Origin of the sequence: Luteibacter sp. 3190, assembly GCF_031456385.1 — a bacterium.
In the GTDB taxonomy this organism is placed as follows: Bacteria; Pseudomonadota; Gammaproteobacteria; order Xanthomonadales; family Rhodanobacteraceae; genus Luteibacter.
Genome location: NZ_JAVDUO010000001.1, coordinates 1,080,604 through 1,195,946, shown reverse-complemented (window position 1 = coordinate 1,195,946; position 115,343 = coordinate 1,080,604). Strand labels below are relative to the sequence as shown.

General features: G+C 64.9%; 98 protein-coding genes and 1 tRNA gene (2 of these 99 only partly in view). 48 read left to right on the top strand and 51 right to left on the bottom strand.

Going from position 1 to position 115,343, the window contains the following annotated elements:
- A protein-coding gene (locus J2X58_RS05425) for an epoxide hydrolase (protein ID WP_310046860.1) crosses the window boundary here: on the top strand, positions 1 to 593 show its end. The gene continues 733 nt to the left of window position 1, outside the view; only the last 593 of its 1,326 coding nucleotides appear in the window; the start codon falls outside the window, past its left edge; the stop codon is at positions 591 to 593.
- Between the two features lie 32 nt (positions 594 to 625).
- Here J2X58_RS05425 and J2X58_RS05420 read toward each other — a convergent pair whose 3' ends face one another.
- From J2X58_RS05420 to J2X58_RS05405, 4 genes are all read right to left on the bottom strand, one after another.
- Positions 626 to 1,192, bottom strand: coding sequence for a DUF924 family protein (locus J2X58_RS05420; RefSeq protein ID WP_310046858.1), 567 nt, complete (start codon positions 1,190 to 1,192; stop codon positions 626 to 628).
- A gap of 282 nt (positions 1,193 to 1,474) precedes the next feature.
- Complete coding sequence (locus J2X58_RS05415) at positions 1,475 to 1,645, bottom strand: hypothetical protein (RefSeq protein WP_310046857.1); 171 nt, start codon at positions 1,643 to 1,645, stop codon at positions 1,475 to 1,477.
- A gap of 138 nt (positions 1,646 to 1,783) precedes the next feature.
- A complete protein-coding gene (locus J2X58_RS05410; protein ID WP_310046855.1) occupies positions 1,784 to 2,104 on the bottom strand; it encodes a hypothetical protein in 321 nt (106 codons plus the stop codon).
- Positions 2,101 to 2,805, bottom strand: coding sequence for an MOSC domain-containing protein (locus tag J2X58_RS05405; RefSeq protein ID WP_310046854.1), 705 nt, complete (start codon positions 2,803 to 2,805; stop codon positions 2,101 to 2,103). Before J2X58_RS05405 ends, J2X58_RS05410 begins: the two co-directional genes overlap by 4 nt.
- Before the next feature lie 256 nt (positions 2,806 to 3,061).
- Between J2X58_RS05405 and J2X58_RS05400 the strand changes: the two genes are divergently transcribed.
- Positions 3,062 to 4,774 carry a M1 family metallopeptidase gene (locus tag J2X58_RS05400; protein ID WP_310046853.1) on the top strand — a complete coding sequence of 571 codons (1,713 nt, stop codon included), beginning with the start codon at positions 3,062 to 3,064 and terminating at the stop codon, positions 4,772 to 4,774.
- A gap of 110 nt (positions 4,775 to 4,884) precedes the next feature.
- On the opposite strand, the gene J2X58_RS05395 is transcribed toward J2X58_RS05400, so the two are convergent.
- The 6 genes from J2X58_RS05395 to J2X58_RS05370 form a co-directional block, all read right to left on the bottom strand.
- Positions 4,885 to 6,003, bottom strand: a complete 1,119-nt coding sequence (locus J2X58_RS05395; RefSeq protein WP_310046852.1) for an NAD(P)/FAD-dependent oxidoreductase — start codon at positions 6,001 to 6,003, stop codon at positions 4,885 to 4,887.
- 126 nt (positions 6,004 to 6,129) lie between these two features.
- Entirely contained in the window at positions 6,130 to 6,792 is a 663-nt protein-coding gene (locus tag J2X58_RS05390) for a TetR/AcrR family transcriptional regulator (RefSeq protein ID WP_310046850.1), read from the bottom strand.
- Positions 6,793 to 6,842: 50 nt separating this feature from the next.
- Positions 6,843 to 7,679 (bottom strand): SDR family NAD(P)-dependent oxidoreductase, encoded by an 837-nt coding sequence (locus J2X58_RS05385; protein ID WP_310046848.1) that lies wholly within the window; start codon positions 7,677 to 7,679, stop codon positions 6,843 to 6,845.
- A gap of 186 nt (positions 7,680 to 7,865) precedes the next feature.
- Positions 7,866 to 8,333, bottom strand: a complete 468-nt coding sequence (locus J2X58_RS05380) for a hypothetical protein (protein ID WP_310046846.1) — start codon at positions 8,331 to 8,333, stop codon at positions 7,866 to 7,868.
- A 132-nt stretch (positions 8,334 to 8,465) separates the two neighbouring features.
- Complete coding sequence (locus J2X58_RS05375; protein WP_310046844.1) at positions 8,466 to 8,945, bottom strand: hypothetical protein; 480 nt, start codon at positions 8,943 to 8,945, stop codon at positions 8,466 to 8,468.
- A complete protein-coding gene (locus J2X58_RS05370; RefSeq protein WP_310046843.1) occupies positions 8,945 to 9,283 on the bottom strand; it encodes a DUF6152 family protein in 339 nt (112 codons plus the stop codon). Before J2X58_RS05370 ends, J2X58_RS05375 begins: the two co-directional genes overlap by 1 nt.
- 156 nt (positions 9,284 to 9,439) lie before the next feature.
- Between J2X58_RS05370 and J2X58_RS05365 the strand changes: the two genes are divergently transcribed.
- The gene (locus J2X58_RS05365) at positions 9,440 to 11,899 is read left to right on the top strand and encodes a TonB-dependent receptor (protein ID WP_310046842.1); all 2,460 of its coding nucleotides are present in this window, start codon (positions 9,440 to 9,442) and stop codon (positions 11,897 to 11,899) included.
- Between the two features lie 95 nt (positions 11,900 to 11,994).
- Positions 11,995 to 12,684 carry an aspartate/glutamate racemase family protein gene (locus J2X58_RS05360; protein ID WP_310046841.1) on the top strand — a complete coding sequence of 230 codons (690 nt, stop codon included), beginning with the start codon at positions 11,995 to 11,997 and terminating at the stop codon, positions 12,682 to 12,684.
- Between the two features lie 26 nt (positions 12,685 to 12,710).
- On the opposite strand, the gene J2X58_RS05355 is transcribed toward J2X58_RS05360, so the two are convergent.
- Entirely contained in the window at positions 12,711 to 13,280 is a 570-nt protein-coding gene (locus J2X58_RS05355) for a TetR/AcrR family transcriptional regulator (RefSeq protein ID WP_254779067.1), read from the bottom strand.
- Positions 13,281 to 13,468: 188 nt separating this feature from the next.
- Between J2X58_RS05355 and J2X58_RS05350 the strand changes: the two genes are divergently transcribed.
- On the top strand, positions 13,469 to 13,786 hold the full coding sequence (locus tag J2X58_RS05350; RefSeq protein ID WP_310046840.1) for an EthD family reductase: 318 nt from the start codon (positions 13,469 to 13,471) through the stop codon (positions 13,784 to 13,786).
- Between the two features lie 40 nt (positions 13,787 to 13,826).
- Here J2X58_RS05350 and J2X58_RS05345 read toward each other — a convergent pair whose 3' ends face one another.
- From J2X58_RS05345 to J2X58_RS05325, 5 genes are all read right to left on the bottom strand, one after another.
- Entirely contained in the window at positions 13,827 to 15,053 is a 1,227-nt protein-coding gene (locus J2X58_RS05345; protein WP_310046838.1) for a PQQ-dependent sugar dehydrogenase, read from the bottom strand.
- Positions 15,054 to 15,111: 58 nt separating this feature from the next.
- Positions 15,112 to 16,674 carry a peptidoglycan-binding domain-containing protein gene (locus tag J2X58_RS05340; RefSeq protein WP_310046836.1) on the bottom strand — a complete coding sequence of 521 codons (1,563 nt, stop codon included), beginning with the start codon at positions 16,672 to 16,674 and terminating at the stop codon, positions 15,112 to 15,114.
- A 25-nt stretch (positions 16,675 to 16,699) separates the two neighbouring features.
- On the bottom strand, positions 16,700 to 17,143 hold the full coding sequence (locus J2X58_RS05335; RefSeq protein WP_310046835.1) for a lysozyme inhibitor LprI family protein: 444 nt from the start codon (positions 17,141 to 17,143) through the stop codon (positions 16,700 to 16,702).
- 103 nt (positions 17,144 to 17,246) lie between these two features.
- Positions 17,247 to 19,259, bottom strand: coding sequence for an oligopeptide transporter, OPT family (locus tag J2X58_RS05330; protein WP_310046834.1), 2,013 nt, complete (start codon positions 19,257 to 19,259; stop codon positions 17,247 to 17,249).
- Between the two features lie 145 nt (positions 19,260 to 19,404).
- A complete protein-coding gene (locus tag J2X58_RS05325; protein ID WP_310046833.1) occupies positions 19,405 to 20,307 on the bottom strand; it encodes a LysR substrate-binding domain-containing protein in 903 nt (300 codons plus the stop codon).
- 108 nt (positions 20,308 to 20,415) lie between these two features.
- Here J2X58_RS05325 and J2X58_RS05320 point away from each other — a divergent pair, with 108 nt between their 5' ends.
- Entirely contained in the window at positions 20,416 to 21,480 is a 1,065-nt protein-coding gene (locus J2X58_RS05320; RefSeq protein ID WP_310046832.1) for an aldo/keto reductase, read from the top strand.
- Positions 21,481 to 21,577: 97 nt separating this feature from the next.
- Positions 21,578 to 22,102, top strand: a complete 525-nt coding sequence (locus J2X58_RS05315; RefSeq protein ID WP_310046831.1) for an anthrone oxygenase family protein — start codon at positions 21,578 to 21,580, stop codon at positions 22,100 to 22,102.
- On the opposite strand, the gene J2X58_RS05310 is transcribed toward J2X58_RS05315, so the two are convergent.
- Positions 22,071 to 23,021, bottom strand: a complete 951-nt coding sequence (locus J2X58_RS05310) for an MBL fold metallo-hydrolase (protein WP_310046829.1) — start codon at positions 23,019 to 23,021, stop codon at positions 22,071 to 22,073. The two genes, J2X58_RS05315 and J2X58_RS05310, sit on opposite strands and share 32 nt — an antisense overlap.
- A 187-nt stretch (positions 23,022 to 23,208) precedes the next feature.
- On the opposite strand from J2X58_RS05310, the gene J2X58_RS05305 reads away from it, so the two are divergent.
- Positions 23,209 to 23,697, top strand: a complete 489-nt coding sequence (locus tag J2X58_RS05305) for a hypothetical protein (protein WP_310046827.1) — start codon at positions 23,209 to 23,211, stop codon at positions 23,695 to 23,697.
- On the opposite strand, the gene J2X58_RS05300 is transcribed toward J2X58_RS05305, so the two are convergent.
- Positions 23,681 to 26,761 carry a triple tyrosine motif-containing protein gene (locus tag J2X58_RS05300; RefSeq protein ID WP_310046826.1) on the bottom strand — a complete coding sequence of 1,027 codons (3,081 nt, stop codon included), beginning with the start codon at positions 26,759 to 26,761 and terminating at the stop codon, positions 23,681 to 23,683. The genes J2X58_RS05305 and J2X58_RS05300 overlap by 17 nt on opposite strands.
- 160 nt (positions 26,762 to 26,921) lie before the next feature.
- Here J2X58_RS05300 and J2X58_RS05295 point away from each other — a divergent pair, with 160 nt between their 5' ends.
- Both J2X58_RS05295 and J2X58_RS05290 read left to right on the top strand, forming a co-directional pair.
- Positions 26,922 to 27,551 carry a response regulator transcription factor gene (locus J2X58_RS05295; protein WP_310046825.1) on the top strand — a complete coding sequence of 210 codons (630 nt, stop codon included), beginning with the start codon at positions 26,922 to 26,924 and terminating at the stop codon, positions 27,549 to 27,551.
- A gap of 23 nt (positions 27,552 to 27,574) precedes the next feature.
- Positions 27,575 to 27,940: a transcriptional regulator gene (locus J2X58_RS05290; protein ID WP_310046824.1), complete on the top strand. Its 366-nt coding sequence runs from the start codon at positions 27,575 to 27,577 to the stop codon at positions 27,938 to 27,940.
- A gap of 22 nt (positions 27,941 to 27,962) precedes the next feature.
- Here J2X58_RS05290 and J2X58_RS05285 read toward each other — a convergent pair whose 3' ends face one another.
- The 5 genes from J2X58_RS05285 to J2X58_RS05265 form a co-directional block, all read right to left on the bottom strand.
- Entirely contained in the window at positions 27,963 to 28,286 is a 324-nt protein-coding gene (locus J2X58_RS05285; protein WP_310046822.1) for a putative quinol monooxygenase, read from the bottom strand.
- Between the two features lie 57 nt (positions 28,287 to 28,343).
- Positions 28,344 to 29,021 carry a type 1 glutamine amidotransferase domain-containing protein gene (locus tag J2X58_RS05280; protein ID WP_090053448.1) on the bottom strand — a complete coding sequence of 226 codons (678 nt, stop codon included), beginning with the start codon at positions 29,019 to 29,021 and terminating at the stop codon, positions 28,344 to 28,346.
- Between the two features lie 38 nt (positions 29,022 to 29,059).
- Complete coding sequence (locus J2X58_RS05275) at positions 29,060 to 30,115, bottom strand: NAD(P)-dependent alcohol dehydrogenase (protein ID WP_310046821.1); 1,056 nt, start codon at positions 30,113 to 30,115, stop codon at positions 29,060 to 29,062.
- 25 nt (positions 30,116 to 30,140) lie between these two features.
- Positions 30,141 to 30,563, bottom strand: a complete 423-nt coding sequence (locus tag J2X58_RS05270) for a heme-binding protein (RefSeq protein WP_310046820.1) — start codon at positions 30,561 to 30,563, stop codon at positions 30,141 to 30,143.
- Positions 30,564 to 30,690: 127 nt separating this feature from the next.
- Positions 30,691 to 31,485, bottom strand: coding sequence for a hypothetical protein (locus J2X58_RS05265; protein WP_310046818.1), 795 nt, complete (start codon positions 31,483 to 31,485; stop codon positions 30,691 to 30,693).
- Positions 31,486 to 31,596: 111 nt separating this feature from the next.
- On the opposite strand from J2X58_RS05265, the gene J2X58_RS05260 reads away from it, so the two are divergent.
- A complete protein-coding gene (locus J2X58_RS05260; protein WP_310046817.1) occupies positions 31,597 to 32,439 on the top strand; it encodes an AraC family transcriptional regulator in 843 nt (280 codons plus the stop codon).
- A 54-nt stretch (positions 32,440 to 32,493) separates the two neighbouring features.
- On the top strand, positions 32,494 to 32,901 hold the full coding sequence (locus J2X58_RS05255; RefSeq protein WP_310046816.1) for a DUF2000 family protein: 408 nt from the start codon (positions 32,494 to 32,496) through the stop codon (positions 32,899 to 32,901).
- Between the two features lie 77 nt (positions 32,902 to 32,978).
- On the opposite strand, the gene J2X58_RS05250 is transcribed toward J2X58_RS05255, so the two are convergent.
- Genes J2X58_RS05250 through J2X58_RS05240 form a run of 3 tightly spaced genes read right to left on the bottom strand, consistent with a single transcriptional unit; the run spans position 32,979 to position 36,861 of the window.
- A complete protein-coding gene (locus tag J2X58_RS05250; RefSeq protein ID WP_310046813.1) occupies positions 32,979 to 34,478 on the bottom strand; it encodes a porin in 1,500 nt (499 codons plus the stop codon).
- Between the two features lie 14 nt (positions 34,479 to 34,492).
- Positions 34,493 to 35,533 carry an alpha/beta hydrolase gene (locus J2X58_RS05245; protein WP_310046811.1) on the bottom strand — a complete coding sequence of 347 codons (1,041 nt, stop codon included), beginning with the start codon at positions 35,531 to 35,533 and terminating at the stop codon, positions 34,493 to 34,495.
- Complete coding sequence (locus J2X58_RS05240) at positions 35,530 to 36,861, bottom strand: dicarboxylate/amino acid:cation symporter (protein WP_310046810.1); 1,332 nt, start codon at positions 36,859 to 36,861, stop codon at positions 35,530 to 35,532. Before J2X58_RS05240 ends, J2X58_RS05245 begins: the two co-directional genes overlap by 4 nt.
- A 119-nt stretch (positions 36,862 to 36,980) precedes the next feature.
- On the opposite strand from J2X58_RS05240, the gene J2X58_RS05235 reads away from it, so the two are divergent.
- Positions 36,981 to 39,602, top strand: a complete 2,622-nt coding sequence (locus tag J2X58_RS05235; protein WP_310047892.1) for a PAS-domain containing protein — start codon at positions 36,981 to 36,983, stop codon at positions 39,600 to 39,602.
- Here the strand turns inward: J2X58_RS05235 and J2X58_RS05230 are convergent.
- Complete coding sequence (locus J2X58_RS05230; RefSeq protein WP_090053461.1) at positions 39,599 to 40,252, bottom strand: response regulator transcription factor; 654 nt, start codon at positions 40,250 to 40,252, stop codon at positions 39,599 to 39,601. The genes J2X58_RS05235 and J2X58_RS05230 overlap by 4 nt on opposite strands.
- A gap of 105 nt (positions 40,253 to 40,357) precedes the next feature.
- On the opposite strand from J2X58_RS05230, the gene J2X58_RS05225 reads away from it, so the two are divergent.
- Complete coding sequence (locus tag J2X58_RS05225; RefSeq protein ID WP_310046809.1) at positions 40,358 to 42,442, top strand: catalase; 2,085 nt, start codon at positions 40,358 to 40,360, stop codon at positions 42,440 to 42,442.
- A 78-nt stretch (positions 42,443 to 42,520) separates the two neighbouring features.
- On the opposite strand, the gene J2X58_RS05220 is transcribed toward J2X58_RS05225, so the two are convergent.
- On the bottom strand, positions 42,521 to 43,021 hold the full coding sequence (locus J2X58_RS05220; protein ID WP_310046808.1) for a hypothetical protein: 501 nt from the start codon (positions 43,019 to 43,021) through the stop codon (positions 42,521 to 42,523).
- 283 nt (positions 43,022 to 43,304) lie between these two features.
- Here J2X58_RS05220 and J2X58_RS05215 point away from each other — a divergent pair, with 283 nt between their 5' ends.
- The 4 genes from J2X58_RS05215 to J2X58_RS05200 all read left to right on the top strand — a co-directional run bounded on the left by J2X58_RS05215 (position 43,305) and on the right by J2X58_RS05200 (position 46,396).
- Entirely contained in the window at positions 43,305 to 43,469 is a 165-nt protein-coding gene (locus J2X58_RS05215; RefSeq protein ID WP_175472767.1) for a hypothetical protein, read from the top strand.
- Between the two features lie 84 nt (positions 43,470 to 43,553).
- The gene (locus J2X58_RS05210) at positions 43,554 to 45,203 is read left to right on the top strand and encodes an asparagine synthase-related protein (RefSeq protein ID WP_310046807.1); all 1,650 of its coding nucleotides are present in this window, start codon (positions 43,554 to 43,556) and stop codon (positions 45,201 to 45,203) included.
- Between the two features lie 59 nt (positions 45,204 to 45,262).
- Positions 45,263 to 46,039, top strand: a complete 777-nt coding sequence (locus J2X58_RS05205; protein WP_310046805.1) for a hypothetical protein — start codon at positions 45,263 to 45,265, stop codon at positions 46,037 to 46,039.
- Between the two features lie 27 nt (positions 46,040 to 46,066).
- Positions 46,067 to 46,396: a DUF5076 domain-containing protein gene (locus tag J2X58_RS05200; protein WP_310046804.1), complete on the top strand. Its 330-nt coding sequence runs from the start codon at positions 46,067 to 46,069 to the stop codon at positions 46,394 to 46,396.
- Between the two features lie 860 nt (positions 46,397 to 47,256).
- On the opposite strand, the gene J2X58_RS05195 is transcribed toward J2X58_RS05200, so the two are convergent.
- Entirely contained in the window at positions 47,257 to 47,538 is a 282-nt protein-coding gene (locus tag J2X58_RS05195; RefSeq protein WP_310046803.1) for a helix-turn-helix transcriptional regulator, read from the bottom strand.
- A 219-nt stretch (positions 47,539 to 47,757) separates the two neighbouring features.
- On the opposite strand from J2X58_RS05195, the gene J2X58_RS05190 reads away from it, so the two are divergent.
- Positions 47,758 to 48,108 carry a hypothetical protein gene (locus tag J2X58_RS05190; protein ID WP_310046802.1) on the top strand — a complete coding sequence of 117 codons (351 nt, stop codon included), beginning with the start codon at positions 47,758 to 47,760 and terminating at the stop codon, positions 48,106 to 48,108.
- A gap of 306 nt (positions 48,109 to 48,414) precedes the next feature.
- On the opposite strand, the gene J2X58_RS05185 is transcribed toward J2X58_RS05190, so the two are convergent.
- From J2X58_RS05185 to tcmP, 4 genes are all read right to left on the bottom strand, one after another.
- On the bottom strand, positions 48,415 to 48,618 hold the full coding sequence (locus tag J2X58_RS05185) for a hypothetical protein (protein WP_310046801.1): 204 nt from the start codon (positions 48,616 to 48,618) through the stop codon (positions 48,415 to 48,417).
- A gap of 19 nt (positions 48,619 to 48,637) precedes the next feature.
- On the bottom strand, positions 48,638 to 49,420 hold the full coding sequence (locus tag J2X58_RS05180) for an SseB family protein (RefSeq protein ID WP_310046800.1): 783 nt from the start codon (positions 49,418 to 49,420) through the stop codon (positions 48,638 to 48,640).
- A gap of 13 nt (positions 49,421 to 49,433) precedes the next feature.
- Positions 49,434 to 49,532: transfer RNA gene (locus tag J2X58_RS05175), tRNA-Ile, on the bottom strand.
- Positions 49,533 to 49,669: 137 nt separating this feature from the next.
- A complete protein-coding gene (tcmP, locus tag J2X58_RS05170) occupies positions 49,670 to 50,797 on the bottom strand; it encodes a three-Cys-motif partner protein TcmP (protein WP_310046799.1) in 1,128 nt (375 codons plus the stop codon).
- Here tcmP and J2X58_RS05165 point away from each other — a divergent pair.
- The 7 genes from J2X58_RS05165 (at position 50,759) to J2X58_RS05135 (ending at position 66,367) form a co-directional block, all read left to right on the top strand.
- Positions 50,759 to 51,310, top strand: a complete 552-nt coding sequence (locus J2X58_RS05165; protein ID WP_310046798.1) for a TniB family NTP-binding protein — start codon at positions 50,759 to 50,761, stop codon at positions 51,308 to 51,310. The two genes, tcmP and J2X58_RS05165, sit on opposite strands and share 39 nt — an antisense overlap.
- Positions 51,307 to 52,287, top strand: coding sequence for a TniQ family protein (locus tag J2X58_RS05160; RefSeq protein ID WP_310046797.1), 981 nt, complete (start codon positions 51,307 to 51,309; stop codon positions 52,285 to 52,287). Before J2X58_RS05165 ends, J2X58_RS05160 begins: the two co-directional genes overlap by 4 nt.
- 841 nt (positions 52,288 to 53,128) lie before the next feature.
- On the top strand, positions 53,129 to 55,330 hold the full coding sequence (locus J2X58_RS05155; RefSeq protein ID WP_310046796.1) for a type I secretion system permease/ATPase: 2,202 nt from the start codon (positions 53,129 to 53,131) through the stop codon (positions 55,328 to 55,330).
- A 16-nt stretch (positions 55,331 to 55,346) separates the two neighbouring features.
- On the top strand, positions 55,347 to 56,756 hold the full coding sequence (locus J2X58_RS05150) for an HlyD family type I secretion periplasmic adaptor subunit (protein ID WP_310046794.1): 1,410 nt from the start codon (positions 55,347 to 55,349) through the stop codon (positions 56,754 to 56,756).
- Between the two features lie 3 nt (positions 56,757 to 56,759).
- Entirely contained in the window at positions 56,760 to 57,212 is a 453-nt protein-coding gene (locus tag J2X58_RS05145; protein WP_310046792.1) for a hypothetical protein, read from the top strand.
- Positions 57,196 to 65,928 carry a calcium-binding protein gene (locus J2X58_RS05140; RefSeq protein WP_310046790.1) on the top strand — a complete coding sequence of 2,911 codons (8,733 nt, stop codon included), beginning with the start codon at positions 57,196 to 57,198 and terminating at the stop codon, positions 65,926 to 65,928. Before J2X58_RS05145 ends, J2X58_RS05140 begins: the two co-directional genes overlap by 17 nt.
- A gap of 13 nt (positions 65,929 to 65,941) precedes the next feature.
- Positions 65,942 to 66,367 (top strand): copper-binding protein, encoded by a 426-nt coding sequence (locus J2X58_RS05135; protein WP_310046789.1) that lies wholly within the window; start codon positions 65,942 to 65,944, stop codon positions 66,365 to 66,367.
- Positions 66,368 to 66,519: 152 nt separating this feature from the next.
- Here J2X58_RS05135 and J2X58_RS05130 read toward each other — a convergent pair whose 3' ends face one another.
- Positions 66,520 to 67,089 (bottom strand): cation transporter, encoded by a 570-nt coding sequence (locus J2X58_RS05130; protein ID WP_310046788.1) that lies wholly within the window; start codon positions 67,087 to 67,089, stop codon positions 66,520 to 66,522.
- Between the two features lie 125 nt (positions 67,090 to 67,214).
- On the opposite strand from J2X58_RS05130, the gene J2X58_RS05125 reads away from it, so the two are divergent.
- The 8 genes from J2X58_RS05125 (at position 67,215) to J2X58_RS05090 (ending at position 75,532) form a co-directional block, all read left to right on the top strand.
- Complete coding sequence (locus J2X58_RS05125) at positions 67,215 to 67,601, top strand: helix-turn-helix domain-containing protein (protein ID WP_310046786.1); 387 nt, start codon at positions 67,215 to 67,217, stop codon at positions 67,599 to 67,601.
- A gap of 739 nt (positions 67,602 to 68,340) precedes the next feature.
- Positions 68,341 to 70,239, top strand: coding sequence for a Mu transposase C-terminal domain-containing protein (locus tag J2X58_RS05120; RefSeq protein ID WP_310046785.1), 1,899 nt, complete (start codon positions 68,341 to 68,343; stop codon positions 70,237 to 70,239).
- A complete protein-coding gene (locus J2X58_RS05115; protein ID WP_310046784.1) occupies positions 70,239 to 71,177 on the top strand; it encodes a TniB family NTP-binding protein in 939 nt (312 codons plus the stop codon). Before J2X58_RS05120 ends, J2X58_RS05115 begins: the two co-directional genes overlap by 1 nt.
- The gene (locus J2X58_RS05110) at positions 71,174 to 72,034 is read left to right on the top strand and encodes a TniQ family protein (RefSeq protein ID WP_310046783.1); all 861 of its coding nucleotides are present in this window, start codon (positions 71,174 to 71,176) and stop codon (positions 72,032 to 72,034) included. Before J2X58_RS05115 ends, J2X58_RS05110 begins: the two co-directional genes overlap by 4 nt.
- Positions 72,035 to 72,557: 523 nt before the next feature.
- Positions 72,558 to 74,111: a recombinase family protein gene (locus tag J2X58_RS05105; protein WP_310046781.1), complete on the top strand. Its 1,554-nt coding sequence runs from the start codon at positions 72,558 to 72,560 to the stop codon at positions 74,109 to 74,111.
- Positions 74,112 to 74,197: 86 nt separating this feature from the next.
- A complete protein-coding gene (locus J2X58_RS05100; RefSeq protein WP_310046779.1) occupies positions 74,198 to 74,452 on the top strand; it encodes a hypothetical protein in 255 nt (84 codons plus the stop codon).
- A gap of 691 nt (positions 74,453 to 75,143) precedes the next feature.
- The gene (locus J2X58_RS05095) at positions 75,144 to 75,323 is read left to right on the top strand and encodes a DUF3606 domain-containing protein (protein ID WP_310046777.1); all 180 of its coding nucleotides are present in this window, start codon (positions 75,144 to 75,146) and stop codon (positions 75,321 to 75,323) included.
- Positions 75,320 to 75,532, top strand: coding sequence for a hypothetical protein (locus tag J2X58_RS05090; RefSeq protein WP_310046775.1), 213 nt, complete (start codon positions 75,320 to 75,322; stop codon positions 75,530 to 75,532). The genes J2X58_RS05095 and J2X58_RS05090 overlap by 4 nt, the downstream gene beginning before the upstream one ends.
- Positions 75,533 to 75,809: 277 nt before the next feature.
- Here the strand turns inward: J2X58_RS05090 and J2X58_RS05085 are convergent, their stop codons facing one another.
- A complete protein-coding gene (locus J2X58_RS05085; RefSeq protein WP_310046772.1) occupies positions 75,810 to 76,091 on the bottom strand; it encodes a hypothetical protein in 282 nt (93 codons plus the stop codon).
- Positions 76,092 to 76,192: 101 nt separating this feature from the next.
- Here J2X58_RS05085 and J2X58_RS05080 point away from each other — a divergent pair, with 101 nt between their 5' ends.
- The 3 genes from J2X58_RS05080 to J2X58_RS05070 all read left to right on the top strand — a co-directional run bounded on the left by J2X58_RS05080 (position 76,193) and on the right by J2X58_RS05070 (position 78,299).
- Positions 76,193 to 76,516 (top strand): hypothetical protein, encoded by a 324-nt coding sequence (locus J2X58_RS05080; RefSeq protein WP_310046770.1) that lies wholly within the window; start codon positions 76,193 to 76,195, stop codon positions 76,514 to 76,516.
- Between the two features lie 115 nt (positions 76,517 to 76,631).
- Positions 76,632 to 77,894 carry a Na+/H+ antiporter NhaA gene (nhaA, locus tag J2X58_RS05075; RefSeq protein ID WP_310046769.1) on the top strand — a complete coding sequence of 421 codons (1,263 nt, stop codon included), beginning with the start codon at positions 76,632 to 76,634 and terminating at the stop codon, positions 77,892 to 77,894.
- A gap of 75 nt (positions 77,895 to 77,969) precedes the next feature.
- A complete protein-coding gene (locus tag J2X58_RS05070) occupies positions 77,970 to 78,299 on the top strand; it encodes a hypothetical protein (protein WP_310046768.1) in 330 nt (109 codons plus the stop codon).
- Between the two features lie 858 nt (positions 78,300 to 79,157).
- On the opposite strand, the gene J2X58_RS05065 is transcribed toward J2X58_RS05070, so the two are convergent.
- Complete coding sequence (locus J2X58_RS05065; RefSeq protein ID WP_310046766.1) at positions 79,158 to 79,346, bottom strand: DUF3606 domain-containing protein; 189 nt, start codon at positions 79,344 to 79,346, stop codon at positions 79,158 to 79,160.
- Between the two features lie 388 nt (positions 79,347 to 79,734).
- On the opposite strand from J2X58_RS05065, the gene J2X58_RS05060 reads away from it, so the two are divergent.
- Complete coding sequence (locus J2X58_RS05060) at positions 79,735 to 88,113, top strand: glucoamylase family protein (protein ID WP_310046764.1); 8,379 nt, start codon at positions 79,735 to 79,737, stop codon at positions 88,111 to 88,113.
- Between the two features lie 650 nt (positions 88,114 to 88,763).
- On the opposite strand, the gene J2X58_RS05055 is transcribed toward J2X58_RS05060, so the two are convergent.
- The 4 genes from J2X58_RS05055 to J2X58_RS05040 form a co-directional block, all read right to left on the bottom strand.
- The gene (locus tag J2X58_RS05055) at positions 88,764 to 91,721 is read right to left on the bottom strand and encodes an AAA family ATPase (protein WP_310046763.1); all 2,958 of its coding nucleotides are present in this window, start codon (positions 91,719 to 91,721) and stop codon (positions 88,764 to 88,766) included.
- The gene (locus J2X58_RS05050) at positions 91,718 to 92,320 is read right to left on the bottom strand and encodes an ABC-three component system middle component 1 (RefSeq protein ID WP_310046761.1); all 603 of its coding nucleotides are present in this window, start codon (positions 92,318 to 92,320) and stop codon (positions 91,718 to 91,720) included. Before J2X58_RS05050 ends, J2X58_RS05055 begins: the two co-directional genes overlap by 4 nt.
- A 1-nt stretch (position 92,321) precedes the next feature.
- Positions 92,322 to 94,187: an ABC-three component system protein gene (locus J2X58_RS05045; protein WP_310046759.1), complete on the bottom strand. Its 1,866-nt coding sequence runs from the start codon at positions 94,185 to 94,187 to the stop codon at positions 92,322 to 92,324.
- 123 nt (positions 94,188 to 94,310) lie between these two features.
- On the bottom strand, positions 94,311 to 95,414 hold the full coding sequence (locus J2X58_RS05040) for a site-specific integrase (protein ID WP_310046758.1): 1,104 nt from the start codon (positions 95,412 to 95,414) through the stop codon (positions 94,311 to 94,313).
- Positions 95,415 to 95,519: 105 nt separating this feature from the next.
- On the opposite strand from J2X58_RS05040, the gene J2X58_RS05035 reads away from it, so the two are divergent.
- Positions 95,520 to 96,419: a DNA-binding protein gene (locus J2X58_RS05035; protein ID WP_310046757.1), complete on the top strand. Its 900-nt coding sequence runs from the start codon at positions 95,520 to 95,522 to the stop codon at positions 96,417 to 96,419.
- A gap of 174 nt (positions 96,420 to 96,593) precedes the next feature.
- On the opposite strand, the gene J2X58_RS05030 is transcribed toward J2X58_RS05035, so the two are convergent.
- Positions 96,594 to 97,289, bottom strand: a complete 696-nt coding sequence (locus J2X58_RS05030) for a hypothetical protein (protein ID WP_310046755.1) — start codon at positions 97,287 to 97,289, stop codon at positions 96,594 to 96,596.
- 276 nt (positions 97,290 to 97,565) lie between these two features.
- Here J2X58_RS05030 and J2X58_RS05025 point away from each other — a divergent pair, with 276 nt between their 5' ends.
- Positions 97,566 to 98,336 carry a hypothetical protein gene (locus J2X58_RS05025; protein WP_310046753.1) on the top strand — a complete coding sequence of 257 codons (771 nt, stop codon included), beginning with the start codon at positions 97,566 to 97,568 and terminating at the stop codon, positions 98,334 to 98,336.
- 36 nt (positions 98,337 to 98,372) lie between these two features.
- A complete protein-coding gene (locus J2X58_RS05020; protein WP_310046752.1) occupies positions 98,373 to 99,110 on the top strand; it encodes a hypothetical protein in 738 nt (245 codons plus the stop codon).
- Positions 99,111 to 99,570: 460 nt separating this feature from the next.
- On the opposite strand, the gene J2X58_RS05015 is transcribed toward J2X58_RS05020, so the two are convergent.
- Positions 99,571 to 100,026, bottom strand: a complete 456-nt coding sequence (locus tag J2X58_RS05015) for a hypothetical protein (protein WP_310046750.1) — start codon at positions 100,024 to 100,026, stop codon at positions 99,571 to 99,573.
- Positions 100,027 to 100,157: 131 nt separating this feature from the next.
- Entirely contained in the window at positions 100,158 to 100,586 is a 429-nt protein-coding gene (locus J2X58_RS05010; RefSeq protein WP_139206035.1) for a hypothetical protein, read from the bottom strand.
- 1,010 nt (positions 100,587 to 101,596) lie between these two features.
- On the opposite strand from J2X58_RS05010, the gene J2X58_RS05005 reads away from it, so the two are divergent.
- On the top strand, positions 101,597 to 102,115 hold the full coding sequence (locus J2X58_RS05005) for a hypothetical protein (protein WP_310046747.1): 519 nt from the start codon (positions 101,597 to 101,599) through the stop codon (positions 102,113 to 102,115).
- 19 nt (positions 102,116 to 102,134) lie between these two features.
- A complete protein-coding gene (locus tag J2X58_RS05000) occupies positions 102,135 to 103,460 on the top strand; it encodes a peptidoglycan-binding protein (RefSeq protein WP_310046745.1) in 1,326 nt (441 codons plus the stop codon).
- Between the two features lie 504 nt (positions 103,461 to 103,964).
- Here J2X58_RS05000 and J2X58_RS04995 read toward each other — a convergent pair.
- From J2X58_RS04995 to J2X58_RS04970, 6 genes are all read right to left on the bottom strand, one after another.
- Positions 103,965 to 104,276: a hypothetical protein gene (locus tag J2X58_RS04995; protein WP_310046743.1), complete on the bottom strand. Its 312-nt coding sequence runs from the start codon at positions 104,274 to 104,276 to the stop codon at positions 103,965 to 103,967.
- A gap of 213 nt (positions 104,277 to 104,489) precedes the next feature.
- On the bottom strand, positions 104,490 to 105,119 hold the full coding sequence (locus J2X58_RS04990; RefSeq protein ID WP_310046742.1) for a DUF416 family protein: 630 nt from the start codon (positions 105,117 to 105,119) through the stop codon (positions 104,490 to 104,492).
- A gap of 299 nt (positions 105,120 to 105,418) precedes the next feature.
- Positions 105,419 to 106,138: an SDR family oxidoreductase gene (locus J2X58_RS04985; RefSeq protein ID WP_310046740.1), complete on the bottom strand. Its 720-nt coding sequence runs from the start codon at positions 106,136 to 106,138 to the stop codon at positions 105,419 to 105,421.
- A gap of 97 nt (positions 106,139 to 106,235) precedes the next feature.
- Positions 106,236 to 106,880, bottom strand: a complete 645-nt coding sequence (locus J2X58_RS04980) for an HD domain-containing protein (RefSeq protein WP_310046739.1) — start codon at positions 106,878 to 106,880, stop codon at positions 106,236 to 106,238.
- A 17-nt stretch (positions 106,881 to 106,897) separates the two neighbouring features.
- Complete coding sequence (locus tag J2X58_RS04975; protein WP_310046737.1) at positions 106,898 to 107,359, bottom strand: carboxymuconolactone decarboxylase family protein; 462 nt, start codon at positions 107,357 to 107,359, stop codon at positions 106,898 to 106,900.
- An 8-nt stretch (positions 107,360 to 107,367) separates the two neighbouring features.
- Complete coding sequence (locus tag J2X58_RS04970) at positions 107,368 to 107,778, bottom strand: cupin domain-containing protein (RefSeq protein WP_310046736.1); 411 nt, start codon at positions 107,776 to 107,778, stop codon at positions 107,368 to 107,370.
- Positions 107,779 to 107,869: 91 nt separating this feature from the next.
- Here J2X58_RS04970 and J2X58_RS04965 point away from each other — a divergent pair, with 91 nt between their 5' ends.
- A complete protein-coding gene (locus J2X58_RS04965) occupies positions 107,870 to 109,276 on the top strand; it encodes a PLP-dependent aminotransferase family protein (RefSeq protein WP_310046735.1) in 1,407 nt (468 codons plus the stop codon).
- 11 nt (positions 109,277 to 109,287) lie between these two features.
- On the opposite strand, the gene J2X58_RS04960 is transcribed toward J2X58_RS04965, so the two are convergent.
- Positions 109,288 to 112,437 carry an efflux RND transporter permease subunit gene (locus tag J2X58_RS04960; protein ID WP_310046734.1) on the bottom strand — a complete coding sequence of 1,050 codons (3,150 nt, stop codon included), beginning with the start codon at positions 112,435 to 112,437 and terminating at the stop codon, positions 109,288 to 109,290.
- Positions 112,438 to 112,650: 213 nt separating this feature from the next.
- Here J2X58_RS04960 and J2X58_RS04955 point away from each other — a divergent pair, with 213 nt between their 5' ends.
- The 4 genes from J2X58_RS04955 to J2X58_RS04940 all read left to right on the top strand — a co-directional run bounded on the left by J2X58_RS04955 (position 112,651) and on the right by J2X58_RS04940 (position 115,058).
- Positions 112,651 to 112,989, top strand: a complete 339-nt coding sequence (locus J2X58_RS04955; RefSeq protein ID WP_310046733.1) for a hypothetical protein — start codon at positions 112,651 to 112,653, stop codon at positions 112,987 to 112,989.
- 270 nt (positions 112,990 to 113,259) lie between these two features.
- Complete coding sequence (locus J2X58_RS04950) at positions 113,260 to 114,516, top strand: MFS transporter (RefSeq protein WP_310046731.1); 1,257 nt, start codon at positions 113,260 to 113,262, stop codon at positions 114,514 to 114,516.
- Positions 114,517 to 114,615: 99 nt separating this feature from the next.
- Positions 114,616 to 114,870, top strand: coding sequence for a hypothetical protein (locus J2X58_RS04945; protein ID WP_310046729.1), 255 nt, complete (start codon positions 114,616 to 114,618; stop codon positions 114,868 to 114,870).
- A complete protein-coding gene (locus J2X58_RS04940) occupies positions 114,867 to 115,058 on the top strand; it encodes a hypothetical protein (protein WP_310046728.1) in 192 nt (63 codons plus the stop codon). The genes J2X58_RS04945 and J2X58_RS04940 overlap by 4 nt, the downstream gene beginning before the upstream one ends.
- Before the next feature lie 87 nt (positions 115,059 to 115,145).
- Here the strand turns inward: J2X58_RS04940 and J2X58_RS04935 are convergent, their stop codons facing one another.
- Positions 115,146 to 115,343, bottom strand: the final stretch of a protein-coding gene (locus J2X58_RS04935; RefSeq protein ID WP_310046727.1) for an MFS transporter. The gene runs 990 nt beyond the window's last position; the window shows 198 of its 1,188 coding nt (coding positions 991-1,188); its start codon lies off the right edge, out of view; the stop codon is at positions 115,146 to 115,148.

Below are 115,343 nucleotides of genomic sequence, written 5' to 3'. Positions count from 1 at the left end.
TGGCGATCAACAGCAACATGTCGGCGACGATCCCCGACGACATCGCGAAGCTGCTCGCCGCGGGGGCGCCCGCGCCCGCGGGGCTCGGTCCGGAAGAGCAACTCGCCTATGCGCAGCTGGACGACTTCTACAAGCACGGCCTGGGCTACGCGCAGGAGATGACGAACCGGCCGCAGACGCTCTACGCGCTCGAGGACTCGCCGATCGGTCTGGCGGCGTGGATGCTCGACCACGACATCCGCAGCTACAAGATGATCGTGCGCGTGTTCGACGGACAGACGGAGGGTCTGTCGCGCGACGATATCCTCGACAACGTCACGCTCTACTGGCTCACGGAAACCGCGGTATCGTCGGCGCGGTTGTACTGGGAAAACAAGCTCAACTTCTTCGAGCCGAAACACATCACCATCCCGGTCGCGGTCAGCGTGTTCCCCGACGAGATCTACGCGGCACCCGAGAGCTGGGCGAAGAAAGCCTTTCCCAACCTGATCCACTACAACCGCCTGCCGAAAGGCGGTCATTTCGCCGCGTGGGAGCAACCGGCGTTCTATGTGACGGAAATCCGCGACTCCTTCCGCGGGTTCCGCAAGTAGCGATCAGCGCGGGATGGGCGACCGACCGCCGCTCATCCCGCGAAACCGCCTTCGTCGAGGAACGCCTGCTCCTCGGGCGTCGTGGCTCGCCCGAGCTGACGGTTGCGGTGCGGAAAGCGGCCGAAGCGGACGATCACGTCGCGGTGCGTCCGCGCGTAGGTCAGGTACGAGCCGCCAAGTGCTTCGAACAATCGCATCGAGGTGTCCTGGTCGGCCGGGTCTTCCGAGTGCTCGAACGGCAGGTAGCAGAACGCGCGCATGTCGTGGTCGAGTTCGCGGTCGAGGCCCTTGTCGAGCATGTGCCTGGCGACGAAGCGGGCGAGGGGATCGGTCGCGTACATGTGCGCTGTGCCGCGGAACGCGTTGCGCGGAAACTGGTCGAGAAGCAGCAGCAGCGCGAGGCAGCCGTCGGCGGTGTCGAGCCACGCGTCGAGTTCCCGGCGTGCGGCCGCCAAGTGCGCGCCCATGAAGTGCTCGCGGAATGAGCGGTCGAATGCCGGATCGCTGGTGAACCAGCTGTCGTAGCCGGCGTCGCGCCAGAAGCGCACGACGCGTTCGGCGGTTTCAGGGACGCGGCGTGTCGCGGCGATGTCGTTCATCCGGGCGGCTCCAGCAAATCCCGGATGATAGCCCGCGCGCTCGTCGACAGTCAGGCGCGCCATTACAAGCGACCTCGAGGCCACGAATCCTGCCGCGGAGCGACCGAGGTGGGAAGGACGATGCGCTCCGCGGCAGGGCGACCGTGGCCGGGTCGCGATTGCACGATGGGCCATCGATGGCGGACGGAGCGCGCACGAATGCACAACTCCGCTTCAACATCATGAATGGCCGCGCGAGCGGCAGCTTCCCCACAGCGCGATGGAAGCTAGTCGGGGGTATGCCTAGCGGCTCTGGCCAGCCGTCGATGACGTGGCGGGCGCGGCGGCCGTGCCCGACCGGGCGGCGTTGGTACCCGGCACGGCGCTGTTGGCGTCGTTGTGGCGCGTGCAGGCGGTCGTGGCGGCGAGAAGGAGAACGGCGAGCGTGGCGATCCTGACGGCTTGCATCTTCATGCGGGCATCCTCGTGCGGGCGTTGGTCGTGCCTAGCATCGGTCGGTCGCCGTGCATCGTCCGTGCGGCATCGGCTGTCCCCCGAACACATTGCTGAGCGCCGCGCCGCAGCGCATCGGCGGCACGCGCCGCCGCCCGGTCAGGTGCCGTCCGGATGCGCGTCGAGCCACGACGTGGCGAACACGTCGAGCGTCGTCTTCGGCGGCACGACGAGACCGTTCGCATCGATGAAGCGCCGGGCGGCGAGGATGAACCCCTGCCTGGCGCGAGCCGACGCCTGCCTCGCCGCGGCTTGCTGTTGGCGAAGACGCACGATCTGCGCCGACGGCTGTCCGGGCTTCGCGAACTTCTGGTAGCGGCGCAGTTCGTCGGCGACGACGGCGGTGTCGCGAGCCGCCTGCTCGACGGCTTCCCGGGCGAGACGCAGCGAGGCGAGGAGGGTGGTCGCCGGGTCCGTCATGCCTGCGACGCGTCCTTGCCCGTGAGCCGCTTCGACCAGTCTTCGACGCTCTTCGACTCCAGGCGTCGGCGCGCGTGGCGCCGCCAGCTTTCGGCCAGCGTGGGCAGTTCGGCCATCGCGGACAGCGCGTCGTAGTCGAGGCGGTCGATGTAGAAGATCCTCCAGACACGCTCGATGGTCCACGCGGGGGTGACCCGGTCGATCCGCTCGAGGCGATCGCCCGGGGACACATCGCCTTCCTCCAGCACCCGGTAGTACCAGCCGGTGCGCCCCGACTGCTGGAGCCGCAGCGCCATGTCCCGCGTGTCGAAGCGCAAGTTGAGCTTCCAGCAGGGCTGGCGTCCCTGGCTCACCTGCAGCACGGCGGAGCCGAGACGGAAGACGTCGCCCACGGCGACACCCGTCTCGACCAAGCCCTGCGTCGACAGGTTCTCGCCGAACGCGCCCGGTTCGTCGAGCACCGGCCTTGCCGGTAACTCGGCACGCCAGGCGGCGTAGTGATCGAACGGGTAGTGGTGAATCGCCTTTTCCGGGCCACCGTGCACTTTCAGGTCGGCCTGCGCATCGGAGGCAAGGCCCGTGGTCGTGATTCGCACCGCGTCGTGCACGGGACGCTTGTGCATGGCGCTGACCGCGCCGGCATCGCCCAGCGCGGCCACCGGCCCGGTCATCACGTACCCGATGGGGTAGGCGTCATTCATGCTGCTTTCCATACCACGCTATTCGTCGACGTCCATTGTGCCTTTCCGACGGTGCCCGGGCGAGGAGCGAAGCGCGTCCCGGATCGCGGCCTGGGAGCGGTTGCGCCAATCGCCCGCTGTTGCCCGCGTTCGCCGCGGCGATGACGGAATCGCGGACCACCGCGCCGGCAAAAAGCTACCCCCCAAACGACCCATGACGTGAAGCGGCGGGGTGGGTAGGGTTCCGGTCTTCCACCTCGATGATGGCCGCCGTTCCATGCAAAAGACCCTGATGCTCGGTGTCAGCCTCGCGCTGACCACCGTGGCCTGCTCGCCGACGCAGCCGCCGGCCCCGCCGCCGCTCACCGACTACACCCGCAACTCGGGAGCGGCGCGCGCACCGGAACAGCTGGCGGTGACCTTCGAGCACGCCGACCTGGGCATCCGTGTCGATCCGGTCCGTCACTGGATCGAGGGCGACGCCAGGCTGACGTTCGTCGCCACGGCGCCGCTGCGACGTGTCGTGCTGGATCTCGACCGGAACCTGCCCATCGATACCGTCGAGGTCGATGGAAAGGCGTTGCCGCGCCGTGCGTTCCGCAATCCGGAGGGCCAGCTGCAGATCGACCTGCCGTCGCCACTGGCCGCGGGAGCTCGCACGACCGTGCGCGTCGTTTACCACGGAAGCCCGCACACCGCGGTCCGTGCGCCGTGGGACGGCGGCTTCGTCTGGTCGAAGGCGCCCGACGGCGAGCCGTGGGTCGCCACGGCCGTCGAGGGCGAAGGCTGCGATCTCTTCTGGCCGTGCATCGACCATCCGATGGGACGTCCGAAGCTGGTCGACGAGCACATCACCGTGCCGGCACCGCTCGTCGCGGTGGGGAACGGTGTGGCGAGGGGCATCGACGAAGTCGACGGGTGGCGCACGTACCACTGGCAGAGCCACGACGTGAGCACCTATGGCGTCGCGCTGAACATCGGTCCTTACCGGGAACTCTCCGGCTCGTACGCGAGCCGGTTCGGCAACACGATTCCGACGCATTACTGGTATGTCGACGACGAGGCGCAGGCCAAAGCGCTCTTCGCGGAATTCCCGCCGATGCTCGATTTCCTCGAAAGGGCGGTCGGACCTTATCCCTTCGCCAGCGAGAAGATGGGTGTCGCGGAAACGCCGTTCAAAGGCATGGAGCACCAGACCATCAACGCGTACGGCAACCAGTACGCGAAGAACCCATACGGCTACGACGACCTGCTCCAGCACGAACTGGCTCACGAGTGGTTCGGCAACCAGATGACGAACGCGAACTGGGACGACATGTGGTTGCACGAGGCGTTCGCGACCTACATGCAGCCGCTGTACGCGGAATCCATCGGCGGTCGGCAGTCCTACTTCGCCAGCCTCATGCAGCTGCGCAGCCGCGTCGCCAACAAGCACCCCATCGTCTCGGGCCAGCCGCGTCGGGAAGAGGACGTGTACGACGACGAGCGCGGCCCGGGGCAGGACATCTACGACAAGGGAGCACTGATGCTCCACACGCTGCGTACCGTGATCGGCGACGACGCGTTCTACCGCTCGCTGCGCCTCCTGGTGTACGGAACGGAGCATCCGGAACCGGGCAACTTCTCGCCGCGCTACGGCACCACGGACGAGTTCGTCGGCATCGTCGACCGGACGAGCGGCAGGGACATGCGCTGGTTCTTCGACGTCTACCTGCGCCAGGCCGCCCTGCCCGATCTGAAGGTCGCGCGCACCGGCCAGACGTTGCACCTGACGTGGTCGGTTCCGGGCAACGGGCCGTTCCCGATGCCGGTCGATGTGCGCGTGGGCGACCGCGTGGTGACGCTGCCGATGACCGACGGCAGCGGCGACGTCACCTTGCCCGAGGGCGCCGGTTACACGATCGATCCGGATTCGAAGCTGCTGCGTCGCGATGCCGGTATCGAAGCGTTCCGCGCGTACATCGAGAAACGGAAGCCGAAGAAAGCCTGACCGATCCTGTTGGAGCGGACCTGGCCGCGACGGCTTTTTGCGATGAACCGCAGGACCTGTCTCACCGGGGCGAAAAGCTGTCGCGGCCGGGTCCGCTCCCACACCGCAGGCTACAGCGTCTTCAACGGCTCGTACGTGCCGCGGTAGCTCTTGGGCGTGATGAAGGGCATCAGGATCGTGCGCAGCGCGTGGGGAAGGCGGGCGGCCTTCGACAGCTTGTCGGTCATGGCCTGCACATGGGCCACGCGCGGCTGGCGGGCCTGTTCGAAGCGCGGCCCGATCGCGCCGGGATCGTCGCACTCCGCGACGATCCCGGCGAGAACGAGCGCATCCTCCATCCCGAGAGCGGCACCTTCCGCCCACACGGGCGCGGTGGCGTGGGCGGCATCGCCGATCAGGAGCACGCGCCCCTGGCTCCAGCGAGCCGCACGTACCTCTTCGATGGGCGAGTGATAGATGTTCTCGGGATTCGCGAGCGCCCAGCCGAGAGCCTTCCGCACGCGCGCCGGGAAGCCGCTGAACGCCGCGGCGAGTCGATCGAGCTGGGGTTCGCCGTTGCCGGCGGTGCCGAGGGAGACCCAGCCGTAGACGGTGTGGTCGTCGACGGGAAGCAGCAGGATCAGACCGTGCTTTCCGGTCCACACCGTCCAGCCGTCGACGCCGGGGTTCGGCGCCATGAAGCGCCAGCTCTCCGAGGCGAGTCGCGCGGCGGTCGCCGAAGCCGCGCCGGTGACGGCCTGGCGCACGGTGGAGCGCACGCCGTCCGCGCCCACGAGCAGGGGGGCCGAGACCTCCGCACCGTCCGCCAGCGCGACGTGCACCGTCGACGCGTCCTGGCGGACGCCGGCGATCGCGCCTAGGTGGAGGTCCGACGGTTCGAGGCCGCTGGCGAGCATCGCCATGAGGTCGGCGCGGCGAACCGCGCGCGGACGCATGGCCTCGCCCCAGAACGCATCCTCGTCGATGGCGGCGAGCAGGCGGTCGTCGGACGTGCGGTATTCGCGTTTCCTCACCGGGTGGCCAAGACGTTCGATGTCGCCAGCGAGCCCAAGGCGATCGAGCGCGGCGATGGCGTTTCCGGGAAGATTGATCGCGAGGCCGCCATCGGTGGCGCGCGCACTGCGCTCGACGACGCGCGACGCGATACCCCGGCGCTTCAGCGCGCGCCAGGTCGCCAGGCCGGCGATGCCGCCGCCCGCGATGAGAATGGGCTGGGAAGGCTGTGCCATAGGGGTAGGGCTGGGGAGGGGACCCGCGATGATGCCCCACCTTGCCGACACCCTGATGCCCCGGAAGAGGGTGGACATCGCGTGCCGCGAAACCCGTCACGTTCCGTCAGGTCGCCCGTCGACGGCTCACGTGGTTCTTGCCGCCACGATACCGAGGAGTGAGACAGTCAACGCCCGTGAGAGCCGCTTCGGGAAGTCGACGCGCAGCGAAGCGTGCTCGGGACGCACCAACGTTTCCGCCAATGAGGGCGAGGGATGCGCGAATGGCCAGAGCCCGGCGACGAGGAGGATCAGCATCTGCACCCATTCCCGCGCCGCGTCCTCGTCCAAAGTGGGGAGACGCTGGACGACCCACGTCGCGAGCGCGACCTGGTTCCGCGTGTGCTCCGTCTTGAACGCCACGATGGCGTCGGCGGGAATGTTCCGCTCCAGTTCGTTGCCGAGCGATGCCCAGAGCTTGCACAACGTGGACCGCGCCGCGAGGGATTCACCGACGTGCTTTGCCACAGCGTCGTAGCGGCCGGCCCCGACGCCGGATGCCGTGAGCTCGTCGATCCACGCGGCGAAACGCTCGTTGAGCAACGCGAAAAACACGGCCTCGCGGGTGGCGAAGTAGCGCGTCACGTTCGTCTTCGAGAGCTCGGCCGTTCGCGCCAGCTCGCGCAGGCTGATGTCGCCGACAGGGTGCGTTTCCAGCAGCGTCTCGGCGGCCGCGAGGATCGTCCGGCGCCTGACCTCGCGTTGTTCCGGACTGCGCGCCCGCAGGAAAGCCGTTGCCGTGTCGTCCACCGTCGTCTCCGTCGATGAGGCGCCCGTCGGAGCGGGCGCCTCGTTCATCGTCACGAAGGATAAGCCACCGACTCGCTGGTCGTGCGCCACTGCGCATCGGTCGCCGCCAGACGCTCCGCCGCCTGACGGGCGACTTCGACGGCATCGCTGCCCAGGAGTAGCCGCAACGGCGGTTCGGGCGCCTCCGCGATCTCGAGCAGTACCCTTGCGATGCGATCCGGGTCGCTTGGCTGCCTGCCGCTCGCGCCGCGCAAACGCTCGACGACGGGGCCCAGCACGGGCGCGTAGGCGTCGCTTATCGCCGGAATATCCATCGACGAGCCCGCCCAGTCCGTTCGCATGCCACCCGGTTCGGCCACGGTGACCTTGATCCCGAACGACGCCACCTCGCGCGAGAGCACCTCGGAAAAGCCGTTCACGGCCCACTTCGCCGACTGGTAAGCGGACAGCCCCGGCCCGCCGATTCGCCCACCGACCGACGAGACCTGGATGATCCGGCCAAAGCCCTGCTTGCGCATGACGGGAAGCACGGCGCGGCTCAGGTTCACCACCCCAAAGAAGTTGGTTTCGATCTGTGCCCGGAACGTCTGCTCGTCCATGTCTTCGATCGGTGCGACGTCCGCGTAACCGGCATTGTTCACGAGAACGTCGACCGTGCCGAAGCGCTCGATCGCCGTCGACACGGCGGCGGCCGCCGCATCGCGATCGGTGACATCGAGCGTGACGGGGACGAGTCGCTCGCCGTAGGCCTCGATGAGATCGGCGAGGCCATCCCGCTTACGTGCTCCGGCGACGACGTTGTGGCCGGCCTCGAGGGCGGCGGCGGTGATGGAAAGACCGAGGCCGCGAGCGGCTCCGGTGATGATCCAGGTCTTTCGAGATGTCATGGCTAAACCTGCGCTCTGCTTTGGTTTTTGATTTGCCTGCGGACGACGTCGAGACGTCGCCCGCAGGCGGCAACCACGGATGCGGCCCGATAAAGGTCCAGTGGCCCTTTATTTGTGGGACGGCCTCACAGGCGTTTCAAGAGCAGGTTCTTGCGATTCATCCGGCGCGCCGCCGGCGCATCTGGATCAGCCCGTCTTCCGGGCCGCGGCGGGACAACCTTCCACCGCGGATATCGTCAGCGTTCGCGGCGCCGAGTCCGGCGTGGCCGGAAACCGGACGGCCATCGGCTCGCCCGGCTTGCCGCGGACGACCTCGTGCACGACCGGGTGATCCCCGAAACGCGCGGCGACGTCCACCTGGAGCAGGTCGCCGGCGGCGGGCGTCACGTGGAATCCGAATTCCCACGCATCGCCTCCGGTTTTCGCCGCATCGCGAATCGTCGCCGGGGTGTCCGCCTTCAGACAGACGGTAGCGTTCGCCATCGGCGCGCCGTTCCCCTCCCATCGCGTGACCAGCTGATAGATCGCCGGCTCCGGCTTCGCCGTGCCGGGCGAGGCCGCGTGCGCGGCACCCGCGATGAAGGCCAGTCCGACGGGAAGGATGGCGATGGCGAGCGCGCGACGGTGGCGGGACGGAGCGACGGCGTTGAGCATGGCGATGCGTTCCTTGATTGAGTGGCGTGATGGCCAGGTACAGCCGATCGGCATCCGTACGAATGCCTCGCGCCCGAGGGTAGCCCAGATTCGCCGACGCGAAGGTGCCTGCCCATGGGCCAGCCTGACGCTCTAGTAATACGCGAGCATCCGGCCGCAGGCGATGACGGCGACCCAAAGCGCGAGCGACAGCGACGCCTGCATCCTGGCAAGCGATGGAGCGGGGTGCGTCCTCTCCCATGCGGCGACGCTTCGGTACACGCCCACGTGGAACACCAGGGCATTCACGCCGGCGAGCGCGATCAGGGTCAGCTTCAGCAGGAACAGTGGATTGCCCAGGAAAGCCTGCGGCTGGGTCGAAAACATCATCAGTCCGGCGGGAAGTACCAGCGCGACGCTCCCCGCCGACCACGGCAGCAGGTGCCTGCCAAGGGCCGACACCGGAAGCGCGCGCCCCCAGCCGAGCACCCGCAGATCGAACATCGCGACCGCGCCGACGAGGATGCAGAAGCCGACGATGTGGATTGTCTCCACCGCCGGGTACAGCCACGGGCTGTCACGCATGGCCCGGGCCAGCGGTGTGGCCGACAGCCAGCCGGCCGGGTCGATCATCAGCGAAGTTCCGTCGTCTTCTCGCCGATCGTCACGCGCTCGGCGCGCATTTCGTCGGCCTTCGTCCGATGAGGGTACCCGTAGACCGTGGCCTTCTGGCCGGGCGCGAGCATGCTCTTCTCCAGGCCCCGGCTTTCCATGCGCGAGGGCGGCGCGAGCACCACGTTCCACGTCGCATCCGCCGTCTTCAGGCGAAGCGTGCCGTGTGGCTGCTCGTAGGTCGAGGATTCGATAGTGCCGGTCAGGTTCAACGGCTTCTGGGCGTCGTACTCGCTCCAGCCGTGGTGCGCGAGGGCGGTGGTGGCTGTCAGCGCGGTCAATAGCAGCAAACGTTTCATGACGATCTCCTGTTGGGCAGGGTCCGACGGCCCATCGTAGCCCGACGCACGCTGGCCGGTCAGTCCCGCGAGTGAAACGTGCAAGTCGAATCGATATATAGTTGGGTATATAGCGTCTCGGGGGCGAGCGCATCGCCCGATAGACTGGGGATCCGAATGCGTCGTACGCCGTTGTTCGTGGCCATGCTGGCGTGCATGGCCGTCTTCCGTGTCGCCGCTCAGGCGTCGCCTTCGACGGGTCCGTCGGGAGAGAACGCACCGGCCACGACGCTTGGGGAGGTGACCGTGTCGGCCCGCCAGCGCGACGAGAACCTGCAGAAGGTGCCGATCGCGGTGTCGGTCGTCGACGGCGAATGGCTCGACCGCTCGTACACCGTGAATACCCAGCAGCTCAGTCAGCTCGTGCCTTCGCTGTATTACAACTCCGCGAACCCGCGCAACACGGCGTACACGATCCGCGGACTCGGCTCGAACACGCTGTCCGTCAGCGCCGCGAACGATGGCATCGAGCCCGGCGTGGGTTTCTACATCGACGGGGTGTACCACGGCAGGCCCGCGACCGCGGCGTTCGACTTCACCGACATCGAACGGATCGAGGTGCTCAGGGGCCCGCAGGGCACGCTGTTCGGAAAGAACACGACGGCCGGCGCCATCAACATCACGAGCCGCCTCCCAACGTTCCAGCCGGAAGGCAATGGCGAGATCTCGATCGGCGAGAACGGTTTCCTGCAGGCCAGGGGAACCGTATCCGGCCCGCTTGGCGAGACGGTGGCGGGGCGCCTGTCCGCGCAGTTCACGGAACGCGACAGCGTGCTGCACAACGTCCGGACCGGCAAGGACGTCAACGAACTGAACAACTACGCGCTCCGCGGCCAGCTGCTTTTCCGCCCGGACGACGACGTGAACATCCGTCTGATCGGCGACGTCTCGAACCTCGATTCGGACTGCTGCACCCAGAACTACCTGCGAGTCGGCAGGAGCCTGCGTGGCGCGGCCCGCCAGTTCGAAGGGCTCGCGGCGAACCTGCCTGCCCACGGGCTGCCGGCGTACTCGCCGGCGAGCCGCGATGTCTACGACCGCCTGACGGATATCGACGCGCCGTTGCACATCGATACGCAGGACGGCGGCGTGTCGCTCAACGCCGACTGGAACGTGGGGCCGGTGACGCTCACGTCGATCAGCGCGTGGCGCTACTGGAAATGGGACGTGGCCAACGACCGCGACTACACCGGCATTCCGATCCAGACGGTGCAGCGGATCCCGTCGCGCCAGGATCAGTACAGTCAGGAATTCCGGGTCGCGTCGAACGGCGACGGTCCTGTGGATTACGTCGGCGGCCTGTATTTCTTCACCCAGGAGATCAACGGCAAGCCGATCAGCATCTACGGCCCGGCCGCGACCTACTGGCTGGTCAGCACCACGAGCTTTCCGGGCATGCCGGACAACCTCGCGGATGGCTACGGCCAGTTCGGCGATTCCCATTTCCGCATGAAGAGCTACGCGGCGTTCGGCGAAGTGAACTATCACGTCACCGACCGTCTGGTCGCCACGCTCGGCGCGCGCTACACCTATGAAGACAAGGACGGACGGTACGCGACGACGGTGTCCGGCGGTCTGCCCACACGACCGGGTACCGCGCAGGACAACGCGAAGCTTTCGCTCTTCCGTCCACAGAGCTACCGCGCGTCGGACAGCGGCGGCAATCCCTCGGGACGCGCCAACCTCGGCTACCAGTTCACCGACGACGTGCTGGGATACGTGAGTTACGCCTACGGCTACAAGTCCGGTGGCCTCAACATGTCCGGCCTCCCGCTGGACGCCTCGAACAACCCGGCGCTCGCGACCGCGGTGATCAAGGACGAGACGAACAAGACCTGGGAGACGGGCGTCAAGACGGCCTGGTGGGACGGTCGCGCGACGCTCAACCTCGCCGCGTATCACACCGTGGTCGACGACTATCAGGCCAACGTCACGTCGAGCACCGAAACGGCGGCGCTGCGCACCTATCCGGCCAACATCCCCGAGGTGCGCGTCAAAGGTGTCGAAGGCGATCTGGCGGCACTGCTCTTCAGGGGCTTCACGCTGCGTGCTTCGTTCGCCTACGCCAACGGGAAGTACACCGATTACCCCGCGGGTCCATGCCCGCTCGAATGGCAGAATCCCAATGCCGCCGGCGGCTGCCAGCCGTTGAATCCGCCAGCCAGCCTGGCCATCAAGACGTCCAATCCCCGCGGCAACCCGAAGATTCCCGGTGCGTACGTCCTCACCGGTCTGCCGCTGGCCGGACTTTCGCGGTGGGCGGGTTCGTTGGGTTTCGACTACGAACTGCCGGTTGGCCACGGCGCCTTCCTCGCCCACGCCGATGTGAGCGCGCGCAGCGGGTACAACTCCGATACCACCAACTCGGTCTACACCAAGATCGCGGGTTATACGGTCACCAACGCGAGCATCGGCTACCGTTTCAACGACAGCTGGGAGGTCGACGTCTTCGCACGCAACCTGTTCGACCGCGACTACATCACCGCACTCACGGTCCAGACCGGAAATTCCGGACTCATCCTTGGGCAGCCAAGCGATCCGCGGATGCTCGGTGTCACGCTGCGCGCGCGGTTCTGACGCCGCCGCTACCGAAACGATTGCCTTGAGCTCTACCTCCTAGTAGGTTGCCACGAGTAGGCGTCACTGAACTCCGACGCACCCGCATGGTGACCATGAAGACGATAGGCATCCTGGGCGGCATGTCCGCCGCCTCGACACAGATCTACTACCGCGAACTTTGCCGCCTCACCGCCGAGCGCCTTGGCGGGCTGCATTCGCCCGAGTTGCTGATCCGCTCGGTGGACTTCGCAGACATCGAAGCACTGCAGGCGGCGGCGGCATGGGACAGCGCAGGGGAGCGACTGAACGGGGAGGCGAAGGCTCTCGAACGTGGCGGCGCCGATGTCCTCGTGCTCGCGACGAACACCATGCACAAGGTGGCCGCGCGGATGATGGACGGCGTGGGCATCCCGTTGCTGCACATCGCCGACGCGACCGCGTCGCGCATCGTGGCGGCGGGGTTCCGGTCGCCAGGACTGATGGCCACCGCGTTCACGATGGAACAGACCTTCTACACCGATCGCCTCGCCGCGGCCGGCCTGGACGTGATCCTGCCCGACGCCGACGATCGCGCCGAAACGCATCGCATCATCTACGAAGAGCTATGCCGGCAGATCGTCAGCGACACGAGCCGCGAGGCGTATGTCGGCATCGCGCGGCGCCTGGTCGACCGTGGCGCGGACTGCCTCATCCTCGGCTGCACGGAGGTGGGCATGCTGCTCGATCAGGGCAACGTATCCGTGCCGGTGTTCGACACGACGCTCGTCCACTGCGAAGCGGCGATCGCTCTGGCCCTTTCCTGATGTTCGCGGCGGGGCGAGCCTTCCGGTCAGCGCCGGACGTGTTTCGCCGACGCCGCATCCCATGCCGACATCGCCTGCGGGATGGCCTGTTCGATGACGGCGTGGCGAACGCCGTCGCGTGCGAGGGTCGAGACGCCCAGCAGGAATCCGTCGAACACCGCCGCGAGCGCCCTGGGCTCCGTGTCGGCACGAAGTTCGCCGCTGTCCACGCCTCGCTGCACGCATGCCACGAAACCCGCACGGGTCCGCGCGCGTGACTTCGCCAGCGGCTCGGTCACGGCGGCGTGCTCGTCGGAGGGTGCGCTCATCGCGCCGAGGGCGACCATGCATCCGCGCGGATGGCCGCGTTCGTATTGCATCTTCACCGAGCGCCTGAGCGCGGTTTCGATGGCGTCGCGCGGGGGCAGGGAGGTATCCCAGAGGCATTCGGTCACCTGCGCATACGTCGACAGATAACGTTGCGCGCACTCCTGGAACAGCGCCTCCTTCGATCCGAACGCGGCGTAGAAACTGGGTGCGGAGATGCCGTTGCCGATGCCCGCCTTCAGCTGGCTGAGCGATGCCGATTCGTAGCCGTGCTGCCAGAAGATGTGCATGGCTTCTTCCACGGCTTTTTCGCGATCGAATGTCCTGGGGCGTCCCATGGTCGCCATCGCCGGCTCCGGAAGGTGAACGTGACTAAAATACTAAGCGATACAGAAGTTCTTGACAATCGCGGGGACGAGCCCCCCTAATGTATCGGTCGATACATATCTTTCCACTCTCTTCAAGCTTCGGAGCATCCATGAAAGCGAGCGACACACCGGTCGTGGTCTATGTCACCTACCACGGCACCCCCGACGACCGCTTCGATCGCGACTATTACATCTCCGGGCACCTGCCGCTGGTCATGGATGCGTGGGGAAAATACGGCCTGCTCAGTCTTCAGGCGTTCTTCCCGGCGGTCGACCGTGTGGGCACCGTCGCCATCTGCGAATGCGTTTTCCGTGACGAGGACGCCGTGGAAGCCGCCTTCGGCTCGCCGGAGCTCGCCGGTGTGATGGATGACCTGCCGCGTTTCACGCAGCTCGCGCCATCGCGCGTGCGCGCCGTCCCCGTCTGACAGGTCGTCCGCCGATCCACGGCGGACGACGTGGACCGAATCAGCCTTGCTTCGGGGTGAGGCGATAGAGCCCGCCGGGCATGGCGTCCTCGAGCAGCCAGAGCGAGCCATCGGGCGCTTCCTCGACATCGCGGATGCGCTTGCCCAGGTTCCAGCGCTGGACCGCGGTCGCGCCGCCCTTGGCATCGACCGTCACCCGGATGAGGCCCATGCTGACGAGCCCGCTGATCAACGCGTTGCCCTTCCATTGCGGGAACATCTTGCCCTTGTAGAACATGATGTTGCCCGGCGCGATGACCGGCACCCAGTAGATGACGGGTTTGACGAGATCCGGTCGCGAGTCGGGGCTGGGAATCGCGACGCCGTTGTAGTTGACGCCGTAGGAGACCAGCGGCCAGCCGTAGTTCTTCCCGCGTTCGATCAGGTTCAGCTCGTCGCCGCCGCGCGGACCGTGTTCGAGTTCCCAGAGCCGGCCGTCGGGTGCGAAGGCGAGTCCGTAAGGCGTGCGATGCCCGGTGCTCCACGTCTCGGCGGGCGTCAGGTTCGGGCCGGGGAAGGTATAGGTGCTGACCACGGGCGCGTTCTTCGCGGCCTCGGTGTCCTTCGCCGGATCGATCAGCGGGATGCTGCGCGCGCCTTCCTTGCCGGCCCACGGATTGCCCGGCGCGGGCTTGCCGTCGAGCGTGAGGCGGAGGATCTTGCCGACGGGCTGATCGGGATCCTGGGCCGGCGTGAAGCGCTGACGATCGCCGACGGTCAGGAAGAGGTACTTGCCATCGGGCGAGAACGCGATCTGCGCGCCGGCCTGGCCGCCCTTACCGGTGGGCAGCTGTTGCCAGAGGACCTTGAAGCCTTCGAGCCGCGGCTGTCCGCCTTCGAGCACGAGCCGGCCGCGGCCCATCGCGAGGCCGCCGCCGTAGTCGCCCGGCGCCACGTAAGTGAGATACACGTTGTGGTCGGTGGCGTAGTGCGGCGAGAGAAAGACGCCGAGCATGCCGTTCTGGCCTTCGAACTGACTGGCGGGCACACCCTGGACTTCGGTCTTCGTGCCATCGGGCGTCACCAGCTGGAGGCGGCCGACCTTCTCGGTCACCAGCATGCGTCCATCCGGAAGGAACGCGATGCGCCATGGCAGGTCGAGGCTGGCGACCTTCGTCACGGTGAAGGGCAGGTCGGGGTCGTCTTTCTGGTCACCCGCGTTGGTCTGCGCCTGGGCGGCGTTCGTCAGCAGCGCCGCGAGCAGGATGCCGTTTGCCAGCTTCATCATCGTCAGGTTTCCTCGGACAGGGACGGCCATCTTACCGCCCGGCAGCGAGTGTCCGGCGTCAATGCTGCAGTGGCGGCGCGGGATGCTGCTGCTGTGGCTGCTGCGAAAGGACCGGCTGACGCTCCTGCTCTTCGGACCGGTTCGCGGCGTGGAACGTCGCGCTGCTCTGATCCAGCGGTGTCGTCACGGCCTGGCGTACGTCGACGTCGGCCACGCGCTTGAACGGCGAGTTGAGCTCGCCCTGGACGGCATACGCGCGCGCCCGATCGTCACCCATCACGACATGGTCGATGCGGGTGAGTCCCTGGGCACGTGCGGCGACGGCGAGCGATCCTGCGAAGTTGTCCGTGAGGTGATCCGGCGTGCGGCCGTGCTGCGCGTCGAGCGCGCGAACGCCCTGCAGCGCCTGGTTGTACATCGCATGCCCCGGGCTCGCGGCATCCGTGAGGCTCGGGTGGCCAGGCGACGTGCGAGCGGGAGCTGCAGGCTGCGCCGCCTTGTTCAGCGCCTCGAGCGTCTTCGGTCCGACGATGCCGTCTTCCTTCATCCCGTGGTCGTGCTGGAATTTCTCCACGGCGGCCTTCGTGCCCGGACCGAACTGCGCGTCGGGCGTCAGCGGACGATCGTGGCCGTCCGTATAACCGAGCTTGATCAGCTTTTCCTGGATCGCCGTGACGCTTGCACCATGCGCTCCCTGACGCAGCGTCGAACCATGATGGGCGTGGGACCGACCACCCTGGCCGATCGCCTTGAGCGCGTCCTTGATGTCCGCGTCGTTCGCCGATTGCTTCGGGTTGAAGTCGGGGCTGCCGACCTTACCGTGCGCGCGGTCGAGCGCCGCCGCCTTCGCCGGATCCTTATAGGCGTCCTTGTAGCGTTCCGCGATCTCGGCGGCCTTCGGGCCGTCGTAGTACGGATACGTGCGCTTGATCTGCTCCGCCTTGGCCAGGACGTCGTCGTAGTCGCCGCCGTCCTTGAGTACCTTCTCGAACTTGGCGACCTGCGAGGGAATCTGGTTTTCCGTCTTCGCCAGGATGGCGATGGTCTCGAGGCGACGGTCTTCGGGAATGTTTTTGCCGAGCCGGTCGACCGTATCCATCGCGGACTGCGTCGCGTTGCGGATCTGCGGGTAATCGATGTTCTTGTGAATCCACTTCTGGCCTTCTTCCGATCCGGCCCACGCGTTGATGCCGTCGCGGGTATCGGTATCGATGAAGGAGAGGGTGGAGCGCCCGTCCTTTCCGTTGCCGTGACTGAGCAGGTCCTTGCGCAGCTGCGCGGTGTCGCTGGTGAACTTCAGGCCATGGTCCTTCGCGTACTTCGCCGACTGATCGATGACCGCGTCGACATACGTCGTCTCGCCCGGCTTCAGCGCGGCGCCGTCGGTCGCGCCGAGGGCCCACGTGCCCCGCTTGCCCAGGTCGACCTGGATGGTGCCGAGCGTGTAACCGCTATCCGCCACGATCCTGCCCGGGGTGCCCCAGTGGGGATCGGACGTTCCCACCGTGACGCCGGTGATGGACAGGTGGTACGAGGACGGGCCGCCTTCCGTGCCGCGGCCCACCACGAAGTACGTGGCGCCGGCGGCGGAATCGAGATCGTGCGTATCGGGACCAGCCATGACGGGTCACTCCATGTCAGCGGGATCAGAGGTCGTTGGCGACCGCGAGGTACTTGTCGAGGGCGTTCGCACGCTCGCACAGACGGAACACTTCACTCTGCGCGACCTGCAGATCGGCGACGGTCTCGTCCGGGTAGAGCGACGCCTCGAACGTGTTGCTGGCCTTCTGCAGCGCGAGCCACGAGCGCTCCGCGGCGACGAGGTTCTCCTTCGCCTTGCCGCTGAGCTTCGCGGTCAACGCCTTGTAGCTCGCATTGAGCCGGCCGTCCTGACGCGCCTTTTCGGCGTTGATGCAGTTGCCCAGTGCGCCCTGGTCCGAGCCCGCCTTGTCGATGCAGCCGTAGAACGACTGCGTGATGCCCTGCGGAGCCTGGCTCCGGATGACCTGACTGGTGCTCTCGGAAGCGGCCGCGGAACCGGCGGCGCCGACGAGGGCGAAGGCGAGGGCGAACGTCTTGACCGTGTGCATCCGTCACTCCTGGATTGGGAACCCCTAAACCTACACAGGATAGTGGACGGATTTCCATCGAAATGTGGTGAAGTCCACGCTTCGCGACCGCCCGGGGTTACGCCTACCGGGCACCGATCCGCGCGGCCATGCGGGCCACCCAGCGATACATGAAGAGGACGACCAGCGCGAACGCGATGCCGCCGATCCACTGCGCCTTTTCGGCGAAGTCGGGGCCGACCAGCGCGAGCGGCGCCTGCGGATTGCTGAAGCCCAGCTTGTCCGCGAAGGCCACGATCGCGGCGATCAGCACGCCGATGATGCTCTCGCCGACGATCAGGCCCGAGGCGAGCAGCACGCCGAGTTGCTTCGTGCTTTCGGGCCGTGCCGTACGATCGGCGCGACGGTCGAAGTACCAGCCCACGACGGACCCCACCACCACCATCAGGGTGCTCACGGTCGGCAGGTAGATGCCCAGTCCGACGGCCAGCGGCGGAATGCGTACATGCCGGGTGGTGCGAGCCAGGACTTCGTCGATGAGGATGAGCGCGATGCCGATGCCGACGCCGACCTCGATCAGGCTCCAGTCGATGTTCCCGGTGATCACGCCCTGGGCGAGGGCCGAAATCAGGCCGGCCTGTGGCGCCGGCAGGGCCTGCGGACCCGCGCCCGCCACGCCGACGAAACCGTACGCGGTGTTCACCAGGTCCAGCACCGGCGGAATGACCGCGGCGCCCGCGATCACGCCCACCACGAGCGCGACCTGCTGTCGCCACGGCGTGGCGTCGACCAGCTGACCGGTCTTGAGGTCCTGCAGATTGTTGTTGGCGATCGCGGCGACGGTGAAGACCACGGCCGTGATGAACAGCGCGAACGCCACCAGCGCCTTGCCTTCGGCTTCGCCGACGTGCGGCTTGACGAACGCGACCAGCAACAGCGCGGCGGCGATCACCACCAGGATGCCCACGCCCGAGAGCGGACTGTTGGACGAACCGATGAGGCCCGCCATGTAGCCGCACACGGTCGACACGAAGAAGCCCATCAGCACGACGAAGGCCACACCGCCGATGGCCAGCACGCCGACCTGACCGCTCAGTCCGGCCGAGTTGCCGAAGTAGCCGAGCAGCCATGCGATCGGCAAGAAGCACGCAAGCGTGACCGCGCCAACGATCCCGATCGGGATGTCGCGCTCGGTCCGCGGGAGCGTGTCGGCCTTGCCGGCCTTGCGTACCCTGGACGCGGCCATCGCCGAGGTGAGGCCGGTGATGACCGGCTTCACCAGCTTGGCGAGCGTCCAGATGGCCGACACGCCAAGCGTGCCCGCGCCCACGTAGCGCACCTTCTGGCTCCAGGTGGCGTTGGCGAGATCGGCCATCGATTGGGACAGGTCGCCCAGCGCGGAGAAGTGCGGCACGCCCCAGACCCAGCCGATGATGGCGCCGATCAGCATGGCGACGCCCACCGTGATGCCGACCAGATGGCCGATCGCGAGCAGGGCGAACGACAGACCGAAATCGAAGCCGGTGACGCCGCCGCGCTCGCTGACGCGGAAGTAGCGGACAAAGTCGCTCGCGAACACCTGGGTCGCCACGATCACGGCGAACACGGCCGACACGATCGAGCCCCACAGCACGGCGAGCAGTCCGGCGCGACTCTCTTCCACGCTGGCGGCATCGGCGTCGTCGCCGCTGCCCACCTTGAGCACCTCGGCGCAGGCGATGCCTTCGGGGTAGGGCAGGTCCGAGTTGGTCACCAGCGCGCGACGCAGCGGGATCGAGTACATCACGCCCAGGACGCCACCCAGCGCGCACACGGCGAACGACGTCCAGAACGGAAAATCGGCCCACCACCCGATCATGATCATGCCCGGCAGCACGAAGATGATGGAAGACAGGGTGCCCGCCGCCGAAGCGATGGTCTGCACCACGTTGTTTTCCTGGATGGTGGAATCCTTGAACCCGCGAAGCAGGGCCATGGAAATCACCGCCGCGGGAATCGAGGTCGCGAACGTGAGGCCGGCCTTGAGGCCGAAGAAGACGTTGGCGGCGGTGAACACCACCGTGATGATCACGCCGAGGACCAGGCCACGGACCGTCAGCTCCTTGCGGTCGCTGGATTGAGTAAGTTTTTCGCCCACGGCGTCGTTCCGTCCTGTGATGGTCCCTGGTTTCCGTCGTTCGACGGCGCGCTGGATCGGGCAGCCTGCGCGGCGGCCGGGCCCTAGGGTTGCCGGATTCGGCGGGAATCGCAATGGGCCCGCCACGCCGATCGCCGCGACGGAATCAGCTGAGCGGATGGCGCTCGCGCAGGTAATCGATGAAGACCCGGAGCTTGCGCGGCATGTGCATGCGGCTCGGGTAGTACACGTGGAACGGGCTATAGGTCGGCCAGTACGCCTGCAGGACGGGGACCAGCGCGCCGGACGCCAGGTGCGGCGACGCCATGCTCTCGAAGTGGCAGCCGACGCCGACGCCCGAAAGCGCCGCGGCGAGCAGGAGGCCATCGTCGTTGCTGATCATGCTGGCGCGCGTGTCCACTTCGACCAGCCGCCCCTCCTGCATGAATTCCCATCGCATCGGGCTACGGTCGTGGTCCAGGCGCACGCCGACGCAGCGGTGGCGAAGCAGGTCCGCAGGCGTGTCGGGCACGCCATGTGCCCGCGCGTACGCCGGCGACACGAACGTCGCGATCCGCTGCGGGCCACCGATCGGATGCGCGACCACGTCCTTGCCCAGCGATTCGCCGATGCGGAAACCGGCGTCGAACCCTGTCGCCACGAGATCCACGAAACGGTTGTCGCAGTGCAACTCGACGACGACGTCGGAATACCGCGCATGGAAGTCGGGCAGGTGAGGCATCACCAGGATGTCGGCGATGGCGCGCGGCAGATTGATGCGCAGGAGTCCGGCGGGCGCGTCGCGCGTCTCGCTCACCGCGGCCATCGCCGCCGTCAATCCATGGAGCGCCGGCTGCGCCTCGTCCAGGAAGCGCTGGCCGACCTCCGTAAGGCCCACGCGGCGGGTCGAGCGATCGAGCAGCCGGACGCCCAGACGCGCCTCGAGCGTCCGCACGGTCTGCGACAACGCCGAGGTCGACACCCCGAGTTCGGCGGCCGCGCGGGTGAAGCTGGCGTGCCGGGCGACGCAGGCGAAGGCGGCGATGGCGGGGAACTGATCGGGCGTCATGGGCTGGCCGATTGTGAAGTGTGACTTCAAAGCGTATGCGCGCCGCCCCTCTTTTTCCACACGACCGGGCTACCTAGATTCCTCGTAACCCCCACTGGAACCGCCCCCATGAGCAAGCAACTCAACGACTACGTCACGCTCGGCCGCTCCGGCCTGCGCGTCAGCCCGGTATCGATCGGCACCATGACCTTCGGCAAGGACTGGGGCTGGGGCGCCACCGAGGAGGACGCCCGCCGGATGCTCGATGTCTACATGGAGCGCGGCGGCAACTTCATCGACACCGCCAACTTCTACACGGGCGGCACCTCGGAGCGCCTGCTGGGCGAGTTCCTGCGCAGACGCCGCGACCGTGCCGTGCTGGCCACCAAGTACTCGCTCAACGTCGACCCGTCCAACATCAACGCCGGCGGCAACCATCGCCGCAACATGGTGCGCGCGGTGGACGAGAGCCTGAAGCGGCTGGGCACCGACTACATCGATCTGTACTACCTGCATGTGTGGGACGGCACGACGCCGGTGGACGAAGTGATGCGCGCCTTCGACGACCTGGTGCGCGCCGGCAAGATCGTCTACGCCGGCATCTCGGATACACCGGCCTGGCAGGTAGCGCGCATGCAGATGCTGGCGGATCTGCGCGGCTGGGCCCCCCTTGTCGCGTTGCAGATCGAGCACAGCCTGGTGGAACGCACGGTCGAGCACGATCTGGTTCCCATGGCGCGCGAACTCGGGCTCGGCGTGGTGGCCTGGTCGCCGCTGGCCAATGGCGTCCTGTCCGGCAAGTACACCCGCGCCGACATCGAAGCGCACAAGGGCGCCGACATGTTCACCGGTGGTCGCGCCGCGGTCGCCGCAGGCGTCGGCTCGCTCAGCGAGCGGAACCTCGACATCGCGGACGTCGTCAAGGCCGTGGCGGAAGAGACGGAACACAGCCCGGCGCAGGTCGCACTGGCGTGGCTGCTGGCCAAGACCGCGCCAGCCGTCATTCCGATCCTCGGTGCGCGCACCGCGAGCCAGTTCGAAGAGAACCTCGACGCACTCTCGGTCACGTTGTCGCCCGCGCAGGTGGCCCGTCTCGACCAGGCCAGCGACATCGCGACACCGTTCCCGCACCGCTTCCTTCCGCTCGTGCAGGCGCAGGTGCTCGGGGAAGGACGGCTGAACGTCGCCCGCTGAATGCGGTAGCATCCCATGGCACGCAGGGGCGCGTGCTCGCGCTCCCTCGGCTTCCCGTGTCTGGGCAGGGACTGATGCGATGTCGCGAACCCGAGTCATGCAAGCGCTTCTATGGGCTTCGACGCTCGCGTGGGCCGTCGGCCTCGGCGCGAAGCTCTTCGACCTTGTCGTGGTCGCCGGCGCCTGGGGAGCATCCCCTCCCGGTTCCTTCGCGTTGTTGCCCTATGGGTCGAAATACCCCGTGACGCCCGGCGGATTCTTCCAGCCCTTGTCGGCCGTCATGGCGCTCGCGATTCTCGGGGCTTTGGTCGCCGGCTGGCGGCAAGCTCGTGCGCTCCGCCACTGGCTGATCACGGGCGTGGTCGCGTTCGTGCTGATCTGGGCGATCACGCCCACGGTCTTCTGGCCGATGATCAACGAGCAGTACGCCATCGCGACCGGTAAGGCGTCCGTCACCGTGCCCGAGGCGGTCCACCTGACCACCCGATGGGTGGCGTGGGATTCGTTTCGCATCGCGCTTATCGCCATCGGCTTCATCGCCTCCGTACGATCGCTCACCCTGGCGACAGCCGGCCTTCCACCGGATGCGACTATTTCAGGCCCTCGTAAACGATCCGCGTGAAGAAGTCCGGCGTGATGAGGAACTTGCCGTAGACCGCGTCGTAGCGGGCCGTGGGCTTCGCGGCGATGACTTCCTCGAGTGACTTGCCCTGTTTCTTCAGCGCCGCCACGTTGTCACGGATGCCGGCAAGCATGTCGCGAAAATCCCTGAACTGCTTTTTCGTTCCCACGGGGCCGTGGCCCGGCACGAGGATCACGTCGTCGTCGAGCCGCGCGAGGATCGCGTCGTCGGCCTGGATCATCCCGTCGATACCGCCGCCGTGCTCGTTGTCGATGAACGGATAGACGCCGTTCCAGAAAAGGTCGCCAAGCGCGGCGACGTTGGCTTCCTTGAAGACGACGTAGAGATCGGTATCCGTATGGGATGGCTGCAGCAGTCGCACCTCCACCGTCTGGCCGGCGACGCGATACGTCTTGTCCGCCGTGAGTATCTCGGTCGGCATCCCGTCCCTGGCGATCGCCTTGAACGTGTAATCCCACATCGTCACGTGCGTGTCGACGGCCAGCCGCTTCGCCGTCTCGCGCGTGGCGACGATCGTCGCGCCTTGTTCCGCGACCCATGGATTGCCGTCGGTATGATCCCAGTGGTAGTGCGTATCGATGACGTATTTCGGCGGCGCGCCGCTGATGGCCGCCAGCGCCTTCTCGACGCGAGGGCGGGACACGGCGATGCCCGCATCGACAAGGAGCTTCCCGTCCGGCCCGTTCAGCACGGTGATGTTGCCGCCCGAGCCGGATAGCATCGTCAGGGCGCCCCTGAGCGGTGTGGCGGTGATCGGGCTGGTCTGCGCGGCTTCGTTGATCTTGATGACCGGGCTGACCTGCCGGACGGCCTGGGCATGGGTGGCCGTGGCCACTGCGATGGCGATGGCGGGCAGGGCAAACGCCAGGATCAGGGCGGGGCGCGTTGGCTTGTTCATGAGGACTCCCCAGGGCGGGACGTCGGTGGCCATGGGCATTGGGCACCCCCGACGTCCGGCCGTCTTGGCGGAACCTCGGGGTTCTCGAAAAAAAAGACCCTCCTGGTGCCTTGGCAAGCGACGCCGGACAGCCGTTCCGGGAGGAAACGCGGTAAAACATGGTCGACTCCCCACCACGAGACTCGTCGTGACCGTTCGCCGTCTGGTTCCCATCGTTCTGTGCGCGCTCGCGACCGTCGCGCATGCGGACCAAGAGTACGTCGATCCGGTGTTCTGCTACCGCGTGGTACTGCCCGATGCCGTGGCACGAACGGTGCGCCACGACGACGGCGCCGTGTCGTTCGACGTCGCCGGCCCTTGCCCGGGCGCCGCGTGCATCCGGCTCGACATCGCGTCCGCCTACCATGGGGCCCCGCTCCCCTCCGGTTCGCTCGCTCGCGCGACCGGCACGTGGCGGGCGGTGTCGCGGTCCGCGCGCGATGTCGCCGGCCAACGTTGGGAGCTGACGCGACGGGTCCTCGGCGACCGGCGAGCGCAATCGTTCGAATACACCCATGCGCTGGACGGTTCACGTCACGTCGTGACCGTGCTGTACATGGAAGCAGGCAGGGCGCAGGCCCTCGACGCCGCGCATGCCGTGCTCGCGTCGTGGCGCTGGGTCAGTGCATGCTTGTAGGTGGCACGCGACGTCCCGCGGCGCGCACGCGCGCATGCAGCGTGGGAAGGCGCAGCGGTGCGGCAATCGACACGTCGGTTCCCCTGGGCGACGAAGCGATGTCGAACAAGGCGCCGATGCGCGCCGCGCGTTCGCGCATCCCCGTGATACCCCAGTGGCCCGCATCCGCCGCGCATCCATCGATCACGGTGGCGGCCATGCCCTGTCCGTCGTCGCGCACATGCGCGACGATGCCGCGCTCGGACGCCGTCAGGGACGCCTCGATGCGCGACGCCTGAGCGTGCCGCACGGCATTGATCAATGCTTCCCTGACGATGGAGAGCACTTCGTCGGCGACGGCGGGATCCATCGCATGGTCCGCCACATGCATGGACGTGTCGATCGGGATAGGCGACGCCTGGCGCAGCACGCGCGCGACCTCGCCGATCGCATCCAGCAGTTCACCCGTGGATTCGATCCGCGCCCGTAGCTCCCGCACCCGGTCGCGACCTTCGACGACGAAATCGCTCGCCAGCCGAAGGCTGTCGTCGAGCTGCTTCCTGAGCGGGTCGTCGCCCCGCAGGGTGGCCGCGATCGACTGGAACTTCAGGATGATGCCGTAGATGGCCTGCAGGAGGGTGTCGTGCAGATCGCGCGCGATGCGCTCGCGCTCTTCGTGCCGGACGCTCGCCTGCACACGGATCTCGCGCGCCATCGCGCGCGTCCTCGACACATAGGCGAGCCCGACCAGTGCGAGCAGGAGCAGCGCCACGACGGCGCGAAACCACCACGTCTGCCAGAAGTGGGGAGCGATCGACAGCGACACCGTCGCGCCTTGCTCGTTCCAGACATCCTGGTCGTTCGAACCGATCACCTCGAAGCGGTAGTCGCCCGGGCCGAGGTTGGTGTAATACGCCTTGCGCCGCGTGCCGGGATCGATCCATGCCGCATCCTCGCCGACCAGCCGGTAGCGGAAGCGAACGCGCGACGGCGACGTGAGGCTCAGCGCCGTGTAGCCGATCTCGAGCGTGCTCACGCCGGCAGGGAGGTCCACGCTCGCCGAAAGCGGAAAGGCCTTTTCGTTCGCGACGATCGAGCGGATGTAGACCGGCGGCCGCAGCCGGTTGCCACCGAGCGCGGCCGGATCGAGCCAGTAGGCGTTCTCGTTCGTGAGGAACCAGAGGCGTCCGGCATCGTCGAGCGCCATCGTGCCGACCGGCTGCCCCTGGCGCGCGCTCCCCGCGATGCCGTCGCGGAAGTCGAAGACGCGCAACGCGGGCCGGTAAGCCGCATCGTCGAACGCGCGGCCGAGTTCGCCGTCGCCGAAGCGGACGACACCGCGCCCCGCGTTGACCCAGACCTCGCCATCGCGTGTCTGCGCGATGCCGGTGACGCCGGTGAGCGCGGCGAAGTCGCGGTCGGTCAGCGAGCGGAGTTGGCCGTTGCGCAGGGTCGCCAGGCCCGCGCTACCGCCGAAGATCACGCCGGACCGCGTCGACGCGATCGTGTTGACGGGACCGATCTCGCGACCGGCCTCGAAACGATAGACGCGCTCGGCGCCCGACGGGTCGACGTGCAGCAGCGCCCCGTCGCCGAAGCCCAGCCATACCGAGCCGTCGTCGGCGACGGCGCCGGTGGTGGGGCTTGCCTCCACGTCGCCGCTGCGCGGTCGCCACGGCTTCCACGCGCCACCGACCCACCGGTGCACCCCGAGGCCTTCGATCGACGTCCAGACCGCACCGTCCGGCGCCGAGGCGACGAACTTCAGCCGTGACGCGTAGAGGTGGCCGGGCAGGGGCACCTTGACGAGCCGACCGCCGTCGTATCGGTACAGATCGTGGAAACCGATGATCCAGAGGGTGTCGTCCCGTTGGTGGAAGACGCCGAGCACCGTATCCGGAATGCCGTCGACGACCGTTGTGAAGCGGTCGCCATCGAGGCGATAGACGCGGTCGCTGTCGGAAAGCCAGAGCCGCCCAGCCGCATCCTTGCCGATGCCGAGGTGCGTCTTCGGCGCGAGGTGAAAGTCGCGAAGGGATCCGACGGGCCCGCGATGGTAGCTGTCGAGGCCCAGCCCGGTGCCGACCCAGACCGTTCCTTCGCGGTCGACGGCGACGGGGATCGCGGTATTGGCCGTCAACGACAGCGGTGCCTCGAACCTGTCGCCGATCGTCGCCTCGACGACGTTCTCGCCGGCGCCAGGCAGCGCATCCCGCGCGACACGAAACACCGCGGCGTTGTCCAGCGCCGTCGCCCAGAGGCTGCCTCCATGGTCGAACGTCATACGGGCGGCGGCGTGCGCGGCGCTGACGGGGAGTCGATCCGGATCCGTGGCCAACGGATGCGACGCCGAGAGGTCGGGCAGGGGACGCGTGCCATGCAGGCGGTCCGATATCCATAACGTGCCTTTGCCGTCGATGGCCATCGTGGCTCCGGGGGCGAGCGCGACGTTGGTCGACTGGAAGCGCTTCGCACCCCGCGGGAGGTAGACCAGCCGGTTGACGGCGGCGACCCAAAGCGTGCCTTCGCGGTCCACGGCCACCCAGTCCGCGCGGTCCACCGGGAAGTTCCAGTCGCGTCCGATCGTGCGCCAGTGCGTGCCGTCGAAGCGGCCCAGCCCCTGTCCCGACGCCGCCCACACCTCGCCGTCGAGCCCCTCGGCGAAACCGTAGACCCATCCCGGTGGAAAGCCGTCGCGCGTGGTCCACGAGCGGAGGGTGCCGTTCTTCAGATGGGTGGCGCCGCCGTCATACGAGCCGATCCACAAGCCGCCATCGCGCATGAAGGCGAGCGCGGTGAGGTTCGTGGCCACGAGGTGCTGTCCCGACGAGGGCTGGTAGCGGCTGAACTCCACGCCGTCGAATCGATACAGACCGCTACCCGTGCCTAGCCAGAGGTATCCGTCGGGTCCCTGTGCGATCGCGCAGATCGCCGGCGGTGCGCCATCCTGGATCGTCCAGGTCTGGTGCACGTACTGCGCCGGCTGCACGATGGCGGGAGGCACGCCGGTCGCGGCGACGGCGATGGGGGTCAGCCACCACGCCAGCCATCGGAAAATGTTCGGGATGAGGCGTTCGATGCGCACTCGCGGCCTGGCCCAGATGTCGGGGGAGCCGTTATATACCCGAGCCGGGCCCCGGCGATTGCCCGTTCTCCGCTTGCCGCGTCTACCCCATCGGGTAATTGCGTACGCTCACCCTCGCGTCGCCTAATGGTCTCCGGGAACATGGCGCAAGGAGCGGAGCGTGGGCAACGCGCGACCCATCCGGGTCCTCATCGTCGACGACCACCCGATGATGCGGGACGGGCTGCGTTCGACCATCGGCCCGGAGCCCGACATGCTCGTGGTGGGCGAAGCGGCCGACGGCTCGGAAGCCATCGCCATGGTGGACGCGCTGTCGCCGGACGTGACGCTGCTGGACCTGCAGATGCCGAAGGTCGACGGTCTCCAGGCGTTGACGACGATACGCCGGCGACATCCGTCCACGGGCGTGGTCGTGTTCACCGTGTATCCGGGCGACGCGCGCGTCACCCAGGCGCTGCATCTCGGTGCGACGTCGTACCTGCTGAAGTCCGCCAGCCGGGACGACATCCTCGAGGCCATTCGCGCCTGCGCCGAGGGGCGGCAGATCGTCGCTCCCGAGGTCAGCGAGGCGCTGGCGGCACACCGCGGCATGGAATGCCTGACGGTGCGGGAGCTCGCGGTGCTGCGGCTGGTCAAGGAAGGCATGAGCAACCGCCTGATCGCCGATTGCCTCTACATCACCGAGGACACGGTGAAGGCGCACATGAAGAGCATCCTCGCGAAGCTCGGTGCGACGGACAGGACGCATGCGGTCACCATCGCGTCGCGACGCGGATTCATCGATTCATGAGGCCCGAGGGCCGGGAGTTCACGATGAAAGCTGTCTACCTCTTCGGACCCTATCGGCTGGATCCGGCAAGGCGGAGCCTTCTGCGCCACGGCGCCGAAGTCGTGCTGGGAAGCCGGGCGTTCGACACCCTGGTCGCCATCGTCGAGGGTCGCGGCGCGATCGTCTCGCCGCGCGAGATCATGGCCAAGGCGTGGGGTGGTCTCGTGGTCGGCGATTCCAACGTGCGCGTGCAGATCGCGAACCTCCGCAAGGCGCTGGGTTGCGGCAAGGACGGCGGTCGCTACATCGCGAGCGTCGCGGGCCGGGGCTACTGCTTCGTCGCCGACATCGAGCAGGCCAGGGAAACGGTGCGCGTCGCGGGCAACATGGACCTCGTTCGCGTCGCCTGACCGGCGCGGCGATCCGGCGGCGTCAGCCGTCGCCGGCGACGTCGAAAGGCACCACGAGATGGGCCTGCCGCTCCGCCAGGCCCCCGACGAGGGACAGATAGTGCGCGAAATGCGCGCTCGCGCGATGGGCCGCGACGGCATCGGCGTCGACGTAGAGCTCGTCGAGCACGAAGCGCCCCGGCTGCTCCGGATCGCGCCAGATGTCCCAGCGAAGATTGCCCGGTTCGGCGCGTGACGGCGCCACCATGCCGCGCAGGAGCTCACCGAGCGCCCCCTCGCTCCCGGGCCTGGCGGTAAGCACAGCCTGGATCTTTCGCCGCGAAGTCGTCGGTGCCGTCTGGTTCATGGGAAACGTTCCGGGGCAGGGGGCAGTGGTTCGTTCGGTGACAGGCGAAGCGACCGGTCAGTCGACCTTCGCCAGCGCCTCGGCGATCGCCTTGCCGACGAGGGTGCCGGAGGCGGGGTTCTGGCCGGTGATCAGTCGTCCGTCGACGATATGGTACGGCTGCCAGGGCTCGACGCAGCTGTAGTCGGCACCGGTCTCCCGAAGCACACCCTCGAGATCGAAGGCGACGTCGCGCGCGGCGTAACCGTCCTCTTCGGCTTTGGAGAACGACGTCAGCTTATGGCCTTTCACGAAGGGCGTGCCGTCGTCCAGACGTGCGCCCAGGAACGCCACCGGCCCATGGCACACCGCCGACACGATCTTGCCGCCGCCCCATGCCCGCACGACGGCGCGCTTCACGTAGCGATCCTTCGCGATGTCTTCCATGGGTCCAAGACCGCCGGGGAAGAAGATCGCGTCGTAGTCGAGCACGTCGACTTCCGACAACCTGCGGCTGCTCTGCAGACGCCGATACGCGGCGCTCTCGCGAAACTTCGCCTGCACCGGGTCCTTCGGATCGAACCCGTCTTCCGGGACGATCCCGCCGAGCGGCGAGGCGAACTCCACCGCGACGCCGGCATCTTCGAGCACGTCGAAGGGATGGGCGATCTCGGGGAAGAAGAAGCCGACGGTCCGCTCGAAAGGTCCCAGGACGGCGGTGTTCGTGGCGATGCAGAGAACGTGCTTGACGCGCATGGTGGTGGCTCCGGTGATGTCGCGTGTGATGGGACGGGTCAGAAGGTCACGACGGCGCGTCCCACGATGTCCCCGGTCCGCAGGAGGTCGACGTACGTGTTCAGTTCGTCGAACGTGATCGTCTTGATGGTGTGCCGCACCTTGTCCTGCGCGGCGAGCGCCATGACCTCGATGAGGTCCGCGTTGTTACCCCAGAAGGAACCGTGGAAGCTTTGTTCGCGCGAAACGCGCGGAAACAACGGAACGTCGATGCGGTCGCCCACGAGGCCGACATCCACGTAGTGCCCGCTGATCGACAGGAGGCTCATGCCTAGCTGGATCATCTCCGGCGCGCCGGTGCAGTCGATGATCGCGTCGAGTTCGCCCTGACCGAACGCACCCGTCAGCTCCTTCCTGACGTCCGCCGCGGACTTGCCTTTCACGGCGACCGTGTGGTCGACGCCGTACTCGCGCGCGACCTTCAGCTTCTCTTCGCTCCGGGCCAGCGCCACCACACGAGCTCCGCCGCCCAGCAACTTCGCGTACTGCACCGCATAGGTGCCGAGGCCGCCGACACCGAGCACGCCGATCACGCGATCCGGACCGAGAGCACCGGCATCCCGTAGTTTCCGCACGCCGCGGTACGTCGTGAGTCCGGCATCGGTCAGCGGTGCGAGCTCCTCGAAGCGAAGGTGCGGGGCCACCTTGATGACGTAGCGCACCGGCACGGGAATGAACTCGGCGAACCCGCCCACGGGCCCGAAGCCGGGCCAGCGTACATTCGGGCAGATCTGCGTATCGCCCACCTGGCAGTGACGGCAGATCCCGTCTCCCCAACCCGGCGCGACCACCACGTGATCACCCTCGGCGATGCCAGCCCCTTTCGGCACGAGGGTGCCGGTTCCCGCGACGACGCCGGCGATCTCGTGGCCCAGGGTCAGGGGAGGTTGGAGATCGGCGTAGGGACGGAAGTAGCCGTCGATCAACTGGACATCGGAGCGGCACATGCCGCACGCCTTCACCTGGACCAGGACCTCGTCTTCGGCGATCTCGGGAACCGGGATGTCTTCGAGGAGCAGGGGCTTACCGTAATCATGCAGGCGCGCGGCTTTCATGGGGGCTACCTCGGTGTCATGAACATCAGATTCGCGACAGCGCCGCGACGGCGGCCTCCGCGACGGAGACATCCTGTTCGACCGTCCCCGCGCTGGTACCGACGGCACCGATCACCTGGCCGCCGAGAACCACGGGGACTCCTCCGCCGAAGATCACCACATCGCCAGCGCTACCGCTCTGGATGCCGTAGAGCTGACTGCCCGGCTGCGCGAGCGCGCCAAGGTATGCCGTGGTCTTGTCGAAGATCCGCGCGGTGACCGCCTTGTGGATCGCCAGATCGATGCTGCCGATGAGCGCGCCATCCTGACGAACGAAAGCGATGAGGCGTCCGCCGGCGTCGACGACGGCGATGTTGTAGGCGATGCCGAGCGATACGGCCGTGGCTTCCGCCGCGTCGATCATGGCTTTCGCATCGTCGAGCGTGAGCGTCTGGAACGAGCGTGGCATGGCCACGAACTCCGTTGCGTGTGCTGATGTCGATCTAACACCGTGTTCGCGACGGATGCTCGTTAAGCGTGGTGAAGTGCCGTGTAGAGGCGTAAATCCTGGCGAGCCGCTCGTGCCACGCCTCGCGTCAGCGCGTGCAGCGACCCGCGAGCGGCAGGCGCCGCGCCGCGTCGACCTGGGCGAGCGAGGCTGGCGGTCGATCGTCCTCCGGCGTGAAGACGATGCGCACCTTCTGCGTCTTCCCGTCGTCGTCCCTCACATTGCTCAGACCCTCGAATCCCACGAGCCGCCGGGTGTCCGTCGTGTACACGAGCGTGACCTTCGGTGCGATGGCGCCCAGCCAGCCGTCCAGCGCCATGCGGAAGCGGCGCACGCGTGCCGATGGGTCGTCCGCACCGTCGGTGCGGATGTTCAGCCCCAGGTCGTCCCCGTGGCTCGGCACGACGAAGCGCGCGCTCAGCCCCTTGGGCGCGGAGATCGCGTCCCAATGCATGCGCACGAAATCGTCGAAGCCGGCGTCGACGACGGTGTCCGGGTGCACCGCCAGCGTCGCCGTGTCGGCGTTGTCGGAGCGGCCGTCGACGACCGTCGTCGACAGCTGGCGGCCGTCGATCCTGACGCGTTCGCGATAACCGGTTCGCCCGTCCTCGTAGTCGACGTCGGGCAACCACGGTGTATTCGCATAGCGCAGGTACTTCCGCGCGAAGGGACGCCCGTCCGTGCACCGGTAGAGCACCAGCCGCTCGCGCGAGGCGCCCTCGTCGACGATCCAGTGTTCCTCGCTGTAGAGGATCGCACCCGAACCCGGCGCGTAGGCCGTCCCGGTGTAATGGGACGTCGTCGTGCCCGAGGCCCCGGCCGGCGCGGACGCCATCAGGAAGGCCACGCCGAGCCAGGACGTGCCCCTCGACCCATGCCTCATGCTCAGACCCCTCACGCGATCACCGTTGGAAGGTCATACGCGGGGCCGGCGGTTTTGGATGCACGGGCATCGGGTTGCGACCACCCGGCACGGCGGGTGCATACTGGGCGCATGCCCCGCGCTTCCCGCAGCACCAACGACTGGTTCCACCTCCGTCGCGACGCCGAGACCGGCATCGAGAGCGTGCAGGCGCACTTCGAGGGCCATGCCTATGATGCGCACGCGCATGACGAGATCCTGATCGGCGTGACGCAGCAAGGCGTGCAGCGCTTCCGTTGCCAGCGCACCACGCTGACGAGCACGCGGGGCAGGGTGATCCTCATCGAGCCCGGTGCCGTGCACGACGGGGATGCGATCGACGAAGGCGGCTTCACCTACGCCATGCTCTACGTGCCCCAGGAGTGGCTACGTACGACGCTGGAGGAGCGCGGGTCGGCCGCAGCGTCGGCGTTCGCCGGCCGCTTCCGCGCGACGCTGTGCGACGACGAGCGCCTGCGCGACGCCATCGTCCGCGCCTTCGCCGCCATCGCCGGAGCGGAAGGCCGCCTGGCGCGCGATCTGAGCCTGCACCGTATGGTGGACCACCTGTCGGGACACTGGGATCATCGGGCGCCACGATCCGCGCCGGAAGGCGGCGCGGCGATGCGTGCGCGCGATTACCTGCATGCGCACATGGCCAGTGACGTCGGTCTGCACGAGCTTGCCACCGAAGCCGGCGTGGACCGCTTCCGGTTGCATCGGCAGTTCACGGCCGCCATCGGGCAGTCGCCACACGCGTACCTGGTCAGTCTGCGTCTGCGCGCCGCGCGCGATCGCCTGGCGCGCGGAGAAGCCCCGGCGGACGTCGCTTCGGCCGTGGGATTCGCCGACCAGAGCCATCTCGGCCGCTGGTTCCGCCGCGCCTTCGGCAGCACGCCCGGCGATTACCAGCGGGCCTGCACAAACGTTCTATAGGCCCGTCGCCGACGCACCGATGCTCGGGGACAACGAAGCTGACGAGACCGTTCGATGTTCGATACCAAGGTGGCACTGGTCGTGCGCGACGACCTGATGACATGGCAGAAACTCAACGTGGTGGCGTTCCTCGCGACGGGCGTCGCGGCCGGGGCGCCGGATGCGCTCGGCGACCCGTACGTCGACGCTGCCGGCACGACGTACGGCCGCATGCTGATCCAGCCGATGATGATCTACGCCGCCGATGTCGACGCGCTGCGCAAGGTGCATCGCAAGGCGCTGGAGCGCGAACTGGCGATCGTGCCGTACGTGGCGGCGATGTTCCGCACCGGCCACGACGCGGACAACCGCCGCGCTTTCCGGGAGGAAAACATCGACGCCATGGACTTCGTGGGCCTCGCGGTTCGCGGGCCGAAGAACGCCGTGGACAAGACCGTCAAGGGTCTGTCGCTGCACGTGTGACGCCGTCGGCGGGCGGGACCGGCGATCTCGGATCCGGAGACGCTCATGTCGCCGGACATTCCGGGAAACGCCGCGACCTAGAACACCACCTGGGCGCGCATGGACAGCGTATTGCCGGCGTCCGGGCCCTGGAAGCCGCCCACCATGTTGTCGGTGTTCCAATGAACGTAGTTGAGCATGAGCCGCGACCAGTCGTTGAGGTACCAGTTCAGGCCCAGCGTATAGCTCTTGCCCGTGCCGCCGCGTGGCGCGTCGGCGTAATCGTAGTGGTCCACGCGTCCTGCGAGTTCGAAGGCTCCCCATCCACCCGAAGTCACAGGGTCGTTCACCTTGACGGCCTTCCAGCTTCCCGAACGCTGCGAGAACCCGGGCGCCTCGCCGGTGATCATCCAGCCCGCCGCGAACGACGAGCCGTGGCGACTCACCGAATCGGCGGTCCTGGAATCGATGGTGCGCTTGCCGTACTCGTTCATCATCCAGAAGTTTCGATAGACGCCGCCCAGTTCGAAGCCCTTGCCGTGGTCCTGCGTCGGATTGGCGATCGAACTGGCCGAGACCGCGAGGTTGTCGTTGTAGTCGGCGGCGATGGCCGGCGTGTTGTTGATGCTGGTGACGCCGTCGCTGATCTTCTCGTAGTAGTACCAGCTACCCACGTGGAGGAAGCCGTCTGCACCCTTGACGGGATTCCAGTGCGCGCGCGTGAGGTACGTGGTGCTGTCGGTGTTCGACCCCGAAGTCGAACTGTTCGGCGAATTACCGCTGATGGACAGGCTGGCATGCCAGCCGTCGCCCCACATGCGCATCTGGGCGCCCAGGCCGAAGTAGCTGACCACCGGCTGGCCCACGGCCGTCGCCGCGTTGCGCAGCATGAAGGGTACCCGCGCGGATTCCGACGAACCTTCGGTGCCGAGGTCCTTCAGGAAATTGCCGAGGTAGAATCGCGTACGCTGACCGAAGACCTGCGTCGTGTAAGTGAGATAGGTCTGCCGTAGCGCCACCTCGTTGTCCGCGAAATCGGCTTCCACGTGGTAGCCGAGTGCGCCGATGGTGCCTTCGCCGCCGAGGCGCGCGCTGGTGACCTGCGAACCGGTGATGTTGCGCGATTCGTAGTTCGAGCCGGAGGTGCGGCTCACATCGAACAGCAGGCGGCCGTCGGGCTTGAAGGTGAAGAAGCCATCGTCGCTGCGGAACGTGGGGCCCGCTTCGCCACCGCGGCCCCAGCGCACGCCGGAGCCGCCACCCGCCGCGCCACCACCGTTGCCGCGCGCCATGGCCACGGCCATCTCGCTTTCGCGCGTGTCCGCGATGGCGTTGCCGACCTGGGCGTCGCGACGACTCGATTCATCGCCTGCCGCGACAGCGGTGGTCCCGGTGTGCTCCGCCGCGATTGCGCCCTGCGTGTTATGGCCCTCCACCGCGGAGAGCCGCTGCTTCAGCTCCTTGATCTCGGCGGCCTGCGCCTTGATCAGCCTGAGCAGTTCGGCGTTGCTGACTTCCTGCGCGGCCAGGGCAGGCATGGCGGCACCGGCGAACAACACCGCGGCCAGCGCCGGGTAGAGACGGGACGTGATTGTCATGATCGTTTCCCCGCTCAGTTGTTGTCGTCGTCGTTGCCAGCGTCGTCGGTCGACGCGGCAGGCGCGGATCCGATGGGCGTCGACGCGGCGGGATTCGCGAACGGGCTGGCGTCCACGGCGCTGAAGAAGCCGTGGCGGCGCGCCCACGCGGCGAACAGACGCGGCCATGCCGATGGCGCGCTGCCTGGATCGCCCAGGCCCCACCCGTGGCCCCCCTTGTCGAAGACGTGCAGTTCGGCGTCGACGTCGTTCTTGCGCAAGGCGTCGAACATCACGAGGCTGTTCCCGACATTGGCGATGGGGTCGTCCGCCGCCTGGGCGAGGAAGGTCGGCGGCGTGTCGTGGGTGACGTGCAGCTCGACGGAATACGCCTGCACGGCGTCGCCCTGCGTCGACAGTTCGCGGAACGACCGCGTCGTGTCGAAAGGCGTCCGCAGCGAGACGACGGGGTAGATGAGTCCGGCGAAGTCCGGGCGCGCCGAAAGCGTGTCGCTGGCGTCCACCGCGGGGTAGAACGCAGCGGCGAAGCGCGTCTCCGCGATGCCGGCGAGATTGCCGCCCGCGGAGAATCCGAGCACGCCCACGCGCTTCGGATCGATGCCCAGCTCCTGCGCATGCGCCCGGACGAGGCGGATGGCCCGCTGCGCGTCCTGGAACGGCGCGACGGCCGGCCAGCGGTCGGCGGGCAGGCGGTAATAGAGCACGACGGGGGTGACGCCGAGCGCGGCGAGCCAGCGTGCCGTCGGCATCACTTCGTGGCCGATGCCGATACGGAAGTACCCACCTCCACCGACGATCACGACGGCGGCGCCATTCGGGCTGGCCGGCTTGTACACCTCGATACGCGGTTTGCTCACGTTGGACACCGCGCCCACGCCGGTGCCGGTCTGGCCGACGCGTTCGGGACCGCTTGGGCCACCACCGCCCGGCGGCGGGCCCGGCCACAGATCGTACGAGACGGGCTTGCCGGGTTGCACGGTGGAGTCCGCGACCGCGGTACCGGTGCAGGCGAGGGCGACGACGGCTGCGAGCAGCGCGGCGCGAACGAGGGTCATGGCTGTTTCCCCTGGGTGGCGATGATCGACGGTGTGCCGCTCTCCCCGGCACGGTTGGCAAGGGCATCGCCGAGCGCGGCGCGGTCGAGCGCGCCCTCCCAGCGCGCGACCACGATGGTGGCCACGGCATTGCCCACGAAGTTGGTGAGCGAGCGGCACTCGCTCATGAAGCGGTCGACGCCGAGGATCAGCGCCATGCCTGCTACCGGCAGCGACGGCACGACGGAAAGCGTCGCGGCGAGCGTGACGAAGCCGGCGCCGGTCACGCCGGCCGCGCCCTTCGAACTCACCATGGCCACCAGCAGCAGGGCCACCTGTTCACCCAGCGTCAGCGGCGTGTTGGTCGCTTGCGCGATGAACAGCGCGGCGAGCGTCATGTAGATGTTGGTGCCGTCGAGGTTGAACGAATAGCCGGTGGGCACCACGAGGCCCACCACCGACTTCTCGCACCCCGCGCGCTCCATCTTTTCCATCAGGGAGGGGAGGGCGGCTTCCGATGACGACGTGCCGAGCACGAGCAGCAACTCGTCCTTCAGGTAACGCAGCAGCTGGAAGATCGAGAAGCCCGTGGCGCGTGCGACGCCGCCGAGGACGACGAGCACGAACAGGAGCGCGGTCGCGTAGAAGGTGGCGACCAGGTACATCAGGTTAGACAGCGATCCGATGCCGTAGCGGCCGATCGTGAAGGCGATGGCGCCGAACGCACCGATGGGAGCGGCCTTCATCAGCAGGTGCACCAGTTTGAACACCGGCGCCGTCAACGCGTCGAAAAAGACCACCACCGGCCTGGCCCGCTCGCCGGCCAGCGTCAACGAGACGCCGAACAGAACCGCGAACAGGAGCACCTGCAGGATGTTTCCCGACGTGAACGCGCCCACCACCGTGTCGGGGATGATGTCGAGCAGGAAGTGCGTGAGCGTCATGTCGTGCGCTTTCGACGCGTACGCGGCGATCTCGCGGGTGGACAGTGATGCCGGGTCGATGTTCAGGCCACGGCCCGGCTGCACCACGTTCGCCACGACCATGCCGACGATGAGCGCCAGCGTCGAGAACACGAGGAAATAGACCATGGCCTTGAGCACCACCCGGCCCACGGCGTTGAGGTGCGGCATGCCCGCGATGCCGGTGACCACGGTGAGGAAGATCACCGGGGCGATCACCATCTTCACCAGCTTGATGAAGGCGTCGCCAAGCGGCTTCAGCTGCTCGGCGAAGGCGGGCGCGAAGTGGCCGAGCAGGGCGCCGGCGGCGATCGCCACCAGCACCTGCACATAGGTCTGCCGGTAGAAGGGGACCGGCGCGGCCGGGGTGGTGTCCTGCACGTGCATGGCGGGTTCGGCTGGGGGCAAGGGTATGCTTTGTAGCCCGCCACGGCCCCCAACCCCATAGCACATTCCGGCTAGTCGCCCTCCGGCCGTGCGACGATGCCCGTCCATCTATGGCCCAGATCCGCTCATCCCGCGCCCTGCGAATCCTCGTGCTCCTGCTGCTCGTGGCGGGCAGCGCGGCACTGGGCGGGTGGTACGCATGGCAGCGGACGCTGCTGACCATCGACGCGCAGGCCGGCGACCGCCTGCGCCTCCATGCCCTGGCGGTGCAGCGCCTGATCGACCGGTACCGCGTGCTGCCTCGGGTGCTCGCGCTCGATCCGGAGCTGCGGACGGCCCTCGAAGGGCCGCCCGATGCGGTCGACGGCGCCGCCCTCAATGCGAAGCTCGACCAGGCGAACGGCGCGGTGCGCGCCTCAACGCTGACGCTGCTCGATCGCCACGGTCGCGCCCTGGCCGCGAACAACTGGAACACGCCGGAGAGCAACGTCGGGCTGGACTATGCGTTCCGGCCGTATTTCCGCGACGCGATGCGCGATGGCCACGCCATGTTCTATGCGCTGGGCGTTTCCACCAACGTGCCGGGCTACTTCATCGCGGAGGCGGTAGAGGACGCGGCGGGCCACCGCATCGGCGTGGTCGTGCTCAAGATCTCGCTGGATGCCTTGCAGGAAGACTGGGCACGCGGGGACGACGTCGTGTTCCTCTCGGATACGCACGGTGTCGTCTTCCTCGCGAATCGGCCGGCGTGGGTGTACCGCGCGCTGCATCTCCTCTCGACGGCCGATGCCACCGCCATCGCGGGCACGCGCCAATACGGCATGCGGCCATTGCAACGCGTGGAATGGAAGGTGCTGGAACCATCGGCGGGCGGGATCCTCCGGGTCAGGGTGACCTCGCCCGGGCTCGACGAGGACACGATCTGGCGCTCGCTGACCATGCCGCAGCAAGCCTGGACCCTGCACCTGCTCGCCGACGCCGGCCCCGCGACCGTCGCGGCGCGCCATGCGGTGTTCGCCGTCCTCGCGGCGTGGCTGGCCGTGCTGCTGCTGGGCCTGTTCCTGCAGCAGCGCCTGCGGCTGAGCCGCTTGCGGCAGCGCAGCCGCGAAGAACTGGAACGGATGGTCGCGCACCACGCATCCGCGCTTCGCTCCGCCCAGGACAGCATCGTGGCCGCCGCCCATGAGGCCGCGGGAGGCGGTCGCGGCAATCTCGAGCACCTTCCGCAGGGCGTGAGTGTGGTCGACGCGGGGCTGCGCCTCGTCGCGTGGAACTCGCGATATCAGGCGATCTTCGGTTTTCCGGACGAGTACATGCGCGTCGGGCGTCCCATCGAAGACCTTTTCCGTTTCAACGCGCGCCGCGGACTGCTCGGTCCCGGCGACACGGAAGAGGCGATCGAGCGCCGCCTGCAGTACCTGCGTGCCGGCAGCCCGCACATGTACGAGCGCGAGCGTCCGGACGGCACCACGCTCGAGATCCGCGGCAATCCCCTCCCGGACGGCGGATTCGTGACGAGCTATGCGGATATCACGGCCTACAAGGCCACGGCACGCGAGTTGCGCAGCCTGGCCTCGTCGCTGGAGCGCCGCGTCGAGGAGCGCACGCGCGACCTGATCGAAGCCAAGGCCGAGGCCGACAAGGCCAATCGCTCGAAAACGCGCTTCGTCGCGGCGGCGGTGCACGACCTGCTCCAGCCGTTGAACGCCGCGCGCATGTTCATCGGCAGCCTTGCGTCCAGCGGACTCGATAGCGAACGCCGCGAACTCGCCGAGCGCGTGCGCAGCGCGCTCGACACACAGGACGAGCTGCTGGCCAGCCTGCTCGACATGTCGCGACTCGAAGGTGGCGCCGTGGCGCCGCGCTTCGCCAGCGTGCCGCTGGATGCCCTGCTGCGCGACCTCGCTCGGCAATCGGCCGTGCTCGCATCCACACGGGGCCTGTCGCTCGTCTACGTGGGCACGTCGCTCACCGTGCGCAGCGATGCGCTGCTGCTTCGTCGGGTGCTGCAGAACTTCCTCAGCAACGCCATCCATTACACGCCGCGCGGGCGCGTCGTGGTCGGCGTGCGCCGTGCCGCGGGGCAGGCGCGCATCGAGGTATGGGATACGGGTGTCGGCATTCCGGAGCCGAAGACCCGGGCGATCTTCGAGGAGTTCCTCCGCCTGGACAACGGCGTGGACCGCGACCGGCGGAGCGCGGGTCTGGGCCTGTCGATCGTCGACCGCATCGCGAGGCTGCTCGGCGCGACAGTGGCCGTGCGCTCATGGGAGGGGAAGGGCAGTGTGTTCTCGATCACGCTGCCCCTGGCCGATGCCGACGCGTCGTCGCCCGTACACACGGTGACTAACGATGACGATTCACCCTTCGCGGGCAAGCGCGTCCTCGTCATCGACAACGATCCCCTCACGCGTCGCCAGGCCATGGACCTGCTCGCAGGCTGGGGTTGCGACGTGCAGGGCGTCGACAGCGAGCGCGGCGCCTTGCGCTTCGCCGAGACGGACCACGCGCCGGCACTGATCCTCATGGACGATCCGCTCGACGGTCGCGAAGGCGACGCCTTGCGTGAAGCCATGGCGGCGCGCTGGGGGGCCTTGCCGCCCACCGTGCTGATGGCGGCATCCCCGCGGCAGGCCGACATCGAGCGCGCATCGGCGCACGGACTGCGCTACCTCGTCAAACCGCTGGCGCCCGCGCGCCTGCGCGCCATGATGACGCGATTGCTGATGGTAACCGTCTAGCCCGGGTGCGAGCCTTCCACGCCGTCGTCGAGGTCCAGTGACTTCACCAGCACCGCGGCCTGCGTGCGCGAGCGGCATTCGAGCTTCGACAGCACGGCGGTGACGTGGATCTTTACCGTGTTCTCCGCCAGCCCCAGCTCCGCGGCGATCTGCTTGTTGAGCAACCCCTCGGCCAGGAGCATGAGCACGCGGAACTGTTGGGGTGTGAGGCTCGCCAGGCGTGCCGCGAGCCTGGCGTCATCCTCGCTGCGTTCCGACCGGGCGCCGATGAAGGCGGTTCCGCCTTGCATCACCGTGAGCACCGCTTCGCGCAGCACATCCGCAGGCGCCGATTTCGACACGAAACCGGCTGCGCCGAACTGCTCGGCGCGGCGCACGTTGCGTGGATGATCGTTGGACGACACCACCAGCACGGGAATGTCGGGGTGTTCGCCGCGCAGCCACAGCAGCGACGAGAATCCCATGGCGCCGGGCATGGTCAGGTCCAGCAGCACGAGGTCGACAGGCTCCCCACGCGCGAGCACGGCTTCCATGCCGCTATGGCTGCCGGCCTCCAGCGCCCTGCCATCCGCCAGCAACGTGGCCAGCGCATGGAGCATCGCCCCGCGAAACATCGGATGGTCGTCGGCAATGAGAAGAGTCAGTGGCATGGGCGCGTTCTGGTGTGATGTCGGTGTGACGGATCGCTGAAGCAAATGAACTTTACCTATACGTCGCGGCCCTCATCGTAGCGGTTCACCGAGTGGGGAGCAGCCATGGCAACGAAGAGCAAGAAGGTAACGCCTGCGACGACGACCGACGTTCGCGGCGAAGGTGACGAACTCCATCAGCAGGCCGGTGGCACGCACCCTGCGATGACGACCAACCAGGGTCTGACGGTTGGCGACGATCAGAACTCCCTGAAGATCGGGCCGCGTGGCCCCGTCCTGCTCGAGGATTTCATCCTCCGGGAGAAGATCACGCACTTCGATCACGAACGCATTCCCGAAAGGATCGTGCACGCCCGCGGTTCGGCGGCCCACGGCTTCTTCGAGCTGACGGAGTCGCTCGAGGCGTACACCACCGCGCGCGTGCTGACGGAGGTCGGCGAGCGCACGCCCGTCTTCACCCGCTTCTCGACCGTCGCGGGCGGCGCCGGTTCGGTCGACACCCCGCGCGACGTGCGTGGCTTCGCCGTGAAGCTCTACACCAAGGAGGGCAACTGGGATCTGGTCGGCAACAACATCCCCGTGTTCTTCATCCAGGACGCCATCAAGTTTCCCGACCTCATCCACGCGGTAAAGATGGAACCCGACCGCGGATTCCCTCAGGCGGCGAGTGCGCACGACACGTTCTGGGATTTCATCTCGCTGACGCCCGAAGCCTTCCACATGGTGATGTGGGCCATGTCGGATCGGGCCATTCCGCGTTCGTTGCGCATGATCGAAGGTTTCGGTGTTCATTCGTTCCGGCTGGTCAACGCCAGGGGCGACAGCACCTTCGTGAAGTTCCACTGGCGGCCGAAGCTGGGGCTGCAGTCCACCGTGTGGGACGAGGCGGTGAAGCTCGCGGGCGCCGATCCCGACTTCCATCGCCGCGATCTGTTCGAGTCGATCCAGGCCGGCAACTTCCCGGAGTGGGAACTGGGCGTACAGCTGTTCACGGAAGAGGAGGCGGCCGCGTTCCCGTTCGACCACCTCGACGCGACCAAGCTCATCCCCGAGGAACTGGTGCCGCTGAAGATCATCGGTCGCATGGTGCTCGATCGCTGGCCGGACAACTTCTTCGCCGAAACCGAGCAGGTGGCGTTCTGTCCCTCGCACCTGGTGCCCGGACTGGATTTTAGCAACGACCCGCTGCTTCACGGCCGCCTGTTCTCGTATCTGGACACGCAGCTGTCGCGACTGGGCTCGCCCAATTTCCATCAATTGCCGATCAACGCGCCCAAGTGCCCGTTCGCGAACCACCAGCGCGATGGGCACATGCAACACCAGGTGCCGAAGGGGCGTGTGGCGTACGGGCCGAGTTCCCTTGAACCTCATGCGCCGCGCGAAGATGCGAAGCGCGGTTTCCGCTCATATGACGGCGACGAGGCTGGCAAGCGGGGCAGGGTGCGTGCGGAGACGTTCGCGGATCATTACAGCCAGGCTCGCCTCTTCTATACGAGTCAAACCGCTTACGAGCAGGCGCACATCGCGTCGGCCCTCGTCTTCGAACTGTCCAAGGTGGACACGCAACACGTTCGTGAGCGCGTCGTGGGCCACCTTCGTCACATCGACCACGACCTGGCCAAGCGCGTCGCGGGCGGTCTCGCCATGGACGATCTGCCGCCGGCGCCGCCGGCGAAGGTCGCCCCGATCGACATGCCACCGTCGCCAGCGCTGCAGATCATCGGCAAGATGAAGAAGACGCTGGAAGGCCGCGTGGTCGGCATCCTGATCAACGATGGCTCGGATGCGAAGGTCGTCTCGGCGCTCACGAAGGCGGTGGAAAACGCGGGAGCCACGCCCAAGATCGTGGCCCCCAAAGTCGGTGGCGCGACGCTCTCGGACGGCAAGAAGCTGGCCGCGGACGGGCACCTGGCCGGTACCCCGTCGATCAACTTCGACGCCGTCGCCGTCGTGCTCAGCAAGGAGGGCGCTGGTCAACTCGTCCGTGAGGCGGCCGCGGTGGACTTCGTTCGCGACGCCTTCGGCCACCTGAAGGCCATCGCGCTCGACGAGGGCGGCCGGACGTTGTTCGATGCGTCAGGGCTCGACGCCGACGAAGGCGTGATCCCAGCGACCGACGTCAAGGCATTCATCGACGGCGCGATGGGCCGCTATTTCGCACGCGAGGCCAAGGTCCGGATGCTGCCCTGACCAGGCCGGATTTGGCGGGCCCATGGCCGCGTGCAGTCATGTCGAAGCCGCCCCCGGGACGAGGGCGGCTTCTGATGCTCAGCCCTTGCTCGGAAAATTCATGGAGTAGACGATGGAACTGATCTTCCATCCCCGCTCGGTGTTGACGAGGAGCCACGCCTCCTTGCCCTCGTTCATCGGCTTCTGCTCGGAAAGGAAGGTGAAGTCGAACGATACGGCGGCGACGGCGTCGTCGGCATCGATTTTAATGTTTGAGAACCGCTCCTCGTCCGAGGTCGCGGCTTTTCCGATCTGCATGGCGAACTTCGCGCTGGTCGAAGGAAGGATCTTTGCCGCGTCCGCCTTCTTCGCCCGGACGGTGGCAAGGGTCTTCTCACTTGCCGACGCGAGCAGCGGAGCATTGCCGTCCACGAACAGACCCAGCATGGCGTCGCTGTTCCGGCCCTTGATCGCCTGCTGGAATTGGGCGATGACCTGTTGAATGTCGTCGATATCGCGACTCTCGGACGGGGCCGCATGGAGCGGGAGCGCGAGAACGGGCGCGAGTAGCACGGCGAGAAAGCGGGCATACGTCTTCATGATGCGTCTCCTCGGGTACGCGATGCATTCGAATCCTCGGCCAAGTCGCCGGGAGGCAAGACTCGATTGGCCACAAATTCTGCACGAAGACTCACTGTGATGCTGTAGGGGAAGCCCCACGAACTCGCGATGCAAACAAGGATCAGGTGCCGTGTCCGTCGTGCGCTTTGGCGCCGGATGCACACGCCTGCCGAGTTTGCGTATGGATGATGCCCCGCGCGGGGGAGGGGCATGCTACGGTCCCAAGGCCGCATCCGGCGGCGTATGACCTCAGGAGCGTTCCATGGAAAAGCGCGATCAGGTGATGCACGACGTAAACCCCTTCGGCGTCCAGATGGAAGGACCCATGCAGCCGACCATGACCGTGGGTAAGTGGGCCCCGAAGATCGACGACGTCGGCGACATCGGCCGCATCGGCTCCACCCATAGCGGCGGCGACTGGGGCTGAGTCTCCGGACCATCGTCTGCAGGACGCAGGTCGAGGCCGCCTTCGGAAGATGGCGGCTTTCTTTGTTTCCAGGGAGCCCCGCCATTGATCAAGGCCGAGATCGCGCTGTCCGACCTATCGTTCGATCCCATGCCCCGTGCCGACGCGATCGTGCTGGGCGGAAGCAGGATCGTTCCCTGCCGTCATCCGATGCTCGAGACGTTATGCATTCGCGCACCGGGGCAATGGTTTCTCGTGACGCGCGAGCGCATGGCTTCCGATGCACCGCATGACGACTCGCGTGCCATCGCCGTCGAGGATGTCGACGAGGCGAGCTTCCATGCGCTGTATCAGGCCAGCCTGCTCTGGCCGCTTGACTACGTGATGATGGAGGTCGCCCAGGCCGGCCACCGATTGCGTGTCCGCGCTGGCGTCCTCGGCGTGCTACCGGTGTACGCGCGCGTGCTGGACGACCGTGTCTCGCTGTCCTGGAGCTCCGCCGACCTCGCCGCCGGACCCGCGTTGCTCGATCTCGAAGTCGCGAGCCATCAGCTCGCCCTGCGCACGCTCTATGCGGCGCGGCAGCTCTACACGGGCGTGGTGATGCTCACGGAACGCGCCTCGCTGCACGTGGAACCGGGCAGGGCACGCTTCCGCTACCCGGAACCCGTGCCGGCGGCAGCGCCTTCGCATGACGACGGCGAAGACACGCTTCCCGCGTTCGCCGAGGCCCTGCAACGCGCGGTGCATCTTCGCCCGTGGAGAAACGGCAGCGCGTCGCTCGAACTCAGCGGCGGCATGGACTCCGCGACGGTCGCGACAGCCTTGACGAGGCAGCACGCAGGCATCGACAGCAAGGGCATCCTGCTCGACGGGCAAGTGCGCGCTCCGCAGGTGCACCGCCGCCGGATGATTGCCGAGCGGCTGGGCCTTTCCGACCACACCGTCGACATCGCCGACTGGCCGCCGGACGTCGGCCTCGCACAGCCAACGCGGCCCTACGGCTTCTGTCGCGACTTCTACCTCGAGGCATGCGAAGCCCTGTGGACGTCCGCGCGCGAGCGAGGCCGCGATGTCCTGTTCACCGGTATCGGCGGCGACGAACTCTTTCCCGCTTACATCGGTGAAGTGTCGACCGGCGCGGTCACGGGCCCCGAGTGGTCGAAAGACGCGCGCGGCCACGCCGAAGCGATCATGACGCCCCGCGCGCGCGCGGCCGCACGCAGCCGCCCCATGTTCGACGCGCCGGAAAGCCCGGTGCCCGTGACGTCGCTTCTGGCACAGGCCTGCCGCGCGCCCGACCTGCTCGCGCACGGCCAGTGGCCCGTCAACCCGCTGAGCGATCCGCACCTGGCCGCGTTCTGCCATCGGTTGCCGAGAAGCAGTCGCGAGGGCAGGGAAGTGATGCGCCGCTACCTGGAAAGCCATCTGGGTACCGACGTGTTTCCCAAGGGTTACCTGAAAGAGACCTTCGCCGACGTGCTGCCGCCGCTCATCGCACGCCAGGCGGCGTCGCTGGCGACGCAACTGCGGGAATGCGCGCTTGCCGATATGGGGCTTGTCGACGGGACAGCCGTACTCGACCTGCTGGAGACGATCGTACGGACGAGATCGCATCCTGCGACGTCCGCGTTCACTTCGTTTCTTTGGCTGGAGCGGCTGACGAGGCAGGGGGCCTCAGGTTGGGAAACACTGGTCCCGAGGATGCATACTCCTCATATGCCGCGTCCGGCGCGAACAGGGGATCATCGTTGAATTGGGAAGACGCCGCGAGACGGATACAGGCCATACCTCGAGCCCTGGACGGGAATAGCATGCGCGCCCTCGTGAAGTTCGACGGCCAACGCGACGATGGCAGGATCTACACCGTCGTCCTCGATCGGTGCGATCCCGCGGGTCCGGTTTTCAGGACCGACACCAGCGATCTGGCACGCGCGCTTGCGACTGCCTTCCCGGTGGCGCGATCGATCGGCCGCGGTGAACCGGCTCGCCCCCTGGAACTAAAGGCGGGCGTGCGATGTGGCGTTCCTTCAACGGGTAACGGTCATTATGAAAGCCGTCCAGCAAAAGAATCCGATCCGGTGAGTGCGAAAGCGGAGTGGCAGAAGCGATTGTTGGCCGAGTTGGGCGATCTTCTCGCTCGCTTCGGTTTTTCATTCGTTGCTGCGAGACGTTCCTTTCATAAACCCACGCCAGTGGGCTGGCAGTCTATCCACCTTGCGATCGTCCAACATCCTGCCGATTTCGATGTGGTAGTCGATGCCGCCGTTCGCCTGGACGTGATCCAAGCGCGAATCGGCGGCGCCACGGATCGACGCGGCCATCAAGCCACGATTGGTTGCGAGTATGGCAACCTGCTGGGGACGGGACAGCATCGCTGGACGGTAGCAGCGGCCTCGGATGTGGACTCGGTCGCTCGTGACATTCTCAAAGCTTGCGAAAGTACGCTCTTCCATTTTCTCGAAACCTATTCCGACTTGGAAACGGTGTACGAGACCCTCATGCGGGAGGACCAATACGCTCGATTACTCATGCCTCTGGAAGACGTCCGTAAGGCCATCGTGGTGGCTGCGGAAGCGGCGATGAAGTAGCAACATTGTGTTTGATCGGAGTCGACGATGAAGCAACAACCCATTCCAGAAGCTGCGATCGAAGATGAGCAAGCCGTTGAGATGCTCCGCGTCTGGATCGCAAAAAGAAGGCTCCATGCTTCGATCAAAATCGGAATGTACAGAGAGAACAAGACCGTCAGCATCGACGAGGAACGCGCTTGGGGCATCATACTCGCGGACACGGCTCGGCATGTTTCGGTGGCGCTTCGTGATGGCTATGGTCTTGACGCGCAAGATTGTCTAGTCGCGATACGCGAGTCCTTCCTTAAGGAGTGTCGTCGGTCACTAAAGCGGTCGTGTCAACTGGCTGCGTATAAGGCATTGATCGTGGACTGATCATCTTATGGCCTTAGCCACAATCGTTGGCGCCGTTCGAACGTGGCGACGGAGCTATCGGCCATTTCGACTTGAGCGACAGAGTTGGTGACCGACGCTTACGCGCGCCGCCAGCGTTAGTGACCAGCCAAAACCCGCGGTAACGCCTAGCCTAATTCGTCGTGACGGGCTGCGCTTAGTGCAGCGGTCACGGGGCACGCCAAAAGGATCTTAGAGGGAGGCATCGAAGCCGCACTGTTACTTGTGAACGATCAGTTCGCCCGACGTTCGAAAAGTCGAAATAAGCAACATTTGGGAGTTTTTTACAGCGCACCCTGCGACATCGTGCTCTGTCCGCGTCCGGCGGCCGCGATAGCGGATATGGCCAGGAAGAGCGGTCACCGGCGTGGGCTTGCCCGACGCCACGGCGAGTGGCTGCTTACCAAATACCGGATTGTGTCCGCCGAATCCGGAGCTCCAGATCGCGCCGAGACACTGGCATGGCGCAGTCCACCAATGGATAGCCGAGCGTCCCGTCCCGGTTCCGGATCGGCGTCATGGCCCACTCGCGCGTAGCGTCGAGCGTTCCGAAGAGGCCGTAGGCACGCCGCAGCACCCGCAGCACGTCAACGAGCGTCCGTGCGCTGCTGGGTCCCCGGCGGCGCGTGACACGGTCAGACAGCGAGGGCGGGAGGCAGCGCCCCGGCAGTCCGAGCCAGACGATCAGGGCGCGACGCAGCGCACCGCGATCCTTTCGCAGTGCCCGGATTAGGGCGCGATGGGACACCGCATCGGCGTGCGACGGTCCGCACAAGGTCCGCGCATAAGGAGCCAACGTGGCAGGCAGGACCCCACCGGGGGACATCATCGGGCGCGGGCGCTCATGCATGCTTGCCTTCCAATGCGGCCAAGAACGCGTCCTTTTCCTTTGCCGAGAGCTGATCGAAGGCCAGAATCGCCCGGGCCAATTTCTTGTCCGCGGCAAACAGGTACGCCAGCGGCACCCCAAGGGCCTGGGCGATCTGCTGGGCGGTGGCCAGGTCCGGATCGTGCACGCCCACCTCGTAGCGATTGATGCGCGTGCTGGCCACGCCCGGATCCAGCCCAAGCTTACGGCCCAACGCCAGCTGGGACAGACCCCGCTGCAGGCGCATCGACTTCATGCGTTCCCGGAAGATCTTCCGGATGTCAGTTTGGCTCGCCACCGCAGACCCTTCACGGAACCAGCCGTGAGGATCGCTGCTTTGGCTTCTTTCCGATACTACGAATATCGTAGTATCGGCGCAAGCCCGGTCGTTCGGGCCAGGCCCGCGGGCCAAGGTCACCGCCTCGCCGGACGGTACCGGGCAACGGGTAGCCCCCACCCAAGCGGAAGATCAGCCATGGCACTGCAGATCACGGTGAGCGGCGAGGACAGCGTAACCTTCACCCTTGACGAGTCCATCAGCGAGGCATGGGTACAGCAAAGGATCCGACGGGACAGCGCCGCTGGGCGGGTGGACCTCACCGAGCGCCTGGCCATGTGCCTGACTGCCAGCATGCTTCAGTGCCTAGACCCGGACCTGATGCCGCCCACGCCGGCGCAGATCATCTACGCCACGGACATCGCCCGGGAACTCGGGGTGTCGCTGCCCTTCGAGGCGCTGCGCTCGCGCGGCGCCATGAGCGACTTCATTGGCCGCTACGTCGAAGTCTTCCGTGCCCGCCACCGATCCGTACCACACGCCGGCTAGCCGATCCCGTCGCGGCGGGACGTTCACCCTGCAGCCCTCCCGGATACCCGTAGTCATAAGAAGGGCAGGGGCATCGCAGGGAAGCTGATCTGCCGTGCTGCGGCGGAGGGCCGTTACGAGGGTCGGCCGAGAATCGTGAAAAAAGGCGCCACTTGCAGCATAACCAGCTGTAAGTACTAGGGTTCCTTTCGAGCCACCATGTACCGGCATGCCTAAAATGAAGTGGACGGCTCCACCGCACGACTGCGATTGCAGGCTATTGGTCTGTGTGCAGTAATCCCTTGAGGGTGTGCCGTGCCGAGCAAGTCACTCGAAGTCGAGATCGGCCGGATCGACGCTGTGAAAGACATCGGCAGCCCCGTCCAGAAACATGATCCGTATATTGGGGCTTCCGGAGTCGGGATGTACCACGCTGAGCACCTGCGCAGGCGCAAGCCAACGATGGCCGCCGTGCTTTGTCTTATGCGTGATCTGCACGCGCAGACCAGGCCTCACCTCTTCACGTTCCATCAGTTCCGTCCTTCGGACGTTAGTTCGGACTCGTTGACGGGACTTCGACCAAGCGCTCGCCCCATTTCTTCTCATAGATCGGCGCCAGTTCCAGCCCGCCGATCCACGGCGGATGTTGCCCCAGGTCGAAATAGGTAATGTCCAAAGCCATCTGATGCTCCTCACAGGCCGGCTGCAGGTCCGAGATAACCGCATGGACGGCGCGCTCGCCTAAACCCGCTTCGGTGCCTATGGCCAGCAGCGTGCTGCTGGGCGCCGCCCCATCGGCAGCATGCATGGAGGCTATGTAGGCGAGCTCGACGAAAGGAAGCTTGGCCAGCGAGGCCAGCAGAAGATCGACGAGCCACGGCGGTATCGTCTCCAGCGGCGTCACCACGGGTTCGCTGCCTGCAGCGACCGTGACTTTGTTGAGGCGCGCCATTCGCCCTGTCGCCAGGAGCGTCTTTACCTCTTCCGGATAGAGCATGCCGTGCTCGTCGTTGGGATTGAGCATGAGCGTCGCCCCCAAAGTCGCTTCGAGGAACATCCGCCCTGGCAGTGCCACCACACGAGCGGATGTGCCGGCGGCGGCACGCGCTTTTGCTTCGTCGGTGAAAAACGGCAGGATCAGAACGCCCGTGTCGGGATGGTTGAACTGGATGAACCGAAGACGGCGCCCGACCGGATCGCCCTTGGGGACATGGGCATAGACGTTGGCCTTTAGCAGCGCCTGAAAAAACGCGGGTTCTTCTCGGTGATCCACCGTCGCACGGGCCAGGAGCCGGCTGAGTTTGACCGCACTAACCACTGTCTTGCCTCTCACGCTTGCCCGACGGTGGTGCCCCCGGCAGGACTCGAACCTGCATGCGTGGCTTATCAGGCCACTGCCTTTATCCGGGTATAAACCGGACGCCTAATCTCTCGGCCACGGGAGCAAACGAATACCTCAGCGCGAGGCAGTGGGTATTCGTTCGCGGTGGCGCATGAGATGGATCATGGGCGGATGGTATCAGCCCCGGTTAGGGTAAGGGTGAATACTTATGGGATGGCCGGCGATGTCCCACCGGCGACCTCAGGCGATCTTGAGCCGGCGCAAGGTCTCGTCCTTTCGGAAATTCACTGCATTGACCGGGCGCGGCCGCTTGGCGTGCGCATTCTCGACGATGCCCTCTTTGATCAGTTCCGCGAGCGCCGCCTGCAGTTCGGAGAGTAGCCCGTCGGTCTCTTCGATCAGGTCTGCCATGGCCATTATGCCGACCGTCAGCGTGTCGCCGACGCAGGGCATCCGTTTCAACCAGGCGAGCTTCAAATCGTAGGACGGCATCGAGGGCTCGTCCACGTGCTCGTCGGCGGTGAAGAAGTCGATCTGGCCGCCCTTCTTTGCTTTCGTGTTCAACCGGTGCTGCAGCTTCAGTCGGGTCTGCTGCAGAGCCGTTTTTTCCGCCTCCTCCCAGAACACCACGAGACCGGTCGCATTGTGGGTGGCGTACACGAGATTGAAGATGACCTTCTTCTTGTCGATGTATTCGACAGGCAACATCGCCGTGCGCAAGCGCTGCGCCGCATGACCGTCGCACACCTCAGCGAGCTTGCTGCGATAACGGCGCATGAGATCCCGCTTCTTCGTTTCGCCGCCGACGGCCAGCGCGTCACGCCAGTCGGCGCCGAAGACAGCGATGAGGTTATTTTCCTGCTCGGCCAGCCCGGTCGCGAGGTTGATGAAGTTCCACATGAAGTTGATCAGCAATTCGGTGTGCGGACGCTTCAGGAACGGTGCGAGTACCGCTGGCTCGACGATGCCCTTCCAGCCGAACGGATCGACGAAGACGAAGGCAAACTCATCCGGCCGAAGCCAACGCAGAATGTCGGGAATGGCCTCTTCAAACGAGGCGCGCCAGATTTCGGGTCGGTCGCGATCGGCGGGTGTCTGCTGGACGTGCGCCTCCAGGAGGTCGGCGCGCTCGGAGTCGGCTTCCACGAAGACCGAGCGAATGTCGACCTGCCGTTGAAACTTGGTGCGCAGCTGACGCTGGCAATCGGTCATCAGTCGCATGGCGATGCCGGGGGACGTGTCGGAAAGATCCGTCGTCGAGGACTTCCAGGGGCCCGCAAAGCAATCGATGTAAGCGCCCTGGGTTGTCCGCACATCGCCAGCTACACCTTGGACGAGCGCGAGGAACTGGTCGTTGAGCTGCTGCACGCCGCAGGCGTGCGCATGCTGATCATTGACGAGATCCAGGACATCCTTAAGCGGTCGGAGGCCCAGATACAGAACGCCTTTGAAGGCATCAAGTATCTGATGAACGAAGGAGGCATTTCGGTGCTGGCTCTGGGTACCGAGCACGCATTGCAGGCGATGAAGCGCGACGAGCACCTGGTCACACGTTTTCGCAGCGTAAAACTGCCACCATGGCGCTCCGGCGCGTTGCTGGCCAACTTTCTCGAGGAACTAGAGGCAGGCCTGCCGCTGCCGGAGCGTTCGCGCCTGTCGGCGCCGGCCATCCAGCGCCTGCTCGTCAACGCGAGCAAGGGGCGTCTGGACCTCACTGTCGAGCGGGTGGTATTTGCGGCGGCGTTGGCCATCGAGGACGAGGCGGGCCGGATCGATGAGAGTTACCTCAAGCGCGCGGAGTTCGAGATCCCGCGCTACTTCAGCAGTGGCAAATCCGCCTTTCGCGACAACGATCCGCCTGCGCAGGAGGGCGCGGCATGACCGCCTGGCTGCAGTACCGCTATGGCGGTCCGCGCGAACGTTGGTGGATCCGCCCGCTGATGCCTGAGGAGACGATCGAGTCGGTCCTGGAGCGGGCATCGCACGTCTACGGCGGTATTGTGCTCCAGCGCAACGGCTGGTTCACCGATGTGCTTGGCGCGAGCGGCACGGAGGCCGCTTCGCTGCGGGCGCGTGACATCATCAGGCTGGCCCGCTTGCTTCAGGTCAGTCCGCGGCGGGTGCATGCCGCGCGCCTCGCCGACGAGCCGGACATGCTCATCCCTGCGCAGCGACGCGCGTTCTGCCCGGCGTGCTGGCTCGAAGACGACGCCGCAGGACGGCCGCGCTACTTCCGCCGTGCGTGGGCGCGCGTCCTGTCCCTGTCGTGCACACGCCATGGCGATCCGCTGGGTTGGGCGGCGGCGCCGCTCTTCCCGATGGAACGCATGTGGTTTGAAAGGCGCCGCCTGCATGCCACCGACGACGCGCGATGGCTGATAGACCTGCTTGACCAGTTTGCCGCGACGGTGGAATGGACACTGTTCGGCGGCCTGCCGTGGCCTCAGCACTGGCGGCTCAACGCGTATCAGGCCCGCGCATTGCTGTGCCATTGCCTGGGCCATCTGGAGAGTGAGGAGGGACGGGCGCTTGGCCAGGCCCTGTGGCCCAGTCCAGGGCCGGCATCGCTGTACCAGGTCCGCCGCGACGATCAGCCGCCTTGGCGGGCTAATCCGTGGGAGGCCGTGCGCCGTGCCGGCCGCCCTTCGTGGCGGCGCGGGGCGGTTTGGATTACCGCCTGGCTGACGGACCCAGACTTCCCGCCCGAGCTGGCCCCGTGCGGCTTGACGCGTGCGTTGCAGGAAAGCGACCCGGTGACGTTGCAACGCGGGATCACGCGCTCGCCCGGGCATCGGCTGGTCCGGCTGCGCAAAGCGCTCGATGGCGACCGCCAGTCATGGCTTAAACATTGCACGTAGCGCCGCGAAGTGCACCGGCACCCTGAGCGAAGGATCGCTCAGGGGCCCCCTTCGACCGCATCCAGGGCATCGGACAGCGCGATGATCTCCCGCGCAACGCCCGGCGTCGGGACGGAGTTGGCCGGGCCAAGATAAAGCAGAACCGACTGCGCGCGCCGGAGCAGCTCCGGCCAGTCACCTTGCGTCGCCTGGCTGCGTAGAGCGGCTGCGCGTGTGCATGTGCGGCAAGTAAGACATTGTTTTGTGTTCCCCTCAGTGACGCGCGCCCAAGAGTGATGGCGCGGTACTCCCCGTTCACTGCTGCAGATGTGTGATCTATGACTGCACGCGTCCTCCTACACCTTGGATCGATCCAAAATTCAGGCCGCCAGCGAGCCCCCCGGCTCGCAGGCGATGGAAGCTTCAACTCTGGGAATGCGTCAGGTTGGCACGGGTGCCGGTAATAGATAAAACGCAGGCGGTTCTAGGTGCCATGCGCTGGCTCCCCGACTTCGAGTCCAACTCCGGACGGTCCCTGGCGGGGCGGCACGGCCGTCTTGACCATTCTGGACTTGGGTCGATCTAAATCCCCGTGTGCAAAATAAGACGGTGGCGCTACAGCTGTCACGCTGCACCGCAAAGCCGGCAGATCGCCTGGCCTGGCGCTGTGCGGCCATTGTGTGACCCAGGTCTCCTGCCCTGTCTTGCGGTCTGCCCGGCCGGCAGGCAGACTGGCCGCAAGAAGTGGCGGTTTGGCGCAAGTATCTGCGCCTCAAGGGGGCGGTCAGTACGGTAATCGCATGGCCCGGGGTTTCAGGTCCGGCTGGCGGCGGCTGTCTGGCCTGGACAATCGAATAGCGGCATGGGCTCGGGCATGGATGTGTTGGCAGAAGAGGAAACAGGGACGGATCCTGCGGCGGGCGAGGCGGTGTCCGTCTCCCCCGAAGAGACACTCCCTGTATCCGAACAGCCTTTACGCGGCCTCGTGCTGCTTGCCCACTACCACGGCGTCGCCGCCGATGCCGAACAGATCCGTCACGAAAGCGGCCTGGGCAGCGAACCGTTCGACGATCCCGCACTGCTCCTTGCCGCACGCAAGCTGGGCCTGAAGGCCCGGTTGCTACGCCAGCCCGCAGAACGCATCGGCAGACTTGCCTTGCCGGCTTTGGCGCTCAACGACGACGGTACGGCCTTCGTAATCGCGCGGGTGCAGGGCGAGCAATACCTCGTCCACGATATCGCCGCTGGTCGTCCGGCCGTGTGGACGTCCCAGGAGTTCATGACGCGCTACGAAGGCCGCGTGCTCGCCGTCGCGTCGCGTGCTTCGCTGGTGGCGGGATTGGCGAAGTTCGACTTCACCTGGTTCATCCCGGCGGTCGTGAAGTACCGCAAGCTGCTGCTGGAAGTGCTGGCGGTCTCGCTATTCCTGCAGCTGTTCGCGCTGGTGACGCCGTTGTTCTTCCAGGTGGTGATGGACAAGGTGCTGGTGCACCACGCCATGACCACACTCAACGTGATCACCATCGGCCTGGTCTTCATCACCTTGTTCAACGTGGTGCTGTCGGGCCTGCGCACCTTCGTGTTCGCGCATACGACCAGCCGCATCGACGTGGAGCTGGGCGCGAAGCTGTTTCGGCATATTCTCTCGTTGCCATTGGCTTATTTCGAAGCGCGCCGCGTGGGCGATACCGTGGCGCGAGTGCGCGAGCTGGAGAACATCCGCAACTTCCTCACCGGGCAGACGCTGACCTCGGTGCTGGACCTGATGTTCACTTTCGTATTCCTCGCCGTGATGTGCTTCTACAGCGGCTGGCTCACGCTGATCGTGGCGGTCTCGCTGCCGTTGTACGCCCTGTGGTCCGCCGCCATCACCCCGGTGCTTCGCCACCGTCTCAACGAGAAGTTCACCCGCAGCGCCGACAATCAATCCTTTCTTGTGGAGACGATCTCGGGTATCGGCACGGTGAAGGCCATGGCGGTGGCGCCACGCATGACGCGCACCTGGGACAACCAGCTCGCCGGTTATGTCGCATCGAGCTTCCGCGTCACGCGCCTGGCCAACATCGGCCAGCAGGGCGTGCAGTTCCTGCAGAAGCTGGTGAGTGTCGCGACGCTCTATTGGGGCGCGCAGATGGTGATCGACGGCAAGCTGTCGGTCGGCCAGCTCATCGCCTTCAACATGCTGGCCGGCCAGGTCTCCACACCGATCCTGCGCCTGGCGCAGTTATGGCAGGACTTCCAGCAGGTCGGCATCTCGGTCGAGCGCCTGGGCGATATCTTCAATACCCGTACCGAGCCTGGCGACACCAGTGCCATCGCGCTTCCGCCGATCCGCGGCCGGGTTACCTTCGAGAAAATCGGTTTCCGCTACCGGCCGGACATGGCCGAAGTGCTGTCGGACATCGATCTGGACGTTCGGCCGGGCGAAGTGATCGGCATCGTTGGCCGGTCGGGTTCGGGCAAGAGCACGCTGACCAAACTGGTACAGCGGCTGTACGTGCCCGAGCGCGGGCGCGTGCTGGTCGACGGCCACGACCTGGCCCTGGCCGATCCGGCATGGCTGCGGCGACAGCTCGGCGTGGTGCTGCAGGAGAACTTCCTGTTCAACCGCAGCGTGCGCGAAAACATAGCGATCGGCGATCCAGGCATGCCGATGGAGCGCGTCATCCATGCCGCGAAGCTGGCCGGCGCGCACGATTTCATCGTCGACCTGCCGCAGGGGTACGACACCGTCGTCGGCGAGCACGGCGCCAGCCTGTCCGGCGGACAGCGCCAGCGCATCGCGATCGCCCGCGCACTGGTGCTGGATCCGCGCATCCTGATCTTCGACGAAGCCACCAGCGCGCTCGACTACGAGTCCGAGCGCGCGGTGATGGACAACATGCGCGCGATCTGCCGCGACCGCACCGTGATGATCATCGCGCACCGCCTGACCACCGTGCGCGAGGCGAACCGCATCATCGTGATCGATAAGGGCCGGATCGTCGAAAGCGGCGCGCCGGCCGAACTGCTGGGCAGGGAAGACGGTCACTTCCGCCAGCTCCACCGGTTGCAGCAGGGCTAAGGAGATGAACTCACGCATGGAAGCGCTCGCCGCCATGGTCAACCGCTACCGCGACGTGTTCCGCGCGGCCTGGGCCGAACGCCGTGCAATGGACCCGCCGCGGCGCACCGCCGACGAACTGGCATTCCTGCCGGCGCATCTGGAACTGGTCGACGCGCCGCTTTCGCCGGTGCCACGCTGGAGCATGCGCATCATCATGGCGCTGTTCGCCGTGGCGCTGGCCTGGGCCTGCTTCGGCAAGCTCGATGTGGTGGCCGTCGGTGCGGGCAAGACCGTGACCACTGGCCGCACGCGGGTCCTGCAACCGGCCGAGACGGCGGTGGTGCGGCGCATCCTTGTGCAGGATGGGCAGCACGTGCACCAGGGCGAACTGCTGATCGAACTGGATGCTACCGGGGCCTCGGCAGACGTCGAAAAGGCACGCGAAGCCCTGCTCGCCGCACGCCTCAACGCCGTCCGTTTGAACGCAATCGCCGCCGCCATGGATCGCGGCACTCTGCCGACGCTGACCAGCGACGGCAGCTTCCCGCCCGAACGCTTCGAGGCCATGCGTACGCTCGCCGCCAGCCAATGGTCTGCATTCCAGGCCCGCAAGCAGGGCATGGAAGCGATGGTGCAACAGAAGGCCGCCGAACTGAACACGGTCGAGTCCGCCATCGTGCCACTCGAGCAGTACCTTGCCATCTCCCGCGCCCGCGTTGCCGATTACGAGGCGTTGCTGGAAAAGAACTACGTGCCCCGCCAGGAGTACATGCTGCGCAAGCAGGAACGGATCAACGCCGAGCGCGATCTAGCCGGTCAGCGCAGCAAAGCCCGGGAGTTGCGCTCGGCGATCGCCGGGGCCCGGGAGGAGCTGTCGCTGTCGGTCACGGACCTGCGTCGCCAGACACTCGACGAACTGCGCCAGGCGCGCGAGCAGATCACCCAGTACCAGCCGGAGGTCGCCAAGGCGTCCCAGCGCAACGCCCAGATGGAACTACGCTCGCCGGCCAACGGCACCGTGCAGCAGCTGGCGGTGCATACCGTCGGCGGCGTCGTCACGTCCGCGCAGCCGCTGATGTCCGTGGTGCCGGAGGACGAGTCGCTGGAGGTGGAAGTGATTATCCTCAACAAGGACATCGGCTTCATCCGCAGCGGACAGGACGCGGTCGTGAAGGTCGACAGCTTTCCCTATACCCGTTACGGGCACATCGAAGGCCGTGTGGAAAACGTATCGCATGACGCGATCCAGGACGAGAAACTTGGCCTGGTCTACCAAGGGCGCGTCGCGCTGGCGAAGAACTCGCTGCTGGTGGACGGGACGAAGGTGAAGCTGACGCCGGGCATGTCGTTGTCCGTGGAGATCAAGACCGACCAGCGGCGGGTGATCGATTACCTGCTGTCGCCGTTGCAGCAGGAAACCCAGGAGGCGATGCGCGAGCGTTGACCGATGGTGAAGACACGTATCCGTAGAAACACGGTTTTGCTGGTGCTGGCGCTCGTCGTCGAGAACGTCGTCGTCGCGGTATTTGGTTCTTCGCTGGTCGCGTCGAACATCGCCTTCGTCGCAGCGCTGGTGTACTTCAATTTGTCGCTGTCCCCCGAAGCCTCGCTTGGCTTCGCCTTGACGATCAGGGACTGGGGCGATGTCTGGCGCAGGGAGAAGCAAGGCGACTACGACCCCGACGGGCCGGAATTCGCCAGGGCGGCGGTGCGGTCGCTGACCATCCTGAGCGCGGTCGTCCTGTTCGGCTTCTGCATGGAATTCCTTCGCCGCAGCGGGAATTCGTTCGCCACCACCGTATCCGTAATGTCCGGCATCGAAGCAGGCTTCGTTGCCGGCTACCTGGTTGCTACCCGTAACCGTCCACGAAAGGAGTCTATGAATGGATATTTCGAGTAAGGAACGTCTTGCCGCCGCCATCGCCGAGCTGACGAAGGGATTTCTCAACAATTATTTCCGTGCGCTCAACGAGGCGCAGGTCGCGGTCGGCGATGTCACCGAACTGGGCATGGCCGACCTGGCCAAAGCCTTGTCCGCCGCAGCCGACCAGAACGCGGAACTGATCGACTATTTCGCGGAGACGTTCCAGCTCGAGGGTAACCAGGAATGGAACGACGCGGTCGCCAACTGGAAGAAATCCTTCATCGACCAGGCGACCAAGCTCAGGGAAGAAGGCGTTCCGGACGAAATCAAGGTCGCCGGTTTCCTCGCCGACGGCCTGAGCGGGCTGGAAGAAGGCATCAAGGGTGCCACCGGTGAGGGCAGGGTGGTCGATGCCCTGGGCAAGGTCAACAAGATCGCCGATGCCGCGAAGTTCCTTTCCGCCTGGAAGGATAGGGATTACGGCCAGATGGTCGGCGTCGCCGTGGGTTCGCTGGTCGGCGCCTGGTCGGGGGCGATCACCGCGTCGGCCCTGGCGTCCATCGGCTTTCCGGCGCTCGGCATCGTGGTGGTGGTCGCCGCGGTGGCTGTAGCGGTATCCAACTATTCCGAGGACAAGACCAACGACTTCCTCGACGGCCTGTTCGGCCGGTCGGAGGACGAGGAAACGCTGGCCTTCATCAAGCGCCTCGTGGGCGACACCGGCCAGCAGTACCTGCCCACGCTCGAGTACAAGCTCAACTTCGGTAGCAAGAACGCCGATGTGCTGACCGGCGACAGCGGCTGGAACAACGCCATGGCCGGCGGCGAAGGCGACGACATCATGTTCGGTGCGGACAAGACCGACTATATGTCGGGCGGCGACGGCAACGACAACCTCGACGGCGCGGGGGGCAACGATACCCTCAAGGGCGGCGCGGGCGACGACATCCTCAGCGGCGGCGCCGGAAGCGACACGCTCGTAGGCGGCGCCGGCTTCGACATCTACAAGTTCACCACCGCCGATCTGGCCGACGCGGCCGTCGACGACGTGATCGTCGACGAGGACGGCCAGGGCAAGATCCTGTTCAACGACCTGGACATCAGCGGCACCGGCATTGGCTTCGACACCATCAAGCATGCCTCGCTGGGCGACTGGGAAACCTCGGACGGCAAGTTCCGCCTGTCGTGGCGCGAGGCCGAGAAGACCCTGGTGATCGTCTACCGCGAGAACGGCGCACGCATCCTCATCCAGAACTGGAAGAACGGCAACCTGGGCATCACGATTCCCGGCTTCGACGAGACCCACCCGAACGATTCCGCGCCGCTGACCGGCGACGACGACGTGTTCGGCCATAACGGCAACAACACTGGCGATAACCACCTCAACGCGCTGGCCGGCAACGACGGGATCTCCGGCGGCACCGGCAACGACATCATCGATGGCGGGGCGGGCGACGACCTGATCTTCGGCGGCAGCGGCGACGACGAACTCACCGGTGGCGACGGCAACGACTTCCTCGTCGACGGATCGGAACTGGTGGACCTGGAGGACTGGAGCGATACCATCGAGGCGGACGGCAAGAGCCAGCGCCAGCGTATCGAGGCGGAGATCGCCAGCCTGGGCGCGGCCGTGCTGAGCAAGGGCAAGGGCTGGTACATCAAGGCGACCGCGGACGGTGTCACGATCGTCACATCGCATGCGGCGACTTATCCGGATCCCAACGCCTTCCGCAGCGGCGACGACTATTTCGATGGTGGTGCCGGCGACGACAACATCACCGCCGGCGAAGGCAACGATACGATTCTGGGCGGCACCGGCAACGACTATATCAGCGGCGGCGCCGACGACGACGTGATCAACGGCGGCGACGACAACGACACCATCTACGGCGATATCAGCGACAGCAGCATTCCCGGTGTGCACTTCGGCGCGTTGATCTCCGACCAGGCGAAGAAGAACGGCAACGACCTCATCGACGGCGGTGCCGGCGATGACCAGATCGTGGGCGGTGGCGGCAACGACATCATCTACGGCGGTCAGGGCGACGATCACATCGGCGGGCGCGGAAGCCTGCTGGCGGTGGATGCCGACGATACGGACCGCGACTACATCGACGGTGGAGCGGGCATAGACTCCATATCCGGCGACGACGGCGACGACACGATCTTCGGCGGCGACGGCGACGACATCATCCGCGGCGACAACGAGCGCGCCGATACCCGCAGCGGCAACGATACCCTCGACGGTGGAGCGGGCAACGACTTCCTCGCCGGCGATGGCGGCGACGACATCGTGCGTGGCGGCGACGGTGACGACGAACTCGACGGCGATGCGTTCGACATCGATCCGGCGAAGAACGGCCGGGACTATCTCGACGGCGGCGCGGGTAACGACAAGCTCTTTGGCGGTGGCGACGACGATACGCTGCTCGGTGGCGACGGCGACGACATCCTGCTGGGCGATGCCATCGACTCGCAGCTCGCGCCCGAACACCACGGCAACGACTACCTGTCCGGCGGCGAGGGCGCCGACGAGCTGCAGGGCAACGGCGGCAACGACGTGCTCGACGGCGGCAGCGGCAATGACCGCCTGTTTGGTGGTACGGGCGACGACAGCCTGTCCGGCGGCACCGAAAACGACATGTTGAGCGGCGAAGCCGGCAACGACGTGCTGGACGGCGGCGACGGCGACGACGAGATCTACGGCGGGGATGGAGACGACAGCCTGGGCGGCGGCGACGGCATCGACAAGATGTGGGGCGGCGCCGGCAAGGACATCCTCAACGGCGGCGAGGGCGACGATCAGATCTCCGGAGAGGAGGGCGACGACACGCTCGACGGTGGTGCGGGCAATAACCAGATGTGGGGCGGCGCCGGCAACGACCGGCTCACTGGCGGCGCCGGCGACGACTACCTGGATGGCGACGACTCGCAGATCGCCGCTGCCCTGCACGGCAACGACATCATCGACGGCGGCGCCGGCAGCGACATCGTGCACGGCCTCGGCGGCGAGGACGACATCTCCGGCGGCGACGGGGACGATTTCCTCTACGGCGACGACTACGAAAAGCTCTTCACAGGCAACGACAAGGTCTCTGGCGGCAGCGGCAACGACTACGTCGACGGCGGTGCCGGCAACGACGTGCTTTCCGGCGATGAAGGCGACGATACCTTGCTGGGTGGCGACGGCGACGACCGCCTCACCGGTGGCGTGGGCGACGATGTACTGGTGGGCGGCGCCGGCAACGACACCTTCGTGTTCGAGCGCGGCTTCGGCACCGACCGCATCTTCGCGGCGATGGGGGACGACGAAGGCCAGGACATCATCCTGTTCGGCGAATCCATCGCCTCGTCCGAGCTGACCTACCAGCTGCAGGGGGATGACCTGATCATCCGCAACACCGCCACGGGCGACATCCTGGGCGTGCGCGATTTCTTCAATCCCGCCGCCGCCATTGACATCCATTTCGCCAATGGCGGCGTGCTGACCCAGGACCAGCTCCGCCAGCAGTTGGGCGTGGTGGTGCCCACGACGGGCACCTCGGGTGACGACGTCATCAACGGCACGGACGGCAAGGACAGCCTCTATGGCGGTGCCGGCAACGACACGATCTACGGCCTGGGTGGGGATGATTACCTCAACGGCGGTGAAGGCGACGACCAGCTCTTCGGCGGCCTTGGCAACAACGTGCTGGAAGGCGGCACGGGCAATGATACCTACACCATCGGGCTGAGCAGCTTCGATCGCGTGGTCGGCCTGGCCGATGCCGACGCCGGCAGCGATACGATCCGCTTCGGTGTCGGTCTCACACCGTCCATGGTCACCAACTACCAGATCAGCGGTCCCGATCTGATGGTGTTCTTCCTGATCAACGGCAACATCACGGGTGCCGTCCTCGAGGGTTTCCTGGCCGCGACCAACGGCACCCACGTCATCGAGTTCAGCGACGGTACGCGCCTCACCAGGGACAGCTTCCTGACCGGCGACAACCACTGGGTCGGCACGGATGCGGACGACGTCCATGTGGGCTCGGAAGCCAACGACTCGCTGGACGGCGGCGCGGGTAACGACACGCTGTCGGGCATGGGCGGCAACGATACCGTCCTGGGCGGCGCAGGCGACGACACCCTCAACGGCGACGATGGCGACGATGTGATCCGTGGCGGCTCGGGCGCCGATACGGCGAACGGCGGTGCGGGCAACGACCAGCTCTACGGCGACGGCCACGACACGCTGTCCGGCGGCGCGGGCGACGACCGTTACTACATCGTGTCCAGCTCGCCCAACCACGACTACAACGCCGGTGCCGACCAGGTGGTCGAGAACGCCGGCGAGGGTATCGATACCGTCTACGTCGACAACTACTCGTATACGCTGACCGCCAACGTCGAGAACCTGGTGGCGATCTACGACTCCAACGAGTGGGCCTTCACCAATCCGTTCTACCCCGGCTGGGTCGAGATCATACCCCGCCATTTCACAGGTAACGCGCTGGACAACACCATCACCATCGACGTCGCCTCGGGCTGGCAGAGCCATAGCGGCCATACTTACATCCTGGACGGCGGCGCCGGTGCCGATACGCTGATCGGCAGCGAGGCGAACGAGACCTACGTGGTCGACCAGGCGGGCGACCACATTGTCGAAACCGGCACGAACTCGATCGACACCGTCCAGGCGAGCGTTTCCTGGTCGATTGCCGACGACCTCGAGCTGGAAAACATCGTGCTGACCGGCAGCGCCGATACCTCCGCCTGGGGCAATACGCTGAACAACACCCTCGACGGCTCTCAGTCGTCCGGTGCGAACACGCTCTCCGGCGGCGCAGGCAACGACCGCTACGTCGTCGATGCGCTGGATCACGTGGTGGAAGCCGCGGGCGAGGGCAGCGACACTGTCGTCATCGGCAGCTCGGCGACGGCCATCAACGGCGATACCACGTTCAGCCTGGACGGCTATGCGAACGTCGAGAACATCGCGCTGGGCTCGCTGCTGCACAATTCCATCTGGGGCGGCAACCTGGTCGGTAACGACGGCGACAACACGCTCACCGGCAACGGCTACATCAACGTCCTCCATGGCGGTCGCGGCGACGACACGATCATCGGCGGCGAGGCGGATGTCCACAGCCTCGACCGCGTCAACCACGACGAACTGTACGGCGATGCCGGCGACGACAACCTCTACGCCAGCTCCGGCGGTGCAGATCTTTACGGTGGCACCGGCGACGACGGGCTGCATGGCTCGAGTGGCCTCGACGATTTCCACTACGGGCTGGGCGACGGCACCGATACGGTCTATTCGCCCCCGGGCTCGGGCCTGGACCGCGTGGTGTTCTCCGCCGAGGTCACCACCGACATGGTCAGCTTCAGCCGCGAAGGCGCGACGCTGATCATCCAGGTGGGCACCGATCCACACGACCAGTTGCGCATCGCCAACTACTGGACCGATGCGACAGGCGACGAGTTGAGCGGCGCCATCGACCAGTTCGTGTTCGCCGACGGCACCATCCGCAAGGGTGGCCTCGATCACCTGCCGTACACCAACAATCCGCCGGTGGTGCTGATCGGTAACGTGGAGCTGGAGGGGACCGGAGAGGAACCGCTCAGTTTCGCCCTGCCGGACGGCATGTTCTCCGACGCGGTCGACGACACGCTGCTGCTCAGCCTGGGCCAGGGTGCGCCGAGCTGGCTCAGCATCGATCCGCACACCGGCCTGCTCACCGGCACACCGCCCAACGGCGGCCTGGAGACCACACTTGAGATCATCGCCACGGACAGTTGGGGCCAGACGGCGACCTCGACCGTGCGGCTGAGCGTCACCAACGTGATCCATGGCGGTACCGGTGACGACAACCTCACCGGCACGAACTTCCGCGACGACATCTACGCCGGGGCGGGCAACGATACGCTCCAGGGCGGCGGCAACACGGACCACCTGTACGGCGGTACGGGAGACGACACCTTCCTCATCGGCGACAGCTCGGCCGAAGTGATCGAGTTCGAAGGGGAGGGCACGGATACGGTGCGCTCGACCGTCGACTACGCGCTGGGCGGCAATATCGAGCGCCTGGTACTGGAAGCGGGGTCGCAGGCGGTCGAGGGCGTCGGCAACTGGCAGGACAACGAGATCGTCGGCAATGAGAACGACAACCTGCTTGACGGCGATGCGGGCGCGGACACGCTCACCGGCGGCCTGGGCGACGATATCTATGTCGTGGACGACGCAGGCGACCTCATCGTCGAGGCGGCCGGCGAAGGCACGGATGCCGTGGAGTCCTTCGTCAGCTGGCAGCTTGGCGACAACCTCGAAAATCTCACTCTGGTGGGCGAGGCGGATGTCGACGGCTCCGGCAACGCACAGGACAACGTGCTCGAGGGCAACGATGGCGCGAACCGTCTCGAAGGCGGTGCGGGTAACGACAAGCTCTATGGCGGGCTGGGCGACGACTACCTCGTGCTGGAGTCGTCCGGCGACCGAGCGTTCGAATTCGCGGACGAAGGCATCGACACCATCGAGCGCCGCTACGACACCAACCTGGTGCTCAACGACAACGTCGAAAACCTCGTGCTTGGCGGCAGCGTGGTCACCGGCAACGGTAACGGGCTGGGTAACACCATCACCGGCAACGCGGCAGGCAACAAGCTGGCCGGCCTGGATGGCGACGATACGCTGTATGGCCTGGACGGCGACGACCAGATGTGGGGCGGTAACGGCGACGACGCGCTGTACGGCGGTGCCGGGAACGACTACATGGACGGCGAAGACGGCGTCGACCGCCTGGAAGGCGGCGCGGGCGACGACGTCTACGTGGTCGGCGACAGCGGCGACGTCGTGGTCGAAGCCAGCGGTGGCGGCAACGACCAGGTGCAGGCATCCGCCTCGTACGTGCTGTCGGCCAACATCGAGAACCTGTTCCTGATGGGCTCCGCCAGTATCGACGGCACGGGCAACGCACTGTCCAACTACCTGGCCGGCAGCGACGGCGACAATGTGCTCAACGGCATGGGCGGCAACGACACCATCGTCGGTGCCGCGGGTAACGACAGCCTGATCGGTGGTGCCGGCGACGACAGTTACGTGTGGGACGAAACCTCCGGCAGCGACACCATCGACAACACCGGCGGCGGCTTCGACGGTGTGTTCCTCGACGGCGTCGCGCGCGAGCGCATCACTTTCGCCCGCGACGGGAACGATCTGCTGATCTTCGTCGACGCCGGTAGCGAACCTGCCCTGCGTGTCACCAACCACTTCCTGGGTGGCGATTCGGCCATCGACTTCGTGCAGCCGGACGGCGGTTCGATGCTGACCACCGCGCAGATCAACCAGATCGTGGCCGGCGGTTCCAGCGGTTACGACCAAGTGGTCGAAGGTACGTCGGCCGGCGAGCAGCTGGTCGGTGGCAGCGGCAAGGACCTACTCAAAGGATTGGGCGGCGACGATACGCTGTTCGGCCTTGGCGGCAACGACACGCTGCAAGGCGGGGATGGCGACGACTATCTCGCTGGCGGCAACGGCTCCGGTACCGGCTCAGGCGACGACCGCCTGGAAGGCGGCATCGGAAACGACACGCTGTCTGGCGAGGACGGCAACGACACGATGCTGGGCGGCGCCGGCAACGACCAGTACGTTTATGGTGGCGGCAACGACGTGATCGACAACACCGGCGGCGGCACCGACGGGATCTTCTTCGACGACGGCATCACCGCTTCCCAGCTCGCGTTCGCCCGCGACGGCGACGACCTGCTCATCACGGTGAATGGCAACACCAGCAAGACCGTGCGCGTGCTCGGCCACTTCCTGGGCGGCGATGCGGCGATCGACTTCGTGCAGCCGGCCAGCGGCTCGATGCTCGACACCGCGGCGATCAAAGCGCTAGCCGGCCAGGGCACGTCGCCCGGCGGCGGCGATCCGACCGAGCCCGGCAACGATGCCGACTACACCAAGACGATCACGGGCACGAGCGCGGGCGAGCAGCTTGTCGGCACCAGCGGTCGCGATGTGATTCGCGGCGTGGGAGGCAACGACACGCTGTTCGGCATGGGCGGCGACGACAAACTGGTCGGTGGCGACGGCGACGATTACCTCTCCGGCGGCAATGGCTCGTTCAGCGGCTCGGGCAACGACATCCTGGTCGGCGGCGCGGGTGTCGACACGCTGGTCGGCGAAGACGGCAACGATCTCTTGCAGGGTGGCGCGGGCGACGACAAGTACCTGTACAAGGCCGGTAATGGCAAGGACGTCATCGACAACACCGGCGGCGGCACCGACTGGCTGTTCTTCAACGACGTCGACCGGACCCGCCTTAGCTTCCACCGCAGCGGGGACGATCTCATCATGCTGGTCGACGGCGACAGCAACCAGCAGGTACGGGTACAGAACCACTTCCTGGGAGGCGATCAGGCGATCAGCTACGTGCAGCCCAGCAGCGGCTTCGCGATCCCGGCATCGCAGTTCGGGAGCATGCTGACACCGCTGCCCACGGGCTTCACGCCAGCGGCGGTCACCGGTGCGATGACTCTCAACTGGATGGACGCCGGAAGGATGCAGGCGGACGACACCATCTGGATGCCGGCGCAGGCGCCTGCAAGTGCGGAACTGCAGCAGCTGATCCAGGCGATGTCGCAGTTCGGCGCGACCTCGACAGAGGTGGAATTGTCGAACCATGCGTCCGACCTGGACAACGCCTCGTTGGCGATGCCCGCCGTGGTGCCGTTGAAAGCACATGGAGGGTTGCACGCCAGCGTTTAAACCGGGTTGATCTATGCGAGGTGGGGCGGGCATCATGCCCGCCTTACTCGCAAACCTCGCCGGAGGCCGCTTCCTTGGACAGTCACAGTCGATCTCGGCACGGCTCCTGAGCCGCATCATTCGTTCATCGCTCTGTAGCCCGTTGGGCCACGCGATCGTGTGTGGCCAAGCGAGCGAATGTCAGGGTGATGGAGACCAAGGGGAGCCACGCCATCTATGTATCAAAGGTGTAATCAAAGCCATTGATCCCGCCAAGGGCACCATCACACTGCAGCACGAGGCGTTCGCCACGCTAGGCTGGCCGGTAATGACCATGCCCTTCAAGGTAGCGTCTCCCGCCATTCTCAACACCGTAAAAGTTGGCGATCGCGTCAATTTCGGACTTCGAGCGGCCGGTATGAACGGAACGGTAACCTCATTGCAGCAAGCGCAACCCTGAAGGGCCTCCCAATCTCCTGACGATACAAACGGCGTGCACGAAGGTCACCGGATGACGGTGGCCTTCGTTTATGGTGAAGCCAGCAGAAACGCCGAATGTAGGGCCAGATCAGGCGCGGGCGACTAGCCGGCGATGCGTCCTTTAGGCGCGAGTCATCGCTCGGCAGTCGGCGACGGGACGTGGAAATCGGCCCAAGCCGCGCCGACGACTTGCAAGCCGGTGCGTGCGAATAGGATCGCAAGCGCGCCACCAAAGACGAGGTCCAGCCAAAGCCAGTGGGTTGCCGCGATCGCCGCTGACGTTACGAGCACGCCAGCATTACTAATGACATCGTTGCGCGAACAGAGCCACACCGAGCGCATATTGATGTCGTGGCTTCGGAACCGCGTGAGCAAAGCCAGACAGGTACCGTTAGCGACCAGGGCAAGACTCGCCGCGACGGCCATTACCATGGATACGGGTGACGGCCCAACGACGAGTTTACGCAGGACTTCTGCCAGGACGATGCCCGCAAAGGCCAACTGCACAACGCCTTTGAAGAGCGCCGCGCCGGCGCGTAGTCGCAGAGTGCGGCCTACAACGAGCAGGCTGACGGCATACACCAATGCATCGCCCAAGCTGTCCAGAGAGTCTCCTTGGAGAGCGATTGAGTTAGCCCATAATCCGGCGCTGAACTCGCCGACGAATATGACCACATTGATAACAAGCACGGTCCACAGCACGCGGCGCTGACCGCGCGAACGCGCGAGCGAGTCACCCGTAGATTCGCAGCTGCATCAGGGCATGGTTGCGCCGATCCGTCCAGCAAGGCGTAGACTAAAGTCCGTAGTCGCTACGGAGTCAAGGCATGCGTATCAGTGACCTATCCAAGGCCACAGGATGTCATTTGGAAACCATTCGGTACTACGAACGAATCGGCTTGCTGCCGCCGCCTGGTCGTTCCGCGGCCGGGTATCGCGCCTATGATCAGCCCGATGTGGAGCGCCTTCAGTTCGTCGTACGGAGCCGCGCATTGGGCTTTGCCCTGGAAGATGTTCGGAGTCTGCTTGCGCTGGCCACAAGCACGGATATGTCATGCGAGGACGTTGACGTCGTAGCCCGCGCACATCTAGACCAGATCGAAGCAAAACAACGCGAGCTATCGGCGCTTGCTGGCGAACTGAGGACGATGATTGAAACGTGCCGTCATGGCACACGCGCAACGTGCACGGTCTTGCGCTCGTTGGCGGGTTAGACGTGCGCGAAATTCGTGGACGCCGCCGACCAGCGTTGCTAGTCAGCGCGTACACGCGCTTGGTGCTTCGCAAGTAGGGAAGGAGGGCATAAAACTGCGCAGGTTCAACACTTTAAGACTGAAAGTGCGCTTTTTTCTGGGATTCTCGGCCGACCCTCGTTACGGGCCGTGTCATAAGGCGTGTTCCTGACCACTGTCCCGCCCGCACCGGAAGCATTCCCCGGTGTTCGACCGGTAGGCCCAGACCCTTCGTTAAAGCGCTCGGTAGGTGAGTTCCTGGCGCGACGCTGAAGAATCGCGAGCTTTCCCGACGATTTTTCCGTAGCGCATATATTATGCGGACGAACCCTTTTTTAAGGGGTTTCGGTGCGATCCGGGCGCTTTTGCGCAACCGTGAAACATCTGGCAGGCTCGACGGACCACGACGCCGTCGTGCACGTAACGACTGCAACGAAGCGACACGGTAAGTGACCCAAGAGGGGAGCACTTATCGGTGCAGCCGGCACGCCACATCGCCCCGGAGAAGCCCCATGGACAGCTGAGCCCGGAGGCTGGAGATAAAAAAAAGGGTCCGCACGGCAATGCAGTCCCCTTTTGGTTTGGCGCACGGATTGTGTCCCGTGAGCGAAGCCTCGCACAGCCTCCCTTTCGATTGCAAGCGGATCGACCCAAAAAAAAGGGTCGTCACGGGCACCCTTTGCCCAAGTCCGGAGGCAGGCACGCCCAAGCGCCTGCCGCCATGCAGTGGGAGCGTTTCGTTATGCCTTCAAAGAAAACATCGATCGGCGGCCTGCAGCTAGGCCGCCCGGGCCCCCTTGCGCCTATTTCGCCCGAAAGCGCCGTACCGCAAGCCAACCTTGCTCTGACACCGGGCAGCCATGTGGGATGGGGGACGTGCATCCTCCAAGTCGTCGCCGTCCGTGATCAGGGCCGAATCCAGGCCATTGACGTGTCCACGAACGAGCATCTGGACGTTCCGATCGAGATGCTGCATGCATTGCCGGGACGGCCTGCCAGCGTCGCGTTCGACCGCGTTAACACCAGTTCGGAAACCTGGCACGAAAAGCGCCTGCTCGCGCAGGATTTCGAAGTGCATATCGAACTCGGGCGCCTGCCCAAGGCAGTCAGTAAAGCCTTGGCCGAGAAACATGGCCTCTCGATTCGCACCATCCAGCGCAAGCGCGTGATCTATCAACGCACGCGGCGTGCCTCGTCGCTGATCGGTGATCCCGGCGGCCGCCGGCCCGGAAGCACTCAGCTGGATCCACGGACCGAGCGTGTAGTGCACTTCGTGATCGAACGGCGCTATGCGCGACGTGAGTATGTCTCCCAGTTGGAGGTGGCCGAGCGCGCACGCTCGATCTGCCGCCGTTTGGGCTGGCCCGTCCCCGGGCACCGCACCGTGGCACGTCGAATCCGCGCCGTGAGCGACCGTGCCATGGACAACGCCCGACAGGGCGCCAAGCGTGCCGACGCGCATTGGCGGCCGGTTCCCGGGCGGCTCTTTGTGGAACGGCCGTTGGACGTGTGCCAGATCGATCACACCCTGGTCGACGTCATGGTGGTCAGCGACGATCGGCGCACCGTGCTGGGCCGCCCCTGGCTCACCGTCGCCATCGACGTGGCCACGCGCTGCGTGCTGGGTATCTACCTAACGATGGACGCACCCTCCAGCGTGTCGGTGGCGCTGTGCCTGGAGCACGCCATGCTGCCCAAGGCAAACGAGAAGTGCGGCAGGGCAGGCTGGCCGCAGTACGGGAAAGTCAGGCTCGTCCTGACCGACAATGCCAAGGAGTTCCACGGTGACCCGCTGGAGTCGGGGTGCGCCGAGCACGGCATCGCCCTGGAATTCCGCCCGCCCGGTCAGCCGCGCTTTGGCGGCCATATCGAACGCATGATGGGCACGCTCATGCGCATGGTGCACGGGCTTCCCGGTACCACCTTCAGCAATACTCAGGCGCGCGGCAACTATCCGTCCGAGCGCCGCGCCGCCATGACTCTGGGCGAGCTCCGCCAGTGGCTGGTGACGCGCATCTGCGCGTACTACCACGTGCGTCGCCACCGAATGTTGGGTGTCGCCCCGCTGGTGGCTTGGGACCGCGCCTGGACGCAGCCCTCGGGCGAGCTTGCCATGCCCGCGCTCATCGCCGAGCCGGACCAGCTGCGCGTGGATTTCCTGCCGATGGAACGGCGAATGATCCGACGTGACGGCATCACGTTCCGCAACTCGCGCTACTGGCACCCGGCAATGGCCGACAGCGTCGGCCACGAACACTTCGTGGCCGTGCGCTTCCACCCGTACGACCTCTCGCGCGTCTGGTTTCGCGACGCGCAGGGAATGCTCATTGAGGCGCCGGCGGTCGCCGGCCCGGGCATCGACCGCATGCATGCACCGCATACGGCACAGGAGACCCTCGCCCTGGAGGCTGCCCTGGACGAGGGCTTCGCCACCAGCGACCGCCTTGAGGCCGACGCGCATGCGCAATCGCTCAAGCATCCGCGCACGGCAACGGAGTCCAAGCCGCGCAAAGGCCGGGGCGGCCGCGCCCGTCGCGCGCCGGCCGACCCGGCGAACGACGCCACCCAGCCCGACCCGGTCGCCCCCAATCGCGCAAGCATCCGCACGGAGGAACTGTAATGAACGCCAAAGCTTATCCGCATCTGAACGACCTGGCGCAGGCTGCCATTCTCTTGCCCGTACCCGAGCGCAGCAAGTGGACCTGCCGTGACCGCTTCATCGTCCACGAACAGATTAGCGCCATCTTCAAGATCGTCCGCATGCTGGTGTGCTCCGAAGGCCGCGTACGCGCACGGGGCCTGATCGTGTCCGGCGTCGGAGGGTCGGGGAAAACGATGATCGCCAACGCGATACTTCGCGAGTACCCCGAGCTGGGCAGCACCGACGAAGAGGAGGCGTCGCAGCGGGTGGTCCGGATCACCATGACCAACGCGCGCGAGGCCAGCAAGATCTTCTCTCGTACGCTGCGCGCGATGGGCTGTCCGAATATTGCCAGCTATTCCCACGACGAGCGCGAGGAGCTGGTCGTGGAATTGCTGAAGGCGGCGAACACGCGCCTGCTGATCATCGACGAGATCCAGGACCTGCTCAAACGCTCCGACGCCCAACGCGAAAACGCGTTCGAAGGTATCAAATTCCTGATGAACGAGGCAAGCGTCAACGTGCTGGCCCTGGGGACCGACCGCGCCGAGATGACCATGATGCGCGAGGAGCACCTGGTGACCCGCTTCCGCAGTCTGAAGCTGGCTAAGTGGCGCGTCGGGCCGCTGCTTGCCAACTTCCTGGACGAGCTGGAATCCTCGCTTCCCTTGCCGGAGCGATCGCGCCTGTCGTTGCCCGCGACGCAACGCCTGCTGGTCAAGGAAAGCAAGGGCCGACTGGACTTGATCGTCGAGCGCGTGGTCTTCGCCGCGGCGCTGGCTATCGAGAACGGCGTCGATCGGGTGGATATGGGCTATCTGGAGCGTTCTGCGACCGAAATTCCTGAGTACTTTGCCGGTCGCGTGCCGGACAAGAAGAGCCCTCGCGAGGCGGCGCCGCAGGGTATCGCGGCATGACCGCCTGGCAGGAGTATCGCTACGGTGGTCCACGCGAGCGGTGGTGGATCAAGGCGCCGATGCGCGATGAGACCATCGATTCGGTGATCGAGCGTGCCTCACACGTGTATGGCGGCATCGTGCTACGCCGTGGAGGATGGTTCACCGACGTGTTGGGCGCTAAGGGAACCGACGGCATCCCGTGGGAAAGCCGGGACATCGCCCGGCTCTCGCGGCTGTTGCAGGTGCCGGTGGCACGTATGCAGCGCGCCCGCGTGGATGACGCGCCCGACACCTTAGTTCCAGGCCAGCGCCGCGCGTTCTGCCCGGCGTGCTGGCTCGAAGATGATGCGGCGGGGCGCCCACGTTACTTTCGAAAAGCGTGGGCACGCGTCCTGTACCTGTCCTGCGCCACTCACAACGATCCACTGGAATGGGCCGCCACTCCGTTATTCCCGATGCATCGGATGCATATCCTACGGCGTCATCTGTCGGCCACGGATGACGCGCGCTGGCTGATGGATGTGCTGGACCAGTTCGCGCAGACGCTGGAATGGCACATGTTCGGTGGCTTGTCCTGGCCCGGGCACTGGCGGATGAGCGGCTATCAAGCTCGAGCGTTGCTCTGCCACTGCTTGAGCCACTTGGAGAGCGAAGAGGGCAGGAGCGTGGGGCAATTTCTGTGGCCCGGGCCCGGTGACCCTACGCTATATCAACCGCGTAGAGAGGATGTACCGCCCTGGCGTGGCTGCCCGTGGGAGGCCGTCCGTCGGGCGGGCAGGCCTTCCTGGCGCCGAGGCGCGCTGTGGATCACTGCCTCGATGACGCTGCCGGATTTCCCCGTGAACTGTTGCCGAACGGCCACACACGGGCGCTAGAGGAGAGCGACGAAGCCTCCCTGCAACGGCGCCATGTCAAGGGACCGGGCAGGCGCCTGCAACGGTTGCGTCGTGCGCTTGCGCAGGATCGGCGGGCGTGGCTGAGGCCACGCGCGTAGGACCGGAGTAGCTTGGGTGTGCCCCGTGGGTCGCTGACTGCCCACGGGGCAGTACGGGACCCGGCCATTTCGTGATTAGGGATGGTTATTGCGGGTACCGGGGAATCCCGCATCCCGCGGGACTATTCCACGCCAGCGTTTTGTCAAGGTCATGAAGGCCAATAGGCATCTCTCATCGGACATGAACACCAATTATTCGTCGCGTAACCGGTACGGACCGCTCGAAACTCCGAGACCGGCGGCGCGAATGTCACGGCTATGCCCGCCGTCACTTCGTGCGAGCGTTGAAAGGGACGCGGGTGTTGCATTGCTGATACAGGACTTTGTACAGACTTTTCGTGCACAGGAAAGCAGCTTAGAGTAACGAGGGCAGGGGCACTCCTCCCATCTTCCATGGAGGTTACATGGCCCGCCGAGCAAGCGTACCTTCAACCGCTTCCCCCGTTCCCGTGGCGGCCTATATGCGCATGTCAACAGACATGCAGCAGTACTCCATCCACAATCAGAGTGTGGCCATCAATGGCTATGCTAGTGACCACAGCATGGATATCGTGCGGGTGTACCGCGATGATGGCCGTAGCGGACTAACCATCGAACGTCGTCCCGGGCTTCGTGCACTCATGGATGACATAACACGGGGCCACCCTGGTTTCGACGGTGTGCTTGTATTGGATGTTTCCCGATGGGGCCGGTTTCAGAACGTCGATGAAGCCGCCTTCTATGAATTTTTATGCTGGCGTCGTGGTGTCAAGGTATTTTACGTCGCTGAACTGTTCGAAAATGACGGTTCGCCATTTTCGATGGTCTTCAAAGGTCTCAAGCGTGCAATGGCTGCCGAGTACAGCCGCGAGCTGTCGGTCAAGACCTCGGCCGCGCACCGGCATCTCGCGGCACTTGGATTCAGGCAGGGGGCGATCGCTGGCTACGGTCTTCGCCGGTTGCTCATCAGTGCGGACGGAGAACCCAAGATGCTGTTGGCCGACGGGGAGCGGAAGAGCCTCGTTACCGACCGTGTCATCTTGGTGCCGGGTCCGTCAGAAGAAGTTGAGACCGTTCGCTGGATCTTTTCTCAGTACCTCGAAGGGCAGACGTGCACGGGGATTGCCCGCCTTCTCAACGAGAGAGGCATCCTGAGCCACCGCGGAAAGCCTTGGGTCTATGGCACGGTCAACACCATCCTCCGTGGTAAGAAGTATGTGGGCTCGAATGTCTATTGCCGTTTCAAGAAGCGTTTGGCGGGTCCGCTTCTACGTAATCCGGAGTCGGAATGGGTCCGTAAGGATGGCGCCTACGAACCTGTTGTCTCACTCGGCACTTACAAGGCTGTCCAAGTCCTCCGCGAGCGTCGTCGCGAGCGGCCGAGCAACGAAGCGATTGTGCAGCGGGCCCGCACCTTGGTGACGAAGGAAGGTCGTCTCAACGGCCCCATCCTCGATGCCTGCCCGGATGTGTTGTCGAGCCATGGCATCGCCCGCCGCTTCGGCAGCCTCACCGAGCTCTACCGGCGGGTTGGGTATACACCCAACCGTAATCCACGTTATGGGTTTGGGCGAAGGTTCCTCACCCGCTGGCGGCAGAGCCTCACGGGGTATGCAGAGGAGATGCTGGAGGACGGTGGCTCAAAGGTCTCAAGAAGCGGTTGGTGTCTCCGCATTGATGGAGCATGGTCGCTTTCTTTCACAGTGCTTCACGGCGCTCGCAGCGGTGGCACCCACAGCCAGCAGTGGTTCAACCATCGCCAGAGCGAGGAAACCGACGTTGTGGTTTTTGCTCGCATGCTGTTGGGTGCCCCTGTCCCTCTCGACTATTTCATTCTGCCTAGGCCGCTTTTTCCCCAATGGCCGAAGGCCTTGTATGAGCGCAATGGGCCGATGCTGGAAAGCTGCCGATATACGTCTCTTGCCGTCCTCGCAGACCTCTCTCACCTGTTCCGGAAGGGCGTACCATGGTCTGGGTAACACGCTCGGAACGCGAATGGGCCCGTCGGCTCGAAGACCGAACTCTGCGCGAGGAGGCGAGGGCGTCTGAAGCACGCTTTGCACGCATGGCTGCTGTCATCGAAGTGCTGGTTGCCGACCCAGTGGCCGAGCGCATGCTATCCGCGCACGCCCTTTCCGGGATATGGATGGGGCGCTCGATGCGCGCGGCAGCCAATGGCCGAGTCGAAGGCCTCGCGGTCCTGGAAGGTGTCGTGCTGCGTGGTATCGTCCACACCATGCTGTTCGATGCAGGGTTGGTGCGCTGGCTGTCCCGTCATTATCCGCGGGAGCTTGCCTCGCTCAACGACGTTTGTTCATAAGGCGGTCGGATAGGGTCGGGTACGTCGTCTCGAAGCACCACAACCTGTCGGACTTGGGGTCGATTAGGGCTGTTACGCGCGCGCAAGTATGTCGGCCCGCGTCGTGCCTAGCGCAACACTGGTGCGTTCGTTGGAGGCCGATCTCGTCCACTACGCAGTGCAGAGGCCGGGGCTCCCCGAAAAGCGACGCTCCGAATCTTTCAATACCACAGAGCTCCTATGGCGAATCAGCTGTTGGGGCGAAGTTCGTTCTCTCGATCGCCTCCGCTAGCGACGTCATGGATTGCGAAAGCAGCGGGGCTGTACCGGCCCGCACACAGACCGCCGCGTAGACCGTCGCAGCCCGGTTCGCGATTAGCGTGAGCTGTGCCCTTTTAGCCGCTTCGTGCAGCGCAAGGGCCGTAAGTTCCGCTGCGGCGTAGTCGCCGGCACGGACGGCTTCTACAATGGCCCTGAGCTCGGCGTCACATTGTTCACGGGTTAATTGAGCGGAACGATTGGTTTCCGAAGGTGGCATACGCATCGCCACACGCTAGCGGTTCCACAGTATGTGGCCCGCGAACCCAATCATCTCCGATAGCGACATCACTGAACAGTCCGCCGGTTCTTGCCGACAAGCCGTTGAAGGTTTCTTCGCGGATGCTGCACGGGCGCGTCGCGACGCTTTTCCCACCATTGCGGGAGAGGTCAGATGAGCGACGACAAGAGCAGCCGCGGTCCGGTCGACGCGCGGCGCATCAACGTGAATGAGGAGTACGAGGCCCGATATTGGATCCCCGACCTCGATGTCTCCGAGGATGAGCTTCGCGTGGTCGTGAAGCGGGTCGGGGTCATGGCCGCGGACGTGCGGAAGGCGCTCGGCAAGGCATGACGGAGGTTGTGATCTACGTGGCACGCCCCACCACAGATCGGGGCTTGTGGCGGCTGGCAACCGGCAACCGGGCGGAGCACTTCTACGCTTCGGAAGCTGAAGCTGTCACCGCGGCCATTGCGCTGGCCCGGTTCTTTGAGAACGCCGGCCAGGACGCGATCGTGAAGGTCGAGCAGCCGAACGGCTTGTGGGAGGTGCGACGGGAGTAGCTTTCTGCCCGTGAGGGGTGTGCTACGTTCAACGCGGAAGTAGGAAGGGGGCTGCATTCCTTGTGGAGGTCAGCCATGCGTGAAGATGATCGGTGGCGCACTGTCGCAAGCCTTCGGGCACAATGTGCATCTGCCCGGAGAGACGTCGAAGTCTCCGCAGTCGAGCTCAGAGCGGCGTTGAAGTCGCTTCGGGATGCGGTGAGCCTTTCCCGCTCCCGAACTGACGCCGTGCTCGACGAGAGCCGAGTCCTGGTGGCGTGGGAACCATGGAGTGGTCCTAGAGCGGATCGAAGCCCAGGACGTCAAGACGATTCGCCAGATGCAACATAGCCTCTCCGTACCCCGGCCGCGGCCGCGTGCCCACCGGCCCGAGCAGCCCGACCACGCGCAGCGCAGAGTCGATGCCCTTGCTCAGCCCGGCAGCCTCCAGCTTGTCAACGACCAGCTGCGCCCGGAACCGCGCTTCATCGAAGTCTCCGACGAGGGCCGCGTCGTTGGTCGCGGCTGCGTCCTGGACGATCTCGGCGATGGTGAGGATGTGGTCTTCCCGCAGCTTCATTCCTGGAGTGTAGCCGCCGTCGGGCCTTATCGCCGATTCCTCGCGTAGCCGGCGCGCACCGTCCACATTTCTGAGACAGGCCGCGCATATCGTCCCGCGCCATGTCCACCGTCACCTGGTACAAACCGTCCAGCGCCCTCAGCGCGCCCCTGCCGCAGATATACGGCGCGGCCGAGAACGGTCTGCCTTTCGTAATGATCCGCGGGCTGGCGAGCAGTACGCAGTGGAGGGTGAGCCTTTTCCCGGGTGGCGACCGGGATGCGTCGATCGAGGCGCGCGCGGGGTCGGAGCGGCAGGCAAAACGCATGGTGGAGCGGTGGGCGGCCTGCCGGCGGATCGAGCCGAAGCCGATGGACCGGACGCGCCGAGTGTCGCGTCAAGGGCTGCCGCCTCGGAAGCCGAAAGGTGCCGAAGACCGGTCGTAGGGCTGGGGATCCGGGCCGCGGTATCGCTTTGACGAGGGACATGGACAGGTAGGGGTTGACCCCGTCGCCGCCGTCGAAGATAACCATTGCTCTGCGGTGGTGGGGCGGTGCGTTGTTGAAGAAGCTGGTGTGGCGTCCGCTCGAGCGGATTCTCGATTTCGTCTCCGGGTCCGCCGCTGGCGGATTGGTGCTGATGGCTGCGGCGGCGCTCGCGCTGGTGGTCGCGAATACCCAGGGTGCCGATGCGTATTTCCGCACACTTTCTGTTGAAGCTGGACCGCTGACGATTGAGGAATGGATCAACGACGGCCTCATGGCTGTCTTCTTCCTCTTGGTTGGCCTTGAGATCAAGCGCGAGTTCATCGACGGGGAGCTGGCCGAGAAGGCGCAGCGGGTCCTGCCCGGAGTTGCGGCCTTGGGAGGAATGGCCGGGCCAGCCCTGATCTACTTCGCCTGCAACGCAGGGGAAGCGGAGGCGGCTAAGGGGTGGGCCATACCGTCAGCCACGGATATCGCCTTTGCGCTCGGTATCGCGGCCTTGCTCGGCGACCGCGTTCCAGCCTCGCTGAAGGCCTTCCTTGCCGCCTTGGCGATCATTGACGACCTCGGCGCGGTGGTCATCATTGCGATTTTCTATACCCCGGAGTTGCACTTCGCGTACCTCGCCGTGGCGGGCGGTCTGGTGCTGGCGATGGCCGGACTAGGGCGCGCGGGTATTCGATCGCTATGGCCCTACCTTCTTCTCGGCGCAGCCCTATGGGTGGCCGTACACGCGTCTGGCGTGCATGCCACGCTTGCCGGCGTGGCGACTGCCCTGTGCATCCCGATACGGGACCGAAAGGGTCGTCTCCCGTCGGACGGGGACTGCAGCGACTCGCCCCTGCATCGGTTGGAGCATGCCTTGCACCGCATCGTTCCGGTCGCAGTTCTCCCTCTGTTCGGCTTCGCCAACGCCGGAATTTCGTTCGGAGGCGTCAGCGCTGATCAGCTGCTTTCCGGCACCACGCTCGGGGTCGGCCTTGGGTTGGCAGTTGGAAAGGTCGTGGGGGTGTTCGGCAGCTCCTGGGTCACGATCCGGACTGGCTTGGCTCAAATGCCGCGTGGCGCAGGGAACGCGCAGCTGCTCGGCACAGCACTCCTGTGCGGCATCGGATTCACGATGAGCCTCTTCATCAGCATGCTCGCCTTCAAGGGGCACCCCGAGTTGCAGGACGATGCGAAGCTCGGGATCCTCATGGGGTCAGTCGTTTCCGGCCTCGCGGGCTGGATCGTCTTGGGTAACAGCGTCGCGGGGTGGCAAAGAAGCCCGTCGAGCCATGGCCGATTGAACGTCCTCCGCGGCTTCGTGGCCAGAAGTCGCCGAAGGCCTGTCCTGTGAAAGCGGAAGTCAGGCTGCATCCGAATTCGGAAGAGTGCCGTATAGGCAAATACCGTCCGCCGTGTTGTCGCCGCCATGGACATTGATAACGTAAGAAAGAACCTGCCTAGTCAGCCATCCGCCTCTGACCAGCTTTTGACTGAGGCTCTGGCCTTTGTTGATGACGCCCTGGCCTCCGACGACTTGGTCGCTGCATCTTCGGGCCTCATGACCATTGCAAGCATTGCGGTGCTGATGGAGCGCCATGGCGTCGCCAGTCAGGCATACCGGGCGAAGCACTACCTCGAACTCGGGCGCGCGCGCTCGGAAGTCGATTACGCCATCGGCGCGCTTCTCTTCGAGGTCCACGCGGCGCGGTGGCGCGAGAAGGCGAAGGAACCGCCATTATCATCCATCGAAACGTAATGCCGTCCGAGGAGCACCTTTCTAACCCCATGATTAGGGATGGTTATCACGGGTAGGAGCCGCGACACGCGGCCGCTCAGGACTAAGGCTTCCAGCAAACTGTTGCCTTCGGTTGCCCCGTTAATGGCGATGCGAAACGACCGCCCAACTGTGCCCGATTTCCAGTCCAAGCGGGCCAGGTGTTCTTGGCCGTCAGGCGTGGCCAGGATGGTCTGGACACCGCGCTGCGCCTGCGCAATGCAGGCGTTAGCTGCGTACGCGGGCCCCGTCAGGTCGAGCTGCACGAGCTTCCGACGGTAAAGCCGGGTATCGTGCATGTCGATCGCCTCGCGCCCCATCGTAACGAAGTTCCGTGTGGCGATTGTGAGCGAAAACCTCATTAAAAGTCGTACGTGATGCCCAGGGAGTCCGTGCGTAAAACCTTTGAGCGAGAACAAGCGTCGCATATGGTGTATATAGGCACGCTGCTGGCGTCGCGCGGACATTCGAAATTTACGTCCTTGACCTGGGTGCGCAACCTCCGACTGTCGGTGACGTGAAAGGTAGGCGAATGAGTCAGCGCTGTCGGGGGTCTGCTTCGTCGAGGGCGTCTGCTAGGAGAACTAGGTACGAGCCAAACGATATTCCCGGGGGAAGCCCCATTGGCCCCAGAGCCACGGCCAGATGGGCGGCAGCCTGGGCGACGCCGGTGAACCCGGCGTCCCCTGCCGCACTTGCGACGGTCATTGCCAGAAACCGCGCTTCATCAAAATCACCAATGAGCGTGGCTGCATCCAACGCGGAGGCATCCATCACCAGACCAGCGTGTGCCATCAGAGCTGATTCTAGACTGGGCATGCTGAGTGCACCTGTCGCACGTCAGTGGACCCGGCAGCGTCGAAGCTCGTCAATGACATCGTAGGTGTTAGTTCCAACATGCTCTACGGCCCGGCGCAGCTTGAGCTCGGATACGGCGAGCTTTCTGGTCCAGTACTGGACATCGGAGCGTAGCTCGACGTTGATACACATTCGATCTTGCGGCGCTAGTTCGAACAGGATGACAGTCATGTTGGGCCCCTTGCACCGGCTCGCGGTTGATCCTTCGGCGATGTTGGCGCAGTCGGCGTGACGGTGATCGTAGTTTGGTGTTCCCGGGCGGTTAGGAGACCGGAACCGATCCGAAGGCATCGGCTACCCACCGCGACGTGACCCTCGCGCTGCCGTAACGCAACGAGGGGGAGACTGCTGGTTCCGGGCGCTCGTCACCCCCTCGCAGGATAAAGACCATGGATCTCCTCGCACCACGTTTGGCGGGGACCTGATCCTGCTCGGCGCTCGCCGGCGACGCACTTCCGCGCGCATTGAGCGTGAGCCTGTCATACGCGCGGAGCTCTTCAACGCGGATCAGCTGGAAGCTCACGGACCCATCCTTGCCGCCCGTCACCGGGTCGCGCCGATGCATGCGCCCGAATGGCTGTTGCCACGACTCGCGAATAACGAACTGACGATCCTGGATGCCTGCCGCGGCCTCATGGCGGCGAGTGAGCGGGGTGAAGCGACCACGCCGGCCGGCGAGTGGCTGCTGGATAACCTGTACCTCATCGAGGAGCAGATCCGGACGGCGAAGAGGGATTTCCCGAATGGTTACAGCCGCGAGCTGGTGCAGCTTGACGACGGGGCCTCGAAAGGCCTGCCACGTGCATATGACATCGCACTGGAGGTCATCGCCCACGGGGATGGACGCATCGACGAGGTGGGCCTTACCCGTTTCCTCACGTCCTATCAGTCCGTCGCGCCGCTGAATCTTGGCGAGCTATGGGCGGTGCCCATCATGCTGCGCATCGCACTGATCGAGAACCTGCGCCGCATCGCCGTACGCGTCACGCTGGACCGCGCGGGCCGCAGGCGGGCGACGCGGTGGGCCAACGCGATGACCCGGATGGCGGCGGAAGACGCGAAGAATGTCGTGCTCGTCGTTGCGGACATGGCGCGCTCGTCGCCGGTCATGAGCGCCCCTTTCGTCGCTGAGCTCGTCCGGCGCCTGCAAGGCCAGGGCCCGGCGCTGGCCATGCCGTTGGGCTGGGTTGAACAGCGGCTCGCCGAATCGGGCCACAGCATCGACTATCTCGTCCAGGTGGAGTCCCAGCAGCAAGCTGGGCAACAGGTGTCGATAGGCAACAGCATCGGCAGCCTGCGCATGCTCGCTATGATCGACTGGAAGGTTCTGGTTGAGCGTACCAGCTTGGTGGAGGCCACCCTGCGCGCTGACCCCGCCGGCGTTTACGCGCGGATGGACTTCGCCAGCCGTGACGATTACCGGCACCAGATCGAGCGCCTCGCACGCAAGGGCAAGCTCGACGAGCTCCATGTTGCGCGCGCCGTGCTCGAAGCAAGCCTGGCTGCGGAAGGCCTTTCCCGTCACGTCGGTTATCACCTCGAGGGCGATGGATTGCCGGCGCTGAAACAGCAGCTTGGCCTCCCCGGTTACCGAAAGGGCCGCGTTGCGCCGGCGCCCAGGCCGCCATTCGGCCTGTCGATGGCGGTGCTCGTCACGGTAACGTTCGCCCTCACCGTCGCCCTGATGGGCGCAGGCATGCTCGCGAACCTGGGTACGGGGATGGTCGTGGCGCTGGCGGTGGCCGCGACGCTGCTGGCGAGTCAGTTCGCGCTTGGGCTGCTCAACCTGGCGACGTCCCTGTTGACGCGCCCCGACCGCATTGCGCGCATGGATTACAGCGAGGGCATCCCGCCTGAAGCCAGTTCCCTGGTCGTCGTGCCGACGCTGCTGGGTGAGCTGGGCGATGTGGATGAGTTGATCGACGCGCTGGAGATCCGGTTCCTCGCAAACCGCGACGACGCGCTGCACTTTGCGCTGCTGACCGATTTCACGGACGCCGTATCCTCGACGTTACCGGGTGATACGGCGATGCTCCAGTACGCCCTTGAACGTGTGAACGCCCTCAATGCGAAGTATGCCAGCGGCGAAACGGATCGCTTTTTCCTGCTTCACCGGCCGCGGGAGTGGAGCGACACCGAACAGCTGTGGATCGGCGGCGACCGCAAGCGCGGCAAGCTGGCGGCACTCAATGCCTTGTTGCGAGGGCAGGGAAGGGAACACTTCCAGCTCATCGTGGGGCGCTTCGAGGATCTGCCGCCCATCCGATACGTCATCACGCTCGATACCGACACCCATCTGCCACGGGACACGGCCCATCTGCTGGTCGGTGCGATGGATCATCCCCTGAACCGGCCGGCCTTCGATGCTGCCGCCCACGTCGTCACGTCGGGCTACGGCATCATGCAGCCGCGTGTCGGCATCGCGCTGCCGGCCCAAGCGCCCTCACTTCATGCACGTCTTTATGGTGCCGATGCTGGGGTGGATCCGTACACCCGCGCCACCTCCGACGTGTACCAGGATCTCTTCCACGAGGGGTCCTTCATCGGCAAGGGAATCTACGATGTCGACGCCTTCGAGCACGCCATGGCCGGGCGCTTCAAGCCCGAGCGCGTGCTCAGCCATGACCTGATCGAAGGCTGCGTCGCGCGTTCCGCGCTGCTCAGCGATGTGCTCGTGTTCGAAGCCATGCCCGACCGCTACATCGATGAGAGCCAGCGGCGGCACCGGTGGATGCGTGGTGACTGGCAATTGCTGCCGTGGCTCATGCCGGTGGTTCCGGGGGCCGACGGTTGGCGGCGTAACGACCTGAGCGGCCTGTCCCGCTGGAAGATCTTCGATAACCTGCGCCGCAGTGTCGTTCCTGCCGCGACCCTGTTCCTGTTGATCGTGGGCTGGCTTGCGATCGCGCCCGTCGTGACGTGGACGCTGGCGGTGCTCTCCATGGCGCTGCTGCCGATCCTGTTGCAGGCAACCCTTGATGCGGTTCGCAAGCCGCGCGATATCGGCTGGCGGCAGCAGGCGCACGTCGCGCTCACTGCGCTGGGCAACCATGTGGCCCGCCTCGTGCTGGCGATCGCCTCCCTGCCACACGATGCGCACTCGGGGCTGGATGCGATGCTCCGGTCGGTCTGGCGTGTCGCAATCAGTCGGCGGCACTTGCTTGAATGGCGCTCATCGAGCGCCGTGGCGAAGCTGGGGCGCAACCATCGCGGCGTGCCGTGGGCAGCCTTGTGGGTCGGCCCTGCGGCCACCGTGGTCGTGGTAGTGGCTCTTGTCGTTTTGCGACCATCGGCCCTGGCCGTGGCGCTACCCTGGTTGCTGCTGTGGGCCCTGTCGCCACTGATCGCGTGGTGGGTCAGCCGGTCGCCCTCGAGTCGGCGCTACGTACCTAGCGCGTACGACCTCGCGTTCCTGCGCCAACTGGCGCGCCGCACCTGGGCATTCTTCGAGGTGCACGGCGGGCCCGACGACCACTGGCTGCCACCCGACAACCTGCAGATGGTGCCGCAGCCGCATGTGGCGCGACGCACATCGCCCACCAATATCGGGCTCGGGTTACTGGCGGGATTGGCCGCCTACGATTTCGGCTACCTGGGCGCCGGCCGCGTCCTCGAGCGCACCGCGGCCACGCTGGCGACCCTTGGTTTGCTCGAACGCTACCGTGGCCACTTCCTCAACTGGTACGACACCGAGACGCTCCAGCCGCTGCATCCCCGCTATGTCTCGAGTGTCGATAGCGGCAACCTTGCCGGTCACCTGATCACGCTGCAACGCGGGCTCCTGGGCCTGTCGGAGCAACCCGTGTTCCGTCGCGAATCCATCGACGGCCTGCGCGATACGCTGGCCGTCCTCGATGCTGCATTGTCGCTCGCGAGCCCGCCTGAACTCCGCGCTTGGTCCAGCGTGCTGACCACGGCCACGGATGCACCGCCGGCGTCGATGAGCGAAGTGCTGGCGTTCGCGCTGGAGCAGCAAGCCCGGGCCGGGGCACTGCACAGCTCGCTTTCGGGCGTGCCGTCTGACGACGCTGCCTTCTGGCTGGAACGGCTGGCCGGGCAGTGTGATGACCTGGTGGCAGAGGCCACGTGGTGGAACGGCAATGCCGTGGGTAGCCCGTCGATTCCATCGCTCACGCAGCTGGCCATGGAAACGGACAGCGTTCGCGGCGAACGGGCTCGGTCGCAGCTTCGCCTGCTTGAAGAAGCCGCGGCACTAGCGGGCAGCTTTGCCGTGATGGACCAGGCGTTCATGTACGACGAGCACCGGCGCCTGTTCTCCATCGGTTACGACCTCGAACGGCATGCGCTGGATGTGTCCTTCTATGACCTGCTTGCCTCCGAATCGCGCCTGACCACGTTCGTGGCGATTGCGCAGGGGCAGGTACCGCAGGCGAGCTGGTTCTCGCTCGGCCGCCTGCTGACGACGGCGGAAGGTTTGCCCGTGCTGCTCTCGTGGACGGGCTCGATGTTCGAGTACCTGATGCCGGTGCTGGTCATGCCGACGTACGAGGGAAGCCTGCTCGACGAGACCATGCGAAATGCCGTCGCGCGACAGATTGAGTACGGCAGGCAGCGCGGCGTGCCATGGGGTGTCTCGGAATCCGGATATAACGCCGTCGATGCGAGGATGACCTATCAGTATCGCGCCTTCGGTGTTCCGGGCCTGGGCCTGAAGCGAGGCCTGGGCGACGATCTGGTCGTTGCGCCGTACGCCACCGTGCTCGCGTTGATGGTTTCCCCCGCGGCGGCCACCACGAATCTCTGGCGCCTGAGCGACGCGGGCATGGCTGGCCGTTACGGCCTGTACGAGGCGGTCGACTACACGCCATCGCGCCTGCGTCCGGGCCAGGAGGCGGCGGTCGTGCAGTCGTACATGTCGCATCACCAGGGTATGTCACTGCTTTCGATTGCGCACGCCTTGCTTGACCAGCCGATGCGACGCCGGTTCGAGTCGGATCCGAACGTGATGGCCACGAGCCTTTTGCTGCAGGAGCGGGTGCCGTTCTCGTCCAGCGAATACCTCAAGCACACGGGCATCGGCGACAGCGTGCAGCAGGCGGTCGCTCCCGAGACGCGTTTGCGCCTGTTTACGGACCCGAATCGTCCGCGACCGGCCGTGCAGTTACTGTCCAATGGTCGCTACCACGTCATGGTGAGCAGCGCGGGTGGCGGGTACAGCCGGCGTGACACCATGGCCGTGACGCGCTGGCGTGAGGACATCACCCGCGATCACCACGGCATGTTCTGCTACCTGCGCGACCCCTCCAACGACGAGGTCTGGAGCACGGCCTACCAGCCCGTGATGCGCGAGTCGGAACGCTTCGAAGCAATCTTCGCCGAGTCCCGGGCGGAGTTCCGCGTGCGCCAACGTGGCTTTGAAACGCACACGGAGATCGTGGTCTCGCCTGAGGACGATATCGAGCTTCGCCGTACGCGTATCACCAATCGGCACAAGACGCGGCGCACCGTGGAGCTGACCAGCTACGCCGAGGTGGTGCTTGCCGATCCCGCCAGCGACACCGCACACCCCGCCTTCAGCAAGCTGTTCGTCACCACCGAGATCGTGCCTTCGGTGCAGGCGCTGCTATGCACGCGCCGCGGCCGTTCCTCGGCGGAGAAGCCGCCGTGGATGTGCCACCTGGTTGCTGTGCACGATGCCGATATCGATGAAATCTCCTACGAAACCGACCGGGCCCAGTTCATCGGCCGTGGCCGCAGCGCGGCTGACCCCGTCGCGCTTGCTCCGAGGACGCGTCAGTTGTCCGGCACCGCAGGCCCCGTCCTGGATCCGGTGGTGGCCATTCGCGTACGCATCACGCTTGAACCCGAACAGACGGCGACCCTCGATTTCGTGACGGGCATAGGCGACGAGCGCAGCCATTGCATGCGGCTCATCGAGAAATACCGCGACCGGCATCTCTGCGACCGCGTGTTCGACCTTGCATGGACCCATAGCCAGGTGACGTTGCGCCAGGCCAATGCCACGCTCGCCGATGCGCAGCTGTTCGAGCACATGGCCACGTCCATCATCTACGCGAACGCAGCGATGCGCGCGGAGCCCTCACTGATCGCCGCGAACACGCGAGGACAGTCGGGCCTTTGGGGACAAGCGGTCTCAGGCGACCTTCCTATCGTGCTGCTCCGCATCGGTGATATCGCCCGTCTGGATATTGCGCGTGACCTCATCCGCGCGACCGCCTACTGGCGGCTGCGCGGGCTCGCCGTGGACCTGGTGATCTGGAACGAAGACAGCACGGGTTACCGCCAGGCCTTGCACGATGCCTTGATCGGATTGCTCGCCTCCGGTGCCGAAGCCAGCCTCCTGGATCGCCCGGGCGGTGTGTATATCCGCGCGGCGCAGCCCTTGTCGTACGAAGACCGCCTGGTGATGGAGGCCAGCGCGCGGATCGTGGTGGTGGATACGCTGGGTTCGCTGCAGGAGCAAATGGAGCGCCATCGCATGGGGCTACGGCCGCCGGTCGCCGCCCCGGCGGGCTGGATGCCCAGCATGCCTCCGCCCGCGCTGCCTTCGGCGCAGGCCAGCGGTGCGTTCTCCGCCGACGGCACGGAATACGTGATCACGCAGGAGCAGGGCGCTGCTACACCCGCACCCTGGTGCAACGTCCTGGCCAATGCGGGATTCGGCAGCGTCATCTCGGAAAGCGGCAGCGCGTATACCTGGGCTGGAAACGCCCACGGCTGCCGGCTCACGCCGTGGCAGAACGATCCCGTGGAGGATGCCTGTGGCGAGGCGCTCTACCTGCGCGACGAGGCGACAGGCCACGCCTGGTCGCCCTCGGCCTTGCCCATGCGTGGGGAGGGCACGTACACGACCCGCCATGGGTTCGGCTACACGGTGTTCGAACATACGGAGCACCACGTGGCCACGCGGCTGGAAGTGTTCGTCGCTCACGACGCACCCGTCAGGTTCCAGGTGCTCAGCATCACCAATCACGGTCCCGACGCCATCTTGCTCACCGCGACAGCGTACGTGGAGTGGGTGCTGGGCGATATTCGCGAGAAGAATGCGATGCACGTGGTGACCGATATCGACCCGACGACGGGCGCGCTGTTCGCGCGCAACGCGTATAACGGCGATTTCCCCGGCCGCATCGCTTTCTTCGACGTGGGCGATGCGGATCGCGAGATGGGCGGCGACCGCGGCGACTTCCTGGGACGCAATGGTCGTGCATCGTCGCCGCTGGCCCTGCGCCGGCAGGGCTGGAGTAACCGGGTCGGGGCAGGGCTGGACCCGTGCGGCGCGTTGCGCGTGAGCATCCCCCTGGCCCCCGGTGAGTCGCGTGACGTGGTCTTCCGCCTGGGCATGGGCGCGAGCGAGGACGAGGCCCGTGACCTCGTGCAGCGGTACCGCCAGGACGGCGCCGCGGCGCGTGAGCTTGTCGACGTGCGTGCGCAATGGCGTGACCTGCTCGGCGCAGTACAGGTGCAGAGCCCAGAGCCGGCCGTCGATGTCTTCGCCAACGGCTGGCTTCTCTACCAGACGATCGCGAGCAGGATGTGGGCGCGCAGCGGGTATTACCAGTCCGGTGGGGCAATCGGTTTCCGCGACCAGTTGCAGGACTCCATGGCCGCCCAGCATGCCGCGCCCGCCATGGCGAGGGCGCAACTGCTGATTTGTGCTTCGCGCCAGTTCGTCGAAGGCGATGTGCAGCACTGGTGGCACCCACCGTCTGGACGGGGCGTGCGCACCGCATGCTCGGACGATTTCCTCTGGCTGCCCCTCGCGACGAGTCGGTATGTCATGGCCAGCAGTGATACCGCCGTGCTCGAAGAGTCGATCGAGTACATCGAGGCGCGCGCCCTGCGGCCTGAAGAGGAGTCCTTATACGACCTTCCGCGACCCTCCGGTACCCGCGGAACGCTCTATGAGCACTGCGTCCGGGCCTTGATGCGCTCGATGCCACGCGGAACGCATGGACTGCCGTTGATGGGCAGTGGCGACTGGAACGACGGCATGAACCGGGTGGGCGAGGGCGGGAAGGGGGAAAGTGTCTGGCTGGCCTTCTTCCTTGTCCAAGTCCTTCGGGAATTTGCCCCGATAGCAGCGGCACACGGTGACGATGCGTTCGCCGCGCGCTGCATCGAGGAGGCAAACCGCCTTGTCGCGAACATCGAAGCGCATGCGTGGGATGGCGAGTGGTATCTCCGCGCGTGGTACGACGATGGCACGCCGCTTGGGTCCGCCCGCAATGACGAGTGCCGCATCGATGCCGTGGCGCAAAGCTGGGCGGTGCTTTCGGGTGGGGCTGGTGATGAGCGCGCGAGCCAGGCGATGCGGTCGCTCGATACCCACTTGGTTCGCCCCGATGCGCACCTGATCCAGCTGCTGGATCCGCCCTTTGACTGCACGGCGATGGATCCGGGCTACATCAAGGGTTACCTGCCTGGCGTCCGCGAGAATGGCGGGCAGTACACGCATGCCGCGGTATGGGCGACCATGGCCTTCGCCCGCCTAGGCCAGGCCGAGCATGCATGGGACCTGGCCCGGATGATCCTACCTTCCGGCCACACGGCCGATGCGGCCGCCGTCGGCACCTATAAGGTCGAGCCCTATGTGCTCGCCGCCGACGTGTACGCGGTGCCTCCGCATGTCGGGCGAGGCGGCTGGACGTGGTACACGGGCTCAGCGGGCTGGATGTACCGCCTGCTGCTCGAATCGCTTTTAGGTCTGACGCTCGTCGAGGGGCGCTTGCGCATCGCGCCTTGCGTGCCGGCAAGGTGGGCCGGCTACACCGTCACGTACCGGTACGGCGCGCCAACGTATGTGATCGAGTTGCGCCGGGCTGCTCCGGGCGAAACGGGCTCGTTAACGCTGGACGGTGCGTCGGTTGAGGGCGACAGCATCCCTCTGGCAGATGGTGCTCTCGAGCACTACGTTCAGTGTGTCTACGTGACGCGGGCAACGGAGGCGCGATGACCGACCGTCCTCCCAGCGACCGGGGACCCCCGACACCCCATGAGATTCGCGAAGCCATGCTGCGCGACTACGACCGGGCTGCCGCGACTAAGCCCGAGGCTTGCGCCACGCGGATTCACGATGCGACGGGCAGGGTTCATGCGCTGACGGAAAGCCAGCTGAGGAACCGGAAGACGGCCGAATGGCGGCCCGGGGTGCTTGCACCGCCGATGTAGCCTCGCGCACCTTTGCCACTTCATGCCTGAGCGGTTCAGCAGGCAAGCAGGTTACCTGTCTTGCTGCTCAAGGAGACGAGTAGGCGGTTAGGAGAGCCGATACGCCCCACTGGCGTTCGCGTAGGCACCTCTGTGGAAAGTGCAGTGGTGAACGAGGGCGCCGTGTCTGCCGTCTCCAGGCATCAGCGATTCCGACCAAGCTAGCGATCTTGGAAATACATTGGCATCAATCATCTCACGTGCTCGGGATCAGGAAAAACGGGCACCAACACCAACCCGGAGCCCTGAAACGATTAGCAAGAGTTATCGGGGGTAGAGGAGGGAGAAGTTCTGTGGACGGGCTCAACTCTTCTCGGATTAGCTTTGCCCCAACGCAGGGCAGGAACCGTCTACCTAAAAAAAGCACCCACCACCGAGGACGGGGCGCAATTTGTCCTATTTGCCAGCGATCGCTGTAACCCCTTTGGCTGTAGGAGTCAGCGTCCAAAGCCTGGAAGGTATGCCGTCGTTTTGTAGCTTCCTCATGAGGAAGCGCGCTTGTAGCGCGTCATGCGTAGCCACAACGATCTGGAACCCTTGGTCCACGATGTAGTCTCTCAAGACATCGAATACGGATGCAGCATGTACCAAATCGTGATGCTGAGTTGGGTCATCCAAGAGCAGGGCGCGCCAAGAGCACCAGTGGTGACGGACAGCCATTGAAAGAAGGAAGGTGAGTTGCAGGTCTGTCATCTGTGCTTCGCTTGCAATCGACGGAACCGGTACCGACGTGCCATGCAGAGGCACGAGGACAGATGCGTGCTCCTTCTTGTAGTGACTGTAGAAGTCCAGATCCGTTTGAGCAAAGCGTTGATCGCGAACGATCCGCTTCAACAGGCTGCGCCAGAGTGGCACGACTGCCACCACATGGTCGTGAATGTTACCGATTTCTGTGGAGAGACGGCCGGAAAGTGCCTCGAGCGCACGCGACATTTGAGCGAGGTGGCCGACTGACGCCATACCATCGTCCACGCGCTTGCTCAGCTGCGCCGTGACTTCTGACTCGCTGGTACCGCCTCGACGGCGTTCGAGCATGGATTCTGCCAAACGATTCTGCTCGGCTTTTTGCCACCGGACAATTTCGGTCTCTATCGCCTCAACCTGGCTCGATTGACGCTCAAGAACCTCTCGTTCTGATGTAAGTTGTGCCTCCACTGCTACCGCTACTTCGGCCGACGGGTCGCCCGGCAAGCTAAGCTGCTTCCAAGAGTTCTGGATCGACGCCAATCGCGATTGCGCGTGTGCCACCTGCTGCTCAATCTCGACTGCGCGCGATTCCAACTCACTCAGCTGCCCTTGCTGACGCAAGAGTGTTTCACTATCGCTGTTGTACGCAGCTTGCAGGGCCGCTAAATCGCGATCGATGTCTAGCTGGGCAGTCGACAACTCCTGCAAGCTTGCATTCGCTTCGGCGCCACTTCGTGCCGACGCATAGACGCGCGTCGCATGATCAAGCTGCACACGAGCCTCTGCGGCTGCAAGACGAGCGCCTTCCAATCGCTGACTGGCAACATCCAAAGCCGCTTTTGCCTGTGAAAACTCATCTAGTGGCACCGGAATCGGCGCAGCAGACAATTCATCCGACAACGCACGCTGAGCGGTGCTTAGTTGCGCCGCGCGATCGCCGATGGCTTGGCGGGCCGAGGCAACAGTGTCGGCCGCGACGAGGCGATTCGCTCGAATGGCATCAGTCTCGGCCGCAAGAGCTGCGCGCTGGCCCTCGGCCCGCGATACTGCCGTTCGGGCCAACTGGAGTGCAGCTCTGGTCTCGGAGACCAAAGCCTCGGAACGTTTCAATCCTTCGGCGGCGTCTTGAAGTTCTCGTTCGGCAGCTCCTAGTAGCGGATCGATGGCGCTGAGCGACTCATGGACACGCTGCCGCAGCTCTTCCGCGCCATGATGCACTCCGCAAACCGGGCAGTCTTGCCGGTCTGCAGTTAAGTGAATGGCGACCATCGAGACGGCTTGCCGCATTGAGTCAGCGGCGAGTGAGGCGGCCTGCAGCCGACCTCGCGCCTCAGCCTCCAACCTCTCCATCCTGGCATGACTCGCCACGGCGTCTTGATAGGTTGCGCTAGTAACTTGCAGCTGGTCTTGTGCCATCACCAAAGTGCGCTGCGTAGACTCGGCCTCCTTGAGCGCCGCCTCCCAACGCTCGACAAGCTTCCCCGCCTCGCTTAGTTCGTGCCCCGTGCGTGCTAGTAATTGTTGCTTCGAGCGTAGGTTATCGTGCTGCTGATTGACGCGCTCGATCGCTTGGCGACGATCTCGCAAGGTCACAATGGCGGCCTCGGCATCGGCCAGTTCGATTCCCGCCTCTCCTAGCTCTCGCGTGCGCCGGTCCAGCTCACCCTTTGCCTTTGCTTCCTCGGCGAACCTGGCGATTCGTTGAGCAACATCACTGCGGCGCTGCTCAACCTGTCCGATCTGACTCGCACGCTGGGATAAGCCAAGTGAGAGTCGCGCAATCTCTTGCCTCTGCGCGTTTGCACCATTCGCGACCTCAGCAAGGTCCAACTGCAAACGAGACACACGGTCTCGCTCAGCACCGAAGGAGCTCAGCAATCCAGCGACGCTCGATAGGTCTGTGAGCCGCGTATCAATCCGGTCAAGCCTGGCAGAAATGCCCTGCCGCAGGACGTCACGCGCCGTCGCGAGCGACTCCACCCCAGAGAGTGCCGGCAGCTGGATATCTGGCAAAGTCTCAGCGGCCAGGATCAAAAGCTCAGAAAGTTCGGCTCGCGATTTGAGTGGCCTCACAAGCTCTGCGGCCGATGCGTCCCGTTCGCGTAGCAGGTGGTGCCATTCATCGAGTTCAGAAGCTGCCTGGTTGACCCGCTCAGTTGCCTGATTGAGCTGATCACTGAGATACCGCCGCGCCGAACCCAATACCGAATTCGCTTGAGTACCGTCACGACCTATCGGAAGCTTGGCGAGTTGTGAGCCAGCTGCTTTAGCCTCTGCGTGCACAAACCAATCGCGCTCGCGCTGATCGAGTAGGTGCGTCAGCCTTAGCAGGAAGGGCAAGTCGGCCTGATCGGTATTGCCGAAGACCCCTTCGAGAGTTCCGTGGATCTGGATGGGACGATTGCGGTCGATTTGAACGACACGCTCATTTTCCTCAAGGAGCAGCCGGACCTGCGCCTGATCGTTGCCGTCGCGGATAAGCGGCGTCAGGTCATTCTGTAGCCTCGCAACGCTGCCGGTTAGCGCCAGCTCGATCGACTCAAATACTGCAGTCTTACCTGTTCCATTGGGTGCCAGCAGTACTGTTGCGCCTGGACTGAAGTCGATCGTGACCTCAGGGCCAAACCGGCGAATGTTTGAAAGGGTTAGAGTTGTCAACTTGGTCACGGTGCCACTCCCCCCGGCTTCACCACCGATGCAAGCGCGCGGGCGAGATCCGCGCCCGTCTTGCCCGAGAGCAGAATCTCGCGCCAAACGTCGATGTGCCCCTGTGTCCAAGGGTGCTCGTCGGCCAAGCCAGTCAATGCTGCCTGCAATGGATCCCCAATCACCCCCGCACCTGCATCGTGGGAGATCAAGGCAAGAAATGTTCGGTCTAGAAGATCGGCGAAGGACTCGGAATCACGCTGCACAACTTTGCGGCAGAAGCGATCATCGGTCTCAATGCGTGCCGCCTCTTCGTCCGGAATCCCATTGATGAGCAAGAACATGTAGAGATCAGCAGTCTCTGGCTCGGGTAATTGCTCTCGCACGTCCGCGGCCCAGCTGTACAACGCTTGGATCGCCTCAGAGGTGAACTGCACCTCGGCCAACAAAATCGTACGCCAACCCGCAGAACTACCGTTTCTCTGCAGGCGGGAGACACTTGTGCACGCAAACTCTGTGAGCTGGCTAGACGCAGGCATGAGCTCATTGCTTCCGGGTGCGACGGTAAACCGTCCGTACGCACGCGCCTCGATCGCGGCGATCATGGAATCGATTGGCATCTTAAGCTCCCGCGTCAAAGGATTGGATAGCCGTTTGGCGCGCTTCAATGTGACCGCGCCGTTGCGCACGGAAGTGATCACGGACGGACTCCAACGTGCCTTGGCGAAGATGCCGCTGAATGCGTGATCGGGTTACGAGCAACTGTGGTTGGCGCGGCGCGCCCATACTTGTCCCGACGCTCGCGTCGTCGGCGAGTCCTATCTCCAGCACCAATGACGGAGGATCTTCGACGCCAGATAGCACAACCACCGGTGAGGTGTTTGGCCCCAATAGAGCCGCAAGCCCGTCTGAAGACACCTCACGTACGGCACTCGGAGAGCCCGAGGGCCCCGACCAGCGCTTCAATGCAATAGCAGTGACAGCGCCACACTCCGTGAACTCCCTCCAAGAGGAGTCATCGCCACCCACCGCCACGGCAACGAGAAGCATCGTCTCGAAAGCCATTGCTAGCAGGTCGACTGTTTTAGGCCCCACGCGGAGCGCATGAGCGGCGTTTCGCCCCTCGCCAACAGGGTAGAGCATCAGCGCTAGAAGCTGCGCGCGTTCGGCAGGCGCTTGATCCAATGCCTCACGCCAAGCTGTCCACATTACCTCCATCGCTTCAAGCAAAGGCGGATCAGCGACGACGCCTAGGCGATCTTGCATCTTGGCGATGATCTGCTGCCACACAGCATTGTCCATAGCCACACCCAGGGCGCCAGCTTCCTCCCGAGCAGCCACGATGCTCGGCAGGGCACGCTGCGAGCTGGGGTTGAGCTTCTGTGCATCGTCGACCCAAGTGAGGTGGTCTAGGTCGCTCTCGCCGACACCCAGCGTGTGGCCAAGCTCTTGGCTCGCCCGGGCGCGCCATCCAGGCTCCCCAGTCAGTAACCCTTGGCTCCCGCCCTGAAGATGCAGTGCCAGCCGCAGAATGGCGGCTGCTATAGATGGGCTGGACGGATCCTGCTGCGGGCAGCCAGCAGCCACCCGCAGGCGTCGCAGCGCCCCGCTCGGTTGCCAGAGTCCATCGACGACCAGCTGCGCGGCTTCAATCTCGACGCCTTGAATGCCATGTGTTCCCGAGATGCTCCAGCTCGCGCCAGCATGGTCACGTCGGTATTGGGTCCACGTTACGAGATCCGGTCGAGCGAGTGGAAGAAGGTGCCTCAGCACTGGCGGACAGGTGATCGAGGTAACGTCAGCCGATTCGTTGCCGATATACGACAACAGTAATTCCTCAGCCCGCGTCGGATCGGTGAAATGACGCGCCAACAGATTCCGAGTTTTATCGTGCAAATCAGCATCCAAGCCACCCGCTTGGACCGTCACACGTCGCAACGCGGCAAGAATATGCGCCCAGTCGTCAAACCCACACCAACTGGTTAGCCATTCATAGGCGCGCCGAGTTGGACCATCGGTGGCCATCCGCGCCTCCAGGCCGACGACTGTTGTGCCATGCAAGCGACAAACAGTGCACAGGTCCTCTAGGTGCGACACACGCAAGTCACGCTTGATCTCTGAAGCGGGGGTCGGAATCTCAAGAATGAACTTGCGGGAGTCGCCAGCACTGCCGTTACCGGGCCGAGACCAATTGGCTAAGCTGGCGAGCGCATGGTCCAAAGGGGAAAGCGTCCCCGAAGTGCCGGCGCGCTGCGCGGGTCCCGTGCTGAAATCAGTAATCTGACGCTTGATCTGGACATGCTCCAAGACATCGTCTTGGTGCCTCACTACGAAATCGTCCCAGTGGGGAATGCCGCCTTGCTCGCTCCCCATCTCCACGGCGGCCGTTCGCCCTTCGATGAAGCAGTCGAGCATCTGGGCAAGGCGATGCGCAATGACGAGTCGCTCATACGCCCCCAAACGTTCCAGGCGAAATCTTCTAAGCATGCCAAACCCCCTAAACTCCTGCAGCTCCCTATAACGCGCCGTTTCTTGGCTTACTTCAGCGCGCCATACCGGATGCAAGCATATAGACAAGCCGCACACGCTGACAGGTTGATCACGCTGCGACTATCGATCGGGCGGCCTTGGCTCATCAAGTAGTCTGGCCGCCGGATTGTCCGCTGCGCTACCAGATTGAAAATACCCCATCACACTGGACACTGCGCGGTGCTCCGTCATCGCCATGATTGCCGGCAGCGGCACGCCCTGGCGGCTCGCCTCGGTCACGAAGCCCGAGCGCAGGCTGTGCCCACCAAAATCGCCCTCGAGGCCGGCGAGCTTGGCGCGTCGCTGCACGATCTCGCCCACGGCCGCCGGGGACAGGGCAGGGCCCAGGCGGTGTTTCCATAGCCGCCGAAAAATCGCCCCCTCGGTAATCCCGGCGGCGGCCAGCCAGGCCTCCAGGGCCTGGGCCGCGCGATCCAGCACCGGCTTATCGGGCGTCGAGGTGGCGGTCACACCGGCCTGCTGGGTCTTGCTGTGCTCCAGCCGGTAGATGAAGCCCTGCGGCCCGATCCGGCGCAGATCGCGCAGGTTGGCGGCGGCCACTTCGCTGCGCCGACGCCCACCACTGGCAAAGCCGAAGCAGAGCAGGGCGCGGTCGCGCAGGCCTTCGAGACTGTCGTCGCAGGTGGCCAGCATCGCTTCCAGCTCGGCCAAAGTGATAGCCGTCTTCTTGCGGGGCCGTTCGCCGCGCTTGACCGCGGCGCGGGCGGCGCGACTCAGCACGGTCCGAATCGCCGGTTGTTCGCAGGGATTGGTCACGTGTTTGAGGCGATGCGCGGTCGACAGCACCGCGACCCGATGCCGAACCGTCGCCAGTGTCCATGGGCCCAACTTGGCTTTCAGTCCCGCCGCGACCAAGGCCTGATCGACGGCCGGCGGCAGCTCCCAGGCCAGCTCGCCGTCGGCCGACCGGCGCACCACGTGGTCCACCACGAATTGCAGCACGGTGGCTTCGGGCACCGGCAAAGTCAGCTCGACGCCGTAGCGCGCGGCGTGCCAGCCGGCCCAGTAGCGCAGGGCGCTGGCATAGCTACGCGTGGTGTTGGCGGCCGCGGCTTCGGCAAGCAGTTCGCGCACGGCGTCGGCCGCCTGTTGGGCCAGCTGGATCGGCAACGCCAGACTGGAAGCGGGTCGCGCCAAGGTCGGAATCGGTGAAATATCTTTCATACTATGTAATATATACTACTAAAGAAAGCGTCTACCCACGATAATCATCACTTATCGCGAGTAGAGAATCAAAGGGCAGAGCAGTCGACCAAGGAGAGCAAATCAATGGCACGCGGAATCACGGAAAACGACGTGCACGACGCGGCTGATGCACTGGTGGAGGCGGGCGAGCGGCCGACCGTCGAGCGCGTTCGTGCACATTTGGGCACCGGCTCGCCGAACACAGTCACGCGGCACTTGGAAAGCTGGTGGGGCAGGCTGGGCCTTCGGCTTACCGCGCAACGGAAAATGGCCACGTTGCCAGCGGCACCCTTGGCCATCAGCGATATGGCCGCCCAACTGTGGGATGCCGCCCTGCACACCGCGCGCGCCGAGGCAAGCGAGGCGCTCGCCACCGACCGCAGTGCTCTAGCTGCCGAACGCGCAGCCTTCGAGGACCAGGCACGTACGCTCCTCGCCCAGCAGCAGGATGCGCGGGCATTGGCCCACGATGCACTTCAGGCACGCGAGCGCATCGAGCAGCGCTTGAGCGACCTGACAGGCCTTTTGGCCGAGCTCCAGGATCGCGCTGCGGATCTTGAAAGTCAGCGCGATGGCGCCCAGGAGCACGTTCGGCAGATGCAGGCCGAACTGGCCCAGCACCGGCGTCAGGCTGATGAGCGCGAGGTGAGCGTGACGGCCGAACGACAGCGCCACAGCGAGCATATGCGCGCGACCGAGGATCGCGCCCACGCCGAGGTGGACCGGGCACGGCAGGACGTGCGCACGCTGCAGAAGCAACTCGACGCCCAACTGCGCGAACGCGACCTTGCCACTGCCCGTTCGATCCAGCGCGAGCAAGTTTTGAAGGACGCGCTGGCCAAGGCCGAGCGCGAGGCCGCCGTGGCCAGGGCGCAGTGGGAGGCGCATCGCCTGGCGTCCGCCAAGCCAACGCCTCGCAAGGCAGCAGTCAAAGGCCGGGCGCCTGGTAAGTCACCCGTCGTGCGGCGCAAACGCAGCCCCTGACAAAGCATGATCGGGTGCGTGGGCGTGGGTCCGGCGTGCTGCCCGCGACAGGGCGGCCAGGGTCGCGCGATCTTCCGTCCTGCGAATGGACCACGATCATGCAGCCCGGCAGGGCCTAGGCAGGCACCATCGACGACGACCTCGGGAACGCAAAACGACTCCCAGCGCGACTGCTCACCCGCTGGACGACACCCTCCGATCTAACGCCCCGATAAATCCGCGTAAGTTGCTGGTCACGAAGTACAAGGCATCATCGAAGTCGTTCTCGTCGAAAATGATTTGCTCGCCGGCGGCCAGTGCTTGCCAACGTCGGGTCACATGATCGCGGTAGTCCTCACTGAACCGACCTTGGTTATGCACGAACATGTGGCGCAGGTTGATCAAACTGTTGATGTGTAGCATCGAATAGGTCGAGCTTAACGGTTCGGTCAGGGCGTACTGGTGGCTGAGATGGTGCGCGATACGTAGTGCCGCCGGACGGACGGCGTAGGTGCCACCGCCAGGAATAGACACCAGGACGGGCTTTTTGATCGTGTGTACAGGCATGCCAAGCGCGGTACGGAGATCGCTCATTGCATCGCCAAAAGCAGTCAGGACCCCCATGATCGACTGCGACCGGGCAAGCTGAGCGAATTCGCCGGAGCGTCGCATCTGATCGATATCGCGCAACGTGCGCATGGAGGTCGCCACGTCCGGGAAGTTGTGACTGGCACGTACGGGGCTGTTAGCCTCCGCACCCACAAACACTGTGTGCTCGGCAAAGGCCACGCAGGCCAGGTAATAGCGAAGGTTGTTTTCCAGGGCAAACAGGTAATTGCGGTAAATCGCAGCAATCCCTGGGTGGTGAAGCTCGAGCGTCCAATCAGTCACTGGCGATCTCCGGGTTTCCTCAGAGCATTTGGCCCTGAGAGGATTATCACAGGCGTCGCGCCCGCATGCGATAGTCGGCTCCCTCACAGGTCAAGCCGCTGCGCTAAGCCCTTGGTCTGAGGGCGCGAAGCGCCAAGCGCATATTTGACGGCTTGGAGGCGCTCTTCGTCGGCAGAAGCAGGGATACGGGTGTGAACGCGTTCTTGGCGTGCGTCTCAGGATCTGAGATGTGCTCGCGCTAGCCTGTAGGCGACTCACTTCAAAAGCAGGGAACGCATGAGCGCTAAAAAAACGGGCGATGACGCCGGCAGCACGCCGGATGTTCTGGGGTATGTTGCAAGAGCGTGGGACTTCGCCTGGACGTTGCGCTTTGCCTCGATCATCCTTTTCGCCGATGTCTGGCTGGCGTGGCGCACTGGCTCGGGCCTCATGACATGGCCCGTCCCGCCAACGGACAGGTGGCTGCAAAGCATCGGCGATGTGCTTGCCGCCGTGTTGACGTTTGCCTTCGTTATGTCGCTAGCGGTTCCAGGCCTCGGCCTGATCGCACAGGCTATCGTCAACAGGCTGGCGAGCCACGGAGAGGCCGTGCGACACGACGAGTACGACGGTTACGTGCTCGAGCTGCAGCTGCGCGACTACGCGCACAAGCATCGTGATGCCATGGCCTTGCAGGTAGCCGACGCGTACGCGGCGCGCGAGGGACGCCATGAGGCACAGGAGACGGTGATCGCAAACCTGATGCTCGGCGTCTTCATCTTGGCGATCCTGGACCTCCCCAGTTTCCTGCCGACCGGTGCGCGCTCCCTTATCGGTGCTGTTTTGTCGTTCGCGCCCTGGGCGCCTGGCGCGGTGGGTCTTGCAGGGGTGGGCTTGGTCACCGCACTACGTGCGTTGTGGGTATCGTCCCAGGAGACCTCTCGGGTGCGGTATGGACCGGCCGCCGAGGAACTGGTCCGCGCGCGGGAGGCCACGTTTGGGCCGGTGCTGACGCCTACGCCGGGAAGCGGGGACGCGCGGGGCGGTGCGGACCGCCATCAAAACTAGGTTTGTCTATCACTCTGGTCAGAACGGTGCCTATGCATGGATCTGTACGAAAACACTTTAATTGGAACCTTCCTGTACGGGCTCGGTATCGAGATGGGGACACGGCTGGGTGGCGCTGCTGTGGTGAGCGGCGTTGATCTGCTGCAACAGACGCCTCTGGATCAGTCGCTTGGTGATGTTCTCATCAAGGCCCCACGCCACTTCCGCCTCTTCGAGTTCAAGCGCGCCACAAATCGCGATCCGAAGGAGGCCGAAAAGCGATCTCACCTTTTAATGGCCATGGACAAAGCGCCGAACGGCAAGGCGCTTTTTGACACCAGCCGCGCCATCCATAGCCTCGTGCGTATCGACCAGGTGGAGCTGACCAACCGACGGCTGGAGACCAAGCTGGCCGAACGCGCGTATGTCGGTGGCGAGTTGGGTGCCTGTACGATTCCTGAGCTTTGCCGGCGAACTGCCCACGCCATGCTGGCTGCAGACGGCGAGCCAAACGCACGCCAGTGCGACGCGTACCTTCGGCTACTGGCAGACGTCAGTGGACGGTTGAAGCACCCGACGGGCGGCGGGGGTACGTTACTGGTCGCCGCGCGCGACGGTATCGTTGAGTATGCCCATGTGGCCCAGATCAGCGATATCTTTCGAACCCACGAGCAACTGCGCGGGATACAGGCCGCGTACGAGCGCGCTGCGAAAGGACGTGACGGCAAGGAACGCGAGCGAGGCGATCCGAATCAAAGAGAGATCCGCGGCAAGGACATGGATTGGGAGCGGTAGGCCCAACGGAGCGAGATCCGATGCGGTTACACGGCGCTTGGGTCAGGACGACGGTGCCAATACGATGGCTGGACAAAGAAACAGCGGCTGTCAGGAACGTGGCCGCAAACGGCGTCGTTACTTGGAGACGGCGACACCGTTAATGACCGCGGGAAGCCGGCCACAAAGTCTGTCGGCGGTTCGGCCTGGGATGCAGGTGAGTTGAATCAGTTAGTTAGCGAACCCAGACGTTGCGAAACGACAGGGCTACTGGCCAACGACGGGGTTTATGGCGAGGCGACACACTTAGCGACTGACGACAGCGATCGACGCACGCGGTGGAGGGGTCGGCACGCCGCTGAAAACACGATGTCGCGATTTTACATAATATACATTATGCGCACTACCTTACTCCGTTCACGTAGCGGGATTAGCCGGCATTCGAGGCCGCCAGCTTTCGGACATCAGGGATGAAGACGTACTACGGTGGTGAGCTACGACGCCGGATGACAACCATGTAACCGATGACGAAGCCCGATTCCATGCCGAACAGAACCGCCATGGACTGCATGAATACGAGGCCCCCCACATCGCGCCGGAAGAACTGCATCCAGGCGCCAAACAGAACGACCGCCGTCAGAACGGAGAGGGACCTTCCGGCCGCCCTGCGGAAGTCGGACGCGGTGGGGACGTCGATCCCGTGCATCTCACGGCGGTAGATGTCGCCCCATTCCCTGAGGGTGAGCGCGAAGCCCTTGAGAGATGACGGCAGCAGTGTGTAGACGAAGAAGACGAAGGCCAGGACACACGTAATGTTCATCACGCGCAGCGGAAGACCCCACAGACCTGCAAGGAGGTTTATGGCAAGTAAGACGAGCATCGCCGTAATTACGTTAAAGCTAACTTTCACGGATATCTCCTTGAAATAACCAAGCATCCCACCTTCCGTTCGACTATCGCGAGGTAGCTGTTCAACGCTCGCGCATCGCCTCCGCGGTTTCCTGCTGCAACGGCGGACAACAGGTAGTCGATCACCCGCCACGTGCCGGAAGCGCGCAGTTGAAACACTCAGTAAAAGCCGGTTACGCGGAGCTTCGCAGCAATGTTGAGCACCGGTGCGAGCTTGGACTCCAATCGTTTGAACCATTCCGGCTCCTGCCAGTGCCCGTCTTCGGATAACTCGAGTGGCGGAATCCAGTCCTTGTGACGAGGAAATGCGTCCGGAATTGCCCGCGAAAGTTGTGACAGATCTCCTTGTTCGAAACCTCCGTCCATCAGCGCCCTCACCTCTTCCAGGGCACATCGATATCGAGGGGCAAGGTCGGCCTTTGCAGGGATGGCCTCGACCAGAGGAATGAGGTCAACAAGAGACTGCTCAAGCGCGCGTAGCTGCTCTACCCTGTCGTTTGCTGTGTATCGGTACTCCGTCACCGGGCATCCCCTTCGGATTTCATCACGATCTATGTTAAGCCGCAGGCGACGGTCCTGCAGCATCATGGCCCGCCCCGCCTCTTCCGTGCCAATCGGCCTTCGACGCGCTCTGAGATCGGACGCCACCCGCGTCCGGTGCTCGTCTTGCCCTAGCCGCTACAAATCCCGCGTGGGCGGCAGTAGTCCTCTCACCCGCGATAACATGGGCAAATCGCCCTACCCTGACGTCCACTTTCGACCAGGAGTGCACAGAGGCAGAAATGGCGAGACGATGAGATTCAAGAGCGAAATTGCTGCCAATGCGGAACGGCACCGGACTAGGCCATTGAGCCGCTCCCCGGTTCGGGACCCCGAACTCCGATATGTCGGCGTTCCGAGCTGCTATCCACTGCTCGCCAATGGCGTTTCGAAACGCCGGATTGCGGAGGGCAAGCGGAGGGTTCAGCGGTGCATACGAGTGCATGCCTTCGGCATGGGCATTCCGCGGCGTGAGCACGAAGTCGGCCAGGCGCTCGGCTTCAAGGCGGAGCATTCGGAGTTCGATGCCATATTAAATCAGGCCCGATGCCCGCACCGTGAACTGGTCAGCATACGCCACGAAAAGCCATCAGCATGACGTCTTGCTGCGAGAGCTTACTAGCCGCTTCGCGATACAGCTGACGGGAAAGATCGAACCCCTACTTATCGTTCAGCACATACCCTCGAGCCGCCCATTATGGGAGGTGGGGCAAATTCTCGTCAGGTTCGCCCGCACCGGCTTGACCGGAGCTACGCCTCGTGTTGGCTAGATGGATTGTTTCTCCCCGGGTGAAGGGCGCGACTCGTTACTCGAAAAGGTCATCAATCAGCTTCTCGAGGAGTCGGCCATCGGCGTCCGGATTGTAGTTTTTGTCAAACCCGATTCGGTTGAGCAAGTCCGCACAAGCGGAACTGAAGTCGGTAATCAAGTCATCGTCGCCCTGTATGGCTAAACTCCGTCGCTCGAAATTGGGCTGCGGCGTCACGAACGGTTGGACCACCAGGCCTAGGAGCATTGGCTTGATCTGCCGGACGTACAGGCTACCGTTGACGCATAAGTGGACGAGGAGAAGACGATGGCTGGACCACATCACGCGGTTGCCGCGCTCGTGCTCGTGATTGCGAGCAGTGCAGCGTCACACGCATTGGCCGAAAGTGCGCACCCGGCCGTCGCCAAGACCTGCGGTGGTTCGACGATGGTACTTCGCTGCAGCGGAGAGGGCTCAGATTGCTCGCGCACCGAACTGGTCCTCCGCTCGGGTGCGTCGCCGCCTGTTGTCGTCCCCACTCCGCGGGGCCTCGAAAAGTACGATCCGGTGGGGTTGAGCTGCACACACGCGGCAAACGCCAAGCCCTTCTTCGTCGTCGAATACGGGGACGTGTCTCATACCTGCGCATCGTGCGAATGGCATCACGTCTACGCGCCGGACGGGCAGCGCTTGACGGAAAGCGATCCGGCTTTCGTTTCCGACCCATCGCTACCCGGTGCGCAATCGCTGCATCCCAACACCGCCGACTTTATGCGGGTTTCGAAGAACCTGGGCCTATCTAAGGCGCCGATGAGCTACGCGCACTAGCCTGCCATAGGAGTGGAACATGGACGATCAAAGGGACCTCTACGCGCCGTACTTACAGCCTCGCGGGCCGGCGTATCGCGACGACCAGGTGGACTCCCGGCTATCGCATTACAACGACCCGATCGATCGGTCACCCGGCCGGTTCGCCGGCAACTCACACATCCACGGTGACGCGAGCGCCGAGACTCAGGCCGCAGTGATGGATGCGCTGGTGGAGGCGTCTCAACGGGCAGGAATCGATGACAAGGACACGGCTTACGTCCTGGCGACAGCCCGGTTCGAGAGCGGCTTTAACCCGGACGCCGCAGCGGGGCCCACTTCGGCGTACGGAGTCGGCCAGTTCGTACGGAGAACGGGACATAGCTATGGCATCTCCGATGCTCAGATCGGCGACCTGACCCGACAAGCCGAAGGACTGGTGGCGATCTACAAGGACAACGCCGCACTAGCTCGCAGCCGCGGCCAAGGCGATGAATACATCTACGCCTACCATCACGATGGCTCCCACGCCAGCCCAGAAGCTCTTGCGCTGTCGCGTCAACACGTTGCCCCCTATGTACCGGCGTTTGAACGCTTCGTCGCCGCCAGGCAGGAACACCACGAACGCCTGCTGGCGGACCCCGAGTTCAACTCTCGCACGCACGTGACGCCTGAACCGGCACAAGCCGCCTCGCATGCCCTGCGGCACGGATCGCATGGCCAAGCCGTGTCCGATCTGCAGACCCAGCTCGCGCAGCTTGGCTACGCCGACGCGGAGGGCCGGCCCCTTAGTGCCGACGGTCGCTTTGGCGCGGGCACCCAGGCGGCCGTGGAAGCTTTCCAGCGAGAGCATGGACTGGCCGCCGACGGCATCGCCGGCGCTCGCACCCAGGAGGGGGTCGCGAACGCGCTCGCGCAAGGTGCTACCCGGCCGTTGGACCATCCTGACCACCCGGACCACGCACTTTATCTGCAGGTTCGCTCACACGTGTATCGAATGGACGCGGATCTCGGCCGGCCCTCCGATGTCCACAGCGACAACCTGGCCGCCGGACTTACCGTGTCGGCACGACAGGACGGCCTGCTGCGCGTCGACCAGATTGCGCTGTCCGACGACGGTTCGCGCCTTTGGGGAGCACAAAGACCGCCAGGCGTGCGCGATCATTTCTTTGATCGGTTCACGAGTGTATCCACACATGCAGCCATGACCCCGATCGCCGAGACGAGCGTCCAATGGCCGCAAGCCATGCAACAGTTTCAGAGCGCCCAGGCTCAGCAGCAAGCAGAACGGACCCAGGCCATTCAGCAAGCTCCAACCACACAACCTGTTCCGGTAGCACCACCTACCCAGGGTTTATCGCGGTAGCGTAGCGGTGCGACACAAGCTGGTTCCTGTGCATGCTAAAGATGCACGATGAAACAGCCCGAGCTTCGGCCCTGCCCCGGCGTTGCCCAAGGCTTTCCAAGCTTAGGGCCAGACGTCTCGCCGTCATACACAAAGGTCCTGGAGTGTGGCGTGCTCCCGAGGATTCAACTGCCCTCGCCTCCTCGCGCTTGCGAGCAAATTCCGCCAGGCGTGATGCGCGATGCCTGGTCTGCTCGTCGCTGCAGCCGAACTTGGCACACGCCGCATCCCATGACTCGGGCCTTTTGTTGTCTACGCCTTCGAAAACAAGGGTTTTTGCGAGGCGGCCCCCACAATCTGTCGTTGTCGCGGACTGACCGCTCAAGAGCAGCAATGCGATTAGTGCGGGGCTCATCTCAAGCCCCTCTAGTGCTCAACCGAATAACCAGAGTATGTCTCGCGCTTCTGAACACCTTACACGGACCGGTACGGAAACATGAGGCGCGCATCCTGCTCTGAAGCCTACTATTCCTTCTTAATCGAGATATTAATCTCGGGATCATCAACCGACGTCGTCATCGCATGAAGCTCGACATCGCCCGTCTCGGAAACGTCCACAAACAGCGATCGGGTACTGTCGTCCGCCTGTGCCGCGCACCTCCACTCGTAGGTCAGGCCCTTTCCCGAGAATCCAGGGAAGCGACCCACAAATTGCGGGGCATCGCAGTTGGGCGTCCGGCCCACCTCGCGTGAGCTCAGGTTATCGGCCTCTTCGAGACTGATCTTCGACGAACAACCCGAAATGAGAAGTACAAGTAGGCATGCGCTCTTTTTCATTTCTCGAATTCTGTATGGAGCACGCGCGAACCAAGAAAAACGATGGCAACATCCTCAACCAACGAAGCAATCGCCGACTTCACACCCCATGACTCCTTCACCATGGTATTTGCCAGATCGGACAAAGCCAGACGCAGCGTCCCGGCTCGCAGTGCTCGGCCATGAGTCGTCCAAAGAGTGGAGAAACCATTCTCGCAGCGTTTCAGTCTAAGGTCACATCTTCGAGCGCGTCGAAAGCGAAGGCAGCCGGATTAACCTGGTATTCCGATAGTCGAGCATCCAGATACGACTACGCAGGTCGATCGCGAGCTCGGCAGCACTTGCCTGATTCGCCTCGAGGAAATCCAGGTCCGCCTGCATTCGGCTTCGTTCCTGTGAAAGCATCGATGTGGGACCGAACACCATCGGATCGCGCTCATTGACTCCGTACTCCCCGATCAACCTCTGCGTTGCCAGATCTATCGTATCAAACTGCAGCGTTGTCGCTTCTATGATCGACGCCGCGTCCCGGTGATTGATGAAGTCCAGGAGGCCGCAAAACATCGCCACGACATCCATTGCCGCCGACGTGTAGAAAGAATCGAAGTCTTCAGAATCAGGCATCACACGTTCACAATCGCTGGCTTCTACGAATCTTGCATCCCGCCACTGACCGGTCTCCATCGCCCTCCAGAGTGAGGCATATGCTGCGAAAACCTGCGCAGTGCCAAGGTGGGCCGTCTCTGCCTGGAACGCTAGATACATAGGTAATGCGCGCTCGGCGAGAGACAGGCCAAAGGCAAGTTGCTTTTCAGCATTCATCTGTTTCAGCCGGACTTCAATTTCTTGGATGTCATAACCCATAGCAAACTCGTTCTTCCGTCAGTCTCTGAGCGAAGAGAGCGCATTTACGTCCCCTTGTTTCAACGTCTCTGAATAACCAGAGCAGGTGCGCCGGCTGGCCGCAGTCGCCATCGGCGTATGCTCCATCTTACGCGCTGCGTTGATAGCACCGTGACACGAAGTGTCAGGATATCCTGAGGGCGCCATTCTTCGTCGCCTAGCAGCACAAAGCCGACACGGGGAATGCCGAGGCGAAGCGGAAAGATGTGACAGCTGGCTACTGTAGGAGGGGCCCCCGATGACGCCGACACCAAGCGAGATCAGAACTGCAGCTTGCCGATCGATGCTCCACCGTCCACGTATAGCGTCTGCCCGGTGACAAAGCTTGCCTCCTCTCCCAGGAAGAAATCTATTGCCGCCGCGAGCTCCTCTGGCTTACCGAACCGATTCATGGGTACCGAGGCGAGGTACCGCTGCTCGCCGACGCTCCCGGGCGGATTGTTTTCGCGGAAGAGTACAGTCTCCGTTGGGCCGGGCGCGACCGCGTTCACGGTAATGCCAGTCCGCGCCAACTCCAGGCCCCACGAGCGGGTGAAGCTCACCATCGCGCTCTTGGCGGCAGCATAAGCGGTTCGCTCGATCATGCCCAGGATGGTCAGGCTCGAGATATTGACGATTCGCCCCCAGCCGCGTTGCCGCATTCCCGGTAGAAGGGCCTGTAGCGTTTGAATCGCCGGACGGAGATTGAGGGCAACCGTCGCATCGAACGTATCGAGATCGATATCATCGATGGCCTGTGGCCGCACCACAGCGACGTTGTTGACTACGCCGTCGAAGGCATAACGGGCGCTCAGCTCGCTCAAGGCACGCTTGGTGGCAACGCTGTCGGCGAGATCTAGCGAAACCAACTCGCCAGGAAAGCTCGCATCGGCCTGGCGCGCGACGCCAACGACCTGATGACCAGCTCGGGCGAGCCGTTCAGACAGTGAACGACCAATGCCCTTGCTTGCACCAGTAATGAGAAACGTGCGGGATTGCATGGGTTCTTCTCGTTGAATGGGCCCGGCTGTTGCTAGGCGGAAGGAATTCGCGAGCCACGAATGATGCGGCTCCGGACCAGGCGATGGCGGAGGCGCATCATCGCGCCCATGGTGATTGAAGGATCATGCTGCACAGGTCGACGCGTTGGAAATGAGGGTCCTTGGCGGCCAGGAAATCGTCGTTGAACGTCCCAAACGTACTGTCCGGCCGGTGCCTCAGCCCGTCATAGAACGTGTCGATGATCGCCTGGTTGAAGTCGGTCCCGCGCGGCCAGGCATTCGTCACAGCGCTCCGCTCGGCGTCGGTGAATTGGTCGTAGGCACGGCCCGCCACGTCCATACCTGCCGCCATATGTAGCAGCGCGGCCTCGGCGTGCATGAATTGAGGGATGCCAGGGGTGGTGTGTAACGCGATAGCAGCCCAAACCTTATCGACTTCGGCCCCGGCGACACCGTGGCTGATCAGGAAGTCGCGCGCGGCGTTGGCCCCGTCCACTTCGAAGCGAAGTGTGCTGCCGCGGAACCGTTCCACAAGGCCCAGATCGTGGAATAACGCGCCGACGAGTAGTAGTTCAGGATCGAAAACCAAGCCGTCGCGCCGCCCCGCCAAAGCGCCCCACGCGTAAACGCGCATCGAGTGCAGAAAGAGCAAATCACTCTCACAATCGCGGACGAGCTCGATCGCCTGCTGGGCAAGCCGGCTGTCAGGAATATGGATCTCGGGGAGCTGCGGGGCCAACATGGGACGTTCTCCGCGGCTCAGCCTTCGGCACGCAATGCAGCTTCCGGAGTATTGCGGAAGCTGATGGCCAGGCGGTTATAGGTATTCATCAAGCCGATGGCGAACGTCAGGTCGACCAGGTCCTTCTCGGTGAAGACAGCTGAAGCAGCCTTGAAATCGTCCTCCGGGACGCCTGTTTCTGCAACCCGGGTCACGGTTTCAGCCCAGGCGAGTGCGGCTTTTTCGCGCTCGCTGAAGACCTTACCTGCTTCGCGCCACGCCTGAAGCAACGCGAGCTTCTCGACGGTCACGCCGCGCTTCATGAGGTCGCGTGTATGCATGTCCAGACAGTAAGCGCAGCCATTGATCTGGCTCACACGCAGGTACACCAGATCCACAAGGATGGGATCGAGGTCGGACTGCGTGATGTAGCCGTACAAAGAGCCGAGCGCTTTGGCGCCTGCAGGTGCCACTTGGGTGTAATTGATGCGAGGAGACATGGCAGTACCTATTTGTCGGGGGTGGTAAGGGGTTGCTCGCCGCTGTCGACGACGAACACGGCAAGCAGCTTGGCCGGCTCGCTCTTGCTCGCATTTCGGCTGATGCGGTGATGTGCACCAGGTGCTTCGTAGAACGACTCCCCGGCGCGGTAGACCTTGGCAGGACCGTCGTCGACCTGGCTTTCAATCGCACCGGAGACCACGTACGCATAGATAAAAGCGGAGCGGGCGTGGCGATGGGGCGTCGAAGCTCCCGCCGGGGGGTATTCGACCTCCACCGCGACGAGCGATTTGCCCGGAATGTTGGGTATCGAATGGGAGAAGTTAGGTGTCACCACGCCATCATGGGCGAGTGCACAATTCGTCCCGCCGAGTGCAAAGGATAGGAGCGCGGCGAGAAGCAAGCGTTTGGTCGGCATAGGGTCCTCCTTGTCGGAATGACGCAAGCATGCGCCCAGCAAGGTGCATCCAAAAGAACCAAAACTCGATTTTTCCGATGTACCATGAGTCATGACACATGGGCTAAACATCCGAATTGACCGATCGGCCGCATCGACGCTGGCCGAGCAGATCAGGCTGGGAGTGCTATCCGCCATCGGTAGTGGCGCGCTGGCACCAGGGGCGAAGTTGCCGTCCTGGCGTGCCTTAGCGGCGCAGCTGGGCGTGGCTCGCGGCACGGTCAAGGCCGCGTACGAGCGGCTGGCTGACGAACAGGTCATCACCTCGACGCGACCCGGTGGTACGCGGGTCGCCGAACATCCTGGGGCCCTGCGGGTCGCCCCGCCGAACGGTTCCGACGATGTGCCGGAGCTCTATCAGCACCTATTCGTCGGGCCCGCGATGTTCCAGATGGGTGTACCAGCCTCCGACTGCTTCCCGGCAAGCCTATTCGCTCGCTTGCGAGCAAATGCCGCCCGGCGTGAGGTTGCGATGCCGGCGGCGTATCCCGATCCACGTGGCGAGCTGGAGTTGCGTCGCGAAATCGCTGCACACCTCGCGATCGCGCGGGGCGTCGCGTGCCGTCCATCCCAACTATTCGTAACCGCCGGTTTTGCCGGCGCATTGGAGCTCACGCTGCGGGTGCTACGCTTGGAAGGCGGAGCAGCCTGGATGGAAAATCCGGGGTTTTTCCAAACTCGTCGCGCGCTTGAGCTAGCCCAGCTTGTTCCCGTTGACGTGCCGGTCGACGACGATGGTATGGACGTCGGCTATGGTGTCGAGACCTTTCCGAACGCGGTGCTCGCTCTGGTCACACCCGGGCAACAGGCGCCACTCGGAGGCACCCTCTCGCTCAGTCGACGAGTGGCGTTGATCGAATGGGCGGCACGCACTGGCGCGTGGATCGTCGAAGACGACTATCTGGGCGAGCTACAACTCCGACGCCGCGCTGCACCTGCGTTGGCGGGTCTGGACGGTCACGGGCGCGTGATCCATATCGGTTCGTTTAGCAAAACCATCAGCCCCACGCTGCGCCTAGGCTTCATCGTTGCGCCTTCGGAGCTGACCGATCGCTTCACGGAGGCGGTGATGTGCCTCGGCTCGGCGCCTGGGCCGGCAGTGCAGCTGGCAACGGCACGCTTCATGGGCGAAGGTCACTACATGCGGCATCTTCGCAGCATGAAGCGTGTGTACGCGGCCAGAGGCGAGGCTCTGCGAAGCAATTTGGAGAACAAAGGCTACCAAGTGAGCATCGGCGGGCTCGCCGCGCTTGTGCGACTTGGTGCTGGGGTGTCTGACGTCGCGCTGGCGAAGGAGGCTCGCACTTGGGGCCTTGCACCTGAGCCGCTATCCGCTTGGTTCAGTCCCGCAAGTGCACGACAACCAGGTCTGCTTCTGGGCATCGCCACCGCGGACGAAGCCAGACTCCCGGGCGCGTGTGACCGTCTGCACCGTCTGATCGTCGAGTTCAGCGGGTAAATGCCCTGCGGTCAGGCTATTGGCGAAGCCTCGACACGCGAACCCGTCGCTCCCGATCGCTTGAACGCCTTGCGCTGCGCGCGGTCGTGCTTCCACAAGTAGATCGCGGGGGTGCTGATGAGGGTAAGCCATTGCGAGACGATCAGTCCGCCGAGCATCGCGATGCCGAGCGGCCTGCGCACTTCCGATCCGACACCGAACCCGATCGCGAGCGGCAGCGCCGCACCCATCGCGGCGAGCGTCGTCATGGTGATCGGACGAAACCGGACCAGCGCGGCTTCCGTGATGGCCTCCACCGGCCCCATGCCGTGTTTCCGTTCGGCGACCAGCGCGAAATCAACCATCATGATGGCGTTCTTCTTGACGATGCCGATGAGCATGAGCACGGCGATCACGGACATCAGGGTAAGCGGGGTCTGTGTCACGAGCATGGCGAGGTAGGCGCCCATGCCCGCTGCGGGAAGCGTCGACAGGATCGTCAGTGGATGGATGAGGCTCTCGTAGAGCATGCCGAGCAGGACGTACATGATCACGATCACGGCGACGAGCATCACGATGGCACCCACGATCGCTTCGATGAGTTTCTGGTTGCTGCCCGAATAATCGCTCTGCACCCCCGGAGGCAGCCTCGCCTGGTCGACCAGATCGTCCACGATCTTGATGCCTTCGAGCTGACTGACACCCTGCGCAAGGTTGTACGTGATGGCGGAGGATTCCAGCTGGTTCCAGTGGCTGACCGCCGTCGGCGTAATGGACGGCGCGATGCTCGCGACCGCCGATAGCGGGATCATGCGCCCCTGCGAACTGCGGACGTAGGTGTTCAGAAGATTGCCCGGCTGCAGCGAACTCGCGCCCGAAGACGTCAGCACGACGCGATACTGGTTGATGTCGGAATAGATGGTGGAAACTGGCCGTTGTCCGAAGGCGTTGTACAGCGTCTCATCGACCCGGCTCATCGTCACCCCCAGACGTGATGCCGCATCACGGTCCACGGTCACGGACTGCTGCATGCCGATGCCGTCGAAACTCGTACCAACGTCGCGCAGCTGTGGAAGCGCACGGAAGCGCTTCGCCAGTTCGAGCGTGGTGTCCTGCAGGCTTCGTCCGGAGGAACTGGTCAGCTGCATCTGGTACTGGCCACCACCCGAACGGGTGTCCCCGCCGTCGCCGAAGAACTGCACCGCCGTGAGTGCCACCTCGAGGTCGCTCCAGCCCTTGAACGTTTCGCCCAGGCGCTTGATCACCTCGTCGACCGAGGCGTGCCGTTCCGCGAAAGGTTTCAGATCGATGTAGAACGACGCCGTGCTTCCGACGGCGCCGCCGGGACCATTCGCACCGCCGAGCGCGGTGGTGACATCCAGCACGTCCGGGTCCGCGAGTATGACGGCGGAAACGTCCCTGGCGCGCCGCGCGAGCTGATCGGGCGAGACGTTCGAGTCGGTGCGCAAGGTCGCCTGGAGCATCCCGAGGTCTTCGTCGGGCATGATGCCGCCGCCGGCCGTCATCGCGACGGCGACGGCCATGACGATCGTCAGCACGATCAGGGCCATCGGTTGCCAGCGCATGATCCTGCGGTGACGCATGGCCCATGCGAGCATCCGCTGGTAGACACGCAGCATCGCGTCGTCGAATCGCTCCAGACGACGCTCGAGCACGGCGAACCGATGGCTATCGCTGCCGGTGCGCCGTTGGAAGAAGTGCGCGCAGAGCGCCGGCGTGATCGTGAGCGACACCACCGCGCTCACGATGATCGCCGCGGTGAGCGTGACGGAGAATTCCCGCACCAGCGACACGAAGATGTTGTTACCGAACACCATGGGCGCGAAGACGGCGATGAGCGAGAGCGTGATGGAAACGACGGTGAACCCGATTTCCTTCGTGCCGACCAGTGCCGCGTCAAGTGGCGACAGCCCTAGTTCCATGTGCCGCACGATGTTCTCGATCACCACGATGGCGTCGTCCACGACGAAACCGATCGCGAGCACCAGCGCGATGAGGGACAGCGTGTTGAGCGAGAAGCCGAACATCCACATGGCCACGAAGGCGCCGGCCAGCGACAACGGCACGCTCGCCATGGCGATCAGCATCGGTCCCCATCGGCGGAGGAACACGAGCATCACGGCGGCGACGGTCAGCACGCTGAGCAGCAACGTCAGTTCGACCTCGTGAAGCCCCGACCGGGTGGTCCGCGTCAGGTCGAAGATGGGCCGTATCGTGATGTCCTTCGGCAGCAGCCCGCGCAGTTCGGGGAGTCTGGACCGGATCGTTTCCACCGTGGCGACGGCGTTCGCCTCCGGTCGCTTGCTGATCTGCATGACGACCGTCCGTTCGCCATTGAACCATGCGCCCTGGTACTGATCCTCCGGCCCGCTCGTCACACGTCCCACGTCGGACAAACGGACAGGTACGTTGTTGCGCACGGCGATCAGCAGGTGGTCGAACTCGGCGGCCGTCTGCATGGCGTCGGTCGCCACCACGGTCATCTGCGTGTGACCGCTCCGGATAACGCCGAGCGCCGACGTGACGTTGGCCGCGACCAGCGCGTTACTCACATCGTTCGCGGTGATGCCCTTGGCCGCGAGGGAGAGGTTGTCGAGCTCGATCCGGATCGCGTGCGGCGATCCACCCGAAAGCTGCACATTCGCCACCCCCTCGATCTGCGCGACGGCCGGCTTCGCGAGCGTGTCGGCCAGGTCGTACAGTCGGTCCGGCGGGAGGCTCGCCGAGGTCAGCGTCACCAGCAGGATCGGCATCTGCGACGTATCGAATTTCGCGTACTGCGGTGGATTGGGCATGCCCGTCGGCAGGTCCACGGCGGACGCATTGATGGCGGCCTGGACGTCGCGCGCGACCGAGTCGGTATCCACCCCGAACTCGAACAATATCTGGACCTGCACCGATCCCTCGTTCGCGATGCCGCTCATCTGCTTCACGCCGGGGATGCGTCCCAGGTGACGCTCGAGGGGCGCCATGACCGTGTTGGCCATCGTATCGGCATTGGCGCCGGGCATCTGTGCGAAGACAGCCACGGCGGGAAGATCCAGCGAAGGCAACGCGGCGACGCCAAGCAGCATGTACGCCCACGTGCCGGCGATGAGCAATCCGATCCCCAGCAACGATGCACCGGCGGGGCGTCGGATCAACGGCGCGAAGATGTTCATTGTCGTTCCATGACCCCACAGGCGCGTTTGCCCCACCCTACCGGCAACACCCACCCACGCCGCATGTGCCTTTCGTCAGCACCGGAGGTTTCCTTGCGGTGTTGGAGAGCCCCGGACTAGCATCCAGCCAGCGACGCGTCCGACGGTGTCGATTTCCGGGTTGCTCATTCGACGCCTACATGTGGCGACCTCCGCCATCCAGGAGAACTCCGAATGAACGTCCATATCGCTCCCTCCCGTCCCGGCATCGTGCGCCTCGGCCAACTCGGCCGCTTCGCCGCCTGTGCCGCCACCCTCCTCCTCGGCCTGGCTAGCGCGTATCTATCCGCGCAAGGCGAGCACAACATGGCGCACATCATGTTCTACGTGCCGGCCAGGGATGGAACCACGTGGGGAGCGAACCTGCCGGGATCGCCGCTGATCGGCGGAAACTACTGGTACCTGCTTCCGGGGCATGAGGCCGACGCCGCCACCCTGCCCCCGGTCTCCGTGTTCCTGCTGGCGACCAGCACGTACTCGGACGGGACGCCGGTAGCGCCTCACGCCATGTGAGGATCGACTCCGTACCGGTGCGAGCAGCAGGCTCGCGACGATGAGCGCCGGCCCGGCGATGACCACGGTCAGGGTCCGCCGGGATGCCACCAATGAGTTGCCACAAAGCGCTAACGCAAAGAGGCTGCGACGGACTGCCCACACACCGCTTTGCAACGATTTACGTGCCCGCGCTGCGCGACGCGTGGTATTCCGGATCAGCTCTCCGTCAACCGACTTCCGCCACGAGCGGACTCGTTAACGGGTTTGGTCTAACTGAAGGTTTCAGCCATGCACGAGAAAGCGTACGAAGCCCAATGCGCCGCCGTAAGCACGCACGCCGACGAGACTCGCATCCTGCGCCGCTGCGGACTCACCCTCTTCGCACTGGCGCTTGGCAGCTTCTGCATCGGCACTTCGGAATTCGCGAGCATGGGCATTCTCCAGCTTTTCGCAGGAAGCCTCGGTATTTCGATCCCCGAGGCGACGAATGCGATCACGGCGTACGCCTTCGGCGTGGTCATCGGCGCGCCGCTCATCACGCTTGCCGCCGCACGCTGGAACCGCAGGAACCTCCTGCTGGCGCTGATGATGCTGTTCGTGATCGGCAACGTGCTCTCCGCCTGCGCCCTCAACCTGGGCATGTTCGCCGCCGCGCGCTTCATAAGTGGTCTTCCCCAGGGCGCCTACTTCGGCGCCGGCGCGGTCGTCGCCTCGTACATCGTCGGTCCCGGCAAGGGTGGCCGGGCCTTCGCCATCGTCATGACGGGGCTCACCGTCGCTACCATCGTCGGCTCGCCGATGGCGACGTTTCTCGGTCAGCATCTGGGATGGCGGAATACGTATTTCGCCGTCGCCGGCCTCGCGACCCTCGGCTTCCTGGCGCTGTTCGCGTGGGTGCCGCGCACGGATGCCCTGAAAGGCGGGCCGGTGGTACAGGAGCTGTCCTCGTTACGGAAGGGCCTGGTGTGGCTCACCATGCTCGTGGCCGCGCTCGGTATCTCGAGCATCTTCGCCGTCTATACCTTTGTCGGCCCGTTCGTTACTGAAGTGGACATGCTCGGCCCCGCGTGGATACCGGTCGCACTCGCCGCCTACGGCGTCGGCATGACCCTCGGCAACCTGGTGGGCGGACATCTCGCCGACCACTACCGCTATCGAGGCCTCGTCGTTGGTTTCATTGGCGCACTCGTCGTGCTGGCGACGCTTGCGACCCAAGGCACGGAACCCTGGGTGATGGTGGCCTGCCTTTTCGGCGTAGGAATGACGATGATGATGGCCATCCCGACGATCCAGGTCCACCTCACCCAGGCTGCCCCCGAGGCGCCCACCCTGATGGGCGCGATGAATCTCGCGTCGCTGAATCTCTCCAACGCGATCGGCGCGTGGTCCGGGGGCCTTTTCGTCGCCGCGAACCTGGGTTACCTCGCGGCGGCATGGGCAGGCTTCATCTTCACGTCGCTCGGACTGCTGGTCTTCTGCATCACGCACTGGAGATTGCGGCACGCCGTGCCCGCATCCAGAGCCGCGATGGCGACGTCGCCGTAACATCAGCCGGGACGTCTTACGCGCGTCGCAGCGACCGCTGCCAGGCGGTCTGTCCCGGCAGTGGCACCTGATCAGTCCCGGTCGATCGGGAGTGGAGCCATGGGCGACAACAGCTCCTCTTCACGCAGGGCGATCCAGAAATCATCCGGGATGTCGGACTGCAAGGCAGCCATGCATGTGCGCGTAACGGCCGATGGCAAGGAAGGAGGCGCATGGTCTATGCGGATTCGGCAGAACGTCCCAGCCGCCTTGCAATGGCATGCACAATCGCATCGCCGTGCCGGGCAGGATGTCGCCCAGGCCGGTGCCGTCTCGTCGTGTCTCTTCGTCATCACCATGGAGTGCCCAGAATGAAGAACGTATTCGTCGCATGTGCTTTCGCCGCTGTCGCTTTCTCCGTCCAGGCTGGCGACGCGCTCCGCAATGTCGACGCGGCGCAGGCGACATCCTTTGCGCCGATATGCCCGCCCGGTGAGGTCGCCGTCGCGCATTACATCAACGGCAAGCTCACCTGGGTGTGTGAGCCCGAGCCAACCCGATAGGGCTCAGACGAAGTTGCTGGATCGCACGGCGCGGCAGGGACCAGGTGTCTGCCGCGCCGGCCTTCCATCGCGGCGATCCCGGATGTTTCACGAGAGCGCCGCGGCATGCACGTGCCGCGCCCGCGCCACGATCCACGCGAGCGCCGCCAGGGCCAGCGCCACGATGATCGCGCCATACACGTTCGCCGCGGCGAGCAGGCCCTGATGCTGCGCGAGGTAGCCCACGGCGATGGTCGGCACGCTGAAACTCAGGTAGCTCTGGATATAGAACGCGGCCATGAGCGC

Excerpts from the sequence above, each read along its gene's own strand:
- J2X58_RS05420 (WP_310046858.1), bottom strand. The coding sequence starts at position 1,192 with ATGAACGACATCGCCGCGACACGCCGCGTCCCTGAAACCGCCGAACGC.
- J2X58_RS05415 (WP_310046857.1), bottom strand. The coding sequence starts at position 1,645 with ATGAAGATGCAAGCCGTCAGGATCGCCACGCTCGCCGTTCTCCTTCTC.
- J2X58_RS05410 (WP_310046855.1), bottom strand. The coding sequence starts at position 2,104 with ATGACGGACCCGGCGACCACCCTCCTCGCCTCGCTGCGTCTCGCCCGG.
- J2X58_RS05405 (WP_310046854.1), bottom strand. The coding sequence starts at position 2,805 with ATGAATGACGCCTACCCCATCGGGTACGTGATGACCGGGCCGGTGGCC.
- J2X58_RS05400 (WP_310046853.1), top strand. The coding sequence starts at position 3,062 with ATGCAAAAGACCCTGATGCTCGGTGTCAGCCTCGCGCTGACCACCGTG.
- J2X58_RS05395 (WP_310046852.1), bottom strand. The coding sequence starts at position 6,003 with ATGGCACAGCCTTCCCAGCCCATTCTCATCGCGGGCGGCGGCATCGCC.
- J2X58_RS05385 (WP_310046848.1), bottom strand. The coding sequence starts at position 7,679 with ATGACATCTCGAAAGACCTGGATCATCACCGGAGCCGCTCGCGGCCTC.
- J2X58_RS05380 (WP_310046846.1), bottom strand. The coding sequence starts at position 8,333 with ATGCTCAACGCCGTCGCTCCGTCCCGCCACCGTCGCGCGCTCGCCATC.
- J2X58_RS05375 (WP_310046844.1), bottom strand. The coding sequence starts at position 8,945 with ATGATCGACCCGGCCGGCTGGCTGTCGGCCACACCGCTGGCCCGGGCC.
- J2X58_RS05370 (WP_310046843.1), bottom strand. The coding sequence starts at position 9,283 with ATGAAACGTTTGCTGCTATTGACCGCGCTGACAGCCACCACCGCCCTC.
- J2X58_RS05365 (WP_310046842.1), top strand. The coding sequence starts at position 9,440 with ATGCGTCGTACGCCGTTGTTCGTGGCCATGCTGGCGTGCATGGCCGTC.
- J2X58_RS05360 (WP_310046841.1), top strand. The coding sequence starts at position 11,995 with ATGAAGACGATAGGCATCCTGGGCGGCATGTCCGCCGCCTCGACACAG.
- J2X58_RS05355 (WP_254779067.1), bottom strand. The coding sequence starts at position 13,280 with ATGCACATCTTCTGGCAGCACGGCTACGAATCGGCATCGCTCAGCCAG.
- J2X58_RS05350 (WP_310046840.1), top strand. The coding sequence starts at position 13,469 with ATGAAAGCGAGCGACACACCGGTCGTGGTCTATGTCACCTACCACGGC.
- J2X58_RS05345 (WP_310046838.1), bottom strand. The coding sequence starts at position 15,053 with ATGATGAAGCTGGCAAACGGCATCCTGCTCGCGGCGCTGCTGACGAAC.
- J2X58_RS05340 (WP_310046836.1), bottom strand. The coding sequence starts at position 16,674 with ATGGCTGGTCCCGATACGCACGATCTCGATTCCGCCGCCGGCGCCACG.
- J2X58_RS05335 (WP_310046835.1), bottom strand. The coding sequence starts at position 17,143 with ATGCACACGGTCAAGACGTTCGCCCTCGCCTTCGCCCTCGTCGGCGCC.
- J2X58_RS05325 (WP_310046833.1), bottom strand. The coding sequence starts at position 20,307 with ATGACGCCCGATCAGTTCCCCGCCATCGCCGCCTTCGCCTGCGTCGCC.
- J2X58_RS05320 (WP_310046832.1), top strand. The coding sequence starts at position 20,416 with ATGAGCAAGCAACTCAACGACTACGTCACGCTCGGCCGCTCCGGCCTG.
- J2X58_RS05315 (WP_310046831.1), top strand. The coding sequence starts at position 21,578 with ATGCAAGCGCTTCTATGGGCTTCGACGCTCGCGTGGGCCGTCGGCCTC.
- J2X58_RS05310 (WP_310046829.1), bottom strand. The coding sequence starts at position 23,021 with ATGAACAAGCCAACGCGCCCCGCCCTGATCCTGGCGTTTGCCCTGCCC.
- J2X58_RS05290 (WP_310046824.1), top strand. The coding sequence starts at position 27,575 with ATGAAAGCTGTCTACCTCTTCGGACCCTATCGGCTGGATCCGGCAAGG.
- J2X58_RS05285 (WP_310046822.1), bottom strand. The coding sequence starts at position 28,286 with ATGAACCAGACGGCACCGACGACTTCGCGGCGAAAGATCCAGGCTGTG.
- J2X58_RS05280 (WP_090053448.1), bottom strand. The coding sequence starts at position 29,021 with ATGCGCGTCAAGCACGTTCTCTGCATCGCCACGAACACCGCCGTCCTG.
- J2X58_RS05275 (WP_310046821.1), bottom strand. The coding sequence starts at position 30,115 with ATGAAAGCCGCGCGCCTGCATGATTACGGTAAGCCCCTGCTCCTCGAA.
- J2X58_RS05270 (WP_310046820.1), bottom strand. The coding sequence starts at position 30,563 with ATGCCACGCTCGTTCCAGACGCTCACGCTCGACGATGCGAAAGCCATG.
- J2X58_RS05265 (WP_310046818.1), bottom strand. The coding sequence starts at position 31,485 with ATGAGGCATGGGTCGAGGGGCACGTCCTGGCTCGGCGTGGCCTTCCTG.
- J2X58_RS05260 (WP_310046817.1), top strand. The coding sequence starts at position 31,597 with ATGCCCCGCGCTTCCCGCAGCACCAACGACTGGTTCCACCTCCGTCGC.
- J2X58_RS05255 (WP_310046816.1), top strand. The coding sequence starts at position 32,494 with ATGTTCGATACCAAGGTGGCACTGGTCGTGCGCGACGACCTGATGACA.
- J2X58_RS05250 (WP_310046813.1), bottom strand. The coding sequence starts at position 34,478 with ATGACAATCACGTCCCGTCTCTACCCGGCGCTGGCCGCGGTGTTGTTC.
- J2X58_RS05245 (WP_310046811.1), bottom strand. The coding sequence starts at position 35,533 with ATGACCCTCGTTCGCGCCGCGCTGCTCGCAGCCGTCGTCGCCCTCGCC.
- J2X58_RS05240 (WP_310046810.1), bottom strand. The coding sequence starts at position 36,861 with ATGCACGTGCAGGACACCACCCCGGCCGCGCCGGTCCCCTTCTACCGG.
- J2X58_RS05230 (WP_090053461.1), bottom strand. The coding sequence starts at position 40,252 with ATGCCACTGACTCTTCTCATTGCCGACGACCATCCGATGTTTCGCGGG.
- J2X58_RS05225 (WP_310046809.1), top strand. The coding sequence starts at position 40,358 with ATGGCAACGAAGAGCAAGAAGGTAACGCCTGCGACGACGACCGACGTT.
- J2X58_RS05220 (WP_310046808.1), bottom strand. The coding sequence starts at position 43,021 with ATGAAGACGTATGCCCGCTTTCTCGCCGTGCTACTCGCGCCCGTTCTC.
- J2X58_RS05215 (WP_175472767.1), top strand. The coding sequence starts at position 43,305 with ATGGAAAAGCGCGATCAGGTGATGCACGACGTAAACCCCTTCGGCGTC.
- J2X58_RS05205 (WP_310046805.1), top strand. The coding sequence starts at position 45,263 with ATGCGCGCCCTCGTGAAGTTCGACGGCCAACGCGACGATGGCAGGATC.
- J2X58_RS05200 (WP_310046804.1), top strand. The coding sequence starts at position 46,067 with ATGAAGCAACAACCCATTCCAGAAGCTGCGATCGAAGATGAGCAAGCC.
- J2X58_RS05195 (WP_310046803.1), bottom strand. The coding sequence starts at position 47,538 with ATGAAGTCGATGCGCCTGCAGCGGGGTCTGTCCCAGCTGGCGTTGGGC.
- J2X58_RS05190 (WP_310046802.1), top strand. The coding sequence starts at position 47,758 with ATGGCACTGCAGATCACGGTGAGCGGCGAGGACAGCGTAACCTTCACC.
- J2X58_RS05185 (WP_310046801.1), bottom strand. The coding sequence starts at position 48,618 with ATGGAACGTGAAGAGGTGAGGCCTGGTCTGCGCGTGCAGATCACGCAT.
- J2X58_RS05160 (WP_310046797.1), top strand. The coding sequence starts at position 51,307 with ATGACCGCCTGGCTGCAGTACCGCTATGGCGGTCCGCGCGAACGTTGG.
- J2X58_RS05155 (WP_310046796.1), top strand. The coding sequence starts at position 53,129 with ATGGGCTCGGGCATGGATGTGTTGGCAGAAGAGGAAACAGGGACGGAT.
- J2X58_RS05150 (WP_310046794.1), top strand. The coding sequence starts at position 55,347 with ATGGAAGCGCTCGCCGCCATGGTCAACCGCTACCGCGACGTGTTCCGC.
- J2X58_RS05145 (WP_310046792.1), top strand. The coding sequence starts at position 56,760 with ATGGTGAAGACACGTATCCGTAGAAACACGGTTTTGCTGGTGCTGGCG.
- J2X58_RS05140 (WP_310046790.1), top strand. The coding sequence starts at position 57,196 with ATGGATATTTCGAGTAAGGAACGTCTTGCCGCCGCCATCGCCGAGCTG.
- J2X58_RS05135 (WP_310046789.1), top strand. The coding sequence starts at position 65,942 with ATGCGAGGTGGGGCGGGCATCATGCCCGCCTTACTCGCAAACCTCGCC.
- J2X58_RS05125 (WP_310046786.1), top strand. The coding sequence starts at position 67,215 with ATGCGTATCAGTGACCTATCCAAGGCCACAGGATGTCATTTGGAAACC.
- J2X58_RS05120 (WP_310046785.1), top strand. The coding sequence starts at position 68,341 with ATGCAGTGGGAGCGTTTCGTTATGCCTTCAAAGAAAACATCGATCGGC.
- J2X58_RS05115 (WP_310046784.1), top strand. The coding sequence starts at position 70,239 with ATGAACGCCAAAGCTTATCCGCATCTGAACGACCTGGCGCAGGCTGCC.
- J2X58_RS05110 (WP_310046783.1), top strand. The coding sequence starts at position 71,174 with ATGACCGCCTGGCAGGAGTATCGCTACGGTGGTCCACGCGAGCGGTGG.
- J2X58_RS05105 (WP_310046781.1), top strand. The coding sequence starts at position 72,558 with ATGGCCCGCCGAGCAAGCGTACCTTCAACCGCTTCCCCCGTTCCCGTG.
- J2X58_RS05100 (WP_310046779.1), top strand. The coding sequence starts at position 74,198 with ATGGCTGCTGTCATCGAAGTGCTGGTTGCCGACCCAGTGGCCGAGCGC.
- J2X58_RS05095 (WP_310046777.1), top strand. The coding sequence starts at position 75,144 with ATGAGCGACGACAAGAGCAGCCGCGGTCCGGTCGACGCGCGGCGCATC.
- J2X58_RS05090 (WP_310046775.1), top strand. The coding sequence starts at position 75,320 with ATGACGGAGGTTGTGATCTACGTGGCACGCCCCACCACAGATCGGGGC.
- J2X58_RS05085 (WP_310046772.1), bottom strand. The coding sequence starts at position 76,091 with ATGAAGCTGCGGGAAGACCACATCCTCACCATCGCCGAGATCGTCCAG.
- J2X58_RS05080 (WP_310046770.1), top strand. The coding sequence starts at position 76,193 with ATGTCCACCGTCACCTGGTACAAACCGTCCAGCGCCCTCAGCGCGCCC.
- J2X58_RS05070 (WP_310046768.1), top strand. The coding sequence starts at position 77,970 with ATGGACATTGATAACGTAAGAAAGAACCTGCCTAGTCAGCCATCCGCC.
- J2X58_RS05065 (WP_310046766.1), bottom strand. The coding sequence starts at position 79,346 with ATGACTGTCATCCTGTTCGAACTAGCGCCGCAAGATCGAATGTGTATC.
- J2X58_RS05060 (WP_310046764.1), top strand. The coding sequence starts at position 79,735 with ATGCATGCGCCCGAATGGCTGTTGCCACGACTCGCGAATAACGAACTG.
- J2X58_RS05050 (WP_310046761.1), bottom strand. The coding sequence starts at position 92,320 with ATGCCAATCGATTCCATGATCGCCGCGATCGAGGCGCGTGCGTACGGA.
- J2X58_RS05045 (WP_310046759.1), bottom strand. The coding sequence starts at position 94,187 with ATGCTTAGAAGATTTCGCCTGGAACGTTTGGGGGCGTATGAGCGACTC.
- J2X58_RS05040 (WP_310046758.1), bottom strand. The coding sequence starts at position 95,414 with ATGAAAGATATTTCACCGATTCCGACCTTGGCGCGACCCGCTTCCAGT.
- J2X58_RS05035 (WP_310046757.1), top strand. The coding sequence starts at position 95,520 with ATGGCACGCGGAATCACGGAAAACGACGTGCACGACGCGGCTGATGCA.
- J2X58_RS05025 (WP_310046753.1), top strand. The coding sequence starts at position 97,566 with ATGAGCGCTAAAAAAACGGGCGATGACGCCGGCAGCACGCCGGATGTT.
- J2X58_RS05020 (WP_310046752.1), top strand. The coding sequence starts at position 98,373 with ATGGATCTGTACGAAAACACTTTAATTGGAACCTTCCTGTACGGGCTC.
- J2X58_RS05015 (WP_310046750.1), bottom strand. The coding sequence starts at position 100,026 with ATGCTTGGTTATTTCAAGGAGATATCCGTGAAAGTTAGCTTTAACGTA.
- J2X58_RS05010 (WP_139206035.1), bottom strand. The coding sequence starts at position 100,586 with ATGATGCTGCAGGACCGTCGCCTGCGGCTTAACATAGATCGTGATGAA.
- J2X58_RS05000 (WP_310046745.1), top strand. The coding sequence starts at position 102,135 with ATGGACGATCAAAGGGACCTCTACGCGCCGTACTTACAGCCTCGCGGG.
- J2X58_RS04995 (WP_310046743.1), bottom strand. The coding sequence starts at position 104,276 with ATGAAAAAGAGCGCATGCCTACTTGTACTTCTCATTTCGGGTTGTTCG.
- J2X58_RS04990 (WP_310046742.1), bottom strand. The coding sequence starts at position 105,119 with ATGGGTTATGACATCCAAGAAATTGAAGTCCGGCTGAAACAGATGAAT.
- J2X58_RS04985 (WP_310046740.1), bottom strand. The coding sequence starts at position 106,138 with ATGCAATCCCGCACGTTTCTCATTACTGGTGCAAGCAAGGGCATTGGT.
- J2X58_RS04980 (WP_310046739.1), bottom strand. The coding sequence starts at position 106,880 with ATGTTGGCCCCGCAGCTCCCCGAGATCCATATTCCTGACAGCCGGCTT.
- J2X58_RS04975 (WP_310046737.1), bottom strand. The coding sequence starts at position 107,359 with ATGTCTCCTCGCATCAATTACACCCAAGTGGCACCTGCAGGCGCCAAA.
- J2X58_RS04970 (WP_310046736.1), bottom strand. The coding sequence starts at position 107,778 with ATGCCGACCAAACGCTTGCTTCTCGCCGCGCTCCTATCCTTTGCACTC.
- J2X58_RS04965 (WP_310046735.1), top strand. The coding sequence starts at position 107,870 with ATGACACATGGGCTAAACATCCGAATTGACCGATCGGCCGCATCGACG.
- J2X58_RS04960 (WP_310046734.1), bottom strand. The coding sequence starts at position 112,437 with ATGAACATCTTCGCGCCGTTGATCCGACGCCCCGCCGGTGCATCGTTG.
- J2X58_RS04955 (WP_310046733.1), top strand. The coding sequence starts at position 112,651 with ATGAACGTCCATATCGCTCCCTCCCGTCCCGGCATCGTGCGCCTCGGC.
- J2X58_RS04950 (WP_310046731.1), top strand. The coding sequence starts at position 113,260 with ATGCACGAGAAAGCGTACGAAGCCCAATGCGCCGCCGTAAGCACGCAC.
- J2X58_RS04945 (WP_310046729.1), top strand. The coding sequence starts at position 114,616 with ATGGGCGACAACAGCTCCTCTTCACGCAGGGCGATCCAGAAATCATCC.
- J2X58_RS04940 (WP_310046728.1), top strand. The coding sequence starts at position 114,867 with ATGAAGAACGTATTCGTCGCATGTGCTTTCGCCGCTGTCGCTTTCTCC.